Raw genomic sequence first — 111,671 nt, forward strand, 5'->3', positions numbered from 1 at the left:
GCCCCCCTCCCGACCCCCCGGGGGCGGCCCGTGGGCCCGCCCGCGCCGGACTCCCGCTGCCCGCCGACCGCCACGCCGCGGTCGCGGCCACCGCCCGTCACATCCACTCCGTCGTCACCGTCCTGCGGGAGCTGGACTTCGCCGACACCCCGCCCGCCACCGCCTACCGCGCGGAACAGGAGACGCCCGATGCAGCCGTATGAACTCACGCTCGGCGCGGCCGCCGAGGCCGTCCGGGACCGGCGCCTGTCCCCCGTCGAGCTGGTGGACTCCGTCCTGGAGCACCTCGGACGGGCGGAGCCGCGCCTGCAGGCCTACGTCACCGTCACCGCGGAGCACGCCCGCCGGGCCGCGCGCGCGGCCGAGGCCGAGATCGCAGCCGGCCGTCACCGCGGTCCGCTGCACGGCATCCCGATGGGCCTCAAGGACCTGATCGACGTCGCGGGCCTCGCGACATCGGCCAGTTCACGGGTCCGCGCCGGTCACCGCGCGGCGGCGGACAGCACCGTCGCCGCCCGGCTGGAGGCGGCCGGCGCGGTGCTGGTCGGCAAGACCCACACCCACGAGTTCGCCTACGGGCTGACCACCCCGCAGACCAGCAACGCGTGGCACACCGGCCGGGTGGCCGGGGGCTCCAGCGGTGGGTCCGCCGTGGCCGTCGCCGCGGGTACCGCCACCTTCGCCCTGGGCACCGACACCGGGGGTTCGATCCGGGTGCCCGCCGCACTGAACGGGGTGGTAGGGCTCAAGCCGACGTACGGCCTCGTCCCCAGGCACGGGGTCACGTCCCTGTCCTGGTCACTGGACCACGTCGGTCCGATCACCCGCACCGTCGAGGACGCCGCGCTGGTGCTGACCGCCCTGGCCGGGCACGATCCCCGCGACCCCGCCTCGCTGACCGCGCCCGCCACCGACTACCGGCCGGTCACGGGCGGCGACCTCAGGGGGCTGCGGGTCGGCGTGCCGCGCACCTACTACTTCGACCACGTCGACCCGGAGGTGGCGGCCGCCGTCCGGCGCGCGATCGACCAGCTCGCGGCACTCGGCGCACGTCTCGTCGAGGTCGAGATCCCCATGACCCGCTACATCCAGGCCACCCAGTGGGGCCTGATGGTGCCCGAGGCCACCGCGTACCACGAGCGCACGCTGCGCACGGTCCCCGACCTCTACCGGTCCGACGTCCGCGTCCTGCTGGAGGCGGGTGAACTGATGTCCGCCGGTGACTACCTGCGCGCCCAGCGCTCCCGGACCCTCATGCGGCGGGAGTGGGCGGCCGTGCTGCGCCAGGTGGACCTGATCGCCGCCCCCACCGTCCCGGCGACCGCCGTGGAGTCCGGCCAGGAGTCGATCACCTGGGCCGACGGCACCACCGAGGCCGTGTCCGACGCCTACGTACGCCTGTCGTCCCCCGCCAACATCACCGGCGTACCCTCCCTGTCCCTGCCGGTCGGCCACGACACGGCCGGGCTCCCCATCGGCATGCAGCTGCTCGGCCCGCCGCTCGGGGAGCGCCTGCTCCTGCGGGTCGGTCACGCCTACGAACAGACCCGGCCGGCCCGTGGGCTCGCGCGCGCCGCGTGAACGCCACCGACCCCTTAGACGCAATGATTTTGCTTTAAGCTGGGCGTCATGAGCAGGCAGATGGTGCGTCCCGGCGGGCGCAGTGCCCGGGTCCAGGCAGCGGTGCACGCCGCCGTGCGCGAGCTGGCGTCGGAGGTGGGGCGGGACGCCCTGACCGTACCGCTCGTCGCCCGGCGCGCGGGCGTGACACCGTCGACGATCTACCGGCGCTGGGGAGACCTCCAGGAACTGCTGTCGGACGTCGCGGTGGAGCGCCTGCGCCCCGAGGCCTCCCCCGGTGACCACGGTGACCTGTACGCCGACCTGACGGCCTGGGCCGAGCAGTTCCTGGACGAGATGGCCTCCCCCGCCGGCCGCTCCTACATCCGCGACGCCCTGCTCGGCGACCCGGACGGCAGCAATGCCGGCCAGTGCTCCGCCTACGCCGCCGAGCAGCTCGAAACCGTCCTCGCCCGTGCGGCCGGCCGCGGGGACGTCACGCCCGATGTCGAGACCGTCATGGACGGCGTCGTCGCCCCCTTGATGTACCGCATCCTCTTCCGCCCGGACGGGCTCGACGCTCCGTACGCGCACCGGCTCGTCGCACAGGCCCTGGGGCGGACCGGCCCCTGACCGGGGAAGCCCGCGCAAGTCGGCAGTCTCTCTCCCCCCGCCCCGGCTTCCCGCACAAGGCGGCCGGAGCCGACCCGGGATCAGCGTTTTCGGTGCCCCGCCGCCCTCCTGTGGGTACGGAACCGGGCAACAACGCCTCGACGAGAGACTGGACATGACTGGACACCAATCCGTTCACCACCCGCCGCAACGCGTCGGCGTCGTCGCCGAGTCCCTGCCCGGGGAGACCCGCGTCGCCGCGACACCCCCGACGGTTCGCCTGCTGCTCGGCCTCGGTTACGAGGTCGTCGTCGAGCCGGGGGCCGGCGCGGCCTCCGGGTTCGGTGACGAGGCCTACGCCGAGGCGGGGGCGAGCCTCGGCGAGGCCTGGGCCGCGGACGTCGTGCTCAAGGTCAACGCGCCGGCCGACGAGGAGATCGCGAAACTGCGCGCGGGTACGACGCTCGTGGCCCTCGTCGCTCCGGCGCAGCGGCCCGAGCTGCTGGAGGCGCTCGCCGCGCGTGAGGTCACGGTGCTCGCCCTGGACGCGGTGCCGCGGATTTCGCGGGCCCAGTCGATGGACGTGCTCAGCTCCATGGCGAACATCGCCGGTTACCGGGCGGTGATCGAGGCGGCCCATGTCTTCGGACGCTTCTTCACCGGGCAGGTCACCGCGGCGGGCAAGGTGCCGCCCGCGAAGGTCCTGGTCGCCGGGGCCGGGGTCGCGGGGCTCGCCGCCATCGGGGCCGCCTCCAGCCTGGGCGCGATCGTGCGGGCCACCGATCCCCGGCCCGAGGTCGCGGACCAGGTCAAGTCGCTCGGCGGCGAGTACCTGCCGGTGGCCGCCGCCCAGCAGGACAGCACCGACGGCTACGCCAAGGCCACCACCGCGGACTACGACCGGGCCGCCGCCGAGCTGTACCGCGCGCAGGCCGCGGAGGTGGACGTCGTGATCACCACCGCGCTGGTCCCGGGCCGCCCCGCACCGCGGCTGCTGACCGCCGAGGACGTGGCCGCGATGAGACCCGGCAGCGTCGTCGTCGACATGGCCGCCGCCCAGGGCGGCAACGTCGAGGGGACCGTCCCGGGCCGGAGCGTGGTGACCGGCAACGGCGTGACCCTCATCGGCTACACGGACCTGGCGTCCCGGCTGCCCGCCCAGGCGTCCCAGCTGTTCGGCACCAACCTGGTCAACCTGCTGCGGCTGCTCACCCCCGGCAAGGACGGCCGGATCGTCATCGACTTCGACGACGTGGTGCAGCGGGCCGTGACCGTGGTCCGCGCCGGCACGGTCACCTGGCCCCCGCCCCCGGTCTCCGTGTCGGCGGCTCCGCCCGCCACCGCCCCGGCGGCGGCCACCGCCGCCCCGGTGGGCGCGAAGCCGTCCCGCCTCACCCCGGCGGGGCGCTTCGGCCTGATCGGCCTCGGCATGCTGGCGGCCTTCCTGCTGGTCGCCTTCGCTCCGGCCCAACTCGCGGAGAACTTCACCGTGTTCGCGCTGGCGGTGGTCATCGGCTACTACGTGATCGGCAAGGTCCACCACTCCCTGCACACCCCGCTGATGTCGGTGACCAACGCCATCTCGGGGATCGTGGTGATCGGTGCCCTGGTGCAGATCGGGCACGAGAGCGCACTCGTCACGGTGCTGTCCTTCGTGGCGATCCTGCTGACGAGCGTCAACATCTTCGGAGGTTTCGCCGTCACCCGCCGCATGCTGTCCATGTTCTCGAGAGGCGAGCCCCGATGACGTCCATGACCGCCTCCCGCGCCGCCGACCTGGTGGCGGCGCTGTTGTTCGTGCTCAGCCTCGCCGGTCTGTCCCAGCACCGGACGTCACGCGCCGGCGTCGTCTACGGCGTCGTGGGGATGGCGCTCGCCCTGGTCGCCACCGTCGTGGTCTCGGCGCAGAGCGTGTCCGCCGGGCCGGTCGCGCTGATCCTGCTGGCCACGGTGATCGGCGCCGCGGCGGGCCTGTGGCGGGCGCGGCGCGTGGAGATGACGCAGATGCCCGAACTGATCGCGGTGCTGCACAGTTTCGTCGGTCTCGCGGCCGTCCTGGTCGGCTGGAACAGCTATCTGGAGGTCGAGGCCCACGGCTCGCATGGCCGCATCGCCGACGAGCTCATCGGCATCCATCACGCCGAGGTGTACATCGGCGTCTTCATCGGCGCGGTGACCTTCACCGGATCCGTGGTCGCGTACCTGAAGCTGTCCGCGCGGATCAAGTCCCGGCCGCTGATGCTGCCCGGCAAGAACGCCCTCAACCTGGGGGCGCTGGGCCTGTTCGTGGTACTGACGGTCTGGTTCACCGTCAGCCCGGGCCTTCCGCTGATGGTGGCGGTCACGCTCCTGGCGCTCGCGCTGGGCTGGCACCTGGTGGCCTCGATCGGCGGCGGCGACATGCCCGTGGTCGTCTCGATGCTCAACAGCTACTCCGGCTGGGCCGCGGCGGCGGCCGGTTTCCTGCTCGACAACAACCTCCTCATCGTCACCGGGGCGCTGGTCGGTTCCTCCGGCGCGTATCTGAGCTACATCATGTGCCAGGCGATGAACCGTTCGTTCCTCTCCGTCATCGCCGGCGGCTTCGGCATCGAGGCCCCTCCGGGCGGCGTGGACGAGCAGGGCGAGCACCACGAGATACAGCCGCACGAGGCCGCCGAACTGCTCGCGCGGGCGCGGTCGGTAGTGATCACCCCCGGTTACGGCATGGCCGTGGCGCAGGCCCAGCATCCGGTCGCGGAGCTGACGCGGCGGCTGCGCGAGCGGGGGGTCGACGTGCGCTTCGGCGTCCACCCCGTCGCCGGGCGGCTGCCCGGTCACATGAACGTGCTGCTGGCCGAGGCGAAGGTGCCGTACGACATCGTCCTGGAGATGGACGAGATCAACGACGACTTCGCCGACACCTCGGTCGTGCTGGTCATCGGTGCCAACGACACGGTCAACCCCTCGGCGACCGAGGACCCCGCCAGCCCGATCGCGGGCATGCCCGTGCTGCGGGTCTGGGAGGCGGAGCAGGTCGTCGTCTTCAAGCGGTCGATGGCCTCCGGCTACGCGGGCGTGCAGAACCCGCTGTTCTTCCGGGAGAACAGCAGCATGCTCTTCGGCGACGCCAAGCAGAGCGTCGAGGGGATCCTGCGTGCTCTCGGCCCGGAGACCGGACGGGAGCCCGCGTCCCGTGCACCGGGGGTGACGGCCGCACGGTGACCCGGCTGGTGGTGCGGAAGGGGGACGGCCGCGCCCTCACTCGCGGGGGGCCTCGAACGCCTGGGCGACGGCGAGGCTGTCCTCGTACACGTGGTGGCGGGTGACCAGACCGTTCTCCACGGTGAGGTGGAGTGCGAAGCGGGCGCGGTACGCGCGTCCGGTGGACCGGGCGGTCTGGCGGATCTCGCCGAGCACCACCGCGTCGTTCCCGTCGACGAGGATGCGCTCCACCTCGGTGGCCGCCTGTTCCGGCACGTGGTGCCCGGCCAGCTCGCGGTAGTGGGCCGCCGCGTCCGCCCGGGTGGACCGGTGACGGATCCAGGGCGTGGCGGGGCGACCGTGCTCGGCCTCGGGCCAGTCGAGTTTCCAGTCGCCCTGCTCGGCGTACAGCTCGGCGATGTGCTCGGGGTCGCCGGTGCCGATCCTGCGCAGCAGCTCCTGCACGACGGAGCGGGTGTGCGTCGACGTGGCCGTGGACATGGCGGAACCTCCTTCGGAGCCGCATCCCGTCGACGCGGCGCGGCCCCCATCCTGTCGATCCGCGCCGGGCGGGGCGATTACCTCCGGGGTAGGGCGGGCGCCGACTCCCTCAGGAATCGTTGAGCCACTGGGCGAGGGCGGCCGCCTCGCTGTGGTCCACGTCCTTGGTGGCCGTGAGCAGGGTCACCGTCGCCCCTGCCGAGAGGTCGCGCAGCCGCTGCAGCGCGGCCCGGTGGCCGGGGTCCTCCAGTTCGGCGAAGTAGCGGCGCCGGAATTCGTCGTAGCGCTCCGGATCGTGGTGGTACCAGCGGCGCAGTTCGGTCGACGGGGCGACGTCGCGCAGCCACTCGTCGAGAGCGGCCTTCTCCTTGCTCATGCCACGCGGCCACAGACGGTCGACGAGCACGCGCTTGCCGTCCTGTGGCGTGGGGCTGTCGTAGATTCTCCGGTATCCGACCCGTGCAGCCATGACCCACCTTCCGGCGACGCCCCCGCGACGCCTTCCCTTGTGCCGTTCCGTCCAGACGAACCGCCACCACGGGCCCGGACACGGGCTCCCGGCGGCGCTCACCTCAGGCTCGCACGCGCGGCCAGCCGGCCAGGCCCTCCCCGCCGGGAGGCTGTGCGACGGCCCGCTCCACGGAGTCGTGGAAGGAGTAGACCGCCCCCAGGCCGCCGAGGGCGAAGACGTGCAGGAGCCGCCGGTCGGAGCAGGCGATCCGCAGTGATCCGTGATGGTCGCGGATGCGCTTGGTCACGGCGACGATCATGCCGAGCCCCATGGAGTCGATGAACGGGGTGTCGCACAGGTCCAGCACGAAGTGCCGGTGGCCCTCGGCGAGCCGCCGGACGACCTCGGCCCGGACGAGCGGCGCGAACGCGATGTCGATCTCCTCGTCGGCCCGGACGACCGTCCAGCCGTTCGCCATCCGCCAGCCGACCTGCACGTCCGGCCCCGCGACGCCCTGCTCACGCACGCTCTGACTCCCCTGCGACTCTGTCCGATTTACCCGTCTCATCCAGGAAAAGCGCTACGGCCGCGGTGTCACAAGAGCCCGGTTTTCAGATGGTGAGCGAGAGCCCCTGGGACACCCGCTGGGCGGTGGTGAGCAGCGTCGTCACGGCCTCGTCGAGACAGGACGTGCGGTTGACGTCCAGGGAGATGCCGAGGGATCCGATGGTGTCGCCCCGGCGGACGGGGACCGCGACGCAGGCGGTGCCCAGACGGTACTCCTCCAAGTCGGTCACCGCCGGGCGGTGCCGGGAGGCGTCGAGGCGGCGCAGCAGCTCGGCACGGTAGGTGATGGTGCGCGGAGTGAGGTCGTTCATCGTGTGGCGGGAGAGGTAATCGGCGCGGGCCTCGGCGTCCAGCTCGCGCAGCACGCTCTTGCCGAGCGCCGTGGCGTGTCCCGCGTCCTCGAAGCCGACCCAGAGATCGACACGGGGCGCCTTCGGACCGTCCACGATCTCCGCCACCCGGATCTCGCCATCCTCGTAAAGGGTCAGGTAGGCCGCGGCCGACAGGTCGTCCCGCAGCTCGGCGAGCGTGGGACGGACCCTGCTGAGTGCCGTCTGGTCGCGGCTTCCCGCGTGCAGCGTGCCCAGCCGCTCGCCCAGGACGAACGTGCCGTCCTCAAGCTTGCGCACGTAGCCGTCGTGGACCATGGTGCGCAGCAGGTGGTAGGTGGTGCCCAGGGCCAGGCCGGTCTCGCGCGCCAGCTGCTTGGCCGGTACGCCGCTCTCGTGGGCGCCCACGGCCTCCATCAGCCGGAACGCTCGCTGCACCGAGGTGATGAGCGTGGGGCCCTCCTGACCGCTCACCCCTCCACCCTGCGCCCGGCCGCGGGGGTGCGGCAAGTGGGTCAGGGCTTGATGCCCACCCCGGTCCACAGGCTCACCTCGGCGTCGGTGGGCGCGTCGGTGCCGGTGGACGGCTCCGGCCGCCAGCGGTGACCGACGCTCACGCCGGGTTCGAGGAGGTCGAGCCCGTCGAAGAAGCGGGTGACGTCCTTCTGCGAGCGGAACTGCACCGGCGTGCCCGCCCCGGTGTAGATGTCCGTGACCTTCTCCCAGGTGGGCGGGTCGAAGTCGGGCGTGCAGTGACTCAGCGCGAGCGCGCTGCCCGACGGGAGCGCCGCCATCAGCCGGTCGACGATGCCGTACGGGTCGCCGGCGTCGGTGATGAAGTGCATCAGGGCGTTCAGCGAGAGGGCGACCGGCTGGGACAGGTCGAGCACCTCGGCCAGCTCCGGGGCGCTCAGCAGGGCGTCGGGGTCGTTGACGTCGGCCTCGATGTAGGTGGTGCGGCCCTCGGGGGTGCTGCGCATCAGGCGCTCGGCGTACTTGAGGACGAGCGGGTCGTTGTCGGCGTAGACCACCCGGGCCTCGGGGACCACGGACTGTGCCACCTGGTGCACGTTCGGCTCGGTGGGGATGCCCGTGCCGATGTCCAGCCACTGCCGGATGCCGTGCTCCCGCGCCAGTACGCGAGTGGCGCGGTGCATGAAGGCGCGGTTCTCCCGGGCGCAGGTGAAGATGCCCGGGTAGGCCTCGGCGACCGCTTCGGCGGCCTGTTTGTCGACCGGGAAGTGGTCCTTGCCGCCGAGGTAGTAGTCGTACATGCGGGCCGAGTGCGGCCTGCTGGTGTCGAGGCCTCGCGCGGCGTGGGTGTTGCTCATCGTGTTCCCTTCGGAAGGCCGGCCGTGAGGTGGTCCGCCATGCCCTGCTTGACTCCCCGGACGAACGCGCCGATCTCCTCCGGCGTGTAGATGAGCGCGGGGCCGGACGGGTCGGTGGACTGGCGCATCGCGACGCGTCCGTCGGCCAGGCGCTTGGTCTCCACGCACTGGCCGCCGTTGGGTCCGCTCCACGGGCGCTCCCAGCCGCTGTCGCCGAGGTCGCAGGCGGGCATCCCGTTGTAGACGGGGTCGTCGGTGCTGCTCATGAGTACTCCTTGCGCATGCGGTTCAGGAGGGCCGTGCTGTCCCTCGTCGAGGTGAGCAGCGACATCCTGTTGTGCGCCTCCAGGTGGGCGACGACGTCGGCGCGTTCGTCCAGGTACATCGACGCGGAGAGGATCTCGCTGTACACGACGTCGGGCAGCTCCGGCTCCTCGAACCGGAAGTAGGTGAAGGGGGCGCAGGCCCCGACGTGGGCACCGACGGCGAAGGGCAGGATGTCGATGCTGACGTGCTCCAGCTCGGACACCTCCAGGAGCCGGTCGATCTGCTCGCGCATCACGTCCGGACCGCCGACGACCCGGTGCAGGACCGCTTCCTCCATGACCACCCAGAGGGTGGGCGCGTCCTCCCGCTCCAGCAGGCTCTGCCGGCGCAGCCGCAGCCCGACGCGGCGCTCCAGCTCCTCCTCGGAGCCGTTCGGGAAGCCTCCGCCCAGGACGCCGCGGGCGTAGGCGGGGGTCTGGAGCAGTCCGGTCACGTAGTGGGGTTCGTAGGTGCGCAGCGTGCTGGCACCGGTCTCCAGGCTGACGTACGCGGTGAACCAGTTGGGCAGCACGTCGCGGTAGGCGTGCCACCAGCCCGGCTTGTTGGCCTGTTCGGCGAGCGCGACGAACTCGTCCGTCTCCTGCTGTGTGCTTCCGTACGTCTGCAGGAGCTTCTCGACATAGAGGGGTTTGAGGGCGACTTCGGCCTTCTCCAGCCGACGGATCGTCAGGGGCGTGACCCGAAGTGCCTTGGCGGCGTCGGCCAGTGAGGCGCCCGCGCTCTGCCGCATCTCCTGGAGCCGGCGCCCCAGGATCATGCGCAGCACCGTCGGGGCGCTGGTGCCCGCGCCGGACCGAGCTTCACTCACGCCCTACCTCCTGATGGGCTGTCACCGGCGCCATTGTGGCAGCGACTTGGTGATGACACCAGACTGAAGGAGGCTTCCTGAAATTATCAGGGATTCGGTTGCAGCCTGAACTGGACGGCGAGCATAGTTGCGTCTGTGAGCCTGCCCGTCCGACCGCCGTCCCGTCCGCGCCCGCCGAGGCCCGCTCCCCCCATCGCGACCGTCCTGACCGGAAGGCGATCACCGTGACCCCCCACACGAGCCCATCGCCCGGACTGTTACCACCGGTGCGTCCGGACCGGGAACACTGGTTCGACCTCCCCTCCCTCCGGGTCAGTGTGCGGACGGCGCGCGACACGGTGCGCCGTCAGCTTCGCGCCTGGCGGCTTCCCGGTGATGTGTGCACCGACGCGGTGCTGCTCGTCTCGGAGCTGGCGACCAACGCCGTGCTCCACTCGGGCAGCGACCGCATGCTGTGCGGACTGTCGCTCACCTCCCGCGAACAGCTGCGGATCGAGGTGCACGACGACGGGAACACGTCGGCCTGCCCGGCCGGAGCCCGCTCCGGTCCGCAGGACGAGAGCGGCCGGGGGCTGCTCATCGTGCAGCAGCTGGCGGACTCCTGGGGAACCGCGCGGTCCGGCCGCACCGGGGGCAACACCGTCTGGGCGGTTCTCCGGATCGGGACCTGACCCCGCGGGACGCTCCCGCGGCGGGCCGCGTCGACGCGGTTTCCTGAGTACGCGGCTGAGTATCCGCGCTCATGTCATGGTGCGTGACGAGGGCCACACTCCGGGGCATGACGAACCTTCCGCCCCCGGCCGAGGAACTGCGGGTCCTGGACGCCGAGCTGCGGCAGCTGGACATGCGCCGCGCCGTCCTGCTGCGACGCCGCACGTGGCTGGTCCACGCCCTGCAAGCGACCGCCGCCCGGCAGCCCGCCCAGGGTGCCGGGGCGGCGCCGGGCGGGTGGCCCACCGGGACGGGCCCGGGTGCCGCCGCTCGCCGGCCGGAGGCCACCGCGCCCGGCGTGCAGAACGTACTGCTGGTGCTCGGCGGCGTCCTGCTGGTCACCGCGGCGATCGCGTTCACCCTCGTCAGCTGGGGCCACCTGGGGATCGCGGGCCGCGCGCTGGTGCTCGCCGCGCTGACCGCCGGGGCACTGGCCGCGCCGGTGGCGTTGCTGCGGCGCGGCCTGCGGTCGACCGCCGAGGCCCTGTCCGCTCTGGGCACCGCCCTGACCGTCCTCGACGCGTACGCGCTCCACGAGGTGGCGTTCACCGGCACCGACGGTGTCGGGTACGCGGCGGCCGCGTCCGCCGTCCTGGCCGCGCTGTGGGCGGCCTACGGTGTGCGCCTCGGGCTCTGCCACCCCCTCCCGCTGGCCGTGGCGACCGCCCACCTGCCCCTGCCGCTGTGGGCGATCGCCGTCGGCGCCGGTCCGCACGCGCTCAGCGCCGGATTGCTGGCGACCGCCGCCGGCGGCACCGCCGTCGCGCTGCGCGCCGCGTCGGCGCCGGTGCGGGTGGTCGCCGTCGTGGGCACGCTGGGCACGGGCGCCACCGGTGTGCTGTCGGCTGGGTGGCTCTGCTGGAGCGCGCCCGGCGCCGGCACCTCCGTACGGGGGGCGGCGCTGCTGGTCGCGGCGGCGGCGATCGCCCTGGTGGCCGGCCGCTGTGTCCCGAAGCGGGAGGTCGCCGTGGCCGCCGCGACGGCGGCCGGTCTGTGCCTGGTCGCGGCGGCCGGAGGGATGCTGCGGGTCTCGGCGCCCGCCGAATGGACGGTGCCGGGCTGTCTGCTCTGCGCGCTCGCCCTGCTCGCGGCGGAGCGGACGCCGCTCGCCCGGCCCCTGCGTCGAGGCCTGGTGCACGCCTCGGCCGTGGTCCAGGGCTGCGCGGTGCTGTGGACTCTCCCGCTGGTCGCCGGGACCGTCCTCGGTCCCGCGGCCAGGGTCGCGACGCCCTGGTCCGGCGCCCCGCGGACCTTCCGGGACGCCGTGTTCACGGAGGTGCCGCACCCTCCGTATGCCGGCACCGTGCCGCTGGTGCTCGCGGTGGTGGCCGGGGTGCTGGTGGTGGCCGGGCGCCGCACGCATCGGCGTCCGGCCCTGACGGTGGCGGCACTCGTCCTCGGCTGGGCGGCCCTCTTCGTGCTCCCGGTGGCGCTCCAGGTGCCCTACCCGGCGGGTCTGGTGGCGCAGGCGGCCGTGGTCGCGGCTGCCCTGGGTCTCGCGGTGCGGGAGGACCGCGCCGGTGAGGTGCCCTCGCCGCTCGCCCTGACGGCGCTGCTGCTGGCCCTGCTCACCTCGGTCGATGTCGCCCTCCTCGCGCTGGCCTCCGAGTCCGCGACGATCGGTGTACTCCTCGCGCTCACCGTCCTGTTCGGTGCGGCCGCGCTCCGCCCGGGGCCCGCCCCGTTCACCGCGCCGGCCGCCCTCGTCCACGGCACGGCTCTTGCCTGCGCGTTGGGCGCCCGGGCCGAGGTGCCGCCGCAGCACACGGCGCTGCTGGTTCTCGTCGTACCCGCCGTCGCCGTCCTGGTCGCCTCGCGGTGGGGCGGGTCGCGCGCGACCGTGCCGGTCGAGGCGGCGGGTGGGGCCGCGGGACTGCTCGCCGTCGCGCTGGCGGTGCCGGATCCGCCGATGCTGGCGCTGGTGCTCTCCCTGTGCGGTGTCGTCGTGGCCGCCTCGGCCCTGCGCCCGGAGCGGCGGGCGGCCGGCTGGGCGGCGGCAGTGCTGTTCCTGGCCGCCGCCTGGGTGCGGCTGGCGGCGTGGAAGGTGGCTGTTCCGGAGGCCTACACCCTGCCGGTGGCCGGGCCCGCGCTGGTCGTCGGGTTCCTGCGCCGACGCCGCGACGCGGCCCTCTCCTCGTGGACGGCGTACGGTGCCGGGCTGGGCGCCGGTCTGGCCCCGAGTCTGCTCGCCGTCTGGAACGACCAGCACTGGCTGCGGCCCCTACTGCTCGGCGTCGCCGCGCTGGCGGTGACGCTGGTGGGCGCCCGGCGGCGGCTCCAGGCGCCACTCGTGCTCGGCGGGGCCGTGCTCGCGCTGGTGGCGCTGCACGAACTGGCCCCGTACCTCACCCAGGTCGTCGGCGCGCTCCCGCGCTGGGCTCCCCCGGCGCTCGCGGGTCTCGTACTGCTCGTCCTCGGCGCCACCTACGAACACCGGCTGCGGGACGCCCGGCGGCTGCGGGAGGCGCTCGGACGGCTCCGGTAGGCCGGCGCCGACACAAGTGAGGGGCCCCGTGCCGATCCCGTGCAGCTTTGCGGTCGGGCTCATGGAACCCGGACGAGGCCGCCCATCTTGCCGTGGGCCGCCGATCGGCTTCGTGGTAACACGAAGTGATCACATTCGAAAGGGCCGCCTCATGGGTATCTTCAGCCGCCGCCAGACCGCCACCGTCGAGCAGCCGGCGGCCGCCGGACCGGACCGGCCCGCCGCGCGGTCCGGGACCGCGGCGGCCACGCTCGACCCGGCCCTGCGCGCGCTGACCGGCCACTGGACCATCGACCGCCCGCACAGCCGGATCGGCTTCTCCGTGCGGCACGCCATGGTCACCACGGTCCGCGGGGCCTTCACCGACTACGACAGCAGGCTCTACTTCGACGGGGACGACCCCTCCCGCTCCCGGGCCGACCTCGTCATCCGCGTCGCCAGCGTCGACACCGGCGTGGAACAACGGGACGCCCACCTCGTCGGCAAGGACTTCTTCGACGCGCGGCGCCACCCCGAGATGACCTTCCGCAGCACCGCCGCCCTCCAGGAGTCCGCGGAGAGCTTCCGGATGACGGGGGACCTCACCATCCGCGACACGACGCGAGCCGTCGAGCTCCAACTGGACTACCTCGGCTCGGTCGTGGACCCGTTCGGCTACCAGCGGGCCGGTTTCGACGGGACCACCACCATCGACCGCAGGGACTGGGGCCTGGTCTACAACCAGCGGCTCGAGGCGGGCGGCAGCATGGTGAGCGAAAAGGTCCGCCTCCAGTTCGACATCTCGGCCATCCGCTCCACCTGACCCGCCGGCCTCACCGCCGCCCCGGAACACCCGGCGGCGTCCGCACCGGTCCCGGTGGCCCGGCCAGACCGCTGGGGTGCTGTCGGATTCAGGTCGTGGTCGTGAGGCGGTCCAGTGGCGGTGCCAGGACGGGGGCGAGTGCCTCGGCGTACGCCTCCGAGAGGTGGCTGTCGTCCCGGTGCACCGCGGTGTCGGCGACGACCACGGGGCAGACGCCGGTGCGCGGGGCGCAGACCCAGTCGGTGGGGTCGATGACCGTGGTGCCGGTGGTGGAGGCGGCGGCCCGGACGGCGCGGCCGCGCGTCGCGTCCCGGACCGCGTCCGGCAAGTGGTGTGCGCAGGCGCGCAGTTGCAGGGAGTTGCGGGCGGCGCAGTCGACCGGGTCGCCCTTGGGCCACGGGGTGTCGAGCAGGGCGGCGACCCGGGCGCCAGAGGAGTGCAGGGCACGGAAGGTGTGCTCGAAGCCGGTGGTCCACTGGTGCAGCGGGTCGGCGGCGGGGCGGGCCGGGTCGCCCGCGTCCGAGGAGGAGACGACCACCAGCGCGGGGCGCAGGGCGTTGATCCTCTCCAGGGCGTGGGAGCGCCAGGTGTCGCAGGCGGTGTACGGCTTGTGGAGGTTGACGATGGTCACGTCGGCGGCCTTGCAGGATGCCTTCGTGAGCGGCACCAGCCTCCAGCCGCGTGCGTCCGCGAGCCGTCGCAGGGCCGGGAACCACTGCGCGGCGTGGGAGTCGCCGAAGAGGACGACCGTACGGGAGGAGGTCCGGTCGCCGTAGACGCAGGAGCGCGGGCGGGTGGCGGCGCGGTCGACGTGGCAGCCGTCCCGGTAGAGCGCGGAGCGGGCGGACTTGACCCGCGGCAGCGGCGGCGCGAGGTTGCTCGGCAGAGCGGTGGGGGACGCCCCCAGGAGTTCGGCGAGGCGTGCCCCCGGGTCGCGGGCGCCCGCAAGGGTTCGTGCCAGGGCGGGCGCGGGGTCGCCCACCTCGATCGTCGGCGGCACCGCGGTCGCCGTCAGGGACAGCGCCGAGGCGCTCGCGGTCAGCGCGGCCCCGAGGGCCAGGGCGCGGCGCGGGCGTCCGCCGAAGGCCCGGTGGAAGCGGACGGGGTTCTCCACGAGGCGCAGGGTGAGCCAGGCCAGGGCCAGCGCCACGGCCGACAGCGCGAGCGCGAGCGGCACTCCGGCGGTGCCGTCGGCGCGGCCGAGTGCCGCCGGGGCTATGACCAGCAGGGGCCAGTGCCAGAGGTACCAGCCGTAGGAGAGGCCGCCGAGCCACACGAGCGGGCGCCGCTCCAGCAGCCGCCCCGCGCCGTACGCGGTGGGCACGCAGCCGCCGGCCAGGACGAGTACGGTGCCCGCGACCGGCAGCAGCGCATGGTGGCCGGGGAAGGGCGTCTCGTCGTCGTACCGGAGTGCCGCCAGGGTGACGCAGGCCAGGCCGAGCCAGCCCAGCGGGGCGGCGAGAGCGGCGGGCAGCCGGCGCAGCCGGGCGGCGGCCAGGGCCAGCAGCGCACCCGCGCCCAGTTCCCAGACCCGGGTGAGGGAGCCGAAGTACGCCCAGGGCGCCGACCTGTCCGTGACGAGGACGCCCGCCGCGAAGGAGACCGCGCACAGGGCGGCGAGCGGCACCGCCACCGGTCCGCGCCGGCCGCGGGCGATCCGCCAGGTGAGCAGCAGGAGCACCGGCCACACCAGGTAGAACTGCTCCTCCACGGCGAGCGACCACAGGTGCTGGAACGGCGACGGCGGGCTGTTCTGGGCGAGGTAGTCGGTACCGGACGCCGCCAGCCGGAAGTTGAGCGTGTACAGCGCCCCGGCGAGGGCGTCGCCCGCGTACTCGGCGAGCCGCGCCTTCGACAGGAACAGCCATGCCCCGGCCAGCGTGACGGCGATGACCAGGGACGACGCGGGCAGCAGTCGAAGGGCTCGGCGGGCGTAGAAGGTGCGCAGCGACACCCGGCCGGTGTCGGCGAGTTCACGCAGCAGCAGTGAGGTGATGAGGAAGCCGGAGATCACGAAGAAGACGTCGACGCCGATGTAGCCGCCCTCGACCCGGGCCACGCCGGCGTGGGAGAGGACCACCAGCCCGACGGCCACCGCGCGCAGCCCTTGGATGTCCAGCCTCGGGGGGTGCCGGTGCGGCGGCGGTGCGGACCCGCCTGCCGCCGGGACGGTACGGGCCGCGGTGGGCGTGGTGCTGGTCATGCGGGGTGGGCTCCTCGGGGCGACGACCTTGCTGCGCCTGACAAGATCAGTGCGCCGCGTCCCGAAGTTCCGCCGCCGTCGCCCGAGTTGGCCCGGGCCGAGAAGGTTCAACCGGCGGCAACCAGCGGTTCAGCCCCCGTCCGGCGCGCGGACCGGGAACCGCCCTCACCCCGCCGACGGCCGGGTACCGGGCACCGCGGCGGTGAAGCGCGCCGCGAGCGCGGCGGCCGCGGCACGCAGCTCCGCCCCGCCCTCGATACGGAAGGAGAGCGGCACCCTAGCGAGCCATTCCTGCGCGTACATGTCCGGGTTCCGGGTGCTGCCGACCAGGACGCAGCCGTCTCCCAGGGGTTCGAGACGGCCCATGGGCGGGTGGATCCAGGGGGCGACCTCGGCCGGCGGGGCGTCGAAGACCACGCGGGTGGTGTACTGCCAGCCGGTGCCCAGGTTCTCCTCCAGCAACGCCACCGGGTCGAAGCCGGCGGGCGGGTCGAAGCCCTGCGCGGTGCTCCGGACCGCGCCGATCCGGTCCACCCGGTAGGTGCGCAGGGCGTTCACGCGGTGGGAGTGGCACAGCAGGTACCAGCGCCCGTGCCGGACGACGAGCGACCAGGGGTCCGCCTCCTCCTCCCACGCGTTGCCGGCCTCGCTGCGGTACGTCAAGCGCACGCGGCACCGGTGGGCGACGGCTTCCACGAGGGAGCTGGTGACGGCGGGGTCCGGGTGGGCCGCGTACGGGTCGGGGGCGGCGGACGCGTACTCCCGCAGCAGGGCCGCCTGCCGACCGACGCTCTCCGGCAGCGCCTTGACGACCTTGCCCAGGGCCGCGCCGACGAGATCACCGGCGTCGGCCACGGCGGGTCGGCCGCTGAGCGCCGCCATGACGAGGCCGAGTGCCTCGGTCTGCGTGAAGTGCACAGGCGGCAGTCTCGTCCCGCGTCCCAGGCGGTAGCCGCCGTGCGGTCCCCGGGCCGACTCCACCGGGATGCCCGCCTCCCTGAGGATCTCGACGTACCGGCGCGCCGCCCGCTCCGTCACGCCCAGCCGTTCGGCGAGTTCGCCGGCCGTCGTGGTGGGGCGGGTGCGGAGGATCTCCAGGGCGCGCAGCGCTCGCGCGGTGGGGCTGGGGGCGTCGGGCACGGGAGCAGGTTAGCAACGAGGGCTGGAACGAACCGGCAGTGGAACGTCCGGATCTCCTCCTACGGTGAGGCGAGGCAACGAAAGGGAACCGATCATGGACATCGTGCTCATCGGCGGCCTGTGGCTGGACGGAACCGTCTGGGACCGCGTCGCGTCCGCGCTGGAGTCGCTCGGCCACCGCCCGGTGCCGCTCACCCTGCCGGGGCAGGGGGACGGCGCGGTGGGCGCCACGCTCGACGACCAGGTGGCGGCGGTACTGGACGCGGTGGACGCCGCGTCCGGAAAGCCCATGGTGGTGGGGCACTCCGCGGCCTGTGCGCTGGCCTGGCTGGCCGCCGACCGGCGGCCGGATCGGGTGGCCAAGGTGGCACTCATCGGCGGGGTCCCGACCCCGGACGGCCGGCCGTACGCCGACTTCTTCGAGATCCGCGACGGCGTGAGGCCCTTTCCCGGCTGGGAGCCCTTCCAGGGGGCCGATGCCGCCGATCTCGATGAGGCCGCCAGGCGTGAGCTGGCGGCGGCCGCGATCGCGGTGCCGGAGGCCGTGGCCAGGGGGGTGGTGCGGCTGACCGACGAGCGCCGGTTCGGCGTTCCGGTCGTGGTCGTGTGCCCCGAGTTCACGCCCGCGCAGGCCCGGAAGTGGATCGACGGGGGCGACGTTCCAGAACTCGCCCGGGCCGGGCGCGTCGACTTCGCGGACATCGACTCGGGTCACTGGCCCATGGTCTCCAGGCCCGCCGAGCTGGCCCGGGTCCTGGCCGCGGCGGCCGAGGCGGGCTGACGGGTGCCGCGCGGGAGCGGAGGCGCGGCCGGGGCCTGTCCGACGTGTTCCGCCGGACAGGCCCTGATCCCGGCCCGGACAGGTCCCGCCCCGGCCCGGGCCGGCCGCGGGGCGCGTGCGCTCAGCGCCTCAGGGCGGCTCAGCGCTTCAGGGCGGCTCAGCGCTTCAGAGTGAAGGTGAAGTCGCCGGAGAGCTTGTCGCTCAGCCGGACCGCCGCGACCAGGTTCCCGGCCTCCACCAGTCTCTCCACCTCGGCCCGCGCGATACCGCAGCCCTCGGCGACCAGCCGTACCGGACGGACCGGGATCCGCGCCGCGAAGCGGACCGAGACGTCGATCACGTCCCGGTCCGGACGGTCCGCTCCCCCGGTGTCGAGGCGCCAGGCGCCGTCCCAGTCGAGGGCTACGCGGTTGCGGCGCAGCACCACCGGGTCCTGGAGCAACTCCGCGGTGAGCGCGGGGTCGTTGTCGTGCAGCCGGTCCAGCAGCTCGGGGCGCACGGCGCGGACGTTCGTCCGTTCCAGGAGCGTGAGCTTCGCGGTGTCACCGCACTCGGCGCACAGCACGAGGAGCCAGGCGTCGATGCGCTTGTGGTTGGCGTTGACACGGAACTTGCCGCTCGCCCGGAAGCGTGCGGACGCGCACGCGTGGCAACGGCGCCGGACAAGGGGAAGGCGGGTGGGTGCGACCACCCAGGTGATGAGCACAGAAGTACACCGGTTCCAGTGAGAAGTCCGCAGCAGAAAGGAGCGCGGCGCGCAGGCGCGACGCGCGACGGTTCAGCGCTCGGGATGTCTCACAGGGTGTACAACGGCAGGTCCTTCGCCCGGACGACGTGGTTCGGCCGCACGCTAACGGCTTGCGGTGCCCTAGCTCCACCGGTTTTCAGGTCCCCGGAGGACCGGTGGGCTCAGTGCAGGCAGAGGCAGAACGGATGACCGGCCGGGTCCGCGTAGACCCGCCAGTTGGCGCCGGGGCGGAGCTGGTCGGTCCGCTCCAGCACGGTCGCGCCGAGCGCCAGCGCCCGCTTCTCCTCGCCTTCGAGGTCGTCGACGTCGAAGTCCAGGTGGAGTTGCTGCGGACGGTCCTGGCCGGGCCATTCGGGCGCCCGGTACCCCTCCGCCCGCTGGAAGGCCAACGGGGTCCCCTCGAAGCCGTGCACCTCGACCCAGTCGGCGTCGTCCGGATCCGCTACCACCCGCCCGCCGAGCAGTTCCACGTAGAACTCCGCGAGGCGTACCGGATCGGCACAGTCCAGCGCGACCGCCTGCAGCTTTCGAATCACGTCCGGCTCTCCTCGCTCCTCGGGCCCTCGCGTCACGCGTTCGCAGGGGGGGTCCTACCCGTGACCACGGCGGGCATGCACGGCGGCGGCACTGAGGTCGGCGCCCCGGCGGGACCGAACTCCGCCCGAGTCGGGGCAGCGGCCGGGGAGTTGTGGCAGTATCCGCTGCCATGTCGTCGCTCGGCACGTCGCCGTCCGGACCGTGGCCGCACCGGCCCGGTCGTCGTCTGTTCGTGGTGCTGCTCGCGCTGGTCCTGGCGTGCGGCGCCCTGGTGGCCGATGCCGTCGCGGCGGCCGGGTCCGGGACGGCGGCGACGCCCGACCGCGCCCGTTACGACGTGGACCTGCGTTCCGACGCCGACGGCAGCCACTGGACGGGGCGGCAGCGGGTGTCGTTCCGCAACGCGTCCGACCGGTCGCTGCACGAGGTGTACCTGCGCCTGTGGGGCAACGGCGAGGACGGGTGCGGCGCGTCGGGCGCGTCCTCCCCGGTGGTGGTGTCCGGGGTGCGCGGTGGCACGGCGGATCCGCCCGCCGTGGACTGCACGGTGCTGCGCATCGCCCTGCCGAAACCCCTCGCGCACGGGGAGCGGGCGTCCGTCGCCTTCGACGTCTCGGTCACGGTGCCCGACCGCAACGCCCGCTTCGGCCGCGAGGGCGCCTTCCGCTTCCTCGGCAACGCGCTGCCGGTGCTCGCCGTGCACGACGCGAAGGGGTGGCACCTCGACCCGTACGTGGCCGTCGGCGAGAGCTTCTACGCCCTCGCCGGTGACTTCCGGGTCCGGCTCGACCACCCGTCGGACCTGGCGGTACCGGCGACGGGCCGCACCAAGACCCGCCCGGGAGGGCCGGGCCGTACGGTGACCCTCAGCGTCGCGGAGCGCGTGCGGGACTTCGCGTGGGCCGCGGGGCCGTTCCGCACGGCGCACCGGACCACACCCGGGGGTGTGCGCGTCAACTCGTACTGGGCGCCCGGCACCCCCGCCGCGGGCGTCCGCCTCACCCGCACGGAAGCCGTCGCCGCGGTGGACCGGTTCGGCCGGGAGTTCGGCCGCTACCCCTACGGCGAGATCGACCTCGTGATGACCAGCGGGTTCGGCGGCGGCATGGAGTACCCGGGCCTCGTCCTGCTGGGCACCACGGAGGAGGGCAGCGCCATCGTGCACGAGCTGGCACACCAGTGGTGGTACGGCATCGTCGGCAACGACGAGTACGCCTCGCCGTGGCTGGACGAGAGCTTCGCCCAGTACGCCAACTTCCGCTTCTACGGCCTGGAGACCCGCGACTGCTGGCCGGACGTCCACTGGCCCGACGACGGCACCGTACTGACCGCGTCCATGGACTACTGGTCACGGCATCCCGGTGCGTACCACCTGGTCTACACGGCCGGGCCCTGCGCCCTGGCCGACCTGGAACGCGCCCTGGGCGCCGACACCATGGCGCGGCTGCTCAAGCGCTACGCCCGGGACCACTGGTACGGCGTCTCCACCACGGAGGACTTCAAACGGGCCGCCCAGTCCATGACCGCCGCCGACCTCGGCCCCTTCTGGAAGAGCCACCGCATCCAGTGACCGCGGGCCGGGACGGGTCAGGTCACGTCCAGGTCGGTGTAGAGCATGTCGTGGTCCGAGTGCGTGGTGTGCACCACCCGGTGCTCGACGGGGGCGATGCCGCGCAGGAAGACGTAGTCGAACTTGCTCTGCCAGTCGGTGGTCGGCTCGCAGGTGCCGGCGAGCGCGGGACGACACCGCGGGTCGGTGTCCGTGGCCAGGGCCCACATGGGGTCGAGTTCGGCCGCGTCCGGCACGGCGTTGAAGTCCCCGACGGCTATGGCCCGGTCGTGCCGGGCGACTTGCGAGGCCAGTACGCGGACCTGGTCCTCCCGGAACTCCTCCTGACGCCGCTGGGCGAGGTGCGTGTTGAAGACCCGGACGGACCGCCCGCCCACCTCGGTGGTGACCGCGAGATATCCGCGGTCCTCGGATCCGCCGTCGGGGTATTCGACGTTGACCCGGTCCGTGATGGGGGCCGCCGACAGGATGGCCTGGCCGAATCCCCCGGGATTCCACGGCGCGCCCCCGCAGCGGCCCCAGTTCTGCAGGACCGATCCGTGGGCGACGTGGTAGACCAGCCCGTGGAAGGCCTCCAGATAGTCCCGGATCCGGTCGACGTCACGCGCGCAGGCCTCCTGCATGCCGATGACCTGCGGCGCGTAGGCGGCTATCTCCGCGGCCCGGTCGAGGTTGCTCGCGTCGCACGGATTGCACAGGTTCCACGTCATGACCCGGTTCGGTACGACGTCCTTGACGGCTTCGACGGGCAGTGACCTGCCCGACAGGGCGCCGCCGGGGGCACTGGGACCCATCAGCGCCAAGCAGCCAAGCGCCACGGCGCCTACGAGCCATCGCGAGCCGCCCCTTTTGAGCACCGCCGCCTCCTCGGTGTGGACACATGGCAACCGGCCTTTCCACGCACGAGGTTATGGCACGTCGCGGCCGGAGCTCACCGGGACGTCCGGGAGCCGCCAGTCGCCCCCGCGGTCCTCCTTGGCATGGCGCGCGACGAGTTCGGGGACGTGCAGGCGGCAGGCGAGTGCCGCGACCGCGTGCAGGACGTCGACGGCCCGCCGGCTCCTGGGCATGGCCAGCCGCAGGAGGCGCGGTTTCACCTCGGCCTGGATCCGGTCCACGAACGGCCGCAGCACGGTGTCGTAGTTCGCCAGGGCGGTGGGCAGGTCATGGCCGTGCCGGTTGAGTTCACCGGCCAGGACGTAGGCGCCGACCAGGCCTCCGGAGGTTCCCATGCCGCTGTAGGGGGAGGCGCAGTGCGCCGCGTCGCCGACCAGCACCACGCGGCCCCGGGACCAGGTGTCCGTGCGCACCTGCACGACCTCCTGGGAGTAGAAGCTCTCGGTGTCCCGCATGCCGTCGAGGAACCGCGCGGTCTGCCATCCCGCGTCGCGGAACCTGTCGGTCCAGAACTGCTTCTGGCGTTCGACCGGTTCCCGGTGGACGGCCGAGGCTTCCGCGGACCGCTCCCGCAGCACGAAGTAGACCTGGGTCTCGTCCGGGTTGTGGCTCCTGCGCATGATCATGCGGCCGCCGGGCGCGTTGTAGGTGTCCCGGATGTTGCTGTCCGACGCGATGCGCGGGACGAACCAGTAGGCCATGTGGATCCCGACCCGCCAGTACGGGTCGGGGGCGCCGGGCGGCAGGACGGCCCGGCGGATGCGCGAGCCCTGCCCGTCCGCGCCGACGAGCAGGTCGAAGTCCTCGGACGAGCCGTCGGAGAAGTGGGCGACGACGCGTGTCGCGTCCTGCTCGAAGCGCTCCACGCTCGTGCCGAACACGTGGTCCACGTCCTGCCGGGTCGCGTCGTGCAGGAGGCGCACCAGGTCGCCGCGCATGATCTCGTACTCGGAGGTCAGGGTCTGACGGCCCCGGCCGGAGGTGTTGGCCATGATCGTCGCGCGTTTCCTGCCCCGGCCGTCCACGAGGGCGACCCCCGCCTCGTCGACCAGCCTGCTCCTGACGGCGTCCAGGAGCCCCATGCGCTCGACGGCGTCGATGCCCTGTCCCCGCAGGTCCACCTGTGCGCCGGTGGCGCGCAGTGCGGGGAAGCGTTCGGCGACGGTCACCCGGTGGCCGCCCCGGGCGAGCCAGTAGGCCAGCGCCTGGCCGGCGATGCCACCGCCGCAGATGAGGACCTTCAGGCGGCCGCTGCCCGGCGCCGCTGAGTGGTGGGTCATGCCGCACTCCCTTTTCTATCGGTGATAGGTACGTTCGCTTTGCAGCGTCACCTATCGGCGATAGATTGTCAATGTGGCCAAGATGAACCGCGAGACCGTCCTCACCGAGGCGCTCGACCTGCTGGACGAGGTAGGCCTGGACGCCGTCAGCACGAGACAGCTGGCCAGGCGTCTGGGCGTCGAGCAGCCGTCGCTCTACTACCACTTCCGGAACAAGAAGGAGCTGCTCAGCGCCATGAGCGAGGCCGCGATGGCACCGCATGCGACGGCTCCCCTGCCGACGTCCGCCGACGACTGGCGCGACTGGTTCCTGGAGAACACGCGCAGCTTCCGGCGCACCCTGCTGCTGCGCCGCGACGGGGCACGCCTCCATGCCGGGAGCCACCCCGGGGGGACGGACCTCGACCGGATCGCCCACAAGATGGCGTTCCTGATTGCGGCGGGCGTACCCGCCAAGCACGCGCGGACGGCGATGCTGGCCGCGGGGCGCTTCACGGTCGGCAGCGTCCTGGAGGAGCAGGCGGACGCCGGCCCCGGCGACGGCGGGGACCGTACGGCCGCCGCACCGCCGGACCTGCCGCCGGACGTACCGCCGGTGGACCACGAGTCGTCCTTCGAGGCCGGGCTGGCCCTCATCCTCGAAGGTCTGGAGCAGCGGGTGCGGCGCGCGGGGTGAGCCACAACCGTCGGTTGGGCGACGCCTTATGCTCGCTGCCATGGATACCGAGGCGGTGCGCTCGTTCGTCCGCGCGGCCGAGCTGGGGCAGCTGCGGCACGCGGCCGACGAGCTGGGGGTGACGCAGCAGGCCGTCTCGAAGCGGATCGCGGCCCTGGAGCGCATGCTCGGCGTCCGGTTGTTCACCCGTACTGCCCGGGGGGTCGAGCTGACCCTCGACGGGCAGGCCTTCCTGTCGCACGCGCGGAGTGTCGTCGCGCACGCCGACCGCGCCGTCGACGCGATCCGACCCGGCTCGCGGGCACTGCGGATCGACGTCCTCGGCCTGCGGAGCGCGCAGGCCGTGATCCTGCACGACTACTGGCGCTCACATCCCGAGACCCCGCTCGACGTGGTGACGCTCAAGGTGGACGATCCGCGGCTGGCGGTGGCCGCCGTGCGGGCGGGCGACGTCGACGCCTCCTTCCGCTCGGTGACCGACCCGGCCGACCTGCCGCACGAGCTGCGGATGATCCACGCGTTCCACTCCCCGCTGGAACTCGTCGTCGGCCCGCGGCATCCGCTCGCCTCCGCGCGCACCGTGACACCCGCCCGGCTGCGCGGACACCGTATCTGGGTGCCCGGGATCGCGCCCGGGAGCGAATGGGCGGATTTCTACGCCCAACTCACCTGCGCGTTCGACCTCCGGGTGGACGCCGCGGGCCCCAACTTCGGCAACGAGGTGCTCCTCGACATCCTCGCCGACTCCGACGACGTGGCCACCCTCGTGGGGTCGCGCGACCGGTACGTCTGGCCGGCCGGTCACGACCTGCGCCGGATCCCGGTCGCGGGGCCGACGCTCGCCTATCCGCTCTCGCTCATCCTGCCCCGGGAGAATCCGCACCCGGGACTGCGGGCCGTCGTCAACCACTTCGCGAACCTGCCCCCGCTGCCCGAGGACACCTGGCTGCCCTCCTGGGCCACCGTGCCCCACCGCGGCGGCGGCGCCGGGCACACACCGCGCTGACGGACCCCGGGCGCATCCGCCGCCCTACTGCGCCAAGACCGCCTCGACGACGCGCAGCAACCGCTCCCCCGCCCGGTCGATGCTGCCGTTCTGGGTACTGACCTGCGCGCCTTCGAGCAGGAAGGTGATCTGGGCCGCGACCTGTTCCGGGTCGGGCAGCCCGGCCTCGGTGCACATGCCGACCAGCCTGCGGGTCTGGTCGGCCTTGTGCTCCTCGATCACCCGGCGCGCGGGGTGGGAGCGGTCGGGCAGTTCGGCCAGGGAGTTGACGAAGGGGCAGCCCCGGTACGACAGCGCCGGCAGGCCGTCGGCGATGAAGCGGGCCAGGCCCATGATCTGCTCCCGGGGCCGGCCGGGGTGTTCGGCCTCGACACGGTCGAAGGCGGCCCGGTACTCGGCGGTCAGGATCCGCAGCCATTCGGCGACCAGCGCGTCCTTGGTCTCGAAGTGCCGGTAGATCGCCATCTTGGTGGTCTCGGCCTTCTCGGCGATGGCCTGGACGCCCACGCGCCGGATGCCCTCGCTCTGGAACAGCTCCTCGGCCGCGTCGAGGATGCGCTCACGGGGCGGCAGCTTCGCCACTCTGCCCGGCCTGGCGGCGGTCGATGTCATGCGTGCTCCGTGGTGTCCGGTCGATGAGCCCTGTACTCGCTGCTGCGCGCTCCCTGCTACGGTACCAGTCCGTCCCACTCGATACCGCTCGGTATCGTGCGGGACTCATAGGTATCGACGCTCCCGGGTATCGACAGCGATCCGTCCTCCGGGGAGAGCAGGGAGAGTGCAGTGAAAGTGTCCGAGTACGTGCGCCACGACGCCGTCGGGCTGGCGGAGCTGATGGCCAAGGGCGAGGTGACCGCCGCCGAGGTGGAGGCCGCCGCCCGCGAGGCCGTGCGCCGGGTCGATCCACGGATCAACGCCGTGGTGGAGACCTGGCCCGCCGACGACCACCCGGTCCCCGGCGGCACCCCGCTGGCCGGCGCGCCCTTCCTGATCAAGGACTTCGGCATCGCGATGGCGGGCCGGCGCACCGAGCTGGGCAGCCGTATCGCGGCCGGGCACGTCGCCCGCTCCGACTCCTTCCTGATGCGCCGCTTCCGCCGCGCGGGCCTGGTGACCCTCGGGCGGACCGCGACACCTGAGCTGGCCTACAGCATCACCACGGAGCCGGTGCTGTACGGCCCGACCCGCAACCCGTGGGACCCCCGGCGGAGCGCCGGCGGGTCCAGCGGCGGCTCGGGCGCGGCCGTGGCGGCCGGGGCGGTCCCGCTCGCCCACGCCACCGACGCCGCGGGCTCGCTGCGCATCCCCGCCGCGTACAACGGTCTCTTCGGGCTGAAGCCCACGCGCGGCCGGGTCTCCATGGGACCCGCACTGGACGAGGGCTTCAACGGCCTGGCCGTCCAGGGCAGCGTCAGCCGCACCGTACGGGACAGCGCGGCGCTGCTCGACCTGATACGCGGTCCGGAACCGGGCGACCCCTACTTCGCCGAGCAGCCGTCCCGTCCCTACGCGGAGGAAGTCACCCGCCCGCCGGGCTCGTTGCGCATCGGGGTCCTGGCCCGGGCGTGGGGTGGACGCCGCACCGCCGCACCGGTGGCCGACGCCCTGGAGCGGACCGTGCGGCTGCTCGAATCCCTCGGTCACCGCACGGAGGAGGTCACGGTCGGCCTCGGCGCCGACTGGGAGGAGTTCGTGCTGGCCAACGCCCGCCTGTCGACCGCGAACCTCGCGGCCTCGGTCGACGACCTGGCCGCCGCCCTCGGCCGGCCCGTCGACTCCTCGTCCCTCGAACCGGCGACGCTGGCCGCCCATCGCTACGGACAGCGGGTCAGCGGGCCGGAGTTCGTCGCCGCCCTCACGATCCGCAACCGCGTCGCCCGCAGCCTCGCCGGGTACTTCGCCGCCCATGACGTGCTGCTCACCCCCACCCTGCCTCAGCTGCCCCCGCTGCTGGGCACCTACGGCGAGGGCGAGGAGGCGCTCGACGGCCTCGGCTGGATCGACCGGCTCAACGACCGCTCGCCGTTCACCATGGCGTTCAACGTGGCGGGGACCCCCGCCATGTCCGTGCCGGTGACCGCCGACAGCGGCACGGGGCTCCCGGTCGGCATGCAGTTCGCCGCCGGTTACGGCCGCGAGGACCTCCTCTTCCGCCTCGCCGGACAGCTCGAACAGGCCCAGCCGTGGTCCGGCCGGACCCCGGCCGTGTGGGCGGGCCGTGCGTAGTCCCGCGGAGGGTGGGGACGCGGCGGAGGACCGCGTGCCTCCTAGGGTCTGTCCGGGTCCGGCTCTTCCTGGGGCGGCAGGAACACCAACCGGTCGGCCACGGCGTCGAGGTGCCGGGGCGGCAGGTCCATGGTGACCGACAGGTCGTCGACGGAGGCGAAGCCACCGGTCGCCGCCCGGGTGCGCACGACCTGTGCGGCCCGTTCGCCGGACAGGCTCAGACGGCGGGCCAGGACGTCGGCGGGCACGTTGTTGACGTCGACCAGACCCCCGTCGGGGAACGGGCGGTCGGCCAGGTCGACGCGGCCGATGCGCAGTTCGAGCGCCTGGCGCGGGTCGGTGTCGACGATGGCCCGCGCGGTCTCCCGCGCGGCCCGCTCGTCGCGGTGCGCGGCGAGCAGGGCCCGCTGCCGGTCCTGGAGCGGGCGCACCAGCGCGGCGTCGGGGCTCCGCCACACCCGGGACCGGATCGCGAACGCGTGCCCGGTCCCGACGAGGATGTTGAAGAACATCGCGGCACCGAAGACGGTCTCGTAGGCGGCGGACACGTCCGGGTCGAAGGTGACGAACAGCGCGGCGGACACACCGTAGGGCACGGTGGCCAGCGCCTGCGCCCGGCTCCTGGTGCGCACCGTCGCGTGGATCATCAGCGGCAGCGCCCCGAGCCCGAGGGTCAGGACGGGGATCAGCGCCCACAGCGAGGTGAGCAGCGTCCGGGCAAGGTGCTCGCGTGTGCTGAAGGGATGGAAGTCGGCCATGCTGCTCCCCCGTGTCCGTCTGCCCGCGTTGCTCCTACCAAGGTAGGGACTCCCGGACGGGATGCCGCGGTTGCGGGAATATCCACGTGCTTCCGGGCGCCCGGCGCGTTATCTTCGGGGGCATGAACGTCATCGGCACCAGCATCTTCGCGACCGCGCGAGCGACCAGCTCGCCGGTTGCCGCCGTCTGACCTTCCCCCTCTTCCACCGGCGACCGGAAACGGCTCGTCGGTGGTTCACGTGGCGCTCCGCCACCTTCGCCTCGGTGCGAGGACCGCAGCGTTGCCGTTCTCCGGTGTCTGCCCCGCCCCGAAGCGAAGGAGACACCCCATGGACACCGAACGGATCGTCCGCACGTTCGTCGAGTACTACGAGGAACGCGGCCATCGCCGGATCAACGGCTCGACCCTGCTGCCCGAGCCGGGCGACCCCGTGCTGTTCACCAGCGCCGGCATGCATCCGCTCACCCCGTACCTGGAGGGCCGCCCCCATCCGCTGGGCCGGCGGCTGGTGAACGTGCAGCGCTGTCTGCGCACCACGGACCTGGACGAGGTCGGTGACGGCACCCATCTGACGGTCTTCGAGATGCTCGGCACCTGGTCGCTGGGCGACTACGAGGGCTCGCGCAGCCTCGACTGGGCCCATCGGCTGCTCACCGAGGGCCTCGGGGTCGACCCGGGCCTGCTGCACGCCACCGTGTTCGGGGGTGACGAGCAGGTCGGGCCGGACACCGAGTCCCGGCGGCTGTGGCAGGAGCGCGGGGTGCCCGTGGAGCCGACGGTCGACGACAACTGGTGGTCCAACGGGCCGGTCGGCCCGTGCGGACCCGACTCGGAGATCTTCCTGTGGAGCGGCGGGACGCCGCCCCGGTCCACGCCCACCGGCGACGACCGCTGGGTGGAGGTGTGGAACCACGTGATGATGCGCCACCGGCGGCTGGACGACGGCCGCCTCGTACCGCTGCCGCAGCGCAACGTCGACACCGGTCTGGGCCTGGAGCGCCTCGCCACGCTCCTGCAGGGCAAGTCGTCGGTGTTCGAGTGCGACCTCTTCGAACCGTGGCGGCGGCTGCTGCCGGTGCTGTGGCCGCTGGACGAGCCGTCGTTCCGGGTGGTCTGCGACCACCTCCGGTCGGCCGTGGTGGTCGTCGGCGACGGGGTCCGCCCGTCCAACACCGGTCAGGGCTACGTGCTGCGCCGCCTGGTGCGGCGGCTGCTCACCGTGCTGTGGCGGGACGATCCCTCGCGGGGGCTCGGGGACCTGCCGGAGGAGTTGGTCACCCACACCCTGGACCACTTCCGGCAGGACGGCGACCCCGGCCTGTCCGGTCTGGTGCGGCGCCTGCTGGTGGACGAGGAGCGCCGGTTCCGGCGGCTTCTGGAGCGCGGCAGGAACGTGCTCGCCCGGCCCCGTTTCCGCGGCCCGCTGGGAGAGGAGGACTTCCACTACCTCCACGACACCCACGGTCTGCCGCGCGAGCTGGTGACGAGCCTGCGCAAGGGCGGGTTCCCGGACACGGGCGGCGTGCGGACCCTACGGTCGTGACCCGCCGTCACCCGGTGCGGCGCGCGGGGCGCCGACGGCGCTGGACGGCTCCGTAGGTCTCCTCCAGCGCGGTGGTCGCGGCGTCGTAGGAGCGCTGGGCGACGCCGACGAAGAGGCAGTCGATGACGGCCAGTTGGGCGATGCGGCTGACGGTCGCGCCGGAGCGGAACGGCGTCTCCCGCGCGCAGGTGGTCAGGACGAGGTCGGCGCTGGTGGCGAGCGTGGAGCCCGGGTCGTTGGTCAGGGCGATGGTGGTGGCTCCGCGTTCGGCCGCGGCCTGGAGGGGCTCGGTGGTGTCCTCGGTCTCGCCGGAGTGGGAGACGGCCAGGGCCACGTCGCCTGGCCCCAGCAGGGCCGTCGCGGTGAGCGCCGCGTGCCGGTCGCTCCAGATGAAGGCCATCTGGCCTATGCGGTGGAGCTTCTGGTGCAGGTCCTGGCCGACGAAGGCGCTGGCCCCCACCCCGAAGATGTCGACCCGGCGGGCCCGGGCCACCGCGTCGACCGCCCGGCCCAGCGCGTCCACGTCGAGTCCGGCGCCCGAGTCCTGAAGGGCCCGGACCTCGTTGTAGATGATCTTGCTGACTATCCGGTCCAACGAGTCCGTCGGGCTGATGTCGGTGCCGCCGTGTGCCGCCCGCTCGCCGCCCAGCGCGTGCTCCCGCGCCGCGGCGGCGGCCAGCGCCAGGCGCAGCTGGGGGTAGTTGCCCGTGCCGACGGTGCGGCAGAACCGCATCACGGTGGCCGCCGAGGTGCTGGCCCGCTCCGCCAGCGCGTGGATGGACAGCTCCGCGACCTGCCCCGGGTCGGCGAGGACCGCGTCGGCCACCCGGCGTTCCGAGGGGGCCAGGGAGGGCCGGGCGGCGCGGACGCGCGTGAGGATGTCGGCGAGCGGGGCGTCCTGCGCGGACGGCTCCGGCACGCGGGACGAGGACTGGCGGACCATGGCCCCTCCTGGATGTGGTGCACACAGGGTAAGCGGGTGACCCGAGGGGGTCAAAAAGTTACGCATCGAGCATCGTGACGTTACTTATTGACATCCGGAGTGCGGCCTTCCCATACTCGGACGGCGATCCGCGCCGGTCACCGACGACCCGGTGGCTCTCGACGTGCCGGGTCCCCTCGGGCAAAGGGCAGACCGTATGACTTCAGTAGTGGCGGTAGATCTCGGGAAGACCGGTTGCCGCGCCATCCTGTGGAACAGCGCCGACTCGTCACGGGCCGTCAGTTCGGTGGCCGGCGCTCCCGGTCTGGCGGCGCCCGACGGGGTGGCGGCGGCCCGCGCGGCCGTGCGCGCCGCCGTCGGGCCGCTGCTTCGGGAGCTGCCGGACGCCGCCCGGCCCGACGCGGTCCTCGTGGGGGCCGCCGGAGCGGCTTCCGCCCCTGCCGCGGCCCGCTCCCTGGTGGCTGCCCTCCTGGAGGACCTGCCCGTCGGAGAGGCCGCCGTCACCAGCGACGCCGTCACCGCCCACGCCGGTGCGCTCGGCGGCCGGGCGGGCGTGGTGCTGGCCATCGGCACCGGAGCGGTCGCGGTCGGCATCGGCGCCGACGGGACGTACGCGCGCGTCGACGGGTGGGGTCCCCTGCTCGGCGACGACGGCGGCGGCGCCCGGATCGGCACCGCCGGACTGCGCGCCGCCCTGCGGGCCCACGACGGACGGGGCCCGGCCACCGCCCTGCTGGACGCGGCCGCCGGCCTCTTCGGCGACCTCGAACGGCTCCCTGCGACCGTCGGACGGGACGGCAATCCCGCCCGTACGGCCGCCTCGTTCGCCCCCGAGGTGGCCCGCGCCGCCGACGCGGGGGACGCCGTGGCCGCGGCGATCGTCCGGGACGCGGCCGCGGACCTGGCCGAGACCGCGCTCGCGGCGGCCGGCCGGATCAGCGCGGGCGGCGACCCGCTGCCGTTGGCCGTCACCGGTGGCCTGACCGGTCTCGGCCCGGCCCTGATGGCGCCGCTGACCGCCGCCGTCACCGGCTCCGGCTCCGGGCCCGCCGTGCGGCTCATACCGCCGCTCGGCGACCCCCTCGACGGGGCCCGCCTGCTGACGCTGGACCGCACCACCCCTCATGCCTCTCTCGTCGTCCGCGTCCGCCGGACGACCGCCAGTCCCCCTCCCCCCGCGCCGGCGACCCCACCGGCCAGTGCCTAGGAGCAAGCGTGCGCCAGCTCGACCTCGTGGTGATCGTGGTCTATCTGATCGGGATCGCCTGGATCGGCCTGCGGAAGGCAGGCCGGCAGAAGTCGGCGAAGGACTACTTCGTCGGTGAAGGCCACATGCCGTGGTGGACGGTCTCCTTCTCCGTCGTCGCCACCGAGACCAGCGTGCTGACCGTGATCAGCGTGCCCGGCGGCGCCTACAGCGGCCAGGGATTCGGCAACGTCGAACTGGCCCTGGGCTACGTGGTCGGACGCGTCGTGGTGGCCACCGTGCTGATCCCCCTCTACAAGCGCGGCGGGTTCGTCAGCGCCTACCAGTACCTGGGCGACCGGTTCGGGCTGAAGCTGCAGGGCCTCGCCTCGGTGACCTTCGTGTTCACCCGGCTCCTGGCCGAGGGGGTGCGGCTGTTCGCCTCCGCCATCCCGATCAAGCTGCTGCTCGACGAGTTCGGTGTGCACGCGAGCTACCGCGTGATCATCATCGTCATCACGCTGATCACCGTCGTCTACACCTACCTGGGCGGCATCAAGGCGGTCATCTGGACCGACGCCATCCAGATGGTCCTCTACCTCGGCGGCGCGGTCCTCGCCGTGGCGGTGCTCTCCGCCCACGTCGGCGGTGACGGCTACGCGCGCGCCCTCGACGCCGGGAAGTTCACGCTCTTCGACACCGATTTCAACCTCGCCCACATCCTCACCAGCCCGTTCGCCCTGCCCACGGCCATCATCGGCGGTGCCATCTTCGCCATGGCCTCGCACGGCTCCGACCAGCTGATCGTCCAGCGCGTGCTGGCGACGAGGACGCTGCGCGAGGGCCAGAAGGCCATGATCGCCTCGGGTGTCTTCGTCACCATCCAGTTCGCCGCCTTCTCCCTCGTCGGCGCGCTGCTGTGGTCCTACAACGAGGGCAAGTCCTTCTCCGAGCTGGGGCTGTCCAGCTCGGACAACCTGTACCCCGAGTTCATCCTGCACGGGCTGCCCGTGGTCGTCTCGGGCCTGCTGGTGGCCGGCATCCTGGGCGCCGCGATGGGCTCGCTGTCCTCGGCGCTGAACTCCATGTCGAACTCGACGGTCGCCGACATCATCCACAGCTTCTTCCGCACCACCCCCTCCGAGGAGGCGCTGCTGAGGCTCGCCCGCTGGATGACGCTGGTGTGGGCGACGCTGATGGCCGTCTTCGCCTGCGCGTTCAGCGCGAGCACGGGCAACGTGTACCTGACCGGTCTGACCATCGCGGGCTACACCTACGGCGCGCTGCTCGGCGCGTTCCTGCTGGGGCGGCTGGTCAAACGGGCCAACGAGGCCGACTCGATCGTGGCCTTCCTGGTCACCATCGGGGTGATGACGTACATCGTGCGCGGGGTGAAGATCGACGTGACCACGGGCGGGACCACGGTGTCCCAGGCGATCGCGGCCCAGTGGCTGGTGCCCATCGGCGTACTGATCACCCTGCTCGTCGGCGGTGTGCTGAGCCTGTTCCACCGGGCGCCGGAGTCCGCCGCGGGCGCGGCGGCCGACGAGGAGCCGGGCGCCGGACCCGACCAGTTGACCACGACGGCCGGACGGAACTGATCCGGTCCCGGCCCGCTCAACCCTTCGCAGGAGTGCACCGTGCGTGTGATCGGCCTGATGTCAGGCACGTCCTACGACGCCGTCGAGGCGGCCGCCGCCGACCTCGAACTCCGGGGTGAGGCCCTGGTGATGCGCCCGCTGGGCCATCTCTCCGCCCCCTACCCGGACGAGCTGCGCGACCTGATCGCGGGCAGTCTGCCGCCCGCGGCGGCGACGCTCCGGGACGTCGCCCGGCTCGACACCGGCGTCGGGCAGGCCTTCGCCGAGGTGGCCGTGCGGGCCGTGCGCGAGCTGTGCGGGGGTGCCGCCGATCTGGTGGTCTCGCACGGGCAGACCATGTACCACTGGGTCGAGGACGGCACCGTGCGCGGCACCCTCCAGCTCGGCCGGCCCGCCTGGATCGCCGAGGCGACCGGTCTGCCCGTGGTCTCCGACCTGCGCAGCGGGGATGTCGCGGCCGGCGGTCAGGGGGCGCCGCTGGTGGCCATGACCGACGCGCTGGCCCTGGCCGCGCTGCCCGGCGTCCCCGCCGCCCTCAACCTGGGCGGGATCGCCAACGTCACCGTCGTCGCCCCCGGAGCGGAGCCGCTCGCCTTCGACACCGGGCCCGCCAACGCCCTGCTGGACGCCGCCGTACGGCACTTCACCGACGGCGCGGCCCAGTACGACGAGGGCGGACGCCGGGCCGGGGCGGGCCGGGTCGATCCGGCGCTGCTGCGGGTGCTGCTGGACGACCCCTATTACGCCAGGGGTGCGCCGAAGAGCACCGGCAAGGAGCGGTTCCACCTGCCGTACCTGCTCCAGGCGCTCGCGGCGGCGCCCGTCGCGGAACCCGACGACGTGCTGGCGACCCTGGCCAGGCTCACCGCCGTCACGGTGGCCGACGCCTGCCGCGCGCACGGCGTCACCCGGCTCGTGGTGTCCGGCGGCGGTGCGCACAATCCGGTGCTGATGGGCATGCTCGCCGAGGAGCTGCCCGGGGTGGACCTCGGCTCCAGCGACGCGCTCGGGCTGCCGTCCGACGCCAAGGAGGCGCTGGCCTTCGCCCTGCTGGGCTTCCTGACCGTCAACGGCCTGCCCGGCGCGATCCCTTCGGGCACCGGCGCGCGCCGGGCGGCACTGCTCGGCAGCATCACACCCGGGCGGGAGCCGCTGCGGCTGCCCGAACCCGCCGGGCAGCCGCCCCGGATGCTGCACATCACCGGCGGGTACTGAGCACCCCCCGGGTGGGGACACCTCAGCCGAGGTCACCGGTGCGGGCCTGCCGCCACAGGTCGACGTCGCCGTCGACGACGGCGTACTTGTCGATCTCGGCGAGTTCCCCGTCGTCGAAGGAGAGGTTGGCCAGGGCGGCCACGTTCTCGTCCAGCTGCTCGGGCCGGGAGGCACCGATCACCAGCGAGGTGACGCGCGGGTCGCGCAGCGCCCAGGCGAGCGCCATCTGCGCCAGGCTCTGGCCCCGGCGGGCGGCGATGTCGTTCAGGGCGCGCAGCCGCCGGACGGTGTCCTCGGTGAGCCAGTCGGTCGCGAAGGACTTGCCCTGGGTGGCGCGGGACCCCTCGGGCACGCCGTCGAGGTAGCGGCCGGTCAGCAGCCCCTGGGCGAGCGCGGTGAAGCCGATGACGCCGAAGCCCTCCTCGGCGGCCGCGTCCAGCAGGCCCTCGGTCTCGATCCACCGGTTGAGCATGTTGTACGACGGCTGGTGGATGAGCAGCGGAGTGCCGAGGTCGCGGAGGATCGCCGCGGCCTGCCGGGAGCGCTCGGCGTCGTAGGAGGAGATGCCGACGTAGAGGGCCTTGCCCTGCCGCACCGCCGTGTCGAGCGCGGTCATGGTCTCCTCCAGCGGGGTGGAGGCGTCCAGGCGGTGGGAGTAGAAGATGTCGACGTAGTCGAGTCCGGTCCGCTTCAGGGACTGGTCGAGGGAGGCCAGCAGGTACTTGCGGGAGCCGCCGCCCTGGCCGTAGGGGCCGGGCCACATGTCCCATCCGGCCTTGGTGGAGATCACCATCTCGTCGCGGTACGGCGCCAGGTCCTGCCGCATGATCCGGCCGAAGTTGGTCTCGGCGGACCCGTAGGGCGGGCCGTAGTTGTTGGCGAGGTCGTGGTGGGTGATGCCCAGGTCGAAGGCGCGCAGGGCGATCCGCCGCTGGGTCTCGAACGGCTTGTCGTCGCCGAAGTTGTGCCAGTAGCCGAGCGAGAGTGCGGGCAGGTCGAGCCCGGAGCGTCCGGTGCGGCGGTAGTGCATGGTGCCGTCGTAGCGGCTCGGGTCGGCGACGTGGTTCATGGGTGTTCTCCGGTGGGCAACGGGGGGACCGTCAGTTTCTCACCGCCGTCGGCGGCCTGCTCCACCCGGTCCGGCCGGCCGTTCACGGGCCCGGTGGACGGCTCCCGGGTCAGGGGCGGGCCAGGACCAGGGAGGAGCCGCCGGCCCGGATGCCCTCGGCCGCGGCGTCGGTGAGGTCGGTGTCCGTGACGATGGTGTCGAAGGCCGTCAGCGGTGCCACGCGGTAGCGGCCGAAGGTGCCGTACTTGGAGGAGCCGGCCACCAGGACGGAGTGCGCGGCCGAGGCCATGGCCGCCTGTTTCACGTCGACCTTGGGCTCCGAGGGGGTGGTGGTGCCGCGCAGCAGGTCCCAGGAGCTGGTGCTGATGAAGGCGATGTCCAGGGCGAGTTGCCGCAGGGTGTCCGCGGCGAGGCGGCCGACGCTGGAGCGGTTGGAGACGTCGACCCGGCCGCCGACGTGCACCAGTTCCAGGTTCTCGGCGTCCATCAGCCGGCCGATGGTGGTGAAGTCGTTGGTGACCACGGTGAGGTGCGGCAGCCGGGCGAGGGCGGGCGCCATGGCGAGCAGGGTGGTGCCCGCGTCGAGGTAGACGGTCATGCCGTCCTGGACCAGGCGGGCGGCCTCGGCGGCCATCGCCCGCTTCTGGGGCTGCTCGACCTCGGACTTGTCGAGGAAGCCCGGTTCGGTGCTGATGGTGCTGGCGATGCGCACCCCGCCCGGGACGGAGAAGACCAGGCCGCCCCGTTCCAGTTCGGCGATGTCGCGTCGCACCGTCATGTGGGAGACGCCGAGCAGCCGGGTGATCTGCTGCACGCTGAGCACCCCGTCGCGCCGGAGGTGCTTCAGCAGCTGTTCACGGCGCTGGTCGGGGATGAGCGGGGGCTGCTCGCCGTCCGAGGTCATGGTCTGGTCTCCCTTCGACCGGGTTGACGTTAGCCGATGATCATGCCGGTGACGGCCGGGGACCGTCACCGGCGGGACTTGTCAGCCGTGCACGACGGTGCTGAGCAGCAGTACGCCGCCGAGGCTGAGGAGCGACTGGAGGGACAGCATCAGGGTCCAGGTGCGGAAGGTCTGTGCCACCGACAGCTGGAAGTACTCCTTGAACAGCCAGAACCCGGAGTCGTTGACGTGCGAGAGCATCACCGCTCCCGAGGCGGTGGCCAGCACCATCAGTTCCGGCGAGGTGCCGGGCGAGGCGCTGAGCAGCGGGGCGACGATGGCGGTCGCCGCGGCGGTGGCGACGGTCGCCGAGCCGAGGCAGATCCGCAGCAGGGCGGCGACCAGCCAGCCCAGCAGCAGCGGGGGTATCGCCCAGTCGACGGCGTAGTCGGAGATGAGCTGGTCGATCCCGGTCTCCGTGAGCATCGCCTTGAAACCGCCGCCCGCGCCCAGGATCAGGATGATCGCGCCGACCGGGGCGAGTCCCTTGGACGCCATCTTCTGCAGCTGGCCGAGGCCGAAGCCGGACCGCACACCGAGCGCGAAGAAGGCGAAGACCACGGCCGCCAGCAGGGACAGCACGGAGGAGTTGCAGGCGTCGAAGAACTGGTACGGCAGCGTGCCCTCGGCCGTGTTGGCCGTGCCCAGGGTGCCGATGAGCATGAGGCCCGGCGGGAGCAGCACGGTGATGAGCGCGAGGGTGAAGGAGGCCGGCTTGCGGCGGTGTTCGGGCTCGGTGCTGACGGACTGGACCGGGCCGCGGTCGAGGTCGGGCGCGGGGCCGAACCAGCGGCTGACGATCCGGGTCAGCACGGGACCGGTGAGCACGGCCATCGGGATGCCGATGATCAGGCCCCACAGGATGGTGAGGCCGGTGTTGGCGCCGTACGCGGAGACGGCCAGGGTCGGTGAGGGGTGCGGCGGCAGCAGTCCGTGCGACACGTACAGTCCGGCGGCCATCGGCAGACCGACCCACAGCAGGTGGGTGTTGCTGCGCTTGGCGACGGTGTACACCAGCGGCACCAGCATGACGAAGCTGACGTCGAACAGGTGCGGCATGCCGATCAGCAGCGCGGCGGCGGTGATGGACGCCGGGATCCACTTGACGGGCCGGGAGCCGATGAACACGGTGGCGATGCGGTCGGCGCCGCCGGAGCCGAGCAGGATGCCGCCCAGCAGGGTGCCGAGGCCGATGGTGGGACCGCTGCCGCCGAGGGTGTCGCCGAACCCGTCCTGGAAGGCCTCGACCGCCCGCACCGGAGCGATGCCGGACGCGATGCCGAGCCCGAGCGCGGACAGGGCGAGGGCCAGGAACGGGTGCAGCTTGGTCTTGGTGATCAGCAGGACCAGGACCACGACGGCGGCGGCACCGAGGAGGAGGTGCTGGAGGTCGGTGCTCATGCGGCGGGCTTTCCTTCCGTGCCGTCGGGGCAGCCGCGCGCGGCACGTCCGGCCCGCCAGGCGCGCAGCAGGCCGGGGTCCGGGTCGGCCAGGTCGGCCACCCGGAGCAGTTCACCGGCGGCCACCGGCCGGGCCAGGGTGGCGTGGGCGGCGAGGTAGAGGGGTGCGACGTCGTCGGGTGCGTCCTCGCCGCGCAGCAGCACGGCCTGCACGCCGGTGACGTCGTGGTGGTGGCCGCCCATCGCAAGCGCGGTCCCGGCGGGCAGGTCCGTCCGGGCACGGCCCGCGAGCACGGCGTACGAGCGGGGGTCGGTGCCGCCGGAGGGGCGGTGGTGCAGTACCGCCGAGAGCAGGCTCACCGGGGTCTCGACGCCCATGAGGTGGTACGGCAGGTAGATCGCGGCGTACCGGCCGTCCTTGCTGAGGACGTGGCCCTTCTCGCGCAGCGTCTCCCAGGTCACCGGGTCGTCGGTGCGGACGACGACGAAGACGCCGCCCGCGAAGGACGCCTCGCCGGGCAGGCGCAGCGCGCTGAAGACGTCCACGGCTCCGTCGCGGCCCAGCACGCCGCCGTCCTCACGGGGGCGGTAGATGTCGGCGAGTTCGGCGATGCGGGCGACGGGGTAGTGCAGGCGTTCCGTGTCCGGGCGAAAGCCCGTGTTGTTGGCGACGACGGCCATCTCGCAGTAGTCCGCGGTGGCGCCGGTGGGCAGGTCGGCCACGGCCGCCGCGCGGGCGTCGAGGGTGGCGCGCACGTCGTCGCCGAGTTCGAGGAGCCCGGAGAGGGCCGGCGCGGGCACCGTGGTGTCCAGCTGCGTGACGGTGCCGGCCTCCGGGTCGTGGACGAGGTCGTACTCGGTGGACTTGCCGATCGCCACGATGTCGAGGCCGAGCAGCTCGGCCCAGGTGACCAGGCCGATGAGGTTGGCGGGCTGGTCGCCGTCGGCCGTGGTGTAGACGAGGCCCCGGGCGGCGGCGAGGTCGGCGAGGTGCAGCCCGGCGACGGAGTCGACCTCCTTGCTGACCATCGCGACATGGCGGTCGGCGGCGAGGGCCGCCTCGGCCATGGCGAGGCCGTCCGCGGGGCTGCCGGTCGCCTCCACCAGGATGTCCCAGGGGGCCGCGGTCAGCAGCGCCGCGTCGGCGACGAGGGCGATGCCGCCGCGCGCGACCGTGTCCGCCACGGCCGCCGCGTCGTGGCACTCGGCCGGCTGCCCGGGGTCGTGTCCGAGGTCGTCCAGCATCGTGCGCAGCCCGGTCAGGTCGCGGTCGCACAGCACGGCCGGGACGAGGCCGGGCATGCGGCGGCTCTGGGCCAGGAGGGTGCGCGCGAATCCGCCGCCGGCCCCGGTCAGTGCGTACCGCACCGTCCGGCCGCCGCTGTCGGCGAACAAGTGATGCAGGTTCATGAGGCCCTCCTGAATGAGCGCGCAAGGTGGTGTCAGGGGCTTCTCGCGCGGTCGACGGGGCGACGGTGTGCCGGGGGACGCGCGTTCCAGAAGCAGCGAATGAACAACGTGTATCACCAGATCCCATCTGCGTAAAGTCTGGTAACATAATTTCACAGATCATCACGGGTGGCCGTCGGCCGCACCAGGAACCCGGACAGCAACGCAGGAGCACTTGATGCCGACCCTCGGGGCCATCGCAGACGATTTCACCGGCGCGACCGATCTTGCGACGATGCTGGTCGCCCGCGGTTTCCGGACCGTGGTCGCGGTCGGCGCCGACGCGGTCACCTCCCCCACGGAGCCGGACGCGCAAGGCCGGTGGGCGGCCGCGGACGCCGTCGTGGTGGCGCTGAAGTCGAGAACGGCTCCCGTGCCGGAGGCGGTGGCGGAGTCACGCCGGGCGCTGCGCGCGCTGCGGGCGATCGGCTGCCGGCGCTTCTACTTCAAGTACTGCTCGACCTTCGACTCCACACCCCGGGGCAACATCGGGCCGGTCGCCGACGCACTGCTGGCGGAGACCGGCGAGCGGCGCACGGTGGTGGTCCCGTCCTTCCCGGCGACCGGCCGGACCGTGTACCGGGGGCGGCTCTTCGTCCACGACGACCTGCTCGACGAGAGCCCCATGCGCCACCACCCGCTCACCCCGATGCTCGACTCCCGCGTCGACCGGCTGCTGCGGCCGCAGACCCGGCACCCGGTCACCCGTGTCGGCCTGGACACGGTCCGGGCCGGCGCGGCCCGCCTCCGCGCGGCCCTGGACGACGAGGCCCACGCCGACGCGCTGACGGTCGTGGACGCCGTCGACGACGAGGACCTGCGCACCATCGCCGCCGCGACCGAGGACTTCGGCCTGGTGACCGGCGCGGCCGGACTCGCCGTGGGGCTGACCGGCCCGCATCCGGACCAGGCGCGCGCACGCCCCGCGTCCCGCCCGGGGGATCCCGGGGTCGTCCTGGCGGGCAGTGCCTCCGCCGCGACCCGGGCCCAGGTCGCCCACGCGCTGGGACGGCTGCCGCACCGGCGGGTCGACCTGAGCCGGCTCCGCGCCGACTTCGACGCCGCCGTGGCCGAGCTGACCGGCTTCGTGTGCGAGCGGTGGGCGCACGATCCGGCCCGGCCGCCCCTGATCTACGCCGTCGCGGCGCCCGAGGACGTCGAGACCGACACCCCGGCCGGCGCGGAGCCGGCGTCGAGTCTGGTGGAGAGAGCGCTCGCGGCCTGCGCCGGGGCACTGGTGGACGCCGGGGCACGGCGGCTGCTGGTGGCGGGCGGCGAGACGTCGGGGGCGGTCGTCACGGCACTGCGCGCCCGCACGCTCGCCATCGGCGCGCCCATCGCCCCGGGGGTGGCCTGGGCGAGCACCGAGGTGCGCCCGTCCGGCGCCACCCACACCGTCGATCTCGCCCTCAAGTCGGGGAACTTCGGCGGCACCGACATCTTCACGCAAGCATGGGAGCAGCTCGTATGACCGCCCTCGCACAGGAACTCGTCGCGGCGGCGGCCCACTTGGCCGGGCTCGGACTGAGCCCCGGCTCCTCGGGCAACGTCAGCGTGCGGGACGGCGACCGCATCCTGGTCAGCCCGACGGGCACGGATCTCGGCGCGCTGGACCCCGGGAACCTGTCGGTGCTCGACCTGGACGGCAACCGTCTCGACGGACCGGCACCGTCCAAGGAGTACCCGCTCCACCTGGCCTTCTACCGGCGCGAGCGGGCCACCCGCGCCGTCGTCCACCTGCACTCCAGGCACGCCGCCGCCGCCTCCTGCCGACAGCCCTGGTCCGAGCGCAGCGCGCTGCCGCCGCTCACCCCGTACTTCGTCATGCGGGTCGGGCAGATACCGCTGCTCCCCTACGCCCCGCCCGGCGACCCGGCGCAGGCCGCGGAGCTGGAAGGGCTCGCCTTCCCGTGCCGTGCCGCGCTGCTGCAGAACCACGGCCCGGTCGTGGCGGGCACGTCCCTGCGCGCGGCGGCGGAGGCGGCCGTCGAGGTCGAGGAGGCCTCCGCGCTGCACCTGCTCCTGGGCGACCGGCCGGTGCGCCACCTCACGCCGGCCGAGGCGACCGAGCTGGCCCGCAGGTACGGCACCTACTGGGAGCCGGCGCACTGAACCTCCGCCGCGCCGCCGGGGGCCGCCGCCGGTGCGGCCCCCGGGAGCGTGAGCGCTCAGGTGGAGATGGTGGTCACCGCGTCGACTCCGTAGGTGCGGGCGTAGCCGTTCTCGGTGCCGACGAGGAGGTCGACGACCTCGAAGTAGCGGTCCCAGAAGGGCGTTTCCCGCAGGGCGTCGACGAGCAGCTGGTAGGCGTGGTGGTCGACGGCCTCCCAGACCCAGACGTCGGTGACCCGGGCGGAGTAGAACTCCGTGTCGTAGAAGCGTGACCGGACGCCGGTGGTCCGGGCCTCGATGACGGGGACGACCTCCGTGGTCAGGGCGTGCACCCGCTCCTCGACGGTCAGGGCGAGCCACTCGGGCGTGGTCTTGACGAGCATGAAGGCGGTGACCGGGGCGGGCGTCTGGTCGGACATGGTTGCTCCCTGTTGTTCTGGTCGGGTGTTCAGGAAAGGACCGCGGGCTTGAGGGTCTGGGCGACCCAGTCCTCGAAGGTGGTCGGGGTGGCCGTCTCCGGGGTGCGCGGGACGCCCGCGTCGAGGCCGTCGTCCTTGGCCCGTTTCATGTCGACGATGCCGTCCACGAAGTCCTTGTCGAGGCCGTAGCCGACCAGGGTGGTGCGCAGGTCGTCGAAGGTCTGGCGTTCGTAGCGGACGGGGCGGCCGAGCTGCTCGGTCATGATGCGGGCCAGGTCGTTGGGCGACAGGTCCCGCGGGCCGAGCACCGGCACGCTCCCGGTGCCGGACCAGGACCGGTCGAGCAGCAGACCGGCGGCCACGGCGGCGATGTCGGCGACGGCCACCAGGGGCGCCTTGCGGTCGGCGTCGAGGACGTCGGTGAAGCAGCCGTGCTCCCGGATCGAGTCGGCCTCCTCCAGGAGGTTCTCGAAGAACGACGGGTTGGCCAGGGCCCGGTAGGCGACGCCGGTCTCCGCGATGAGGTCGTCCACGGCGAGGGACGCCGTGACGAGTCCGGCGCGGCCCGCGACCGGGGTGCCGCGGCCGAGGGCGGAGACACCGACGACATGGCCGACACCGTGCACGGCGAGCGCCTGCGCGGCGGGCAGGGAGAAACGCCGGTAGGCGTCGTCCGGAGTACGGGACGAGTCCGGCGGGACGAGCCAGAAGACGGCGTCGGCGCCGTCGAAGGCCCGGTCGACGACCGCGGGGTCGCCGTGCGAGCCGGTGACCACCTCGACGCGCTCGCGCACCGGAGCGGCCAGGCGTGCGGGGTCGCGCACGATCACGCGCAGTCGCTCGCCGTGGGCGGGGGCGGACTCCAGGAGCAGGGGCAGCAGGCGCCGCCCGATGTTCCCGGTGGGAGCAGTGATGACGATCATGAAAACCTCGTGGGTCGTGCCGGATCGGTACGCCCTCATCCTGGGAAGCCACCGGGTGTTGCCACAATGGGAACTTCAGCAAGGGATTGTTGTCTGGAACGGAATAACACTGGTGAACAGCACAGAACCGGTCCCGCCGGTCATCGACGCCAACCTCGCCGTGGCGCTCGACGCGCTGCTGGCCGAGCAGAGCGTCACCCGGGCCGCCGCCCGTCTGCACACCTCGCCGGCGGCCATGAGCCGGACCCTGGGCCGCCTCCGCCGCATCCTCCAGGACCCCCTGCTGGTGCGGGCCGGGCAGGCCATGGTGCCGACACCGAGGGCGCTGGCCCTGCGGGACGAGGCCGCCACGGTCGTACGCCGGCTCGGCGCGCTGCTGACCCCGGCCCCCGGTGTCGACCCGGCCACGCTGCGCAGCACCTTCACCCTCCAGACGGCCGACCTGGTCGGCGCCGCCCTGGCCGGCGGTCTGCTGACGCTGGCCGGGCAGGAGGCACCGGGGATCTCGCTGCGGTTCCGGGCCGAGGAGCTGGAGGCCGGTCCGGCCCTGCGCGACGGCCGGGTGGACCTGGAGGTCGGGGCGATCGACCACGTGGATCCCGAGACCCGGGTCGAGGAACTGGTCACCCTGCGGATGACGGCGGCCGTCCGTCCCGGTCACCCGCTCACCGAGGGGCCCCTGACCCCGGCGCGCTTCGCCGCCGCCGAGCACGTCGCGGTCAGCCGCCGCGGGCGGTTCGACGGTCCCGTCGACACCGCGCTCGCCGAGCACGGCCTCAGCCGTCGGGTCGCCGTCGTCCTCCCGGGGCATCTGGCCGCACTGTCCCTCGCGGCCCGCACGAACGTGGTCGCGCTGGTCCCCGCGACGTCAGCCGACACCGACAACGGCACCGGTGCCGACACCGACGCCGGCACCTCGCCGAGCCCCCTGACCGAGCAGGCGTCCGTCCTCGGACTGCGCCTCCTCGACATCCCGTTGCCGCTGCCGCCCGTGACCATCGGCATGGCCTGGCACCCCCGGCACACCTCCGACGGCGCGCACCACTGGCTGCGCGCCGCCGTGCGCCGGGTGCTGCGCGCCCAGCCGTCCGGTTAGCCGGGGCGGGCCGGGGCCGAGCACGCGAGTCCCCGGCCGCCAAGGCCGTCCCCCGCCCGCCGCCGCCTCGGGGCCTCGGGCCCCTCCCCCCGCGGCTCGTTCCGCTTGCGAGGGCCGGGCGGCGGCGGAGACTGATACGGACGACGGCGCTCCGGAGGGTCCTGGACGGATGGGCGAGCACGCGGTGCGTCCCCGCCCCGGGACGCGGCACGGAAGCCGGGACGCGGCACGGCGACCGGGAGGCGGCACGGTCCACGGGCCGACGGGTTCCGCCCGCGCTCCGTCCGGTCCGGCCGGTGGCCGCACGCGGACCGGATTGGCGCGGCCGCTCCCGGGCACGCGTGCTGCGGGGACCGTGTGGGCCGGGGCTCCGGGCAGGGTTCGGGCATCGGCGGGACCGCTTCGCCGGGCAGGTCGGAGCGGGCCTCGTACCCCACGTGCGTGCCGCGCGGCCCCTGGGCGTCAGCCACTCCCCGACGAAAGGCAGTCTCATGACGGACACCCCGCCTGCCACCACCACGGACTCCGGCGCACCGGCGGAGAGCGACGAACATTCGCTCACCGCGGGCCCGGCGGGTCCGGTCCTCCTCCAGGACGCCTATCTCATCGAACAGATGGCGCAGTTCAACCGGGAGCGCATCCCCGAGCGCCAGCCGCACGCCAAGGGCAGCGGTGCCTTCGGCCACTTCGAAGTGACGCACGACGTGAGCGCCTACACCAAGGCGGCCGTCTTCCAGCCGGGCACGCGCACCGAGCTGGTCGCCCGCTTCTCGACCGTCGCGGGCGAGCGCGGCAGCCCGGACACCTGGCGCGACCCGCGCGGTTTCGCGGTGAAGTTCTACACCAGCCAGGGCAACTACGACATGGTCGGCAACAACACGCCGGTGTTCTTCGTCAAGGACCCGATGAAGTTCCAGCATTTCATCCGGTCGCAGAAGCGCCGGGCGGACAGCAATCTGCGCGACCACGACATGCAGTGGGACTTCTGGACCCTCTCGCCGGAGTCCGCGCACCAGGTCACCTGGCTGATGGGGGACCGCGGCATCCCGCGCACCTGGCGCCACATGAACGGCTACACCTCCCACACCTACATGTGGATCAACGCCTCCGGTGAGCGCTTCTGGGTGAAGTACCACTTCAAGACGGACCAGGGCATCGAGTTCTTCACCCAGCACGAGGCCGACCAGATGGCCGCGGCCGACACCGACTACCACATGCGGGACCTCTTCGAGCACATCCGTGACGGCGACTTCCCGAGCTGGACGCTGCACGTGCAGGTCATGCCGTACGAGGAGGCCGCGGGCTACCGGTTCAACCCGTTCGACCTGACGAAGGTGTGGCCGCACGGCGACTACCCCCTCATCCCGGTCGGCCGCATGACGCTGGACCGGAACCCGACGGACAACCACGCCGAGATCGAGCAGGCGGCCTTCCAGCCCAACAACCTGGTCCCGGGCATCGGCCCGAGCCCGGACCGCATGCTGCTGGCCCGGCTCTTCTCCTACGCCGACGCCCACCGCTACCGGATCGGCGCGAACTACCAGCAGCTGCCCGTGAACGCCCCGGTCGTCGACGTCCGCACCTACTCCAAGGACGGTGCGATGGCCTACCGGAAGACGACCGACCCGGTCTACGCGCCGAACTCCAAGGGGGGTCCGGCCGCCGACACCGAGCACTACGGCACGCCGCCCAGCTGGGAGACGGACGGTGCCATCACCCGCACCGCCTACGTCAGTCACGCCGAGGACGACGACTGGGGCCAGCCGGGCACCCTGGTGCGCGAGGTGATGGACGACGCGGCCCGGGACCGGCTGGTCGACAACGTGGTGGACCACCTGCTCAACGAGGTGACCGAACCCGTGCTCCAGCGGGCCTTCGAGTACTGGTCGAACATCGACCGGACCATCGGCGAGCGCATCGCGAAGGGGGTGCGGGCGAAGGCGGGCGAGAAGGACTTCAAGGCGGCCGAGCAGCGCAACCCGGCCCGGCAGTCCATGCAGGACAAGGCCTGACTCCGGCTCGGCCGGGTCAGTCCTCCTCCCGCACCGGGAGCGCGTACAGGCCGGGCAGGTTGACCACGATCGCCTCCTGCGTGCTGCGGGCGATCACCACCACCGCCTCGTCGGCGGGGTCGGGGTTCTCCTCCCGGTGCGGGACGTACGGAGGGACGAAGACGTAGTCGCCGGGGGAGGTGCGCAGCCGTACCTCCTCCGGGCTCTCTCCCGAGTCGTCCAGGAACACGAACTCGGGGTGGCCGCTGACCACGTAGATGGCGGTCTCCGACTCCCCGTGGTGGTGGTCGGACGAGGAGGTCGAGGGGGCGACGTGGGTCTGGCCCATCCACAGTTTCTCGGAGCCCACCGCCCGCCCGCTGACGGCCGCGAACCGGCGCATCCCGCCGGTCTGCGCCGTGTCACCGTCCAGGGCGTCCGCACGGATGTGGTGCAGACGGCTGCGCAGGGGCGTGACCGAAGGTCCGGGGGTGTCGTGGAGGTGGGGGTGGAAGCCCTCGCCCGGGGCAGTCAGCGGCTCGCTCATGGCGGGGACGCTAGAAGCCCGCCGGAAAAGATGTCAAGAGGTGTCCATTGGCGTTCACCTGCGGCAATGTTCCCGCAACACGGCAGCAAGGCCGGTGCGGGCCCGTACTGCGCCGACCCCGTCGGGCATCATGGGCGCATGCATATCTCCGCGAAGGCGGACTACGCCGCGCGGGCCCTGCTGGAACTGGCCCGCGAACCCGCCCGCCCGTTGACCTGCGAGGCCATCGCCTCCGCGCAGCGGATCCCGTTCCGTTTCCTGAAGTCCGTCGTGGGCGAGTTGCGCAGGGCCGGGCTCGTCCGCAGTCAGCGCGGCTGCGAGGGCGGCTACTGGCTCGGCCGGCCCGCCGACGAGATCACGCTGCTGGACGTCTCCCGCGTCGTGGACGGCGAGTTGCTCACCCTTCGGGGGGAGGCCGTGGCGGCGCTGCGCTATCCCGGTGCCGCCTCGGGGCTGCCCGGCGTGTGGCGCCGCGTCGAGGCGGACGCGGCGGCGGTCCTGGGCGCGGTGACGCTGGCCTCCCTGCTGCCTTCGCAGGACGCGCCGTCCCTGGCGGGCGAGGCACCGGCCGGCCGGGGCGCCGCGTGACGACCGCGCCGGGCGGGTCGCCCGCGGCGGCCGCGGGGACGACGGAGGTGGTCGAGTACACCGATCCGCTGTGCCCCTGGGCCTGGGGCTCCGAGCCCGCCCTCCGCCGGCTGCGCGCCGCTCTGCCCGCCGGGGTCCGGTGGCGCCGGGTGTTCGGCATCCTCTTCGACGAGGACGACGACCCCGCCCCCGACCCCGCGGCGGAGACCGCGTGGTACGCCCGGTACGTCGAGGACGTCACCCGGCACACCGGCGCCCCCAGGGCGGCACGGCTGCGCCGGGTGGCGGCGAGTTCGTGGCCCGCCTCGCTCGTCGCCAAGGCCGCTCAGGCACAGGGGACGGACGTCGCCGAGCGGGTGCTGCGCAGGCTTCGGGAGACGGTCTTCGTCCTCGGCGAACCGGCCGACACCCATGAACTGGCGCTCGCCGCGGCAGCGGGGATCCCGGGCCTGGACCTGGCCCGGCTGTCCGCGGACGCGCTGTCCGACGCCGTACGGGAGCGGGTGCGGGCCGACCGGGACGAGGCGCGCCGGCCGGTGCCCGAGGCACGGGCGGCGCCGGGCGGCTCGCCGCACCCCGGGGCCGCCAAGCAGACCGGGGACGGCGGTTACCGGTACGCGTTGCCGACGGTGCTGGTCCGGGGCCCGGACGGCCATCGAGTGGTGCCGGGGCTGCGCCCCTGCGAGGCGTACGAGAGCGCCGTCGGCGAGATGGGAACGACGATGCCGGTACCGCCCGCGCTGTTGTCGCCGGCGGAGGCGTTGCGGCGGCTGCGGACCCTGACCCGGCCCGAGGTGGAGTTGCTGACGGACGGCCGGGATCTTCCCGGGTGGGCGGTCCGGGTCGAGACGGGCAACGGGCCGCTGTGGCTCCACCCGGAGGAGGCGGCGACCCATCCGGCGACCCGCCCCCGCTCCCCCGCCGCCCGGTGACACCGCTCTGATCTGCGAGGAAGCCCGTCCCGCCCAATGAGACACCAATAGGTGTCCATTGACAGGTGCTCATGGCTGCCCCCAGGATGTGCACCATGCTCACGACGCACCCCGCCGTGGTGTGCCGCTACGTGGACCTGCGGCGCACCTGTAGCGCTCTCTGTCGCTGACCGACCGCCGCGACCGGCCCGGCGGCGCCTGACCTTCCGGTCCGGCAAGGCCCGCCGCCGCTCGGCGCGGCCGGCCCCGCCGCCCGCTCCCCGGCCCTTCGCCGTCCGCTTCCCTCCCTCCTGCCTCCGCTGCCCGGGACTCCGCCCGCGGAACGTCCCGCCGCGCGCCACCCCCTTCCCGTCGCACCGGCATGCCTGAACCCAGGTCAGGGATGCCCGGGTGACCGCCCCTTGCCCCGTAGCCGCGCCCCGGCCTGTCCGGACCCGGCCGGGGACCGTCACAGAAAGTACGAGATGCCCGGACGACTCACGCCCCGCCGCCCCGGACCCCAGCGCCGCTCCGGCCGACTGCGTGCCACCGCACTCGGCGCCGCCCTCGCCACCGTGTTCGTCCCGGCCCTCAGCGCGTGCGCCGGTGACGCGGCCTCGGCGGGCGGTGCCGCCACCCTCAAGTGGACCTCCACCTACTTCCCCGCCCACTGGGACCCCGTGGTCGGCGGCAGTGGTGCCCAGTTCCGTGAACTCTCCCTGGTGTACGCCTCGTTGACCCGCACCGACGCCACCGGAAAGGCCGTCCCGGATCTCGCGAAGAGCTGGGAGTACAACGACAAGGGCGACCGGATCACCTTCCACCTGCGTCCCGGGCTGAAGTTCAGCGACGGGGAACCCGTGAACGGCGCCGCCGTCAAGGCCGCCGTCGAACGGGCCCAGAAGCAGAAGAACTCGGCCCTCTTCGGCGACCTGACGTCGATCGAGTCGGTGACGGCCGAGGGTCTGGACGCCATCGTCCACCTCAATCAAGTCGACTACCAGATACCCCAGTTGCTCGGCCAGCGCGTCCTGCAGATCGCGAGCCCGAAGGCGGCCGCCGCCCCGGAGAAGCTGGACCAGCACCCGGTCGGCGCCGGACCGTTCACCGTCACCCAGATCGTCCCCGGCACCAAGGCGGTGCTGAGGAAGAACCCGGACTACTGGGACGCGGAGAACATCCACATCGACAACGTAGAACTCACCTCCGCACCCGACGCCGCCACGGTCGTCTCCGGCCTGCAGACCGGCGTGTACAACTTCGCCGACATCGATCCCAGCCAGGCGGACGCCGCGAAGAAGGCCGGACTGGACGTCTTCGTCCAGCCCGGCTTCAACGCCTCCAACATCAGCCTGAACGTCAACAAGGCTCCCTTCGACGACGACAGGGTCGTCGACGCCGTCCGACACGCCGTCAACCGCCAGGAGTTCGTCGACAAACTGACCTTCGGCTACGGCGAGGCGACCAACCAGCCCTTCCCGAAGGGGTATGTGGCCTACGACCCCCAGTCCGAGGACGCCTACCCCTACGACCCCGCCAAGTCGAGGAAGCTGCTCGCCGAGGCCGGCTACCGGGCCGGTGACATCAAGCTCGACCTGGTCATTCCGCAGGAGGACCCGCAGGCCGAGATCGTGCAGTCGCAGCTGGCGAAGGTGGGCATCACCGTCGACATCAGGATCGACAAGAACTGGGCGACGCCGTTCTTCGCCAAGGACCTCACGTTCTCGCTCTACAGCACCACCGGACGGGACTCCGCGGTCCAGACGCTCACCGCCCACTTCGGACCCGACGGGCCGCTCAACCTCAGCTCCCCCTACGAGCCGGAGGGCTTCGAGGCGGCGGTCGCCAAGGTGCGGGAGACCCCGCTGGACGCACCCGCGTACCCCGAGGTGCTGCGGGCGGCGACACGGGCCGGGCTGCAGAGCAGGGCCCTGGTCTTCACGTACTCCTCGCCCAACCTCGTCGCCAAGAGCAAGTCGGTCTCCGACCTGCCGAAGAACCCCGCGCACATCGACTGGACCGGCGTGACCATCGGCGGCGAGGGGGCGACCCCGTGACGGTCTCCCGGACGCCGGGCCGGGTCCTGGGCATCCTCGCCCGCTCGGTCGTGATCTTCGTACCCGTGTTCCTGGTGGCGACGTTCGTGACGTTCGCGCTGCGCTCGCTGAGCGGGCTCAGCCCCGCCCGGATCCAGCTGGGCGAGGAGGCCACCCCCGAGGCGATCGCCCGGGTCGAGGCGCAGTGGGGCCTGGACCGCCCGTTCCTGGTCCAGTACGGGGACTGGATCGGCGGTGTTCTGCACGGGCAGCTCGGCGCCAGCTGGACCAACGGCGCCGACATCTCCACGCTCATCGGCCTCGGCCTGGGCGTCAGTCTCTCCGTCGCGACGTTCGCGCTGGTGATCGGCGTGGTGGTGGGCTTCGCGCTCGGCACCCTCGCGGCACTGCGCCGCACCACGTGGGTGGACCGGGCGGTCACCGGGTTCGTCACGGTGATCTCGGTGATGCCCGCTTTCGTGGTCGGCATCGTGCTGGTCGCCGTACTGGCCGTACAGCTGCACCTGTTCCCCTCCGCCGGGTACGTCCCGGCGGGGCAGGGCCTCGGGCCGTGGCTCGCGCACATCACGCTGCCCGCGCTGGCGCTGAGCCTCGACGTCGTCGCCGACGTCGCGCGCCAACTGCGTTCCAGTCTCGTCGCCGCTTACCGGGAGAACTACGTGACGGGCGCGGTCGTACGCGGGTTGAGCCCGCGGCGGATCTTCTTCGTGCACGTGCTGCGCAACGGCCTGGGCCCGGTGCTCGCCACCCTCGGTCTGAAGTTCCCGGCCCTGGTCGGCGCCTCGGTGGTCACCGAGTGGATCTTCGGGCTGCAGGGCTTCGGGCGGTTCGCCAACGACTCCGCGCAGGCCGGTGACGTACCGGGCGTGCAGGGGGTGCTGGTGGTGTCGATCGCGCTGGTGGTCGCCTTCAATCTCGTCGTCAACCTGGTGCTGGCGCGCGTCACGCCGGCCGCGCAGCGGGGGGTGTGACCATGGTGCGCCGCGTCCTCGCCCTCACCTCCGGCCGTGTCGCCGTCGCCGTACTCACGGTGGTCGCGCTGCTCGCGGTCCTCGGCCCGCTGCTCGCGCCGCAGGATCCGCTGGCCACCAGCGACCACCCGCTCGCCGGCGTGTCCGGCGCGCACTGGCTGGGCACCGACTACCTCGGCCGGGACGTGCTGAGCAGGCTCCTCGACGGCTCCCGGGTCAGTGTGCTCGGCGCCCTGGAGGTCGCGCTCACCGCACTGGTCGTGGGGGTGGTCCCCGGGATCCTGTCGGTGTACCTGGGCCGGGCCTTCGAGTGGATCACCCTGCGGCTGGCCGACACCCTCGTGGCGCTGCCCTTCCTGCTGTTCGCCGTCGCCGTGATCGCGCTGCTCGGCAACGGGCTGACGCAGGCGATGCTGGTGACCGGCGTGCTGGTGTCACCCCTCTTCTACCGGGTGTCCCGCGCCGCCACCCTGGCCGTGGCCCGCTCGCAGTACGTCGAGGCGGCGCTGATCTCCGGCGCGTCGGTCGGCTGGGTCGTGCGGCGCCACGTCTGGTCCAAGGTGCTGCCGCCGATCGCGGTGGCCTTCGCCCAGACCATCGGCACCGGCTTCGTCATCGTGTCGAGCCTGACCTTCCTGGGCATCGGCGTACAGCCGCCGGAGCCGACCTGGGGCGGCCTGCTCGCCTCGGACCTCGGCTACCTCGCCCACCGGCCCTGGGCGCCGCTGACCCCGGCGCTGCTGATCATGGTCACCGTCTGGGCGGGCAATCTGCTCGCGGACGCCATCCGCGACGTGTCCGGCGAGGCGGGGCGCGCCCTGCTCAAGGGCCGCGGAGCCCGCACCGGCCGGACCGAACCCACCGAACCCGCTCCCGCCGGAGGTGCGTGATGACCACCGTGTCCGAGAGGCTTCTCACCCGGGCCGAGGAGCCCGGGACCGGCTCACCCGGCCCCGCCGACCCGCCCGGCCCCGCCGTGCCCCTGCTCTCCCTGCGCGAGGTGCGGATCGCCGACGGCAGCGACGGGCGCGAGATCGTGCACGGGGTGAGCTTCGACCTGACTCCGGGCAAGGTGGTGGGCATCGTCGGCGAGTCCGGCAGCGGCAAGACGCTCACCTGCCGGGCCGCGCTGGGCATCCTGCCCGCCCACTTCGAGGTCACCGCGGGCTCGATCGAGATCGGGGGCACCGACATCGCGACGCTCACGCCGGCGCGGTGGACCGCGCTGCGCGGGGCCACGATCGGCGCGGTCTTCCAGGACCCGGCCTCCTACCTCAATCCCTCGCTGAGGATCGGCCGGCAGCTCGCGGAGGTCGTCCGGGTCAAGAAGGGACTCGGGCGCCGTGCGGCCCGCGAGCGGGTCCTCGCCCTGCTGCGGGCGGTGCACCTGCGGGATGCGGAACTGGTCCACGACCAGTACCCCTTCGAGCTGTCCGGCGGCATGCTCCAGCGCGTGCTCATCGCGGCCGCCGTCGCCGCGGACCCGCGGATCCTCATCGCCGACGAGGCCACCACCGCCCTGGACGTCACCGTGCAGGCGGAGATCCTCGACCTCCTCGCCGACCTGCGCGACCGGGCCGGGCTCGCGCTCGTCGTCGTCTCCCACGACCTGGCGGTGGTGGCGCGGTTGTGCGACGAGGTGCTGGTGATGCGGCAGGGCGAGGTGGTCGAGCAGGGACCGACCCGCAGGGTCCTGGACGACCCTCGGCACGCCTACACACGGCTGCTGATCAGCGAGCACGAGCAGTACGGGCTGGAGCGGTTCCTCGAACAGACCGCACCGGCCGCACCGCCCCCACCGGCCGCACCGGCCGAACTGATCGCACCGATCGCACCGAAGGAGGAGGCGTGAGCACCGGCACCCGCCTGGTCCTGGAGGTCACCGGGCTCGACGTCCACTACGGCGGGCGGCGCGGGCGCCGCCGGGCCCTGCACGGCGTCTCGCTGAGCGTGGCGCCGGGTGAGACGGTCGGTCTCATCGGCGAGACGGGCTCGGGCAAGTCCACGCTGGCCCGCACCGTCCTCGGCCTGGTGCGACCCGGCGCCGGGTCCGTGGTCGTCGACGGCGAGGACGTCACGGCCCACAGCGCACGGCAGTGGCGCGAACTGCGTCGCCGCGGGGTGGTCCAGTACGTCTTCCAGGACCCGCTGCGCAGCCTCGACCCGGACCTCACCGTCGAGGCGTCCCTGACCGAACCGCTGCTGGTGCGGGGCACGGGCCGGCCGGAGGCGGCGGCGCGGGTGCGGGCCTTCCTGCCGCGCGTGCGGCTGGCCGAGGACCTGCTCGACCGGCTTCCGGGCGAGCTGTCCGGCGGTCAGCGCCAGCGGATCGCGGTGGCCCGCGCGCTGGTCACCGAACCCCGGCTGGTCGTCCTCGACGAACCGGTCAGCGCCCTCGACTCCGCCAACCGGGTCCAGGTCCTGGAGATCCTCAAGGAGTTGCGGGCGAGCGGAGTGGCCCTCCTCTTCATCTCCCACGACCTCGGGTCCGTGGCGGGTGTCGCGGACCGCATCGCCGTGCTGTACCGGGGAGAGCTGGTCGAGGTCGGCGCCGCACGTGACGTGGTGGGCCGCCCGCAGCACCCTTACACCCGGCTGCTGGTCGGCTCGGCGCCGACGCTGCGCGGCGTCGGCGCCGACCGTGCCGAGCGCGCGGCCCTGCGTGCCCTGCTGCCGGCCTGACCCCGGCGCGCCCCACGTCACATGCCTCTTCACCACAGACAGGAGACGACCATGTCCCGAAGGATCCATCTCGCCCTGCACCCCTACGGAGTCGGCGGTCCCGGTCAGCACGGCCTGTGGAAGGACCCCCGGGTCGCCAAGAACGCCAGCATCGACATCAACTACTACATCAAGCAGGCCCAGGCGGCCGAACACGCGTTGTTCGACGCCCTGTTCATCGTCGACAGCCAGTTCATCAACGCCACTTACCCGGCGCACTACCTCAACCGGCTGGAGCCGCTGACCCTGTTGTCGGCGGTGGCCACCCACACCCGGCACATCGGCCTGGTGGGCACCGCCAGTTCGACGTACAACTCCCCCTTCAACCTCGCCCGCCGCTTCGCCTCGCTGGACCTCATCAGCGGCGGCCGGGCCGGCTGGAACGTCGTGACCAGCTTCGACACCGGGACCTCGCGCAACTACGGGCTGGACGAGCACCTCGACTACGCCACCCGGTACGGCCGAGCCCTGGAGTTCGTGGAGGTCGCCCGCGGCCTGTGGGACTCCTACGAGGACGACGCCTTCCCGGCGGACGTAGCGCGCAACGTCTTCCTCGACCCGTCCCGGCTGCACGAACTCAACCACGAGGGCGAGCACTTCAAGGTCGCCGGACCGCTGAACATCTCGCGTTCCGCCCAGGGCCAGCCGGTCGTCTTCCAGGCGGGCGTGTCCGAGGAGGGCCGGGACCTGGCCGCACGGGTCGCCGAGGGCGTCTACGCGCCGGGCGGGTCGCTGGAGCAGGCCCAGGAGTACTACGCCGACGTCAAGAAGCGGACCGCCTCCTTTGGCCGGGACCCAGAACACATCAAGATCTTCATCCACGGGGATCCGATCGTCGCCGCCACCGACGAGGCGGCCAGGCGCCGCGAGCGGGAGATCTTCGAGGAGGACAACGACTTCGACCGTCATCTGGCGCTGCTCGGCCGTTCCTTCGGTGCGTACGACTTCAGCGTGCACGACCTGGACGCCCCGTTCCCGGACGTCGCCCATCTCGCCGAGAAGGGCGGCCGGACGGGCGCGGCGAAGATCATCGAACGGGCACGCAAAGAGAACCTGACGTTGCGTCAGGTCGCCCAGTCCGTGGCCGAGTTCCGCCGCTCCCCCTTCGTCGGTGCGCCGAAGACGGTGGCCGACACGATCGAGCGGTGGTTCGACGCCGGCGCCTTCGACGGGATCAACCTCGCCTTCCGCACCCAGGACGAACTGGACCTCTTCGTCGACGGCGTGGTGCCGATCCTGCAGCAGCGGGACCTGTTCCGCACCGAGTACGAGGCCGACACGCTGCGCGGCAACCTCGGCCTGCCGGTCCCGGCCAACCGGCACAGCTCCGGCGGCCCGCGCTCCGCCCGCACCCCCAGGAGTCTGGCATGAGCGACCACACCGACCACCACGCCCCCGAGGGCCTGCGCACCCGCGGCACGGTCGTCGTGGTGCCCGGCCGCGGCGAGACCCGGACGACGTACGGACGGCTCGCGGCCCGACTCGCGGCCGACGCCTACCGCGTCCGCGTCGTCGACGCGCCGGACCTGGCGGCCACCGGCGCCGGGGCGTCCGACGGCACCGATGCCGCGCTCACCCGCTTCGGCGCCCTGCTGGCGGAGGCGGTCGACGGCACCGCGGGGTCCGAGGGCGTCACGGAACCCTTGGTGCTGCTGGGCGCGGACGCGGGCGCCGCCGCGCTCGCCGTGCACCTCGGGCGGACCGGGACCCTGCCCGGCGGACGGCGGCCCGACGCCGTCGTCCTCGCCGGGCTGCCCGGCCGTACGGCCCCCGGCTTCGGCGGCTGGGACGAGGAACTCGACGTGCGCACCTCCTGCCCCGTCCACCGCGGCACGCTGAGCGACGACACCGAGGTGGGGCGCGGATCGCTGGGCCGGGCGTTGCCGGACGCGCTGCTCGCGGCCGCGTACGACACCCAACTCGGCATGCCCGCGCTGTTCCTGGTCGGCGACGCGGACCCGCTCGCGGACCGGGACGCCCTCGTCCGCACGGCCGAGTCGCTGCACCGGGCCCGCCTCTCGGTGGTCCGGGGCGCCCGCCACGACGTCCTCAACGACGTGCAGCACCGTTCGGTGGCCGCCGAGATCGTGTCCTTCCTGGAGACCCTGCGCAACGAACTGGTGCCGCCGGTCGCCGTGGCGACGAGCGCCTGGTGAGTCCCGTGACCGCCGCCCCCTTCGAACCCCGACCACGAAAGGGTGACCGCATGGCCGCCGTCCTGTCCGTTTCCGGAAGCCCCTCCCCCACCTCGCGCACCGCCCGCCTGCTGCGCCACCTGGACGACCGGCTGCGCCTGCACGGTCACGACGTCACGCCGCTGGACGTGCGCACGCTGCCCGCGCAGGCCCTGCTGGGCGCCGACTTCCGCCACCCGGCGATCATCGAAGTTGCCGCCCTGTTCGAGCGGGCGGACGGGGTGGTGATCGGCACCCCGGTGTACAAGGCCGCCTACTCGGGGCTGCTCAAGACACTGCTCGACCTGCTTCCGCAGTACGCCCTGGCCGGCAAGACGGTGTTCCCGCTGGCCACCGGCGGCAGTACGGCCCATGTGCTGGCCATCGACTACGCGCTGCGCCCGGTACTCAGCTCGATGGGGGCGCTGCACATCGTTCCCGGCTGGTTCACGCTGGACAAGGACATCACCGTCGGCGACGACGGAGCGACGGTCGTCGCACCCGCCGCGGCCGACGCCCTGGCCCAGGTCACGGACCAGTTCTCGACAGCCCTCGGCGGACGAGGGGCGGCGCTGGCGCCTACGGGGTGAGCGCCCTCCCGTCGATTCGCGGAGCGGAAACCGGGCGACGGCCTCGGGCTGATGCGTCCCGCGACAGGCGGCGCGACCGCGGCGCAGGCTACGACAGTGACTGACATCGCGTGCTACTGTCGATGACAGCGGCTGTCATCGAAGGTCCGGCGCCGTGCGCCCGGCGCACGTGTCCGCGCCGGGCGGGCCGGCGGTCGCCACGCAGGACGCACCTGCGGACATATCTGGAGGATTCTCATGCGTGTCTTCGTCACCGGCGCCTCCGGCTGGATCGGCTCAGCCGTCGTTCCCGAGCTCATCGGAGCGGGTCACCAGGTCGTGGGGCTCGCCCGCTCGGACGCCTCGGCCGAGGCGCTCACCGCGGCCGGGGCCGAGGTGGTCCGGGGCACCCTGGACGACCTCGACGTCCTGCGGGCCGCCGCGGCCGACTCGGACGGGGTGGTGCACCTGGCCTTCAAGCACGACATCGCGTTCTCGGGGGACTTCAAGGGCGCCGGAGAGGCCGACCGGCGGGCCGTCGAGGTGATCGGCGAGGCGCTCGCGGGCTCCGACCGGCCGTTCACGATCGCGTCCGGAACCCCTGCCATGGACGGCCACGTGGCGACCGAGCGCGACGGCCACGACCCGGACCCGGCCGCGGCCGCCCGGGGCGAAGCCGCGCACGTGCGTGCCGCCACCGCCGAACTGACGCTCTCCCTCGCCGAGCGCGGCGTCCGCTCCTCCGTGGTGCGGCTGGCGCCGACCAACCACGGCGAGGGGGACAACGGATTCGTCCCGGCCCTCATCGGGATCGCCCGCGCCAAGGGCGTGTCCGGATACATCGCCGACGGTGCCAACCGCTGGTCGGCCGCGCACCGTCTGGACGCCGCACGGGCGTTCCGCCTCGCGCTGGAGAAGGCCCCCGCGGGCTCGACGCTGCACGCCGTCGCGGAGGAGGGCCTGCCCGTGCGGGACCTCGCCGAGGTGATCGGCCGGCAGCTGGACCTGCCGGTGGTGTCGGTCCCGGCGACGGAGGCCGGTGCCCACTTCGGCTGGCTGGCGGGCCCGCTCGCGGACAACCGTGCCGCCTCCAGTGCCCTGACCCGTGAGCTGCTGGGGTGGCAGCCGGTCCAGCCCGGGCTCGTCGAGGACCTGGAGCAGGGCCACTACTTCAAGTAGCCCCGGTCCGGTGTCACACCGGCTCGGGCTGCGGTTCCGCGGGGTGCGGCGGCTCCGGCTGCCGCACCGGCACGGCCTGTGCCTCCCACCGCCGGGTGGTCCGCACGTGGCCGAGGATCACGGAGGCCATCGCGAGGACGAGCAGCGGCCCGGCCGCCCACGGGTGCTCGGCCATCTCCACCGGCAGGTACCGGTACGACACCAGCAGCACGGAGAACACCGCCGCGCCGTGGACGACCAGCCGGACGGCCCCGCGGTCCCAGCCCCGCGCGAACGCGCGCATCGCGGTCTCGACCGTGAGCGCGAAGACCACGCCGGCGACGAGGTCGGCGCCGTAGTGGTAGCCGAAGCCGAGCGTCGCGGTGAGGGTGGCGACCAGCCAGAACGTGCCCGCGAACCGCATCGCCCGGGAGCCCTTGCGGGAATGGAGGAACAGCGTCGTGGCCCACGCCGTGTGCAGGCTGGGCATGCAGTTGCGGGGGGTGATGTCGTCGAAGGGGATCGCGTGCGGCGCGCCGCCCGGCGGCAGGGTGTGCGGCCAGAGGTCGGCCACCGCCCACTGGCCGCCGTCGGCCCCGTAGGCGAAGACCGGTCCGACGACCGGGAAGATCATGTAGACGGCGGGGCCCAGCAGGCCGATGACGAGGAAGGTGCGCACGAGGTGGTGGCTGGGGAACCGGCGCTCCACCGCCACGTGACGCAGCTGGTACAGCCCGACGAGGGCGGCGGCCAGGGGCAGCTGGCCGTAGACGAGGTGGAGCACGTGGTCGCCGACCGGTTCGGTGGCCTCGACGAACCGCCCGACCAGCCACGAAGGGTTGCCCAGCGCCTGGTCGGCGGTGGCCACGTACGGGTCGAGCACCGTCTTGCGGGTCTCCGAGGTGATGAGCAGCCAGGTGTCACCCGTCTTGTGCCCGGCCACCAGGAGCAGCCCCAGCCCCACACCCTTGAGCAGCAGGGCGCGCTCGCCGCCCCGCCGCCGCGTCACGGCGACGACCGCACAGCACAGGACCACCCACAGTGCGCCGTTGCCGAAGTTCATGTCGGCTCCGACCGCCCAGCGCACCAGCCAGAAGACGACGTCGATGCCGATCGCGGCGCCGGCCGCGACCAGGCGCTGCCGCCAGGTCAGCACCACCATCGTCAGGGCGAGGCCGGCGTACAGCAGCGGGCCCGAGTCGGGCGCGAAGACCACTTCCCGCGCCTGCTCGGTGATCGGGCCCCGCACACCGTAGTGGCGCGCGGCGAATTCCAGCGCGACGAGGAAACCGAGGGTCACCGCACCGGCCGCGGTCCACAGCAGGACCCGCGGCCGCCGCACCGCGGCGCGCAGGGCGCCGCGGTCTCTTCGCGAGGGTATTCGGGTGGGTAGGGGGTTCAATTGTTTTGCCCGTTTGCTAGGGGTCGGACGCAGAGGCCGCTCGTACGGATCGTCACGAGTTCGAACATGCTAACGGCACCGTTGCACCGCCCCCGGGGCCTGCGTCAGGCCGTGTGCTGGTAGGCCGGGTAGGTCAGGTAGCCGGCGTCACCGCCCTGGTAGTACGTGGCCTCGTCCACCGGCGCCACGGGCAGGCCGGCGCGCAGCCGCTCGACCAGGTCGGGGTTGGCGATGAAGCCGCGGCCGAAGCTGATGAGTTCCGCCCCGAGCCCGAGCCAGTGGTCGGCGTCCTCGCGTCCGGTCTGCTTGGGGCCCATCGGGAGCACCGGGTTCATGACGAGCGTGCCGGGCCAGACGCGCCGCAGACCGACCAGCAGGTCCTCGTCGGCGGTGGCCTCGATGTGCACGTAGGCGATCTCCAGGCGCGACAGCTCGGTCAGCAGCTCGGTGTAGAGCCGGGCGACGTCGGTCTCCTCGACGCCCCAGAACGTCCCCGCGGGCGAGAGGCGGATGCCGGTCCGGACGGCGCCGACGGCCTCGACGGTCGCGGACACGGCCTCGACGGCGAAGCGGATCCGGTTGGCCACCGAGCCTCCGTACCGGTCGGTGCGCAGGTTCGCGTTGGAGGAGAGGAACTGGGAGATGAGGTAGCCGTTGGCGCCGTGCAGCTCGACTCCGTCGAAGCCCGCGTCGACGGCGCGGCGGGCGGCGAGCGCGTAGGACCGCGCGTGCTCCGGCACTTCGGCGGTCTCCAGGGCGCGCGGCATCGGCACGGGCTGCGGGCCGGTCGGGGTGAACACCTCTCCGACGGCCGGGACGGCGGAGGGCCCCACCGGTGTCGTCCCCGTGGTGTCGGGGTGCGAGACGCGGCCGCCGTGCATGATCTGGGCGAAGATCCGTCCGCCGTTGGCGTGCACGGCGGCCGTGACGGGGCGCCACGAGGCGACCTGCTCGTCGGTGTGCAGCCCGGGCGTCCCGGGGTTGGACTGCCCGACCAGGCTCGGCTGCACCCCCTCGGAGACGATCAGCCCGGCCGTGGCCCGCTGGGCGTAGTAGGCGGCCATCGACGGCGTGGCCAGTCCGCCTTCGGCGGCACGCACGCGTGACATCGGGGCCATCACCATCCGGTTGGGCAGCGTCAGGTCGCCGAGCCGGTAACTGTCGAACAGGGACGTCATGTCAGGACTCCTTCATCGTCCTCGCCGTTGGCGGGCCCGGATCCCGGGCACTGCGGCTACGCTAGAACCTGACAGTGACGTCAGAGGCAAGGAATTGTGCCGCGGATCACAGCAGGGAGCAGGGCATGCGCATCGGAGAAGTGGCGTCGCGGGCCGGAGTCAGCGTCCGGTCGGTGCGCTACTACGAGGACCAGGGGCTGCTGGCCAGCACGCGCAGCGCCGGCGGCCAGCGCCAGTACACCGAGCACGAGGTCGAGCGGGTCCGGTTCCTCCAGCGGCTGTACGCCGCGGGCCTGTCCAGCCGCACCATCGCCGAACTGCTGCCGTGCGTCGACGCGCCCAGCGCGGGCAATTCCGACGCCGCGCTGGAGCGGATGGCGCAGGAGCGCGACAGGCTCTCCGAGCACATCGCCGACCTGGTTCGCACCAGGGACGCTCTGAACGACCTGATGACCGCGGCCCGTGAATACCGGGACGCAGAGTTTGCCTAATGGTGTTAGGCAAGCTCATAATCTTGCCCGGCTGCGGGGTGGACGAGGCCGCGGCCGCCGGGTGGACGAGGCGACGGCTGCCGGTGATCGATGCGGAGGACGGGTGTGGCTCGGGCAGGGCTGACGACCGAGGGTCTGATCAGGGCCGGGGCCGAGCTGGCCGACGAGATCGGCTTCGAGCGCACCACTCCGACGGAGCTGGCCCGGCGGTTCGGGGTCAAGACGGCGAGCCTGTACTCGCACGTGGAGAACGCCCACGCCCTCAAGACCGGGATCGCGCTGTTCGCCCTGGAGGAGCTGGCCGACCGGGCCTCCGAGGCGGTGGCCGGCCGGGCCGGCAAGGACGCGCTGACCGCGTTCGCGAACGTCTACCGCGACTACGCCCTGGAGCACCCGGGACGCTTCACCGCCGCCCGGTTCCCCCTCGACGCTCGGGCGGCGGCCTCCAGCGCCGGTGTGCGGCACTCCCAGATGTCGCGGGCGATCCTGCGCGGGTACCACCTGGCGGAACCGCACCAGACGCATGCCGTGCGGCTGCTGGGCAGCGTCTTCAGCGGCTACGTCACGCTGGAGGCGGCAGGGAGTTTCCGCCACAGCGCCCCCGACTCGCAGGAGAGCTGGACGGAGATCCTCGACGCCCTGGACGCCCTGCTGCGGACCTGGCCGACCACCTCCTGACCGGGTGGACGTTCATGCGGGATAGGCTCTGCTCCGCCAGCCCCGCCAGGACCGCCACAGGAGGAGTCGGCCATGGGCCCACAGGACCTGCCGGAGGCACCGGCCGCACCGGACACGGCCCAGCGGCTCCGGGCGATCGGCGACGAGCTGTCGGAGCGCTTCTTCGAGCGGGCCGACGTCGTGCGGACGCTGCTGGTGACGCTGCTGGCCGGTCAGCACTCGCTGGTGCTCGGCCCGCCGGGAACGGCCAAGTCGGAGCTGGCCCGGGAACTCACCGGCCGGATCGTGGGGGCGTCCTACTGGGAGATCCTGCTGTCCAAGTTCACCGCGCCGACGAGGATGTTCGGACCGATCGACGTGGCCGCGCTGGCGCGCGGGGAGTACCGCCAGGTCTACGAAGGACGCGCCACCACCGCGCACGTCGCGTTCATCGACGAGATCTTCAAGTGTTCCACGGCGGCGCTGAACGAGACGCTGGGCTACCTCAACGAGCGGATCTACCACCCCGAGAGCGGCGGCGAGCCAGTGCGCTGCCCCCTCATCGGCGCCATCACCGCGAGCAATGAGCTGCCCGACGGCGAGGACTCGGCCGCGATCTACGACCGGCTGCTGGTGCGGATCGAGGTCAAGTACCTGGAGGACCCCTCCAACTTCGCCGCCCTGGTCCGCTCCGCCGTCAGCCGCCCGGCGGCGCCGAGGCGGACCACCGTGGACCTGGCCGCGCTGCAGCACGCGGTGGCCGAGGACGTCCCCGCGGTGGCGGTGCCCGACGGGATCGTGGACGCGGTGTGCACGCTGCGGGCCGCCCTGCGCCGCAAGGAGCTGATCGCCTCCGACCGCCGCTGGCGGCAGGCGGTGGGGCTGCTCCAGGCATCGGCGTACCTCGACGGACGCGCTTCGGTCGCCGAGGGCGATCTGTCGGTGCTGACCCACGTGCTGTGGGACTCCCCCGCCGAACGCCCCACCGTCGAACGCGAGGTGCTGCACCTGGTCAACCCGGACGCCAAGGAGGCCCTCGACCTCGCCGACACCATCGAGGAGCTGGAGGCCCAGCTCGACGCGATGGCCGGGCAGTCCCGCGAGGCGCTCAGCGAGTGGGTCATCAAGAAGGCCCACAACCAGCTGGCCACGGCGGGCAAGCGGCTGGAGCGGCTGCGCGCGGAGGCGGTGGGCGCGGGCCGCTCCACCACCGCGATCGACCGGGTCACCGGCCGTCAGCGCGCCGTGCGCGCCCGGGTGCTCACCGAGGCCCTCGGCGTGGACGCGAGCACCGTGCAGGCCCAGCTCTGAGCGCGGCCCAGGACGGCACCGTGGACGAGGGCGCGAGCAGGGACGCGGGCGGCACCGTCGGCGAAGGCGCGGGCGGACCGGCGGACCGGCTCGGCGCTCTGGCGGATCTGGCCGGGACCTGGCTGGCCCGGCCGGCCGCCGCCCCCGTCCCGCACACCGGAGCCGTGGTCGCGGACCGCTTCGACCGCATCGCCTGGCGCGACACCTACGAGCAGTCGGCCGCGCTGCGCGAGTTGGCCACGGACCTGGGCGAGCGCCACGCGCACGCCGACGACCTCCTGACCGACGCCTTCCTGGCCGCGTACAAGGCCGCTCCGCGGCTGCGCGAGCCGACCGCGATGGCGCCCTCCCGACTGGTCAACCACCGCATCGTCACCGCGCTCCTGGAGTCACCGGACTTCGCCGAGCTGCACCGGGAGACGGTCGGCGACCCGTACGCCGCCGCCATGGCCGTGCTGGCCCAGGGCACCGCGCTGCGCCGGATGCTGGACGACTCCCGCGCCGCCCGGGACCGCGACGAGCGGGCGGACCGGGCCGGCCGGGCGGCCGAGGACGCGGCCGAGGCCGTGGCCGAGGCGCTCCGGCAGGCCGCCGACGAGGCCGACGAGGACGGCAGCGTCCCGGCACCGGCGGCCGACGCCGTACGACGGGCGGCCGAGGAAGCGGAGGCCGCCGCGAGGCGGGCCGCGGCGGACGCCGCCCGGTCGCTCGCGGCGGCGGTGCCCGGTGTCCGTGCCGCCGCACGCGGGGCGGTGGCGGCGTCGGCGGCGGCCGCGCGGCAGGAGGCCGCGCTGGTGCGGGCCTGGGGCGTCGGTTCCGGCGAACTGGAGCGGATGTCCTTCGACGAGCGCGCCCGGCTGGCCGAGCGGCTGCGCGCCGGACGGCTCGCCGAGTGGGCCGAACTGATCGGCCGTTTCCGGCAGATGGCCGACGGGGAACGGGCCCGCAAGGTGGAGAACGCGACCGGTGAGCTGATCGGGGTGACGCTCGGCGACGACCTCTCCCGGGTCGTCCCGTCCGAGCTGGCGCACCTTGGACTGCCGGAACTGCGCGCGGTGTTCGCCGCGCGCTACGCCGCCGGGGAGCTGATGCTCTACGACAGCCAGGGCGAACGGGCCACCGGCCGGGGCGCCGTCATCGCGTGCGTGGACACCTCGCACTCCATGTACGAGGCGGGTCCCGGCGGCATCACCCGGGAGGCGTGGGCGAAGGCCTGTGCGCTGGCCCTGCTGGACCAGGCCCGCCACGCGGGACGCGACTTCGTCGGCATCGTGTTCTCCGCCGCCGACAAGCTCCGGGTCTTCCGCTTCCCGGCCGGCGCGCCCGCCGGCCTCGGCCGCACCCTCGACTTCGCGGAGACCTTCCTCGGCGGCGGCACCAGCTACCAGCGGCCCCTGTCGGCGGCGCGCGAACTGCTGGAGGAGGAGTTCGCCGCCGCCGCCCGCACCCGGGGCGACATCGTGATGCTCACCGACGACGACTGCGGCGTCACCGAGGCGTGGATGCGGGACTGGAACGACGCCAAGCGCCGGCTGGGCTTCCGGGTCTTCGGCGTGGGCATCGGCGCCCCGCGCGTCGCGGCGGCCGGCTCGGTGCTCGCGGCACTGTGCGACAACCTCCGCTCCGTCGAGGACTTCACCGACGTCCACGCCGCCGCGGACCTGTTCCGCGTGATCTGACCCGGCCGCCCGACGCCGGACGCGCGGACCGTCACGGCTTGCGGGCCACCGCCCCGTACATCGCGATGTCCTGGTCCCGGATGCCCTGCTCGCCGGTGCCGTCCGGACGCCACTTGTGGACCTGGACGATGCCCGGCTCGACCAACTCCAGCCCCTCGAAGAACTCGTGGGCCTCGTCGATGGTCCGCAGCCGCATCGGCATGTCACGGGCCGCGTACTCGCGGGCGACCCGGCCCACCTCGTCGGGGGCGAACTCGGCGGTGCCGATGGTCATGGCCAGGTGGCTTCCCGCGGGCAGGGGCTCCAGGAGGCGGCGGACGATGCCGACCGCGTCGTCCTCGTCCAGGACGAAGTGGACGATGGCGATCACGGTGAGCGCCACGGGCCTGGTCAGGTCCAGCGTCTTGCGGAACTCCTCGGATTCGAGGACCGCCTCCGGGTGCTGGAAGTCCGCCTCGATGTAGGTCGTGCGGCCCTCGGGCGTGCTGGACAGCAGCCCCTGGGAGAGGGTGAGGACGATCGGGTCGTTGTCCACGTAGACGACCCGGGACTCGGGGGCCACCGACTGGGCTATCTCGTGCAGGTTGGGGGAGGTGGGGATGCCCGTGCCGATGTCGAGGAACTGGCGGATGCCCGCCTCCTCGGCCAGCCAGCGCACCGCGCGGTTCATCCAGTCCCGGTTGGCGCGCATGTGCACGGGGAGCGCGGGCCATTCCCGGGCCATCGCGTCACCCGCCTCCCGGTCGGCGGGGTAGTAGTCCTTCCCGCCCAGGATGTAGTCGTAGATCCGGGCCGAGTGCGCGTGTTCGGTGTCGATCCGGTCGGCCGGCCATCCGCTGTCGGACATCGTTCGCCTTTCTCCGTGGGGTTGTGCGGTACGGGTGGAAGTCCTCACAGCTCCTTGCGCAGCGCGCCGAGGAGTTCCTCGGTGCCCCGGGCGGGCACCGCCTGGGCGCCCAGGCGGTCCAGGGCCTCGCGGTAGACCACCACGTCGTCGCCCTTGTCCAGGTAGACGGCGCCCACCAGCCCGCCGAGGTAGACGATGTCGGGGAGTTCGGGGGCCCGGAACCGGAAGAGGTCGAAGGCGCCGGCCCGCAGGGCGGGGTGCGGGCCTCCCGCGAACGGCATGATCTGGAGGGTCACATGGGGCAGCCGGCCCACCTCGATCAGATGGTCCACCTGCTGCCGCATCACGTCGGTGCCGCCGACCGGCCAGCGCAGGACCGTTTCGTCCATCACGACCCACAGGCGGGGCGGACAGGGGCGGGTGAGGATCTCCTGGCGCCGCATGCGCAGGGCGACCCGCCGCTCGGTGTCCACGGCGGAGGCGTGCGGATTGCCCGCGCTCAGCAGGGCCCGCGCGTAGGCCGGGGTCTGCAGCAGTCCGTGCACGAATCCCGCCTCGTAGGCGCGGATGTGCAGGGCCGCCTGTTCCAGGCTCAGGTAGGCCGCGAACCAGTCCGGCATGACGTCGCGGTAGGTGTGCCACCAGCCCCGTTTGTTCGCCTCGCGCGCCGACTTGAGGAAGGTGTCGATCTCCTGCTGGTCGCGGACCCCGTAGACCTGGAGCAGCTTCTCCACGTCCGGGAGGCGCAGCCGGCCCACCTTCGCCGCCTCCAGCCGGCGGATCGTGGAGTGGCTCACCCCGATCGCCTCACCGGCCTGCTCGAACGTGAGACCGGCGCGGGTGCGCAGCTCCTCCAGCTGTCTGCCGAGGATCATCCGCAGCACGGAGGGGGCACCGCCCCAATCGGTCTCCGCGGTCACACCGTCTCCCCTTCGCCGTCCCGCGCCCGGGCCCGGACACGCCAGTCTGTCACGGGCGTCGTCCCCGCCGCAGGAGCATGCAACGTGGGGGCTGCAATTTTCAACTTGGCGGTTGCGCACCGTTGTTGACGGATGACACAGTGGCTTCACCGCCCCACGCCCTTCCCGACCCGCATTCCTCGACCGGCGACCGGGACCGTCCTGTCGGCGACCACGCCCGCTCCCGGGGACGGTCTCGACCGACAACGTTCTCCCGGCGCCCGTCGCGGCCAGAGGACCACCCCCCATGGACCTGCAGCACACCCGTGATCCACGTCCGTCCGCGGCCACGGTGCGTGACCGCTCGTGCTCGTCCGGCACCGCCCGCCCGCCCCGCCCGCGCCGCCCGGGCCCGGCCCGGCTGAGCCTGCCCGCCGGTCTCCGCGCAGGCCTGGGACACGACGCCGTGGGCACCTCCGCGTCCGACGGTGAACGCATCCTGGACCGGCTCCCCCGTGCGGGCTGTGTGTTCGCCGACGAGGGGCGCTGGTGGTGGATCGTCCCCTCCGGATCCGACATCGGGATCGCGTGGCCCGCCGGCGCCCACTACGCCGTCGGCGACCCGTCCTGGACGCGGGCCCGGCCGGCCGGGCAGGTGGCCGGTCCGCGCCTGGTCCACGGCCCCGACGGGGACTCGCCCTACACCGCGCCGATCCCGTTGTACTTCCTCGTGTGCCGGTTCGCCGGAGTGTCACCGCGCTGGTCTCTGGCACCCTGACCGGAGCCGTCCCACCGCCCGGCCGTGGGCGGTCCCGCCCCGCCGACGGACACGCGTTCAGCCGCGGGTCAGGTCCTGGAGGCCGACCACGCGCAGCAGTTCCAGCCGCTCGTGGGACTCGCTGCCCGGGCGAGCGGTGTAGACCACGAGCCGTTGGTCGTGCTCGGGGCTCAGCAGCACCTCGCAGTCCAGCTCCAGCAGGCCGACGACCGGGTGCAGGAAGCGTTTGACGTCGGCACGGCGCACGGCGACCTCGTGGTGGTCCCAGAGCGCCGAGAACTCCTCGCTCCGGGCGCGCAGCCGTCGTACGAGTGCCTTCAGCCGCGGGTCGTCCGGGCGGCGGGCCAGGGTGGCGCGCAGGTCCGCCACCGCCGCGCGGGCGGCCCGGTCGTGGTCCTCGGCCGGGAAGTGATCCCGCGCCGCCGGGTCCGTGAAGAAGCGCCAGACGACGTTGTGCTCAGCCTCGGGCCCGGCGGCGGCGTCTCCGTGCAGCGCCTTGCTCATCGCGTTCTGCGCGAGGACGTCACCGCGGTCGCTCACCACCCGGGCGGGGACGTCGGTCAGCCGGTCGAGGATGAGGAGCAGGCCCGGGCGGACGTGGTCCGTGGGGGTGCGGTGGTGCGAGGGCTCCTCGCCGCCCAGGTGGAAGAGGTGGTCCCGTTCGTCCTCGGTCAGCCGCAGCGCGCGGGCGACGGCGGCGAGCATCTGGCGGGACGGGCGCGATCCTCTGGCCTGCTCCAGCCGGGTGTAGTGGTCGGTGGACATGCCCGCCAGCTGCGCCACCTCCTCACGGCGCAGTCCGGGGGTGCGGCGCCGCGCACCCCTGGGGAGGCCCACGTCGGCGGGGGCGAGTCGAGTGCGGCAGCGGCGCAGGAAGTCGGCCAGCTCGGTTCTGTCCACCCGTCCACCATGCCTCGCGCCGTCCCCCGCAGCCAGGGACGGCCGGTCCCTGGACGAGGACGTCTCTCCCGCCGCGGCCGGGGGCGCCGCACGCTGGGGGCCGCCGGGTTCGCCGGCCCGGTGTCCGCCGGTGCCGCGCGCGCTGCCCGGGTCCCTCCACGAGGAAAGGCAGGACTGCCATGCAGTACCGCACGCTCGGCCGCACGGGCATCAGGGTCAGCCCGTACGCGCTCGGCGCCCTGATGTTCGCCACCTCGGTCGGCAATCCCGACCCCGACGACTCGGCCCGCATCATCCACAAGGCGCTGGACGCCGGGATCAACCTGATCGACACCGCCGACGTCTACGGCGACTCCGAGGAGGTCGTCGGCAAGGCGATCGAGGGGCGGCGCGACCGTGTCGTCCTCGCGACCAAGGTGGGCCGGCCCCTGGGGGACGATCCCAACGAGCGGGGCGCCTCGCGACGCTGGATCACGACCGCCGTGGAGAACTCGCTGCGCCGCCTGCGCACCGACCACATCGACCTCTACCAGATCCACCGCCGGGATCCCGGCACGGATGTCGAGGAGACGCTCTCCGTGCTCTCCGACCTGATCCGCAGCGGCAAGGTCCGGGCGATCGGCACCTCCACCACCCCGGCCTCCGACCTGGTCGAGGCGCAGTGGGTCGCCGAGCGGCGCGGCCTGGTCCGGTTCCACACCGAGCAGCCGCCGTACTCGCTGCTCGACCGCGGCATCGAACGCGAGGTGCTGCCGGTCGCCCGGCGCCACGGGCTGGGCACCCTGGTGTGGGGTCCGCTGGGGCAGGGACTGCTGACCGGGCGGGTGCGCAAGGGCGGGCGGAACGAGTTGCGCCGCGCCGGGCTCGTCCGGCACCTCGACGACGAGCGCCGTCTCGACGCCGTCGAACGGCTCGTCCCGCTCGCCGCCGAGGCGGGCCTGCCGCTGACCCACCTCGCCATGGCGTTCACCATCGCCCACCCCGGCGTGACCAGCGCGATCGTCGGACCGCGCACCATGGCGCACCTCGACGACCTGCTCGCGGGCCTCGACGTCGCGCTCGACGACGACCTCCTGGACCGGATCGACGAGATCGTGCCGCCCGGCACCGACGTCGGCACCCTGGACCAGGTCTTCGTGCCGCCGGCGCTGCAGCGGCCGGAGCTGCGCCGCAGGCCGGTGGGCGAGCGCCGCGCCGCCTGACCCGGCTCAGGGGGACGTCGTCCGGGCGACGTCCCCGGCCGGGGCGTCCTCGTCCGGGGTTGCCGGGGGCGGGAAGATCAGGTCTTCGAGCGCGTCCGCGGCGAACAGGAAGGCCATCATCACGACTGGCAGGAGCAGCGCGAGCAGAATCACAGGACCTCCCGGTGGGTCGGTCTGTGGGCTTCGTGGCCCGGCTTCCAGGATGGGCCCGAATGGCGGAACGCGCACGCGGGAGCCGAGGCGGCCGAGGGAGCCGGTACGAGGGGCGCCGACGGCCGATCGCGCAGGTCGGGGGGACAGCACCGGCTCAGCGCATATGCAGAACGAATGTGCGGAGCGACCTCTGCCCAGGGCATGCCGTTGAGTACGTATGGAACCTCCCGTCGAGATCAACCACAGCGGCGTCGGGGACTGGACCATCGTGGAGATCCGTGGAGAGGTGGACGTGTACACCGTGCCGACGATCAAGCAGTACATGATCGAGCGACTGGCGGACGGGCACCGTCGGTTCGTGGTCGATCTGCGCGCGGTGGCGTTCATCGACTCCATGGGGCTGGGCGTGCTGGTCGGCGCCCTCAAGCGGGTCCAGTCGGTGCACGGCGAACTGAAGCTGGTCATCACCGACGCCAACACCAAACAACTGTTCGCGCTGACCGGCCTGCGGCACGTCTTCCCCATCTACGACTCGGTCTACCAGGCACGGCGGACCTCCTAGCCGGGCACCCGCCACCGTCGGTGAGCTGCCTCAGGGGCGGGTCGCCCGGTCCAGCTCGATGAGGACCGAGTGGTACGCGCGGCCGGTCGCGCGGTCCATGCCGATCTCGCACATGCGGTTGGCGGACAGGTGGGCGTCGTACGGGCGCGAGGTCACCTCGGCGGCCTCCTTCGCCGTCGCCGAGGCCGTCAGCTCCGGGTGCAGCATGCCGCGGTCGCCGGCGAAGGCGCAGCATCCGGCGTCGTCCGGGACGACGACCTCGTCGGCGACGGCGTCGGCGACCGCGCGCAACTGGTCCACGTCGCCCAGGTGCTGCATCGAGCAGGTCGGGTGCAGCACCGCCGAACCGGTTCTACGGCGGATCGTCAGCCGCGGCAGCAGTTCCTCGGCGGCCCACACGACGGAGTCGATCACCTTCAGGCGCTCGTGCAGTTCCCGGTTGGCGTGCGTGAGGCGGGGGACGACCTCGTGCCGGAGGCCCAGCGTGCAGGAGGAGGCGTCGACGACGAGCGGGAGCCGTCCGCCGTCGGTCCAGGCCCAGGCGGCCTCGACGACCCGGTTGGCCATCACGGTGTTGGCGTCCGGGTAGCCCTTGGAGTGCCAGATCGTCGAGCAGCAGGTCCCGGCGACGTCGTCGGGGATCCACACCGGGCGGCCGGCCCGGGCACAGACGTCGACCACGGCCTGCTGGAGCGAGGGGGCGCCGTCGCCCCCGGGTCCGCCGAAGATCCGGTTGACGCAGGCCGGGTAGTAGACGGCGCTCGCTCCCGCGCGGGTGGTGGGCGGTGCGGTGCGGGCGGCGGCGCCCGGGATCTCCGGCAGCCACTCGGGCACCAGGTCGGGTCGCACCGCCCGGCGGGCGAGGCCGGTGGCGGCCGCCAGCAGCCGGTCGCTGATCATCCCGGCCGCGCCGACCGCGAGGCGGGCGGACGCCTCGACGGTCTTGAACCGCTTGGCGGTGAGGGCGGCGATCCGCTCCTCGCGCGGCGAGTGCCTGCGGTGGCGGAAGTCCTTCATCAGGGCGCCGGTGTCGATGCCGACCGGACAGGCGATCGCGCAGGTGGAGTCGCCCGCGCAGGTCTCGACGGCGTCGTAGCCGTAGGAGGCGAGGAGTTGTTCCGCCACCGGCGAGCCGTCCGGCTGGCGCAGCATCTCCCTGCGCAGCACGATGCGTTGGCGCGGGGTGGTCGTCAGGTCGTGGCTGGGGCAGGTGGGTTCGCAGAAGCCGCACTCGATGCAGGGGTCGGCGACCGGTTCGATCCCGGGGATCGTCTTGAGCCCGCGCAGATGGGCCTTCGGGTCACGGTCGAGGACGACCCGGGGCGCCAGTACGCCCCCGGGGTCGATGACCTGTTTGACGCGCCACATCAACTCGGTCGCCCCGGGCCCCCATTCCAGCTCCAGGAACGGGGCGATGTTGCGCCCGGTGGCGTGTTCCGCCTTCAGCGACCCGTCGAACCGTTCCACGGTCATCCGGCAGAAGTCGTCCATGAACGCCGCGTACCGGTCGACGTCGGAGGCCTTGGACGCGTCGAAGGCGAGCAGGAAGTGCAGGTTGCCGTGGGCGGCGTGACCGGCGACGGCGGCGTCGAAGCCGTGCTCCGCCTGGAGCGCGAGCAGTTCCCCGCAGGCGTCGGCCAGCCGGGACGGCGGGACGGCGAAGTCCTCCGTGATCAGGGTGGTGCCCGCCGGGCGGGAGCCGCCGACCGCGGTGACGAAGGCCTTGCGGGCCTTCCAGTAGCCGGAGATCACCTTGGCGTCGCGGGTGAACTCGTTGGTCACCGAGGCGACCGGCGCGACCAGGTCCAGCCGCTCGACGACCGCGGCCGCCGCCCGCTCGAAGGCCTCCTGCCCCGCCTCGTCGGGGGCCCGGAACTCGACCAGCAGGGCCGCCGTCTCCCGCGGCAGACCTGCCCAGTCGGCCGGGACGCCCCGCACGCTCACCGAGGCGCGCAGCGTGTTGCCGTCCATCAGCTCGACGGCGATCGCCCCGGCCTCGTTGAAGAGGGGGACGGCCGCCGCGGCGGCGGTCAGCGAGGGGAAGAAGAGCAGTCCGGTGGAGACCTCGCGGTCCAGCGGCAGGGTGTCGAACACGACCTCGGAGATGAACCCGAAGGTGCCCTCGGACCCGACCATGAGCCCGCGCAGGATCTCAACGGGCGTGGCGCCGTCCAGGAAGGCGTCCAGCCGGTAGCCGTTGGTGTTCTTGATCTCGTACTTGGCCCGGATCCGGGCGGTGAGGGCCCGGTCCTCATCGATCTCCGCCTTGAGCGCCAGCAGCCCCGCGCACAGCTCCGGTTCGGCCCGGGCCAGCGTCTCGTCCGCGTGCGGGCCGGCGGTGTCGACGACGGTGCCGCTCGGCAGCACGAAGGTCAGCGAGGCCAGCGTGCGGTACGAGTTGCGGGTGGTGCCCGCGGTCATGCCGGAGGCGTTGTTGGCGACGACGCCGCCGACCGTGCAGGCGATGGCGCTGGCCGGGTCGGGCCCCAGGATCCTGCCGTACCGGGCGAGGGTCGCGTTGGCCCGCACCACCGTGGTGCCGGGGCGGATGCGGGCCCGTGCGCCGTTGTCCAGGACCTCGATGCCGGTGAAGTGGCGGCGCACGTCGACGAGGATGTCCTCGCCCTGGGCCTGGCCGTTCAGGCTGGTGCCGGCGGCGCGGAAGACGACGTGGCGGCCGTGGTCGCGCGCGTACGCCAGCACCGCGGCGACGTCGTCGGCGTTCTCGGGGAGCACGACGACCTGTGGCACGAACCGGTAGGGGCTGGCGTCGGAGGCGTACTTCACCAGGTCGGAGATCTTCCAGAGGACCTTGTCCGGGCCCAGCAGCGCGGTCAGGCCGGCCCGCAGCGGCTCGGGGGTCCCCGTGGCCCCGGCGTCGGGCACCCGGTCCGCGGACGCGGCGCGGGCCGTGCCGGGACGCAGGCTCTCCGGCTTGGGCTCCAGCAGGGGCATGGCGTTCGACTCCCACGGTCTCGATCGGTGCTGATCAGCGTACGGCTGCCGGGCCCGCCGGCCCGGGCGGGGCGGACGGGCCCGGCACGGTTCATCCGGGCAGGTCCGGGCCGGGCAGGAGGGCCACCACGTCGATCTCGACGAGGATGTCCATCAGGTCCGACCCGACCGTGGTGCGCACCGGGCAGGGTTGTTCGAAGAAGGCCCGGTAGGCCGCGTCGTACGCGGCGAAGTCCCGCTCGAGGTGTCGCAGGTGCGCCGTGACCTTCACGACGTCCCGCAGGGTCAGGCCGCGCGCGGCGAGGACCGCCGCCACATTGCGCAGCACCTGTTCGGTCTGCGCCGCGACACCCTCCGGTACGGCGCCGGTGACGGGGTCCTGCGGGCCGAATCCGGCCGTGAACAGGAACCCGCCGGCCACCACCCCCTGGGAGTAGGCGCCCGCGGGCCGGGGTGCCCCGGGTGTGTGCACGGCCTGCTTTCCGGTCGGTCCGCTCATCCGGTCAGGTCACCGTCCCGCTCGTTGACGCCCGCGTAGTGGCGGAGCTTGTCCTCGTCCACGCTCACGCCCAGGCCCGGTCCCGACGGCACCCGCAGCCGGCCGTTCGCCAGGTGCAGCGGCTCGATGATGTCGTCCGCGTGCAGGTAGTACATGCTGTCGATGGCCCGGGAGAGGACGGGGGTGCTCGACACGACGGCCAGGTGCGCGGCCGTGGCGATGCCGAGTTCGCCGCCGCTGTGCAGGTTCATGCCCAGACCGAAGGTCTCGCAGTGCGCGGCGAGCGCCTTGGTCGCGGCGATGCCGCCCCACTTGTAGACGTCGCCGTGGATGACGTCGACCGCGTTCAGCCGCATGGCGGGGGCGAAGTCCTCGAAGCGGACGACGCACATGTTGGTGCACAGCGGGATGCGTACCTTCGCCTTCACCTGGGCCATGCCCTCGATGCCGACGCAGGGGTCCTCCAGGTACTCCAGGTCGAGGTCCTCCAGGGCGATGCCGGCCCGGACGGAGTCGGGGACGGACCAGGCCGCGTTGGGGTCGACGCGCAGGTCCACGCCGGGCAGCGCCTCGCGGACCGCGCGCAGGATGGCGACGTCGCCCGCGCAGTCCTTGGTGCCCTTGAGCTTGACGGCGTCGAAGCCGCCCTCCTCGACGACCCGCACCGCGTGCTCGGCCATGGCCTTCGGCAGGTCGGCCGGCGTCGCTCCCGGTGCGTCGGCGCGGGTGATCAGCGCGGTGATCGGGACCTCGTCGCGGACGGCGCCGCCCAGCAGGTCGGTGACGGACTGGCCGGTGGCCTTGCCCATCGCGTCCCAGCAGGCGACGTCGACGGCGGCGATGGCCGCGTAGCCGAGGTAGCCGTAGAAGAAGGGCACCATGTGCTGCTTGCGGTGGAAGCCCTCCAGGGCGAACGGGCTGGTTCCGATCAGGTCCGGCACCATCCGGCGGACGATCGCGGCGACCGGCGCGCCCCACATCGTCTCGCCCCAGCCTTCCACGCCGGCGTCGGTGCGCACCCGGACGACGGTGCGGGTCTCGCCGGTCTTGGTCTCGAAGGAACTGGTGAAGGGGTTGACGAGTGGGAGGTTGACGACCCACACGTCGACGTCGGTGATCTTCATTGCTGCTCCTCGCATCATGGGGGTCACCGGCTCGCCGCGTCGAAGGCCCGGATCGCCCGGGCCAGTCCTCGCGCCCGGCCGTCCAGGAGCCGGCCGCCCCGGTCGGCGTCGGCGCCGGAGGCGTCGTCGGTGGCGCCGTCGACCCGCTCCCACTCGCCGTGGCGTTCGACGGTCAGTCCGGGGTGGGGCGGATGGTCGAACAGCGGCGGCGGCTGGACGGGGGCGCGGGCGGGCACGGGGGTGTGCACCAGCTCGGGGTGCGCCGCCAGCATCAGGGAGGTCTCGAACCAGCCCGCGTGCCCGGGGGTGACGTCCGGCCGTCCGGCCTCGTCCCCGTCCTCGTCGGCGGTGAGGGTCCAGTACGAGCAGGCGGCGACCGTGACCCGGGCACGCAGCGCGAACCGCTTCACGGCGAGCCGCATGATCTCGTCGTTGCCGCCGTGGCCGTTGACGACCATGACCCGGCGGTACCCGCTGGTCACGAGCGAGTCGAGGACGTCGTCCAGTACGGCGCCCAGGGTGGCGGCGGAGAGCGAGACGGCCGCCGCGAACAGGTGGTGCGGGCTGTGCCCGAAGGGCAGCGCGGGCAGCCGCACGACCTCGGGTGGGGCGGGCTCCCGGTCGAGGAGGGCCAGCGCCCGGTCCACGACCTCCTCCACCAGGAGCGTGTCGGTCCCCATCGGCAGATGCCCGGCGTGCTGCTCCTGCGAGCCGACGGGCAGCAGGGCGATGCCCCGCTCGCCGGCCCGGCGGACCTCGCGCCAGGTGAGTTCGGTCAGTCTCGATTGGCTCACGGTGCTACCTCTCCGAAACGGGGCCGTGGCAGAGTCGGCGCATGGTCCACAAAAGTTCTCCGTTGCGACTGGTCCCGGATGCCGCGGAGCAACCGTTCGCTCCCGCGGCACCGCGGCGGCTGGGGGCCGTCGAGCTGGTGCCCGGCCGGGTCGGGGCGGCCGTGCTGTCCATGGCCGGGCAGGTCCTCGACCGCACCGAGTCCTCGTACGACGCGGCCACCGCGACGCCCGCGGACATCGACGGGGCACTGGCCCGGGTGGCCGGTGTGTTCGCCGGCCGGGAGGTCCAGGGGATCGGGGTGGCCGCCGCGGGCCTCGTGGACCCCCTGACCGGACTGATCCTCGAGGTCAACGACGTGCCGGCGCTGCACGGCTATCCGGTGACGGAACGGCTCGGCGCCCTCACCGGGGCCGGGGTGCACCTGGAGCACCGGGCGCGGCTCCAGGTGCTCGGCGACCGCTGGTTCGGCGCGGGCCGCGGACGGCGCACCTTCGCCTCGGTCTCGACCGGCGAGGTACTCGGGGTGGGCGTCCTCTACGACGGTGAGGTGATGGCTCCGCCCGGCGGGCGCAGCGGCGCGCACATGACCGTGTCGGCGAGCGGCGAGCGCTGCACGTGCGGGAGCCGGGGCTGCTGGAAGACCCTGGCCACGACCGGCTGGCTGCGGGCCAGGGCACGCGCCGCGGGGCTCGGGGAGGCGAGGTCGCTGGCCGAGCTGGTGCGCAGTGGGGACCCGCTCGCCGGGCGGGTGGTGGAGGAGTACGCGCACAATCTGGCCCTGGGGCTGGTGAACGTGCAGCAGCTCTTCGCGCCGGGCCTGTTCATCCTGCACGGCGAGGCGCGGGAGGGCGGTGAGCGCTTCCGCACCGTGGTGGAGGAGCGGCTGCGGGACGCGGTCGCCTTCGCGGGGGCCGAGCAGCCGCGGGTGCTGGTCGGCACCGCCGCGGTCGACGACGTGGCGCTGCTCGGCGGGGCGGGCCTGGTGCTGTCGCACCTCTAGCGCGGGGTGCTTCATCGGCTCGCCCCGTCCGCCGCTTCGTCCGCCGGTCCGGCCGTCGGGGCGGACGCGCGTGCCGCGGCCCGGCGGCCCCGGCGCGGGTCGAGGACCGGTACGGCGTCGAGCAGTTGCCGTGTGTAGGGGTGCCGCGGGGTGCGCAGGACCGCCGTCGCGTCACCGACCTCGACCAGGCTGCCGCGGCTCATCACGGCGACCCGGTCGGCCACCTGCGCCACCACGGCGAGGCTGTGCGAGACGAAGACGTAGGTGAGGCCCAGCCGCTGTTGCAGGTCGGCCAGGAGGTCCAGGACGGTCGCCTGCACGGAGACGTCCAGGGCGCTGGTCGGCTCGTCCAGCACCAGCAGCCGGGGGTGGAGGGCCAGGGCCCGGGCGATGGAGACGCGCTGGCGCTGGCCGCCGGAGAACTCGTGCGGGTAGCGGTCCTGGATGCCGGCGTCCAGGCCGACGGCTGCCAGGAGTTCCCCGACGCGTTCCCGGTTGCGGGCGCGTGCGCGCCGTCCGCGTGCCTCGGGGTCGTGGGTGACCAGGGGTTCGGCGACGATGTCGGTGATGCGCATGCGGGGGTTCATGCTGGAGTAGGGGTCCTGGAGGACGACCTGCATCCGGCGCCGTACGCCGCGCAGTTCGGAGGCGGTGAGGGCGGCGAGGTCCTGTCCGTCGAAGCGCACGCTGCCGGCGGTGGGTTCGAGGAGTCCGAGGAGCAGCCGGGTGAGGGTGGTCTTGCCGCAGCCGGACTCGCCGACCAGGGCCAGGGTCTCGCCCTCGTGGACGTCGAGCGACACGTCGTCGACGGCGACGGTCGGGCGCCTGCCGCCGAACTCCTTGCGCAGACCGTTCAGTTCGAGGAGGGGCCGGCCGGCCGCGGGGGCGCCTGCGGCGGCATCCGCCGTGTCGGTGGCGTCGGTGGTGTCGGTGCTCATGCCGCCTCCAGTCGGGGGGTGGCCGCCAGCAGCCTGCGGGTGTAGGGGTCGGCCGGGCGGTCGAACACGTCGAGGACGTCGCCGGTCTCGACGACCCGGCCCTGGTGCATGACCACGACCCGGTCGGCGGTCTCCGCGACGACCGCGAGGTCGTGGGTGATCAGTACGACGGCCATGCCGTGCTTGTGCTGCAGGGTGACCAGGAGGTCGAGGATCTGGCGCTGCACGGTGACGTCCAGCGCGGTGGTCGGTTCGTCGGCGATCAGGACGCGGGGCCGGGCCACCAGCGCGGTGGCGATCATCACGCGCTGGCGCAGGCCGCCGGAGAGTTCGTGCGGGTACTGGCGGTAGCGCAGGGCCGGGTCGGGGATGCCGACCTCGTCCAGGGCCGCCAGCGCGGCCTCCTTGGCCTCGGCACGGGAGATGCCGGTGTGGTGCCTGAGCACCTCGGCCACCTGGGCGCCGACGCGCTGGAGCGGGTCGAGGCAGGTCATCGGGTCCTGGAAGACCATGGCGATGTCGCGGCCCCGGACCCGGCCGAGTTCCTTCTCGGAGAGTTTCAGCAGGTCGCGTCCGCCGAAGCGGATCTCGCCGCCCGCGTAGACGCACGGCGGGCTCGGGTTGAGGCGCAGCACGGACAGCGCGGTGGCGCTCTTGCCGCTGCCGGACTCCCCCACCACGGCGAGGGTCTCGCCGGCCCGGACGTGCAGGGAGACGTCCTGGACGGCGTGGACGACGGAGCCTTCCAGGCGGAAGTCGACGCTGAGGCCGTCGATCTCCAGGAGCGGCGGCTGCGCCGCGGGACGCCGCGGCGTGTCGGCCGTCGGTCGGTCGGGTCCGGTGGTCGGTCGGTCGTTGCTCATCGGCGGTAGGCCTTCGGGTCCGCGACGTCCCGCAGGGCGTCGCCGGTGATGTTGATGGCGAGGGAGGTCAGCATCAGCGCGATGCCGGGGAAGACGGCGACCCACCAGGAGGTGCCCAGGTAGAGCTGGCCGTCGGAGAGCATGCCGCCCCAGGTGACCGTCCCCTTGGGGACGCCCAGGCCGAGGTAGCTGAGGGAGGCCTCGGCGACGATGGCGGCGGCCACGTGCAGGGTGCCGATGGTGGCCAGCGGCGCCATCACGTTGGGCAGCAGGTGGCGGCGCATGATGGTGACGTCCCTGACGCCGATCGCGCGGGCCTCGGTGACGAAGTCGCGGGTGCGCAGCGACATCACCTCGGAGCGCACGACGCGGGCGTAGGAGACCCAGCCGGTGAAGCCGAGCACCACGATCACCACCCACAGGCCGGAGCCGAGGAAGCCGACGACGGCGAGGGCCAGCAGCAGCGAGGGGAAGGCGAGTTGGACGTCGGCGAGCCGCATGAGGGTGCGGTCGGCCCAGCCGCCGAAGTACCCGGAGGCGAGGCCCACCACGGTGCCGATGACCCCGGCGAGCAGCGCCGCGCCCGCTCCGACGAGCAGGGAGACCCGGGTGCCGTAGACGACGCGCGAGAGCATGTCGCGGCCGAGCTGGTCGGTGCCGAGGAGGTGGGCGCCGCTGCCGCCGTCCTGCCAGGCGGGCGGCCGCAGTCGCAGCAGCAGGTTCTGGGTGTTGGGGTCGTAGGGGGCGAGCAGGGGCGCGAACACCGCGGCGACCAGCAGCAGTACGAGCACGGCCAGGGCCACCGCGGCGAGCTTGTTGCGCAGCAGGCCGCGCAGGACGACGGGTCCGGAGCCGCGGGACGGTTTGGGCTGCGGGCTCGCGTCGGTCGCGGCCGGGGACATGACGGTCATCGTGACGTCCTCACCCTCGGGTCGAGGAAGCTGTAGGAGAGGTCGACGAGCAGGTTCACCACGACGAAGGTGGCGGCGAAGAACAGGACGGTGGCCTGGACGAGCGGGAAGTCGCGGTTGGAGATCGCCTCGACGGTCAGCTGGCCCACCCCGGGCCAGGAGAAGACCCGTTCGGTGAGGATCGCCCCGCCGAGCAGGTTGCCGACCTCCAGGCCGACGACGGTCACCACCGGCAGCGAGGCGTTGCGCAGTCCGTGCCTGAGCACCACCTGCAGCGGCCCGAATCCCTTGGCGCGGGCGCTGCGGATGTGGTCGCAGGACAGGACGTCGATCAGCGAGGAGCGCAGCAGGCGGGCGACGACGGCGACGGAGTACACGGCGAGGGTGACGGCGGGCAGCACCAGGTTGGCGAGGGTGCCGTAGCCGGAGGCGGGCAGGGCGCGCAACCAGACGGCGAAGACCAGGATGAGCAGGATGCCGACCCAGAACGGCGGGGTGGACTGGCCGAGGAGCACGCCGGTCATCACGGTGTTGTCGGTGCCCCGGCCGCGGCGCATGGCGGCGAGGATGCCGGCCGGGACCGCGATGACGAGGGTCACCGCGAGGGCGGCGGCGGCCAGTTCGATCGTGGCCGGCAGCCGGTCGGCGAGGATCTCGCCCACGGGCTGGCCGTAGACGAGGGAGTCGCCGAAGTCGAGGTGGAGCAGTCCCCGGAGGTAGTCCAGGTACTGGGCGAACAGGGACTGGTCCAGGCCCAGGGAGTGGCGCAGCACCTGCTCCTGTTCGGCCGTGGCGTCCGGCGGCAGCAGGATCTTGACGGGGTCGCCGGACAGGCGGACGAGGAAGAAGGCGACGGTCGCCGTGCACAGCAGCACGAACAGGGCGGTGACCAGGCGCTTGGCCACCTCGCGCAGCAGCCCCGCCCGGTCCGGGCGGCGGGTCGTGGACTTTGCCGGGGCGGGCGGCTGGTCGAGGGTGAGGGCGCTCATCGGGACACCTCCGCGCTCTCCATGGCGAGGACCCCCGCGGCTCCGGGCGTCCAGCGGGGCCGGTCGTTGCGGGCGTAGATGTTGTCGATCTGGTAGAGGAAGACGAAGGGTGCTTCCCGGCGCATCAGCCGTTGCAGGTCGGAGAAGGCCGCTTCGCGCCGCGCGGGGTCCTCGGAGAGTTCCTCGGCGTCGATGAGGCGGTCGGCCTCGGCGGAGTGCCAGCGGCTCTGGCGGCGGTCGCTGCGCACGTTGGACTGGACGATGCTGGCGCCGTCCATCGTCCAGACGGTGCTGGCCGCGAGGTAGACCGGGCCGAGCGCGCCGCGGTTGTCGGAGGTGAGGCGGGCGGAGTAGGTGCCGGGGTCGAGGAGGTTGACGCGGGCGTCCACCCCGGCCCTGGCGAGGAGCCCGGACAGGGCCTCGGCGACGTTGGCGTCGATGTTGGACGCGGTGAGCGTGGTGGCGAAGCCGTGCGGGTGGCCGGCTTCGGCGAGCAGCCGCCGGGCGGTGTCGACGGAGCGGGTGAAGGGCTTGACGGTGGGGTCGAAGCCGAAGGAGCCGCGCGGGACGAGTGCGGGCGTCTCGGTGGCCTTGCCGCCGAGCACGGCCTTGATCAGCAGCGGCACGTCGATCGCGTGGTTGAGTGCCTGGCGTACCCGGCGGTCCTGGAGCGGGCCGCGTTCCAGGGTGTTCAGGGACAGGTAGGCGGTGCGGATGCCGGTGTGGCCGTCGATGGTGACGCCGCCGTAGCCCTCGAGTTGCTGGGCGGCGTCCGGGGTGAGTCCGGCGACGAGGTCGACGCCGCCGCTCTGCAGGGCGGCCAGCGAGGACGAGGCGTTGGGGGCGGGGCTGAAGACGAGTCCGTCGACGGCGGGGCGTCCGTTCCAGTGGTCCGCGTAGGCGCGCATCCGCAGTTCGTGGTCGCGCTGCCAGCTCTCGAAGGTGAAGGGGCCGGTGCCGACGGGGTGGTCGGCGAAGGCCGCGTCGCCCACGTCGGCGAGGTGGCGGGGTGGTACCACGACGCCGCCGAACAGGGAGAGTTTGGCGGGCAGGATGGGGTCGTGCACGGTGGTGTGGATGTCGACGGTGAGCCGGTCGACGACGGTGACGCCCTTGACGAAGCGCAGCTCGACGATCGGTGACTTGGTGGCGGGGTCGAGCAGGCGCTCGATGCTGAAGGCCACGGCCCGCGCGTCGCACACCTCGCCGTTGTGGAAGGTCACCCCGGGGCGGAGGGTGAAGCGCCAGGTGTGGGCGTCGGTGGCCTTCCAGGTCAGGGCGAGCCTCGGGTGCAGCCGGTTGTCCCGGCCGCGGGTGGTGAGGGTGTCGAACATGTTGATCAGGACGTTCATCGACACCATGTCGCCCTGCTTCTGCGGGTCCAGGGTCTTCGGGTCGCCCGGCTGGGAGACCCGCAGGACGTTCCCGGCCCGGTCCGCGGCGGCCGTCGTGCCGCACGCGCTCAGGAGCGCGGGAGCGCCGAGGGCTCCGAGCAGCAGACCGCCGGTCCGCAGGACGTGGCGACGGCTGGGACGGCTGCGGTCCACCGTGCGCCCCTGAAGAATTCGTTCCATTGAACAACACCTCCGTTCCGTCAGATGGAATGCGGTTGGGTTAAGCTAAGCGACATGGTGAAAGCGGTCAACACCCGGTCGGTCGACCAGGAACTCGTGAAGGGCCCCGTCGACAAGGCGATGGAGGTGCTCGATGCGCTCGTCCAGCCCGGTGGCCCCCACCGGCTGGGGGAGATCGCGCGCCGTACGGGGCTGACCAAGCCCACCGTCCACCGGCATCTGCGGACCATGGCGGAGTACGGCTTCGCCGAACCCGCCGAGGGCGGCAGCTATCGTCCCGGGCCCCGGCTGCTGGGCCTGGCGGCGGCGGCCCTGAGCGACAGCCGCGTTCTGGAACTGACCAGGCCCGCCCTCGCCGACCTGCGCCGGCGCACCGGCCACGTCGCGTTCTACGCGGTGCGCCACGCGTCCGACGCCGTGTACCTGGAGCAGTCGGAACCGGCCCGCGAGTACCGGATGGGTACCCGGCCCGGCCACCGGTCGCCGCTGCACACCTGCGGCGTGGGGCTCGCCATGCTCTCCGCGCTGCCCGCCGAGGAGGCCGCGGCGGTCCTGGACGCACCGGACCTCCAGGCGCGCACGCCGAACACGCCCACCGACCCGGCGGCGCTGCGCGCGGTGCTCGCGCGGGCGGCGCTGTGCGGCTACGCCGTGGACGACGAGTACGACGAGCCGGACGTCAGGTCGGTGGCGGCTGCCGTGCTGGACGCGGAGGGCCGGGCGGTGGGTGCGATCGGCATCGCCGGACTGACCTTCACCCTCGACCCCGGCAGTGTGGAGGTGTTCGGGCCGATGGTGCGGGCCGCCGCGCGTACGGTGTCCGCCGGGCTCGGCGCGCCCGCCCCCGTCCTCGGCGTGGTGGACGCCGACCGGGGAGCTGAGCAGGCGTGAGCGCGCTGGCCGAACTGCTCGCCGAGGGGCGGCAGAAGCGGGTCTGCTCCGGTGCCGCCTGGTCCGTCGGGGGCCCGGAGGGGCCCCTTGAGCGGGGCTGGACCGGCACCCGCAGCTGGGACGGCCCGGTGCTGGACGGCGACGACGTGTGGGACCTCGCCTCGGTGACCAAACCGATCGCCGGGCTCGCGGTCATGGCCCTCGTCGAGCGCGGCGCACTCGGCCTCGACGACACCGTGGGCGGGTACCTTCCCCACTACCGGGGCGGCGACAAGGCGGAGCTGACCGTACGTCAACTCCTCACGCACACCTCGGGGATACCCGGTCAGGTGCCGCTGTACCGGGACCACCCCACGCGTGCCGCGCTGCTGGAGGCGGTGCGGCTGCTGCCGCTGACCGCGCAGCCGGGCACCCGCGTCCAGTACTCCTCGCAGGGGTTCATCGTCCTCGGGCTGATCGCCGAGGCGGCGGCAGGGGAACCGCTGGACACACTGGTGGAGCGGCTGGTGTGCGCGCCGCTGGGCCTGCGGGACACCGTCTTTCGCCCGGACGCCGACCGCCGGGCGCGCGCGGTCGCCACCGAGGACTGCCCCTGGCGCGGCCGCACGGTCGTGGGCGAGGTCCACGACGAGAACGCGGTGGTGCTCGGCGGGGTCGGCGGCCACGCCGGGCTGTTCGCCACGCTCGCGGACATGGAACGGCTCGGCGCCGCCCTCGCCGCCGGCGGCCGGGGCCTGCTGCGCCCCGACACCCTGGCGCTGATGACGGCCGCCCACACGGACCACCTGGCGCTGCGGCGCGCCCTGGCCTGGCAGGGCCGCGATCCGGTCGGCTCCCCCGCGGGTGAGGAGTTCGGCCCGGACTCGTACGGTCACACGGGCTTCACCGGCACCAGCCTGTGGGTCGACCCGGCCACGCGGCGCTACGCCGTGCTGCTCACCAACCGGGTGCACCCGACGCGGACCGGTGACGGGATCGTCGCGCTGCGCCGCGCGTTCCACGACCTCGCCGCCCAGGTGCCCCCGGTGGCAGCCGGCGCCCGGCATCGTGTGGAATGAGCCGGTGACCTCCTCCGCACCGCGCGCCGAGCGCCCCGAACGCATCCGCCCCGCCGCCCAGAGCCTCACCGGCGTCGGCCTCGCCGTCCTCGATCCCGCCGGCCGGGTCCTGCTCGGACTCGGTCACGACGGACGCTGGGAGATGCCCGGCGGCAAGGTCGACGCGGGCGAGGACTTCGAGACGGCCGCCGTCCGGGAGTTGGCGGAGGAGACCGGGCTCGTGGCCGCCCCGGCGGACGTGCGGGTGCTGGCCGTGCTCGTCGACGGCGTGGCCGGCCTGACCCGGGTGACCGCCGCGGCGGTCACCGAGCGGGCGGCCGGTACGCCCCGGGTCACCGAGCCGGACAAGATCGAGCGCTGGGAGTGGTTCGCCCGCGAGGCGGTCCCGGCCGCGCTCTTCCCGCCGTCCGCCTCGGTCCTGGACTGCGTGTGGCCCGGTGCGGAGCGGCGGGGTGCGGACGGGGTCCGGCGCTACGCGGTGGCCGGGCCGGTCGTGAACGGCAGCACGAGCCGGGAGGGGTGCGCCGCGTCGCGGTAGATCTTGTGGGTGACGGGCCGGCCCACCGGCAGGTGGAAGGCGTCCGGCGGCAGCAGCGCGTTGTGCTCGTCGGCGAGCGGCTCGTCGTTGGAGAGTTCCGCGACCAGCCGGTGCCCCGGCAGGAAGGTCGCGGCGAACGGGTAGACGCGCAGCACGTACTCCTCGATCCGCCCGGGCTCGACGGGCACCGCCCGGGTGTGCGGGTGGTGCGGGTCGCCCTCGGTGGTGCGCTCCTCGTCCAGCTCGCGGTGCGAGGCCTTGAGGTAGGCGGTCGTGACGAGCTGTCGCTTCCCGCCCGGCGCCTCGTCCCACAGGCGCAGGATGAAGTTGGTGTCGCTCTGGTCGATCTCGGCGAAGAGGTGGGCCGCGCCCTGGCCGATCATCTCGGTGGGCTCGGTGAACGGGGCGGTGCTCCAGCTGAGGATCTCCACCTTGTCGGTCACCGTCAGCGGCGCCTGGTAGAAGCCGTCGGGGGCGGCGTGCTCCGCCCCCATCAGCTCCGGCTCGAAGGAGAGCGCCCGGCGCGGACGGAGGTAGAGGGAGCGGTGCTCGACCTCCTTCGGCGGCCACTGGGCGCCGGTGGCGTACTCGCGCGAGCCCTCGACGTGGACGGTGACGGCGGGCTCGTCCATGATCCCGTTGTCGACGCCCTTGAGCCAGTACTCGTACCAGCGGAACATCTTGTCGTGCTCCTCGACGAAGGGGCGCGACTGCATCGGCGGGTAGGGGCCGATGTCCAGCTTCTTCGGTCCCTTCAGCGCCTGGTACAGCTCGATGGTGCCGTCCATGGTCCAGCCGCGGCCCTGGTCGATCTGGAGCCAGACCGGGATGTCGATGTTCGGCGCGAGCGTGACCGGGTTGCGTTCCTCGTACCAGTCGCCGTCGACCTCGTTCATCACGATGTCGAACCAGGCCTCGTGGTTCTTCGGGTAGTTGAGCACATGGACCAGGTTGGGCCAGGCGGCCACGTCCGGGTCCCGGAGCCGTTCGGCGACCTTCTCCTTGATCTCCGCGGGCGAGAAGGTCTCCAGCATGCGGGACTTGACGCCGTCGGTGAAGGCCCAGCCGGAGTCGCCGCCGCGGCCCTCGCGGGCGGCGCGCGGCATGAACCACATGACGCCGCCGTGATAGGTGGTCTCGTAGAAGTCGTAGTGGCCGCCGCTGACGAAGATCGCCTTGAGGCTCGGCGGGCGTTCGGCCGCCGCCAGCACCTGCATCGAGCCGAAGTAGGAGATGCCGATCATGCCGACGTTGCCGTCGCACCACGGCTGCGCGGCGACCCACTCGATGAAGTCGTACGCGTCCTGGCCGAGCGGGACACCGCCGGCGTTGTAGTTGCCGATGTGCTCGCCCCCGGAGGCGCCGGAGCCGCGCAGGTCGCCGATGACGTGGACGTAGCCCTCCTGCACGACTCGGGCGATGTCGCCCGCCTCGATGCACCCGTCCCACATGGGGCTGGGCCGGCGCTGCGGCGGGGTGGTGAGGGCGAGTGCCTGCAGTTCCTTGCCGTACGGGCTGAGCGCCACCAGCGCGGGGCGCGGCTCGTCGGCGACCGCGCTGTAGGTGTCGGCGGCCAGGGTGACGCCGTCGCGCATCGGCACGCGCAGGTCCTTGCGGACGGCGATGGACTGCTGGCCCGCACGGATGGTCCGGGGGTCGGTCATGAGGGGTCGCTCCTGTGCTGCTGTGTCTGCCCGTGCTGGGCGAAGTGCGTGCGGTAGCCGGCCATGGAGGTGAAGAACGGCGACGGCTCCAGCGCGGGATCGCCGCTGTAGCCGAGTTCCTCGGCCACGCGGGCGAACGGGGAGTACGGCGAGTCGGTCTCGCGCGGTCCCGCCTCCAGGCATCCGCGGGCGGCCGAGGCGACGCGCGCCTCGATGTCCAGACTCTCGGTGATGGCCTCCTCGGCCTGCGCCTCGTCCAGTTCCACGCCGTACGGCGTGCCGTCGGCGCGGCGGTAGGGGTGCCCCAGGTAGAGGTGGCGCGGGCGGATCTCGTCGCGCAGGTACTCCAGGCTGGAGCGGTAGGCGACCGGGTCCGTGTAACCGGGGAAGTGGTTGGCGGCCCCGTGGACCTGGACGGAGTCGCCGACGAACACCGAGCGCTGCCCGTCCACGACGTAGGCGACCGATCCGGGTGTGTGGCCCGGGATGGAGTGCACCGAGACGGTGACCCCGCCGCCGAGGGACAGGGTCTCGCCGCCCCGGACGAGCAGGGTGGGTTCCATCTCGCCGGAGATGACGGCGTCCGCGGCGCCGGCCACCTTGGCCTCACCCTCGGGATCGCCCAGGTACCGGCCCCGGCCGTCGAGGTACTCCCGCACGTGGGCCCGGCGGGAGCGGAGCATCGGCGCGTCGGCCTCGTGGATCACCACCTGTGCGCGGCGGCCGGTCAGCTCCCACAGGGCGTGCGCCCCGCCGACGTGGTCGATGTGACCGTGGGTCAGCAGGATCCAGCGCACGTCCTCGACGCGGCGCCCGATCGCCTCCAGCGCGGGCACCATCCCCTCCCGCGGGGAGGTGGCGATGCCGGTGTCGACGATCGCCGGCTCGGGGGCGTCGATGAAGAAGCTGTAGAGACCGAACCGGCCCCAGGGCGAGAAGAGGGGGTGGACGTCGGCTTCGTGCGTCGTCATGACTGCTTCCCCCGGCCCGCCCGGTCGAGGAAGTCGCGCGTCTCGGCGAAGACCCGGTGGTACTCCGGGAGCCAGGAGAAGTGCTGGACGAATCCGTGGCCCGCGCCGTCGTAGCGGCTCACCGTCGCCGCGACTCCGGCCTCGCGCAGCCGCCGCCCGTACAGCTCGCCCTCGTCGCGCATCGGGTCGTACTGCGCGGTGACGACGAGCGCCGGCGGCAGTCCGGTGAGGTCTTGCCGCTTGATCGGGGAGACGAGCGGGTCGGCCGGGTCGGCACCGCTGTCCAGGTAGAAGGCGTTGAACGGCTTCAGCCCCGCCGTCTCCAGGCCGTAGCCCACCGCGTTCTCCCGCAGCGAGGCGTAGCGGTCGACGTCGAAGTCCAGGTCGAGCGAGGGGTAGTAGAGGATCTGGTGGGTGATCCGGTCGAAGCCGTCGTCGTGCGCCCGGGCGGCGACCGCGGCGGCGAAGGTGCCGCCGGAGCTGTCACCGGCGACGGCCAGGGTCGTGCCGTCCCAGCCCAGGCCCTCGCCCTTCTCGGCGACCCAGCGCGTGACGGCGTAGCAGTCGTCGAGACCGGCCGGGAAGGCGGCCTCGGGGGCCAGCCGGTAGCCGACGGAGACGACCTTGAGCCCGGTCTCCTTCGCCAGCGCACGCGCGACGTGGTCGTGCGTCTCCAGGCTGCCGAGGAAGAAGGCGCCGCCGTGGAAGTAGACGATCACGCCGTGGGTGCCGGCCTCGTCCGGGGTGTAGACGCGCACGGGCACGTCGCCGGAGGCGGTGTGCGCGGTCGTGTCCTCGACCGCGTTCAGCGGCAGGCGCTCGTCCACGGGGGCGACGTGCGCCTCGTCCGCGGCGCGCATCGCGACCGGGTCGAGCGGGCCCTCGGGCGGGGTCGGCAGGCCGGCGAGGAACGTGGCGATCTCCGGGTGCAGGGGCATGGTCGTCACTCCTGGGGTGCGGCGGCGGCGGGCTTCTGGCCGGGGAAGACCGACTCGATCTCCTCGGCGGACCAGCCCTGGCGGGAGATGGCCTGGAGCTTGTCGGTCACCGGCTTGCGGACGGCCTGGTAGCGGGCCAGCGCCTCGGGCACCGTGTCCGCGGCGCGCAGCGCGTCGGCGAGCGCTCCGGCGTCCTCGATCGCGGAGTTGGCGCCCTGCCCCTGGTGGTGCAGCATCGAGTGGGCCGCGTCGCCCACCAGGACGACCGAGTCCGAGTGCCAGGTGTCGATCGGATCGATGTCGTAGACCGCGCGGATGTTCACCAGGTCCATGTCCAGGTCGCGGGTGATGGCGACGATGCGCTCGTCGAATCCCTCCACCGTGGCCAGCATGTCGTCCTTGGTGTTCTGCGGGTTCCACGTGCTGTCCGCGCACAGTGCGGTGATGTCGAAGGACACCTGGCCCCGGTGGCGCAGCGGCAGCAGGTAGACCTTGGTGCCCTTGCCGACGTACATCCGCAGGTTGTCGTCGGTGACCATGCCGTGGGCGTCGTCGGCGGGGATGACCGCGCGGTAGGCGTGCTCGCCGGAGAACACCGGCTCCTTGTCGCTGAACAGCTCCCCCCGGACCACCGACTTGATGCCGTCGGCGCCGACGACGAGGTCGGCCTCGACGCGCTCACCGCCCGCGAAGGTGAGCACCGGGCGGTCGCCGTCGTCGTGGATGGTCTCCAGCCGGTGGCCGAGGCGCACCATGCCCTCGGGCAGCACGCCCAGCAGCGCCTCGATGAAGTCGCCCCGGTGGATCAGATGGGTGTGGGCCTGCTCCCCGTCGGCCGGCCAGGCCTCCTTCATGATCGGCTCACCGGTCGCGGTGAGGATCTCGAAGTACTCGCTCGGCGAGCTGACCTTCGCGACCGCGTCGAAGATCCCCCACTCACGGAACCTGTTCACGGTGGACGGGCGCAGCCCGATCCCGGCACCGACCTCGCGGATCCGGGCCGCCTGCTCGTAGACGGCGACGTCCGCGCCGAGCAGGCTCAGCGCCTTGGCCGCCGCCGCGCCGCCGTATCCCGCGCCCACTACGGCGATCTTCAGTTTCTTCAGGTCCGAGGACTGCATGGTGGTTCTCTCTCTACTTCTGAACGGTGAGGAACTCGGCGGGGTTGTCGACGAAGACCGTCTTGACGGCGGCGTCGTCGAAGCCCGCGGCGCGGAGGTCCGGGATGAGGTCCTCGAAGATGTAGTTGACGGTGTGGCCCTTGACGCCCGGCCAGCCGAGCGGGCTGCAGTTCGCGTCGGCGGAGGCGAGGACCTGCTTGATCCGGCGTCCGCCGTCGACGAACCGCAGGAAGTGGTCGAGGCGTTCCTGGCGGGGCCGGGCCCAGAACGGCGGGTCGGGCAGTTCGGTCTCGTAGCCGAAGGTGTCGAAGCCGATGCGGCCGCCCTGCTCCGCGATCCACACGTCGCGCGTCTTGTCGGCGTTGACGCCGTCGTCCACGTGCCCGAACAGCACGCGGTCCAGGGGCAGTCCCTCCTCCTCGAAGATCGCGATCGCGTTCTCGGCGTCGATCGCGAGGTGGGTGAGGATCGGGACGCCGGTGGCGAGCGCGGCGCGGGCCGCGGCCCGGTAGATGCGCTTGTCCAGGTCCGTCATCCGGCCGCCGCGGCTCACCCCGACCTTGATGACCCCGGCGAGGCCGCCGGTGGCGCCGATGCCGACGGTGATCTCGTGGACGAACTGCCGCATCAGGTAGTCCACGTCGGCGCCCGCGAAGTGCGGCAGGGCGGTGTCGCCGCCGACGAATCCGGTGCAGGCGACGATGTGGACGCCGGTCTTCGCGGACAGCGACTTGTAGTAGTCGACGTCGCGGCCGTTGCAGATGCCGGTCGCGTCGACGAACGTGCCGCCGCCGTACTCGTGGAAGCGGCGCAGCTTCGGGACGGTCTCCTCGTACCGCTGCTCCGGGGACTTCCACCACTTGGTGTCCAGCTCGGAGCCGGGCATGCCGTAACCGATGTGCTCGTGGACGGCCACGAGCCCCAGTTCCTCGGCGGGGACCGGCCCCAGGACCGTGTTCACTCTCGACACAACACTCACCTTTGGAGACTTCGGGGAAAAGAGACTTGAGGGTCGTCCGGGCCGGTGCGCTCAGCGCACCGACAGCAGGTCGCGCGGGTTGTCCACGAGGATCCGCCGGGTGTCCTCGTCGCCGAGGCCGTGGGCCTTCAGGAGCGGGACGAAGGCGGTCAGCAGGTGGCTGTACGGCAGGTCGTTGCCCGGGTGGCCCTTGGCGACCCCGGTCGCGCTGCCGGAGAGCAGGATCCGGTCGCCGTGGCCGGCCTGTACCAGGTCGGCGACCAGGGCGGCGCGCTCGGCGTCGGTGACGTGGCCGTCGTCCTCCACGCCGATGTGGTCGAGCACGGCGTAGGCGCCGCGCCGGGCGACCTCGCGGGCCGCGTCCGCGGCGACGGCGTCCTGGCGGTCGAGGCCGCCGACGGCGACGCGGTCGGCCGGGAGCTTCTCGTCCAGGACGGCGTCGAGGTCGTGGAGGGCGTCGGCGCCGTGACGGACGGAGACCGCGACGCCGGTGGCCAGGGCGGTGCGGGCCGCACCGCGGAACAGGCTCTCGTCGGTCGCGGTCATGCCGCTGCGGGTTGCGGCGGTGGCGACCAGGCCCGCCGGGCCCCGGCGCTCCACCCGCGGGACGACCATGCCCTCGGTGACCTCCTTGGTGAAGAGGTCGGCGAACCGGTCGGCGGGCCAGGGCGTCGGCGGGTTGGTCTGCGGGGTGAGGAAGTATCCGCCGAGCAGTTCCTCCGGGCCCTGCCCGGTCGAGGCGACGATGTGGACGCCGGTGGTGCGCGAGAGGGTCTCGTACATCCGGACGTCGCGGCCGTGGAACATGCCGGTGCTGTCGACCACGGTGCCGCCGCCGTGCGCGCGGAAGTCCGTCAGCTTCGCGGCGAGGGTCTCGAAGATCTCGGCCCGGTCGATGGTGATGTCGAAGGCGTACTCGGCGCCCGGCACCACCGACAGCAGCGCCTCGTGGACCGAGACGACCCCCAGCTCCTCGGCCGGCACCGGTCCCAGGACGGTGTTCACGGTGTTGCTCTTGACGCTCATGCCTGCCCTCACGTGTCCGGTGGGGTGCTGCACCGCACCCTGTGGCTTCGGTCACCGTAGCGATTCGGTTTACATGACGTCAATGAAACGAACACCACGAAAAAACAATGCACCGAGGGTTGCGCGAGCGCCGCTCCGGTGAGCACCGCGGCCCCGTGCGGACACGGGAGCCCGCGCGCTCACATGCACGCCATGCATGTGCGGGCATGCGAATCATTCACTTGCTCGATGTGAAGAGCGGCCCTTTCACTGAGGGCCATGACCACCACCCCGCCCACCTCCGGCGTCGACCTGTTCGCCGACGAGGTGGTCCTCGACCCCTATCCCGTCTACGCCGAGCTGCGAGAACGCGGCCCCGTAGTCCATCTCCCCGCCAACGGCGTCTACGCGCTCACGCGGTACGACGTCGTCCGTGACGCCCTCGCGGACTGGGAGTCGTACTCCTCGGACTCGATCGCATTCAATCCGTCGGCCAACGAGGCGCTCGCGGGTACCTCACTGGCGTCCGATCCGCCGGTGCACACCCGGCTGCGTGCCGCGCTCACCGAGAACCTCTCACCGCGCGCGTTGCGCGGCCTCAAACCCCGTATCGAGGCGAAGGCCGACGCCCTCGTCGCCGAACTGGTCGAGAGGGGTTCCTTCGACGCCGTCGACGCCCTCGCCCGCGCCTTCCCGCTGGAGGTCGTCGCGGACCTGATCGGCTTCACCGGCCACGCGCGCGACAACATGCTGCGCTGGGGACAGGCCGCCATGCAGGTCCTCGGTCCCATGAACCGGCGCACGGCCGAGAACTTCCCGGTCGCCGGGGAGCTCTACGCGTGGTGTTCCCAGGTCCGGGCCGAGGATCTGGCCGAAGGGTCCGTGGGCCGCGGCATCTTCGACGCCGAGGCACGGGGCGCCGTCGAACCGGGCGCGGCCGGCCACATCATCCACCAGTACCTCGGCGCCGGTGTCGACACCACCGTGGCGGCGATCGGCAACATCGTCGCCCTCTTCGCGGCCCACCCCGACCAGCTGGACCTGGTGCGCGCCGACCCGTCGCTGGTGCCGGCCGCGTTCAACGAGGTGCTGCGGTTCTGGCCGCCGGTCAACGCCTGGGGCCGGCGCGCCACCAGGGACACCGTGATCGAAGGGACGGTCGTCCCCGCCGGCGCGCAGATCGCCGTCCTGTTCGGCGCCGGGAACCGCGACCCGCGGCACTACGAGAACCCGGACGCCTTCCTCGTGGCACGCAACCCGGTCGACCACCTCTCGTTCGGTTACGGGCCGCACGGCTGCGCGGGCCAGGGGCTCGCCCGACTGGAGGCGCACGCCGTGATCGCGGCTCTGTCCCGGCGCGTCGGGCGCATCGTCGTCGGCCCCGAGACCCGCGTCCCCGGCAACACCACCCGGAGCATCGAGGTGCTCCCCGTCCTGGAGGTGACCTCCGTATGAGGATCGTTCTCGACCGCCCCCGCTGCGAGGGCCACGGCCTGTGCGAGGAGGCCGCCCCGCAGCTCATGCACCTCGACGACGAGGGTGAACTCGTCCTGGACCGCGAGGAGGTCGACGGGGCCGACGCTGCCCTGGCGAACGCCGCCGCCCGGGTGTGCCCGGTCGCCGCGCTGAGGGTCGCGTGAGTGCCGGCAGGCCCCGCCGGATCGTCGTCGTGGGCAACGGCATCGCGGGGCTCACCGCGGCCGACACACTGCGCGAGGCCGGCTTCGACGGCGAACTGACCGTCGTCGGCGACGAACGCCACCCCGCCTACAGCCGCCCGGCCCTGTCGAAGGCACTGCTGCTCGACGGCGAGGACACGGCGTCGCACGAACTCCCGCCGGCCGGTCACGGGGCGAGCGAACTGCTCGGGGTGCGCGCCACCGGACTCGATCCCGAGCGCCGGCTCGTCAGCCTCGACGACGGCACGGTCCTGCCCTACGACCGGCTCGTGCTGGCCACGGGTTCCCGGGCGCGACGGCTGTCCGACCTGCCCGAGGAGCTGACCCTGCGCGGGCTCGACGACGCGCTGGTCCTGCGCGAGCGGCTGGCGGCGAACCCGTCGGTCGTCGTCGTGGGCGGCGGTCCGCTCGGCATGGAGATCGCGTCCGGGTGCCTGGCCGTCGGCTGCCGGGTCACCCTCGTCTCGCAGGGCGCGCCGATGGCCCTCCAGCTCGGTGCGCATCTCGCCGGGGTCTTCCGCGCGGCCGCGCTCGACCGGGGTCTCACCCTCGTCAAGACCACGGCGGCGCGCCTCGAACGGGGGGACGGTGGTGTCCGGGTCGCCCTCGGCGAGGGGCCCGTCCTGGAGGCGGAGCTGACCGTCACCGCCGTCGGCGACGTGCCCAACACGCAGTGGCTCTCGGGCACGGGGCTCGTGACCAGGGGCGCCGTGCCCGTCGACGCGCGTGGGCTCGCGCGGCCCGACGTGGCGGCGGCGGGCGACCTGGCGGCGCTGCCCACCGCGCGCGGACCCCGCCGGGTCCCGTTGTGGAGCAGCGCGATCGAGCAGGCGAAGGTCGCCGCCCGGGCGCTCGTACGCGGCGCCGAGGTGCCGCCGCTGCGGCTCCAGCCGTACTTCTGGACGGAGCAGTTCGGGGTGACCCTCAAGGCGGTGGGTCACTTCCCGGTGGCCGGCGAGCCGGAGTACCTCGACGGCGGGCCGGGCGGCGGACCGGCGCTGATGCGCTGGCCGTGCCCGGACGGCAGCGGTGACGTGGCGGCGCTCGACTACCGGATCCCGGTCCCCCGGCTGCGCCGGACGGCGCGGCCGGCGACGTAGGGTTCGCCGCATGGGCACGGAGGCGGACGGCAGCACGGGTACGGACCTGGACCGGCTGGCGTCGGTCAATCTCAACCTGCTGGTGCCCCTCCTCGCGCTCCTGGAGGAGCGTTCGGTGACCCGGGCCGCGCAGCGGGTCGGCCTGTCGCAGCCCGCGATGAGCCACGCACTGACGCGGATGCGGCGGCTGCTGGGGGACGACCTCCTCGTCCCCCACCGGGCGGGGTCCACGCTCACCCCGCGCGCGCTGGAGCTGCTGGGACCGCTGCGCAGCGCGCTGCGGCAGACGGCACGGGTGGTGAACTTCCCGTCCTTCGACCCCGCCACGGACCAGCGGCTCGTCACGGTCGCCATGACCACCAGCACCGCGTTCGTCGTGGGCCCCCGGCTGACGCGGCTCGTCGCCCGGCGCGCTCCGCACGCCACGCTGCGGCTGCGTACGTTCACGGTGCCGACCGAGGCCACCTTCACCGAGCAGGGCGTCGACGTCGCGCTGATCTCGGAGGGGCACTTCTCGCCGTATCCCCGCGAGCGGCTCTACAACGACCGCTGTGTGGTGGCGGCCGCGCCGGACACACCGCCGGAAGCGAGCGCGCTCGACCTGCTGACCACGCAGCCGCACGTCGTCGTCGACACGGAGCGCCGTGTCTTCCCGTACGCGCTGCTGGAGGAGAAGGGCATCCCCTACCGCGTCGGCCAGTTGAGCTCCGACTTCCTGCTCGTGCCCTTCCTGGTCGCACGCGCGGGCGGTGTCGCCCTGCTCCGGCACCGGGTCGCCCTCGCCATGCAGGCGCTCACCGAGCTGCGGATCGAGGAGTTCCCGTTCCCGCTTCCGGGGCTCGGGATCGACATGGTCTGGAATCCCCGGCTGGGCGACCGGCACTTCGTCGAGTGGCTGCGCGCCCTCCTGTTCGAGGCGGCCGCGCCCGCCTGACGTCCCGCGCCCGCCTGACGTCCCGCGCCCGCCTGACGTCCCGCGCCCGCCGCGGGGTCAGTGCAGCAGCCGCACCCAGCTGGCGGCGAGTTCGCCGATCATCTGGTCACGGCTGAGCTTCCAGTCGGCGCGGTCCCAGTGCTGGGCGACGTAGTCCAGCTCGGCCATGGCGAGGACGCCCCGGAAGTGCCGCTGGTGCGGTTCGAGGCGTCCGGCTGCCTCCAGCCCGTCCTCGATGTCGCTGATGGCCTCCTCCAGCCATCGCTCGACCAGGTCGGGAAGTTCCGGATCGACCACCGAGGCGTCGCGGCCGATGCGGATGATGGGCCGGATGGCCGGCCAGATCTCGGCGGTCCGTCGCAGCCATGCCGTGATCGCCTCCGGTGTCCCCTCGGCGACGGTGGCCACAAGGTCCTGTGCCGTGGAGCCGTGTTCGGGGGAGCGGACCCGTTGCAGCGCTTCGTTGAGCTGCTCGTCGATGAGGGCTTTCATCAGGTCGCTGCGGGAGGGGAAGTACGCGTAGAAGGTCACCCGCGTGGTGCCCGCCGCGGTCGCGATGTCGTCGACCGTGGTGGCGGCGTAGCCCTTCGTCTTGAAGGTCTCCAGTCCTGACTCCAGCAGCAGACGGCGTGTCATGCGCTTCTGTGCCTCACGAAGGTTCGCCATGCCCGGATCCTAACGTGCCGCGCACATCGAGCATACAGACCGACTCCGGACAGAACTGCCTGTACATACCCTTGACGCGACGTAAAGCGAATGCCATTCTCCACGGCATCACGCCCGACTCGCGTCGTGCCCCTCTCCCCCACCGCGCACGCAGAGCCGAGCCCTTCCACGCTTCGGGTCCTCCCGCTTCCAGGGACACCCGTCTTTCCCCAGCCAGGGAGATCAGCAATGACGCTCAACAACGGGACGACGACGTCCCAGGGCCCAACCGCGGGGGCCGCCCGGACACCGGGCTACGCGGGAACACTGGCTGCCGCCTGCGCCGCGGTCTTCGTGGCCCAGGTCGCGAACGCACTGCCCGCCTCGCTGAACGGACTGCTCCAGGAGGACCTCCACACCCACGGTTCCCAGCTCACCTGGATCACCGCCGCGTTCATGATCGCCGTGGTCTGCTTCGAGTTCACCTTCGGCGTCCTCGGCGACCTCTTCGGGCGGCGCAGGCTCGTCGTGGCCGGTACGGTCCTGGTCGCCGTGGGCAGTACCGTGGCCGCGCTCGCGCCCACCGTCCAGGTGCTGTGGGTCGGCGCCGCGCTCAACGGGCTGGGCGCCGGCGCCATGTTCCCCGGCTCGCTCACCGCGATCACCTCCGTCACCCGCACGATGCGCGAACGGGCGCACGCGGTCGCGGTCTGGAGCGGCTTCCTGTCCGCCGGCGCCGCCGTATCGCCCCTGCTCGGCGGCATGTTCGCCAAGGTCGGTTCGTGGCGCGGCTCGTTCTGGGTGCTGGTCGGGCTCGCCCTGGTCAGCGCGGTGCTCACCCTCGCGCTGGCCACCGAGTCCAAGGCTCCCGAGGGCCGCAGCTTCGACGTGCCCGGGCAGATCACGTTCGCCGTGGGTCTCGTCCTGGTGCTGTACGGCGCGGTCGAGGGGCCAGAGTCCGGCTGGACCACCCTGCCCGTCATGCTCGCCTTCGCCCTGGGCGCGTGCTTCCTCGCCGCGTTCGTGCTGGTGGAACTGGGTGCCGCGGCCCCGATCTTCGACCTGAAGCTGTTCCGCAACCGGGCCTTCACCGTCTCGTCCGTCGTCGCGGTCATCGGCATGCTCGCCTTCCTCGGCGCCTGCTTCGCGACGAGCATGTGGCTGGGGCCGGTGCAGCACCAGGACCCGCTCCGGGTCGCGATCCCCTTCCTGCTCCTCCAGGGGCCGGCCTTCCTGCTCATCCCCGTCGTCTCCCGGCTGCTGCACCGGGTCGCCGCGTCCTGGCTGCTCACCTCGGGCTTCGTCCTGATGGCGATCGGCTGCCTGCTGTGCACCCGGCTGGAGGTCACCGACCCGCACCTCGGCCCCTTCGTGGCACCCGCCCTGCTGATCGGCGTCGGCTTCGCCCTGACGGTCAGCTCGGTGACGGCCGTGGCGCTGAACAGCGTGCCCCGGCACCTGGCGGGCATGGCCAGCGCCACCACCAACATGCTGCGCGACCTGGGCTTCGCCCTCGGGCCGGTCGTGGTCGGCGCGGTCGCCCTGAGCAACGCGGGGTCGGACTTCACGGCGAGCCTGTCCGGCGCGGATCTGCCGGCCGGCCAGGCGGCCGCCGCCCACGCGGTCGCCGAGGCCGGAGGGCCCATCGCCGTCAACAGCCTGCCGCCCGGGGCCCCGGGCTCCGCGGCACACGGGCTGGCCCTGGACGCGCTGGGCAACGGCTTCGGCACCGCGTTCCTCGTCTGCGGGGTGGCGGCGGCCGTCGCCGCGGCACTGACCGCCTTCGGCATGATCGGCGTCCGCTCGCACCGCTCCGCGGAGAGCGAGGGTGCCGCGCCGGTGCCGCCGAACCGCGACGGCAGCCCGGAGTCGGCGCTCGCCGGGTAGCCGGTGCGGGCACCGGTCGCCACGACCGGTGCCCGTCCGCGGTCCCCGGGACGGAACGGGCGAGCCGGGTTGCTCCCCATGCATTGACATGGACGCGCCCCGGCGCAACGCTGAGAGCGCTCTCAGAATCGGTACGGACCAATTCCCCCACACCCGCACGGAGGTGGAGAGTGCTCTCCCGACTCAGACTCCGTCTGCTCGCCCTGGCCGCGGCCGCGGGCCTGACCGGTGCCCTGCTCTCGTTCGGCACCGCACCGCCCGCGGACGCCGCGGTGCCCGCGACCATCCCCCTGAAGATCACCAACAACTCCGCCCGCGGCGACGCCGTCCACATCTACAACCTGGGCACCTCGCTGACGACCGGTCAGCAGGGCTGGGCGGACGAGAACGGCACCTTCCACGCCTGGCCCGCCGGCGGCAATCCCCCCACCCCCGCACCGGACGCGTCCATCGCCGGACCGGCCGCCGGGCAGACCAAGACCATCCGGATCCCGAAGCTGTCGGGCCGCATCTACTTCTCCTACGGCCAGAAGCTGGACTTCCGGCTGACCACCGGCGGCCTGGTCCAGCCCGCCGTCCAGAACCCGAGCGACCCCAACCGCAACATCCTCTTCAACTGGTCCGAGTACACGCTCAACGACGGCGGTCTGTGGCTGAACAGCACCCAGGTCGACATGTTCTCCGCGCCCTACACGGTCGGCGTGCAGCGCGCCGACGGCAGCGTGAGCAGCGCCGGCCAGCTCAAGGCCGGTGGCTACCGCGGGGTGTTCGACGCACTGCGGGCCCAGCCGGGCTGGGGCGGACTGATCCAGACCCGCCCCGACGGCACCGTGCTGCGGGCGCTGGCGCCGCTGTACGGGGTGGAGACCGGGGCGCTGCCCGCGTCCGTCATGGACGACTACATCAACCGGGTCTGGCAGAAGTACGCGACGACCACGCTCACCGTCACGCCCTTCGGCGACCGGCCGGACACCAAGTTCTCCGGGCGCGTCTCGGGCAACGTCATGAACTTCACCGACACCTCCGGCGCGGTCGTCACCAGCTTCCAGAAGCCCGACGCCTCCAGCGTCTTCGGCTGCCACCGGCTCCTGGACGCGCCGAACGACCAGGTGCGCGGGCCGATCTCGCGCACCCTGTGCGCCGGCTTCAACCGCTCGACGCTGCTGAGCAACCCCAACCAGCCCGATCCCTCGGCGGCGGACTTCTACCGGGACTCCGTGACCAACCACTACGCCCGGATCATCCACGAGCGCATGGCGGACGGGAAGGCGTACGCGTTCGCCTTCGACGACGTCGGCAACCACGAGTCGCTGGTACACGACGGCAACCCGGCCGAGGCGCGGCTCACGCTCGCCCCGCTCGACTGAACCGGCGGCACCGGACCGCCCCCGTCCCCCGTCGGCGCGGCGGGGGACGGGGGCGGTCCGTGCTCAGGCGCCGGGGAGTACGCCGGTGCGGGCGACCTCGGAGTACCAGCGGGCGCTCGCCTTGGGGATGCGGGTGCCGGTCGGGTAGTCGACGTAGACGGCGCCGAAGCGCTTGCTGTAGCCGTGCGCCCACTCGAAGTTGTCCAGCAGGGACCACAGGAAGTAGCCCCGCACGTCCGCGCCGTCCAGGATGGCCTGGTGGACGGCGGCCAGGTGGTCGCGCACGTAGGCGATCCGGGCCGGGTCCTCGACCCGCCCGGCGGGGTCGGCGTAGTCGTCGAAGGCGGCGCCGTTCTCGGTGATGACCAGCGGCAGCCCCGGGAAGTCGGCGGCCAGCCGGCGCAGCAGGTCGTACAGGCCGCTCGGGTCGACCGCCCAGCCCATGGCGGTGGTGTCGCCGGGCGGCTGGTGGAAGGCGACCCGGTCGGCTCCCGGCCAGGGGCTGTGGGAGCTGTTGCCGTGTCCGTCGGAGGTGTGGGTGCCGCTGCCGTCGGTCTCGGAGACCACGGTGGGCGTGTAGTAGTTCACGCCGAGGAAGTCCAGCGGCTGGTGGGCCCGGCGCAGGTCGCCGTCCTGGACGAAGGACCAGTCGGTCAGCGCGGCGGTGTCCTTCAGCAGGTCCTCCGGGTAGGCGCCGTTCAGCATCGGGCCGGTGAAGACCCGGTTGGCCAGGGCGTCGATCCGGCGCACCGCGTCGGCGTCGCCGTCGCTCGCGGTGAGCGGGCGGACGTGGTGGACGTTGAGGGTGACGGACACCTGGGCGTCCGCACGGATCCGCTCGCGCAGCGCCTGGACGGCCAGGCCGTGCCCCAGGTTGAGGTGGTGGGCGGCGCGCAGGGCGGCGACCGGGTCGGTACGGCCCGGGGCGTGCACACCGGAGCCGTAGCCGAGGAAGGCGCTGCACCAGGGCTCGTTCAGGGTGGTCCAGGTCTTCACCCGGTCGCCGAGCGCGTCGGCGGCCAGGGCCGCGTACTCGGCGAAGCGCTCGGCGGTGGCGCGCTCGGGCCAGCCGCCGGCGTCCTCCAGCTCCTGGGGCAGGTCCCAGTGGTAGAGGGTGGCGACGGGCTGGATGCCCTTGTCCAGCAGCTCGTCCACCAGGCGCCGGTAGAAGTCCAGGCCCTTCTGCACGGCCGGGCCGCGGCCGGTGGGCTGGATCCGGGGCCAGGCGAGGGAGAAGCGGTAGGCGCCCAGGCCGAGTTCGGCCATGAGGGCGACGTCCTCGCTCCGGCGGTGGTAGTGGTCGGTGGCGACGTCACCGGTGTCGCCGTTGCGGACCCGGCCGGGGGTGCGGGCGTAGGTGTCCCAGATGGACGGCGTGCGGCCGTCCTCCGCCGCGGCCCCCTCGATCTGGTAGGAGGCGGTCGCCGAGCCCCAGAGGAAGCCCTTGGGGAAGGTGCGGGCGGCGTCCGGGGCGGGGGCGGTCTGGTGTGCTCGGGTGACCACGTAAGTCCTTTCGGGTGGGGGTGCTCGGGGCGGCTGGGCGACGGTGCGGCGGGACGACGGGGCGGCGGGTCAGCCCTTGACGGCGCCCGCCATGATGCCGCTGACGATCTGCCGGCCGAAGACGACGAACATCGCCAGCAGCGGCAGCGTGCCGAGCAGCGCGCCGGCCATGATGAGCGACTGGTCGCGGACGTAGCCCGCGCTGAGCTGGGTGAGCGCGACGGGAACCGTCGGGTTGGTCATGTCGAGGACCACGAACGGCCAGAAGAAGTCGTTCCAGGCGTGCACGAACGTGATCATGAACAGGACGGCCATGGCCGGCCGCGCGATGGGCAGCACGATGCTCCAGAAGATCCTGAGCGAGTGCGCGCCGTCCACCCGTCCGGCCTCGACGAGTTCGTCCGGCAGTGCCTCCGTCAGGTACTGCCGCATGAAGAACACGCCGACCGCGCTCACCAGCGTCGGGAAGATGACGGCGGGCAGCTGCTGCGACCAGCCGAGGTCCGCCATCATCATGAACAGCGGTACGACGGCGAGCTGGGGCGGCACCATCATGGTGCCGATCACCAGCATGAGCAGGGCGTTGCGGCCCTTGAACCGCAGCTTGGCGAAGGCGAACCCGGCGAGGGTGGCGAACAGCACCGTGGACAGGGCGATCACCCCGGCCACGATCAGGCTGTTGATCATGGCCTTGCCCATCGCCGCCTCGTCCCAGGCCCGGGCGAGGTTGCTGAACAGGTTCGGGCCGGGCAGGAACGGCGGCGGCGTCTGGCTGACCCGGGTGTTGTCGGTGGACGCGGCCACCATCGTCCAGTACAGCGGGAAGATGGACAGGATCGCCATGATGGCGAGCAGTACGTAGGCGAGCGGGCCGGCGTGGTGCTGGCGGCCGGCGCGCTGGCGCAGCAGCCGGCGGCCGCCGCGGCCGCCGGCCTTCACGGCGGGGGTCCGGGCCGGGGCGTCGGTCCGGGCCGGGAGACTTTGGGTGGTCATGACGACTCCAGGTCAGGACGTGCGGGAGCGCAGGCGTTTGACGACGCGCTGCACGACGAAGACGAGGACCAGCAGCATGAACATCGCCCAGGCGACGGTCGCGGAGCGGCCCATCTGGTAGTTCTTCCAGCCCTCCTCGTACAGCAGCAGGCCCAGCGTCTGGTACTGGTTGTCCGCGCCACCGGTGACCCCGTTGGGTCCCTGGCCGAAGATCAGCGGCTCGCCGAAGAGCTGGGTGGCGCCGATCGTGGAGAGCACGATGGTGAAGACGATGGTGGAGCGGATGCCGGGGACGGTGACGTGGATGAACTGCTGCCAGCGGGAGGCGCCGTCGAGGGAGGCCGCCTCGTACCGGTCGGCGGGGATGGCCTGCATCGCGGCCAGGTAGAGCAGCGCGTTGTAGCCGGTCCAGCGCCAGATGACGATGGTGGAGATCGCGACCTGGGCGGGCCACTTGTCGGCCTCCCAGTCCACCGGGTCGATCCCGACCGAGCCGAGCGCCCAGTTGATCATGCCGAAGTCGCGCTCGAAGATCATGGTGAAGACGAGGGCGGCCGCGGCGACCGAGGTGGCGTAGGGGACCAGGGAGGCGACCCGGAAGAACAGCGAGGCGCGCATCCGGTAGTTGAGCAGGTGGGCCATGCCGAGCGCCATCATCAGCTGCGGCACCGTGGAGATGACGCCGATGGTGATGGTGTTCTGCAGCGCGTTCCAGAACCGGGAGTCGCCCCACAGCTCGACGTAGTTGTCGAACGCCACCCACTCCATGACATCGAGGGTGGCCAGCTCCACGTCGTGCAGGGAGATCCACGAGGTGTAGATCAGGGGGTAGAAGCTGAACGCGGCGAAGACGATGAAGAACGGCGCGACGAACGCGTACGGGGCGCCCTTGATGTCGAGCCGGTGCCAGAGCGCGCCGCGCCGCCGGGCGGTGCTCTCGCCGCCCGTCCGGGGGGTTGGACGCGGAGGCTCGTCCCCGGTCAGGGCCTTGGTGGTGGAGGTGGCCACCGGACTTCCTTCCTGAGAGCGGATGTGTGGGCCTGGCGCCGGGCCCGCCGGCCAGGACCTGTTCCTGGACGCGGGCGGGCCCGGTCGGCCTCGGGGGCGGAGAGTCAGCCGACCGCCTTCTCGATGCGCTCCCCGGTGGTGCTCCACGCCTCGTCACGCGTGGCGTCGCCCTGCTCGATCAGGGCCAGGCCCTGGGAGAAGGTGTCCTTGATCGTGCCGTCCTTGCGGCCGAGAACCTGCTTGTCCGGGATCTCCTGGGCGGCGGCGCCGAAGATCTGGCCGATCGGGGCGCCGCTGAAGTACTCGCTCTTGGCGTTCTTCACGTCGGGGCTGTCCAGCGCCGTGCGGGAGGAGGGGATGTTGCCGATCTCCTTGAAGATGTGGGCCTGCTGCTCGGGCGCGGTCAGCCACGCGACCAGCTTCTTGGCCTCCTCCTTCACCGGGCTCTGCTCGACCACGCCGAGGAAGGAGCCGCCCCAGTTGGCGCCCTTGGGGGCCTTGGCCACGTCCCACTTGCCCTTGTTGGCGTCACCGGCCTTCTCGCTGATGTGGCTGAGCATCCACGCCGGGCAGACCGCGGTGGCGAAGGTGCCGTTGGCCAGACCCGGGTCCCAGCCGGGCTGGAACTGGCGGAGCTTGGCGGTCAGCCCGTCCTCGGCCGCGTCGGCGGAGAGGTTCCACGCCTCCTTGACGGCGGGGTTGGTGTCGTAGATCAGCTCGCCGCTCTCGTCGTAGTACTGCTGGGGGTAGCCGTAGACCATGGCGTTGAACAGGCCGCTGGCCGCGTCCATGTAGGCCACGTCGCCGCCCTTGAAGCCCTTCTTGAAGTCCCGGCCGACCTCGACGTACTTCTTCCAGTCGCCCGCCCACAGCTTGGCGACCTCTTCGCGGTCGGTGGGCAGGCCGGCCTTCTCGAAGTAGTCCTTGCGGTAGCAGACGGCCATCGGGCCGATGTCGGTGCCCAGGCCCAGCACCTTGCCGTCCTTGGTACTGATCTGGGACTCCTTCCAGGGCAGGAAGTGGTCGGTGCCCGGCACGTCGGAGAAGTCCGCGAACTTGTCCGCCTGGGTCTCGGTGATCTCCTTGGCCCGGCCGATCTCGATGCCCTGGATGTCCTTCAGGCCCTTGCCCGCGGCGAGCCTGGTCTGCAGGGCCGTGTAGTACGTCTGCTCGTCACCGGCGATCTCGGCCTTGATGTCGACATTGGGGTTCTCCTTCTCGTACTGCTCGAGAAGGCCGGTCTCCTTGATGCCCATCACCCCGTACATGCCCATGGTGATGGTGACCTTGCCGTCCTTCTTGCCACCGCCGGTGGCCGAGTCGTCGCTGCCGCCGCAGCCGACGACCAGCGCCAGCGCGCCGACGGCGGCGGCCGTCGCCATCGCCCTTCTGCGCAATGAACCGAGAGTGCCCATGGATCTCCTCCTAGCGACGGCGCTGACACATCGGAGTGACGAGTTCTGCGATGACTACTGCGATGGCTACAGCGGCTACAGCGATGAAAGACAGCGGCTCGAACATGAGTTGGGAACGTTCCCAATTCGGTGGGCACGTTCCCACCGGCGCATCGAAGACTCGTGGGAACGGGACCGGTCTGTCAATAACTTGAAAGCAACTTGTCGCGGCCGTCCGTGCCCCGCGTTCGCCCCGCGCAGCCCCGGGGGTGCTCCGCCGGCTCCGGTGTCTGCAAGAATTGCCGCAGGTCACCTCCGCGGTAGGCACCGCCGCCGCGGCCGCCGAGGGGGGAGTACATGACCGGCAACCGCCGTCCAACGATCAAAACGGTCGCCGCCCGCGCCGGCGTGGGCCGCACCACGGTCTCCCGGGTCGTCAACGGCTCGGAGCTGGTCAGCGCCGATGCCCGGGAGAGGGTGCTTGCGGCGATCAAAGAACTGAACTACGTTCCCAACTCGGTCGCCCGCGGACTGGTCACCAACCGTACCAACGCCGTGGCCCTGGTGATCCCGGAGTCGGAGAGCCGGCTCGGCTCGGAGCCGTTCTTCGCCGCGCTGATCCGCGGGGTCAGCGGCGCCCTGGCCGAAAGCCGTACCCAGTTGCAGCTGATGCTCGTCCGCGACCAGGCCGAGCGGGACCAGTTGACCGAGTCGGTCGCGACCCGGCGGGTGGACGGCGTGCTGCTGGTCTCCGTGCACTCCGAGGACCGGCTGCCGGGCATGCTGGAGGAGATGGGCCTGCCCACGGTGCTGGCCGGCCGCCGCGACGCGGGCGAGCGGCTGAGCTACGTCAACTCCGACAACGCGGGCGGGGCCGCGGCCGCGGTGCGGCACCTGCTGGGCGGCGGACGGCGCCGGGTCGCCACCATCACCGGGCCGCTGGACATGGACGTCGGCCGCAGCAGGCTCGCCGGATGGCACGCCGCGCACCGGGAGGCCGGAGTGCCCGCGAGCGAACTGCTCGTCGAGGCGGGCGACTTCACCGAGGAGGGCGGCGCGAACGCCATGCGTTTGCTTCTTGAACGCGCCCCCGATCTGGACGCCGTCTTCGCCGCCTCCGACCTCATGGCGGTCGGTGCCCTGGCCGAACTGCGCCGGCAGAAGCGGCAGGTGCCCAAGGACGTCGCCGTCGTCGGTTTCGAGGACTCGGTCCTCGCCCGCCACACCGACCCGCCGCTGACGACGGTGCGTCAGCCGGTGGAGGAGCTGGGCCGGACCATGGCCCGCATCCTCACCGGCATCACCCAGCACGGAGCGCCCCGGCAGCAGCTCACGCTGCCGACGGAGCTGGTGGTGCGCCAGTCGTCGTAGGCCGCGGGCCCCTCACCACCGGGCGCGCGCTGGGGCGTCCGGCCGCCGCAGCGCCGGTCCGTCGGTCACGGGGCGGCCCGCTGCTGCTCCAGCCGCTCCAGGACACGCCGGCGCAGCAGTTCGTACTCCGCACGCAGTCGGCGTATCTCGGGCGGCCGGGGGACGACGGTGCCGCCGACGACCGTCTCGTGCGGACCGAACTGCTCCCGGGTGAGGTCGATCTCCAGGCCCATGCCCAGCCGGTTCCACCAGTGGTAGTCGACCCGCTCGCCGTCGACGTGCACCTCTGCGCGGATCAGTTCGCCCCCCAGCAGGTCGTTGAGCACCATGGCGGTCACGCCGCACTGGTCCCGGGCGGGATTGTCCTCGGTCCACTGCGCCCGGAACTCGGGTGTTGCGGTCTCGGCACTCCAACTGCTGCGGACGGCGTGCTCGACGTCGGCGAGAATCAAGGGTTTCATGCCGTCCATTGTGTCGGCGGGCACTGACAGGGGGTGGCGTGCGGCATGGAGATCGGCCGGGAATGGGACGAGACGCTGTTCTCCGGTACCGCGGCCTTCTACCGGCGGGGCCGGCTCCCGTACGCGCCTGGCCTGGCGGACCTGCTCGCCGGGGTGCTGGACCTGGACGGGCGGGGCCGGCTGCTCGACCTGGGGTGCGGGCCGGGGACGGTCGCCCTGCCGCTGGCCGGCCTCTTCGACGAGGTGGTCGGGGTGGATCCGGACGCGGGGATGCTCGCGGAGGCCGCCCGGGGCGCCGCCGAGCTGGACGTGCCGGGCAGGGTGCGGTGGGTGCGGGCCCGGGCGGAGGAACTCCCGGCGGGGCTCGGTGACTTCACGGTCGCAACGCTCGCCCAGTCGTTCCACTGGATGGACCGCGAGCTGGTGGCCGCGACCGTGCGGGGCATGCTGCGGCCGGGCGGCGCGCTGGTGCACATCTCGGACCTCAAGGGAGAGAAGCGGAGCGTCGACGGGCTGCCGCACCCGCCGGTGCCCCGGGCGGCGATCGACGGGCTCGTCCGGCGGTATCCGGGACCGGTCCGCCGGGCGGGCCGGGGGCTGCTGCCGCGCGGGACGCCCTCGGGTGAGCACGCGGTACTGGCCCGGGCCGGGTTCGCCGGCCCGTACCGCCACGTCGTGCCCGGCGGGCAGGCGATGGTACGCACGTGGGACGACGTCGTCGCCGGGGTGTTCTCCATGTCGTTCTCGGCCCCGCACCTGTTCGGCGACCGGCTCGCCGGCTTCGAGGCGGATCTCCGCAGGCTGCTGCGGGATGCCTCGCCGCCGGGCGTCTTCTCCGGGCGCCGGCCGGGCACCGAGGTGTTCGTCTGGCCCCGCGGAGCGGACTGAGCCAGTGGCCGGGCGCCGCTCGGGACGGCTGTGGCCGCCGGATGCCGCACGGGCCGGGGCCTACGGGGTCAGCACGATGCGTCCGAAGACCTCGCCCGCGTCCATCTTCCGGTGCGCCGAGGCCGCCTGGTCCAAGGTCAGCACCTCGTGGACGACGGTTTCGAACTCTCCCCGGCCCGCGGCGGCGAACTGCTCGGCCCGCACGGCTCGCAGGTCGGCTTCCGGGACGGTGGCGGCGCTGAAGGTGGCGAACGACATCGACTTCTGGAAGGACGCCATCAGCCGCGTGCCGAAGTCCGCGGGCGGCTGCCCCGCCACGGCGCCGACGACCACCATCCTGCCGTTCGGCGCGAGCCTGCTGAAGAAGGAGGGCAGCTCGGCTCCCGCGACGATGTCCACGATGACGTCGAAGTCCCCGGGGGCGTCCGGGCCGCCCTCGCCGGAGCGGTCCAGGACGTGGGTCGCGCCGAGCGCGCGCAGCCGCTCGCCACGCGCTGGCGAAGAGGTCGTGACCGCCACCGCCCCGGCACCGCCACGCGCCGCGAGCTGGACCGCCATGATGCCGATGCTGCCGGCCGCGCCCCGCACCAGCACGTTCTCCCCGGCGGCGAAGTGCGCGTGGGCGAGTGCGAAGTGCGCCACCACTCCGGCGCTGCCGAGCGTCACCGCGTTCACCGCGGACAACCCGGCGGGGAGCGGGAGGATGTCGTGGACCGGGGCGGTCGCCTGCTCGGCGCAGCCTCCGCCCACCCCGGTCTGCGCCCATACGCGCCGGCCGGTCCAGGAGGCGTCGACGCCCTCGCCGACCGCGGTCACGGTGCCCGCCACCTCGCCGCCGGGGACATGGCCCTCCTGGAATCCGTAGGAGGCGAGCGCACCGCTGCGAATGGCGACGTCGGCGCCGCTGACCCCGATCGCCTCCGTCGCGACCAGCACCTGTCCCGCGGCGGGCACGGGGACCGGCAGGTCGACGACCTCCAGCCCCTCGGGCCCGCCGAACGTCCGGATCACCACTGCCTTCATCTGCCGCTCCTCGCTCGCCCAAGCCGTGCCGCCGTGTTCGCCCCGGCGATCCGGGGCCGACCTCCTGGGACGCTAACGGACGCCCCCGTCCGCTTCGCCTAAAGTGAGAGTGGTGACCGGTCATCTGTCTCACACCCTGCGCGCCGACGCCCAGGACAACCGCGAGCGCATCCTCGACGCGGCCCGCGCGCTGTTCGCCGCCGAGGGGCTGCGGGTCCCGATGCGGGAGGTCGCCCGGAGGGCCGGCGTCGGGCCCGCCACGCTCTACCGGCGTTTCCCGACCAAACAGGAGCTGGTCACCGAGGCCTTCAGGGACCAGTTGCGCGCCTGCCGGACGATCGTGGACGAGGGACTGGCCCACCCCGATCCCTGGGCCGGCTTCTGCCTCGTCGTCGAGAAGACCTGTGAGCTGCACGCGCGGCACCTGGGTTTCACCGAGGCGTTCATGGCGGCCTATCCGGACGCGATGGACTTCGCCGCCGCCCGCGCGTACTCGCTGAAGGCCGTGGGTGAGCTGGCCCGCCGGGCCAAGGGAGCCGACGGTCTGCGCCCCGACTTCGTCCTGGACGACCTGATTCTCATGATCATGGCCAACCGGGGCATCCACGCCCTGTCGACGGCCGCCCGTGTGGCGGCCTCCCGGCGCTTCGCGGCGCTGGTGATCCAGGCGTTCCGGGCCTCCCCCGAGCATGCTCCGCTGCCGCCGGTACCACGGTTGGCGTCCTTGTGAACCCGACTGGCCCAGTCCGGCCGCGGCGGGCGTTTCCGCCCCGGCCTCCGTTCGTTGGGACGGACATGATCAAGAAGCTCGCCTGTGTCTCCGTCATGGCCACCGCTCTGCTGGTCTCCGCTCCCGTCGCCGATGCGGCCCCCGAGCCCGGTCCGTCCGCCGGTGTTCCGGGCGGTCCGCTGCTGAACGGTCTCCTCGGATCGCTGGAGGTGGGGCATCCGGCCACCTCTCCGCAGTCGCTGCTCCCCCAGGGCCTCCTCGGCAGGTGAAACACCCGGGGCGCAAGGGGGCGGTTGCGCGCAATCGCCCCCTTGCGCCTGCGATGACCGGTTCGGCGTCCCGCTCCACCGGCGCCTCCCGGTCCCGCCAGACCGCGGCAGGCTTCCCGTAACCGCGGTCCGGAAGCCTCCAGGAAGTCATTCGAAACGCGGGAGGCTCCAGTGAAGTTTGCGAGCAAGAGGCGTGCCGGTGTGGTCGTGGCCGTGCTCAGCGGTCTGGCCCTGGCCGCGACCTCGACCACCGCCCACGCCGCGACCGGCCCCGACGTCATCGCCCACCGCGGCTCCTCGGGCATGGCACCCGAGAACACCGCCGCCGCCATCGACCTCGCCGTCCGCCAACGCGCCGACCACGTCGAGATCGACGTCCAACGCACCAAGGACGGCAAGCTCGTCAACTTCCACGACTGCACCATGGAACGCACCACCGACATCGAAGACCTCTACCCCGACCGTCCCGGCTACCGCGTCTCCGACTTCACCTGGAACGAACTGCGCCGCCTCGACGCCGGAAGCTGGTTCCACGACGACTACGCCGGCGAGCGGATCATCTCCGTCGACGACGTCATCCGCCGCATCCAGCACACCCGCACCGGGCTCCTCGCCGAGATCAGCCCGTGCAGCCAGTACGGCACCACCGTGGCCACCGACCTCGCGGACACCCTGCGCGGCAAGCCCGGTTATGTCCGCACGGCCCTCGCCCGGAAGCAACTGGCCGTGCAGTCGTTCCAGACCGACGACGCCCGTACCTTCCACACCGCCCAGCCCGACATCCCCATCGGCATCCTCGACGCCGACCGCCCCACCGACGCCGAACTCGTCGGACTCAGCCGGTGGGCCGACCAGATCAACCCCCAGCACACCGTCACCGACCAGCCCCTCGTCGACCGCGTCCACCAGCTCGGCATGGACATCAACGTCTGGACCGTCGACGAACCCGGCGCCATCCGCACCATGGCCGGCCTCGGCGTCGACGGCATCATCACCGACTACCCCCAGACCCTCACCCAGCGCTGAACCCGGCGCTGAACCCGGTGGTGTCCCCGTCGTTGGCGCAGCGGAAGCCGAGGTTGCCCGACGAGGAGTCCGGGGTGTTGGAGGAGCGGGCGGCGACCCGGTAGCGGTTGCAGTAGGAGTCGTGGCACAGGTAGGAGCCGCCGCGCAGGACCCGCGCCGTCCCGGTCTCGGGGCCGTGCGGGTCGACGGCCGGTGAGACGGCGTAGTAGGAGGCCGAGAACCAGTCGGAGCACCATTCCCACACGTTGCCCGCGGTGTTCCACAGACCGTGGCCGTTGGGCCGGTAGGACTTGACCGGTGCGGTGGTGAGGTGGCCGTCCTCGGCCGTGTTGACGTGGGGGAAGCGGCCCTGCCAGATGTTGCAGCGCCACCGGCCGTGCGGGGTCAGCTCGTCGCCCCAGGGGTAGCGGCGGCCCGCCAGTCCCCCGCGGGCGGCGTACTCCCACTCGGCCTCGGTGGGCAGCCGCTTGCCGGCCCACCGCGCGTAGGCGGTGGCGTCGTTCCAGGAGACGTGGACGACGGGGTGGTTCTGCCGTCCGGTGATGTCGGAGCGGGCGCCCTCGGGGCGGCGCCAGTGGGCGCCCCGTACGTTGATCCACCAGGGAGCGCCGGCCGCGTTGCCGAGGACGTCGGCGTCCGGGGCGGCGACCACCAGGTGGAAGACCGCCGAGGAACCGAAGCGTTCGGCGTCGGTCACGTGGCCGGTCGCCTTGACGAAGGCGGCGAACTGGGCGTTCGTGACCGCGGTCGCGTCGATGTGGAAGGGGCTCAGACGCACCGTGTGCACGGGTGTCTCGCCGTCGGCCGGATACCCCTCCCCGAAGGCGTCCCCCATGGCGAACCCACCGCCCGGCAGGCGCACCTGACCGCGCGTCGAGCGCGGGCGGGCGGCGGCCCCCCGCTCCGCGGGGGACGGGGCGGCCACGGTGACGGGGGCGGTCGCGGGGGCGCAGCACGGGCGGTGGGTGCTGGTCATCGTTCCTCGAATCGTTCGCGCGGCGGGGCCCGCTACGCCTTGTACGTGGACTCGTCGAGTCCGCTCAGGGTCGGGTCGTGTCCCACCTCGCCGACGTCGTACATCGACGTCATCCAGTGGTAGAAGTTGTCCCCGCGCTCGCGCAGGACGTCGTAGAGCCGGCGCATCATGCGGCCGCGGACCTCCGCCCGCTCCGGATGCGCGTAGACGTTCTGCAGTTCGTCCGGGTCGGTGTGCAGGTCGTACAGCTCGTTGACGGAGTCGGGGTTGACGACGAGTTTGTAGCGGTCCTCGCGCAGCATGCGCTGCGGGTAGGGGAAGTGGTGGCCGTGGAACTCGCAGACGATGTCCTCGTCCCACTGGACCGACTCGCCCCGCACGAGGGGCAGCAGGCTGCGCGAGTCGACGGCGGGTTTGGGGTCCAGGCCCGCCAGTTCGAGGATGGTGGCGGTGCAGTCGAGGAGGCTGACGAACTCGTCGCGCACCTGGCCGCCGGGCGCTCCCGGGACCCGGAGCAGACCGGGGGTGCGGTAGATGTCCTCGTACATCGCGGGGCCCTTGTCGTGCAGCCGGTGCGAGCCGGTGAACTCCCCGTGGTCGCAGGTGAAGAACACCGCCGTGTCGTCCGCGAGGCCGAGCCGCTCCATGGCCGCCGTCACCCGGCCGATCTGCGCGTCGATGAGGGCGACGTAGCCCCAGTAGACGGCGATGAGCTTGCGGGTGGTCTCGATGGGCATGGTGTCGAAGGTCCAGTGCGCGCTGTAGTTGCGCTGGACCGGCGGTTTGCCCTCGAAGGTCTCGGACACCGACCGCGGCAGCTCCACGTCCGCGGGGTCGACCAGGTCGAAGTACTCGTCCGGGAGGATGTACGGCAGGTGCGGTCCGAAGAAGTGCAGGGCCAGGAAGAAGGGCCGGCCGTGCTCGTGGGCGTCGGCGGCGTACCGCTCCAGCTGCTCGATGGCGCGGGTGGCCAGGTAGTACTCGAAGGTGGCCTCGACCGGCTGGTGCAGCCGGGCGGCCAGCAGGTTGCCGGGGCCGCCGTTGGGCAGGGTGCCGCGCACGCGGTCGCTGATCTCGTACGGGGGGAGTCCGCGTTCGGCGAGGTAGGCGAGGTAGTCGGGGTGGTCGACGGGGTTGTGCCAGCCGGGCAGCTGGGGTCCGTCGAAGCCGTAGTCGGCCGCGGTGCGCCGGTTGCCGGCGTGCCACTTGCCGAACAGCCCGCAGTTGTAGCCGTGTTCGCGCAGGGCCCGGGAGAACGCGAACTGGTCCTCGGCCAGGTCTTCGAGGTAGCCGACGTTGCGTTCGTGGTTGGCGAGGAGCTTGTGCCGGAAGGGTGCCTGGCCGGTCAGGAGGCTGGCGCGGGCCGGGGTGCAGATGGCGGTGGGGGTGTACCAGCGGTCGAAGCGGGTTCCCGTGGCGGCCAGTTCGTCGAGTGCCGGGGTGTGTGCCAGCGGATTGCCGTAGGCGCCGAGGGTGTCCGTGCGGTGCTGGTCGGTCATGAGGAAGAGGATGTTCTTCCGGGACGCGCCGGACCGGGTGCCGGGGCCGGTGCCGGTGCCGGTGCCGGTGCCGGTGCCGGGCTGGCTCGCTTGCGTCACTTGCCCGCTCCCGTGAAGAGGTCGCCGGTGTAGTAGGTCTTGGGGTCGACGGGCTTGTCGAGTTTGCCCGCGTCGACGAAGTAGTCGTTCATCCCCTTGAGCCATTTGACGACGGTGCCGTCCTCGGTCAGCTTGTCGAGTTCCCCGACGCCGAGCACCTTGTTGTTGGCGGCGTCCGCCTTCACCTGGTCGACGGGGATCTTCAGCTTGTCGGCGGTCAGCTCGATCGCCTCGCCGGGGTGCTCGGAGCGGAACGCCATGGCCTCGCGCAGCACGGCGAGGACCTTCTTGGTCTTCTCCGGCTGGTCGGCCACCACCTTGTTGCCCGCGACGAACGCGGTGGGGAAGGAGACGTCCTGCTCGAAGTCGGTGTTCTTGGCGAGTTCGACCAGGCCGGGAACCTGTTTCTTGATCGTCGCCGCGGCCGGGTACCAGAAGCCGGCGCCGTCGACCTGCCGGGAGGAGAAGGCGGAGACGATGGTGGACGGGTCCATGGGGACCACCTTGAGGTCGTCCTTGGTCATCCCGGCCTTCTCCAGGGCGAGGGTGAGGATCATGTCGCCGGAGGTGCCCTCGGGCACGGCGACGGTCTTGCCCTTGAGCTGCTGCATCGAGGTGATGCCCGGCTGGGCGAGGACCCGGTCGGAGTTGCCGAGGGTGTTGATGGCGACGACCTTGGCCTGGCCGGAGGCGGGAAGCCACATCGCGCCGGGGCCTATGTAGCCGAAGTCGAGGTTGTCCGTGCCCAGCGCCTGGATCTGGAGCGGCCCGTTGGTGAAGACCTTGGCGTCGGCCGACAGCCCGTGCTTCTTCCACAGGCCCTTGGCCTCGGCGATGGCGATCAGGCTGGCGCCGTTGAAGTCGTTGATG

The 111,671-nt window shown here is 72.8% G+C and carries 108 protein-coding genes (1 of these 108 running past the window's edge); 54 read left to right on the forward strand and 54 right to left on the reverse strand.

What is annotated here, in order from left to right:
• From K7854_RS15980 to pntB, 5 genes are all read left to right on the forward strand, one after another.
• A partial coding sequence (locus tag K7854_RS15980) for a hypothetical protein (RefSeq protein ID WP_226027168.1) occupies positions 1 to 203 on the forward strand: 203 nt, incomplete at its 5' end.
• A complete protein-coding gene (locus K7854_RS15985) occupies positions 190 to 1,581 on the forward strand; it encodes an amidase (RefSeq protein ID WP_226027169.1) in 1,392 nt (463 codons plus the stop codon). The genes K7854_RS15980 and K7854_RS15985, both read left to right, overlap by 14 nt.
• A gap of 48 nt (positions 1,582 to 1,629) precedes the next feature.
• Positions 1,630 to 2,193: a TetR/AcrR family transcriptional regulator gene (locus K7854_RS15990; RefSeq protein ID WP_226027170.1), complete on the forward strand. Its 564-nt coding sequence runs from the start codon at positions 1,630 to 1,632 to the stop codon at positions 2,191 to 2,193.
• Positions 2,194 to 2,347: 154 nt separating this feature from the next.
• Complete coding sequence (locus K7854_RS15995) at positions 2,348 to 3,919, forward strand: Re/Si-specific NAD(P)(+) transhydrogenase subunit alpha (protein ID WP_226027171.1); 1,572 nt, start codon at positions 2,348 to 2,350, stop codon at positions 3,917 to 3,919.
• A complete protein-coding gene (gene pntB, locus K7854_RS16000; RefSeq protein WP_226027172.1) occupies positions 3,916 to 5,376 on the forward strand; it encodes a Re/Si-specific NAD(P)(+) transhydrogenase subunit beta in 1,461 nt (486 codons plus the stop codon). The genes K7854_RS15995 and pntB overlap by 4 nt, the downstream gene beginning before the upstream one ends.
• Positions 5,377 to 5,412: 36 nt before the next feature.
• Here the strand turns inward: pntB and K7854_RS16005 are convergent, their stop codons facing one another.
• The 7 genes from K7854_RS16005 to K7854_RS16035 form a co-directional block, all read right to left on the reverse strand.
• On the reverse strand, positions 5,413 to 5,856 hold the full coding sequence (locus tag K7854_RS16005) for a nuclear transport factor 2 family protein (RefSeq protein ID WP_226027173.1): 444 nt from the start codon (positions 5,854 to 5,856) through the stop codon (positions 5,413 to 5,415).
• 109 nt (positions 5,857 to 5,965) lie between these two features.
• Positions 5,966 to 6,325, reverse strand: a complete 360-nt coding sequence (locus K7854_RS16010; RefSeq protein WP_226027174.1) for a DUF488 domain-containing protein — start codon at positions 6,323 to 6,325, stop codon at positions 5,966 to 5,968.
• A 103-nt stretch (positions 6,326 to 6,428) separates the two neighbouring features.
• A complete protein-coding gene (locus K7854_RS16015) occupies positions 6,429 to 6,833 on the reverse strand; it encodes an STAS domain-containing protein (RefSeq protein ID WP_226027175.1) in 405 nt (134 codons plus the stop codon).
• 85 nt (positions 6,834 to 6,918) lie between these two features.
• The gene (locus K7854_RS16020; protein WP_226027176.1) at positions 6,919 to 7,677 is read right to left on the reverse strand and encodes an IclR family transcriptional regulator; all 759 of its coding nucleotides are present in this window, start codon (positions 7,675 to 7,677) and stop codon (positions 6,919 to 6,921) included.
• A gap of 41 nt (positions 7,678 to 7,718) precedes the next feature.
• Positions 7,719 to 8,534 carry an SAM-dependent methyltransferase gene (locus K7854_RS16025; protein ID WP_226027177.1) on the reverse strand — a complete coding sequence of 272 codons (816 nt, stop codon included), beginning with the start codon at positions 8,532 to 8,534 and terminating at the stop codon, positions 7,719 to 7,721.
• A complete protein-coding gene (locus K7854_RS16030) occupies positions 8,531 to 8,800 on the reverse strand; it encodes a DUF397 domain-containing protein (protein ID WP_226027178.1) in 270 nt (89 codons plus the stop codon). The genes K7854_RS16025 and K7854_RS16030 overlap by 4 nt, the downstream gene beginning before the upstream one ends.
• The gene (locus tag K7854_RS16035; protein WP_226027179.1) at positions 8,797 to 9,669 is read right to left on the reverse strand and encodes a Sco1979 family transcriptional regulator; all 873 of its coding nucleotides are present in this window, start codon (positions 9,667 to 9,669) and stop codon (positions 8,797 to 8,799) included. Before K7854_RS16035 ends, K7854_RS16030 begins: the two co-directional genes overlap by 4 nt.
• 266 nt (positions 9,670 to 9,935) lie before the next feature.
• Here K7854_RS16035 and K7854_RS16040 point away from each other — a divergent pair, with 266 nt between their 5' ends.
• The 3 genes from K7854_RS16040 to K7854_RS16050 all read left to right on the forward strand — a co-directional run bounded on the left by K7854_RS16040 (position 9,936) and on the right by K7854_RS16050 (position 13,667).
• On the forward strand, positions 9,936 to 10,340 hold the full coding sequence (locus K7854_RS16040; RefSeq protein ID WP_308112539.1) for an ATP-binding protein: 405 nt from the start codon (positions 9,936 to 9,938) through the stop codon (positions 10,338 to 10,340).
• Positions 10,341 to 10,447: 107 nt separating this feature from the next.
• On the forward strand, positions 10,448 to 12,865 hold the full coding sequence (locus K7854_RS16045) for an SCO7613 C-terminal domain-containing membrane protein (RefSeq protein WP_226027181.1): 2,418 nt from the start codon (positions 10,448 to 10,450) through the stop codon (positions 12,863 to 12,865).
• Between the two features lie 151 nt (positions 12,866 to 13,016).
• Positions 13,017 to 13,667: a YceI family protein gene (locus K7854_RS16050; protein WP_226027182.1), complete on the forward strand. Its 651-nt coding sequence runs from the start codon at positions 13,017 to 13,019 to the stop codon at positions 13,665 to 13,667.
• Positions 13,668 to 13,755: 88 nt separating this feature from the next.
• Here the strand turns inward: K7854_RS16050 and K7854_RS16055 are convergent, their stop codons facing one another.
• Both K7854_RS16055 and K7854_RS16060 read right to left on the reverse strand, forming a co-directional pair.
• Positions 13,756 to 15,870 (reverse strand): acyltransferase family protein, encoded by a 2,115-nt coding sequence (locus K7854_RS16055; RefSeq protein WP_226027183.1) that lies wholly within the window; start codon positions 15,868 to 15,870, stop codon positions 13,756 to 13,758.
• A gap of 165 nt (positions 15,871 to 16,035) precedes the next feature.
• Positions 16,036 to 17,010 (reverse strand): helix-turn-helix transcriptional regulator, encoded by a 975-nt coding sequence (locus K7854_RS16060; RefSeq protein ID WP_226027184.1) that lies wholly within the window; start codon positions 17,008 to 17,010, stop codon positions 16,036 to 16,038.
• A gap of 94 nt (positions 17,011 to 17,104) precedes the next feature.
• Here K7854_RS16060 and K7854_RS16065 point away from each other — a divergent pair, with 94 nt between their 5' ends.
• Positions 17,105 to 17,791: an alpha/beta fold hydrolase gene (locus tag K7854_RS16065; protein WP_226027185.1), complete on the forward strand. Its 687-nt coding sequence runs from the start codon at positions 17,105 to 17,107 to the stop codon at positions 17,789 to 17,791.
• Between the two features lie 157 nt (positions 17,792 to 17,948).
• On the opposite strand, the gene K7854_RS16070 is transcribed toward K7854_RS16065, so the two are convergent.
• Together K7854_RS16070 and K7854_RS16075 are read right to left on the reverse strand one after the other, a co-directional pair.
• Positions 17,949 to 18,497, reverse strand: a complete 549-nt coding sequence (locus K7854_RS16070; protein WP_226027186.1) for a DUF1062 domain-containing protein — start codon at positions 18,495 to 18,497, stop codon at positions 17,949 to 17,951.
• Between the two features lie 203 nt (positions 18,498 to 18,700).
• Positions 18,701 to 19,075: a VOC family protein gene (locus tag K7854_RS16075; RefSeq protein ID WP_226027187.1), complete on the reverse strand. Its 375-nt coding sequence runs from the start codon at positions 19,073 to 19,075 to the stop codon at positions 18,701 to 18,703.
• 170 nt (positions 19,076 to 19,245) lie between these two features.
• Between K7854_RS16075 and K7854_RS16080 the strand changes: the two genes are divergently transcribed.
• Positions 19,246 to 20,646, forward strand: a complete 1,401-nt coding sequence (locus tag K7854_RS16080; RefSeq protein ID WP_226027188.1) for a M1 family metallopeptidase — start codon at positions 19,246 to 19,248, stop codon at positions 20,644 to 20,646.
• Between the two features lie 17 nt (positions 20,647 to 20,663).
• Here the strand turns inward: K7854_RS16080 and K7854_RS16085 are convergent, their stop codons facing one another.
• Entirely contained in the window at positions 20,664 to 21,440 is a 777-nt protein-coding gene (locus K7854_RS16085) for an endonuclease/exonuclease/phosphatase family protein (protein ID WP_226027189.1), read from the reverse strand.
• A gap of 114 nt (positions 21,441 to 21,554) precedes the next feature.
• Positions 21,555 to 22,823 (reverse strand): FAD-dependent oxidoreductase, encoded by a 1,269-nt coding sequence (locus tag K7854_RS16090; RefSeq protein ID WP_226027190.1) that lies wholly within the window; start codon positions 22,821 to 22,823, stop codon positions 21,555 to 21,557.
• A gap of 82 nt (positions 22,824 to 22,905) precedes the next feature.
• Here K7854_RS16090 and K7854_RS16095 point away from each other — a divergent pair, with 82 nt between their 5' ends.
• Positions 22,906 to 23,499: a TetR/AcrR family transcriptional regulator C-terminal domain-containing protein gene (locus tag K7854_RS16095; RefSeq protein WP_226027295.1), complete on the forward strand. Its 594-nt coding sequence runs from the start codon at positions 22,906 to 22,908 to the stop codon at positions 23,497 to 23,499.
• A 40-nt stretch (positions 23,500 to 23,539) separates the two neighbouring features.
• Positions 23,540 to 24,505, forward strand: coding sequence for a LysR family transcriptional regulator (locus tag K7854_RS16100; RefSeq protein WP_226027191.1), 966 nt, complete (start codon positions 23,540 to 23,542; stop codon positions 24,503 to 24,505).
• A 24-nt stretch (positions 24,506 to 24,529) separates the two neighbouring features.
• Here K7854_RS16100 and K7854_RS16105 read toward each other — a convergent pair whose 3' ends face one another.
• On the reverse strand, positions 24,530 to 25,117 hold the full coding sequence (locus K7854_RS16105) for a TetR/AcrR family transcriptional regulator (RefSeq protein WP_226027192.1): 588 nt from the start codon (positions 25,115 to 25,117) through the stop codon (positions 24,530 to 24,532).
• Positions 25,118 to 25,288: 171 nt separating this feature from the next.
• Between K7854_RS16105 and K7854_RS16110 the strand changes: the two genes are divergently transcribed.
• Positions 25,289 to 26,731 carry an amidase gene (locus K7854_RS16110; protein WP_226027193.1) on the forward strand — a complete coding sequence of 481 codons (1,443 nt, stop codon included), beginning with the start codon at positions 25,289 to 25,291 and terminating at the stop codon, positions 26,729 to 26,731.
• 41 nt (positions 26,732 to 26,772) lie between these two features.
• Here the strand turns inward: K7854_RS16110 and K7854_RS16115 are convergent, their stop codons facing one another.
• Positions 26,773 to 27,489, reverse strand: coding sequence for a ComEA family DNA-binding protein (locus K7854_RS16115; RefSeq protein ID WP_226027194.1), 717 nt, complete (start codon positions 27,487 to 27,489; stop codon positions 26,773 to 26,775).
• 330 nt (positions 27,490 to 27,819) lie between these two features.
• Between K7854_RS16115 and K7854_RS16120 the strand changes: the two genes are divergently transcribed.
• A complete protein-coding gene (locus K7854_RS16120) occupies positions 27,820 to 29,034 on the forward strand; it encodes an alanine--tRNA ligase-related protein (protein WP_226027195.1) in 1,215 nt (404 codons plus the stop codon).
• Positions 29,035 to 29,041: 7 nt separating this feature from the next.
• On the opposite strand, the gene K7854_RS16125 is transcribed toward K7854_RS16120, so the two are convergent.
• The gene (locus K7854_RS16125; RefSeq protein ID WP_226027196.1) at positions 29,042 to 29,977 is read right to left on the reverse strand and encodes a MurR/RpiR family transcriptional regulator; all 936 of its coding nucleotides are present in this window, start codon (positions 29,975 to 29,977) and stop codon (positions 29,042 to 29,044) included.
• Positions 29,978 to 30,185: 208 nt separating this feature from the next.
• Between K7854_RS16125 and K7854_RS16130 the strand changes: the two genes are divergently transcribed.
• Genes K7854_RS16130 through K7854_RS16140 form a run of 3 tightly spaced genes read left to right on the forward strand, consistent with a single transcriptional unit; the run spans position 30,186 to position 33,979 of the window.
• Positions 30,186 to 31,184, forward strand: coding sequence for a BadF/BadG/BcrA/BcrD ATPase family protein (locus K7854_RS16130; RefSeq protein ID WP_226027197.1), 999 nt, complete (start codon positions 30,186 to 30,188; stop codon positions 31,182 to 31,184).
• 8 nt (positions 31,185 to 31,192) lie between these two features.
• A complete protein-coding gene (locus K7854_RS16135; protein WP_226027198.1) occupies positions 31,193 to 32,764 on the forward strand; it encodes a sodium:solute symporter in 1,572 nt (523 codons plus the stop codon).
• 39 nt (positions 32,765 to 32,803) lie between these two features.
• On the forward strand, positions 32,804 to 33,979 hold the full coding sequence (locus tag K7854_RS16140; protein ID WP_226027199.1) for an anhydro-N-acetylmuramic acid kinase: 1,176 nt from the start codon (positions 32,804 to 32,806) through the stop codon (positions 33,977 to 33,979).
• A 22-nt stretch (positions 33,980 to 34,001) separates the two neighbouring features.
• On the opposite strand, the gene mgrA is transcribed toward K7854_RS16140, so the two are convergent.
• The 4 genes from mgrA to K7854_RS16160 all read right to left on the reverse strand — a co-directional run bounded on the left by mgrA (position 34,002) and on the right by K7854_RS16160 (position 38,801).
• Complete coding sequence (gene mgrA / locus K7854_RS16145; protein WP_226027200.1) at positions 34,002 to 35,048, reverse strand: L-glyceraldehyde 3-phosphate reductase; 1,047 nt, start codon at positions 35,046 to 35,048, stop codon at positions 34,002 to 34,004.
• A 109-nt stretch (positions 35,049 to 35,157) separates the two neighbouring features.
• Positions 35,158 to 35,952 (reverse strand): DeoR/GlpR family DNA-binding transcription regulator, encoded by a 795-nt coding sequence (locus K7854_RS16150; RefSeq protein WP_030400431.1) that lies wholly within the window; start codon positions 35,950 to 35,952, stop codon positions 35,158 to 35,160.
• An 81-nt stretch (positions 35,953 to 36,033) separates the two neighbouring features.
• Positions 36,034 to 37,392: a GntT/GntP/DsdX family permease gene (locus K7854_RS16155; protein ID WP_226027201.1), complete on the reverse strand. Its 1,359-nt coding sequence runs from the start codon at positions 37,390 to 37,392 to the stop codon at positions 36,034 to 36,036.
• Positions 37,389 to 38,801: a homoserine dehydrogenase gene (locus tag K7854_RS16160; protein WP_226027202.1), complete on the reverse strand. Its 1,413-nt coding sequence runs from the start codon at positions 38,799 to 38,801 to the stop codon at positions 37,389 to 37,391. The genes K7854_RS16155 and K7854_RS16160 overlap by 4 nt, the downstream gene beginning before the upstream one ends.
• A gap of 217 nt (positions 38,802 to 39,018) precedes the next feature.
• Here K7854_RS16160 and otnK point away from each other — a divergent pair, with 217 nt between their 5' ends.
• Positions 39,019 to 40,311 (forward strand): 3-oxo-tetronate kinase, encoded by a 1,293-nt coding sequence (gene otnK / locus K7854_RS16165; RefSeq protein ID WP_226027203.1) that lies wholly within the window; start codon positions 39,019 to 39,021, stop codon positions 40,309 to 40,311.
• Positions 40,308 to 40,952, forward strand: a complete 645-nt coding sequence (locus tag K7854_RS16170; RefSeq protein ID WP_226027204.1) for a class II aldolase/adducin family protein — start codon at positions 40,308 to 40,310, stop codon at positions 40,950 to 40,952. Before otnK ends, K7854_RS16170 begins: the two co-directional genes overlap by 4 nt.
• Before the next feature lie 56 nt (positions 40,953 to 41,008).
• Here the strand turns inward: K7854_RS16170 and K7854_RS16175 are convergent, their stop codons facing one another.
• Both K7854_RS16175 and K7854_RS16180 read right to left on the reverse strand, forming a co-directional pair.
• A complete protein-coding gene (locus K7854_RS16175) occupies positions 41,009 to 41,371 on the reverse strand; it encodes a darcynin family protein (RefSeq protein ID WP_226027205.1) in 363 nt (120 codons plus the stop codon).
• Positions 41,372 to 41,400: 29 nt separating this feature from the next.
• A complete protein-coding gene (locus K7854_RS16180) occupies positions 41,401 to 42,294 on the reverse strand; it encodes an NAD(P)H-binding protein (protein ID WP_226027206.1) in 894 nt (297 codons plus the stop codon).
• A gap of 103 nt (positions 42,295 to 42,397) precedes the next feature.
• Between K7854_RS16180 and K7854_RS16185 the strand changes: the two genes are divergently transcribed.
• Positions 42,398 to 43,390, forward strand: a complete 993-nt coding sequence (locus tag K7854_RS16185; RefSeq protein ID WP_372481039.1) for a LysR family transcriptional regulator — start codon at positions 42,398 to 42,400, stop codon at positions 43,388 to 43,390.
• Between the two features lie 491 nt (positions 43,391 to 43,881).
• Positions 43,882 to 45,402, forward strand: a complete 1,521-nt coding sequence (locus K7854_RS16190) for a catalase (RefSeq protein ID WP_226027208.1) — start codon at positions 43,882 to 43,884, stop codon at positions 45,400 to 45,402.
• 16 nt (positions 45,403 to 45,418) lie between these two features.
• Here the strand turns inward: K7854_RS16190 and K7854_RS16195 are convergent, their stop codons facing one another.
• The gene (locus K7854_RS16195) at positions 45,419 to 45,928 is read right to left on the reverse strand and encodes a cupin domain-containing protein (RefSeq protein ID WP_226027209.1); all 510 of its coding nucleotides are present in this window, start codon (positions 45,926 to 45,928) and stop codon (positions 45,419 to 45,421) included.
• Between the two features lie 138 nt (positions 45,929 to 46,066).
• Here K7854_RS16195 and K7854_RS16200 point away from each other — a divergent pair, with 138 nt between their 5' ends.
• From K7854_RS16200 to K7854_RS16250, 11 genes are all read left to right on the forward strand, one after another.
• On the forward strand, positions 46,067 to 46,516 hold the full coding sequence (locus tag K7854_RS16200; protein ID WP_226027210.1) for an RrF2 family transcriptional regulator: 450 nt from the start codon (positions 46,067 to 46,069) through the stop codon (positions 46,514 to 46,516).
• Positions 46,513 to 47,448, forward strand: coding sequence for a DsbA family oxidoreductase (locus tag K7854_RS16205; RefSeq protein WP_226027211.1), 936 nt, complete (start codon positions 46,513 to 46,515; stop codon positions 47,446 to 47,448). The genes K7854_RS16200 and K7854_RS16205 overlap by 4 nt, the downstream gene beginning before the upstream one ends.
• 464 nt (positions 47,449 to 47,912) lie before the next feature.
• Positions 47,913 to 49,484 carry an ABC transporter substrate-binding protein gene (locus K7854_RS16210; RefSeq protein ID WP_226027212.1) on the forward strand — a complete coding sequence of 524 codons (1,572 nt, stop codon included), beginning with the start codon at positions 47,913 to 47,915 and terminating at the stop codon, positions 49,482 to 49,484.
• Positions 49,481 to 50,455: an ABC transporter permease gene (locus K7854_RS16215; RefSeq protein WP_226027213.1), complete on the forward strand. Its 975-nt coding sequence runs from the start codon at positions 49,481 to 49,483 to the stop codon at positions 50,453 to 50,455. The genes K7854_RS16210 and K7854_RS16215 overlap by 4 nt, the downstream gene beginning before the upstream one ends.
• Positions 50,456 to 50,457: 2 nt before the next feature.
• Positions 50,458 to 51,345 carry an ABC transporter permease gene (locus K7854_RS16220; RefSeq protein ID WP_226027214.1) on the forward strand — a complete coding sequence of 296 codons (888 nt, stop codon included), beginning with the start codon at positions 50,458 to 50,460 and terminating at the stop codon, positions 51,343 to 51,345.
• Positions 51,345 to 52,307: an ABC transporter ATP-binding protein gene (locus K7854_RS16225; protein WP_226027215.1), complete on the forward strand. Its 963-nt coding sequence runs from the start codon at positions 51,345 to 51,347 to the stop codon at positions 52,305 to 52,307. The genes K7854_RS16220 and K7854_RS16225 overlap by 1 nt, the downstream gene beginning before the upstream one ends.
• On the forward strand, positions 52,304 to 53,137 hold the full coding sequence (locus K7854_RS16230) for an ABC transporter ATP-binding protein (RefSeq protein WP_226027216.1): 834 nt from the start codon (positions 52,304 to 52,306) through the stop codon (positions 53,135 to 53,137). The genes K7854_RS16225 and K7854_RS16230 overlap by 4 nt, the downstream gene beginning before the upstream one ends.
• Positions 53,138 to 53,188: 51 nt before the next feature.
• Positions 53,189 to 54,547 carry an NtaA/DmoA family FMN-dependent monooxygenase gene (locus K7854_RS16235; protein WP_226027217.1) on the forward strand — a complete coding sequence of 453 codons (1,359 nt, stop codon included), beginning with the start codon at positions 53,189 to 53,191 and terminating at the stop codon, positions 54,545 to 54,547.
• Positions 54,544 to 55,332, forward strand: a complete 789-nt coding sequence (locus K7854_RS16240; protein WP_226027218.1) for a serine aminopeptidase domain-containing protein — start codon at positions 54,544 to 54,546, stop codon at positions 55,330 to 55,332. The genes K7854_RS16235 and K7854_RS16240 overlap by 4 nt, the downstream gene beginning before the upstream one ends.
• Before the next feature lie 50 nt (positions 55,333 to 55,382).
• Positions 55,383 to 55,940 (forward strand): NADPH-dependent FMN reductase, encoded by a 558-nt coding sequence (gene ssuE, locus K7854_RS16245; RefSeq protein ID WP_226027219.1) that lies wholly within the window; start codon positions 55,383 to 55,385, stop codon positions 55,938 to 55,940.
• 237 nt (positions 55,941 to 56,177) lie between these two features.
• Positions 56,178 to 57,098 (forward strand): SDR family oxidoreductase, encoded by a 921-nt coding sequence (locus K7854_RS16250; protein ID WP_226027220.1) that lies wholly within the window; start codon positions 56,178 to 56,180, stop codon positions 57,096 to 57,098.
• Positions 57,099 to 57,111: 13 nt separating this feature from the next.
• Here the strand turns inward: K7854_RS16250 and K7854_RS16255 are convergent, their stop codons facing one another.
• Both K7854_RS16255 and K7854_RS16260 read right to left on the reverse strand, forming a co-directional pair.
• Positions 57,112 to 58,419: a phosphatase PAP2 family protein gene (locus K7854_RS16255; protein ID WP_226027221.1), complete on the reverse strand. Its 1,308-nt coding sequence runs from the start codon at positions 58,417 to 58,419 to the stop codon at positions 57,112 to 57,114.
• Positions 58,420 to 58,583: 164 nt separating this feature from the next.
• Positions 58,584 to 59,657 (reverse strand): alkene reductase, encoded by a 1,074-nt coding sequence (locus K7854_RS16260; protein WP_226027222.1) that lies wholly within the window; start codon positions 59,655 to 59,657, stop codon positions 58,584 to 58,586.
• A 125-nt stretch (positions 59,658 to 59,782) separates the two neighbouring features.
• Between K7854_RS16260 and K7854_RS16265 the strand changes: the two genes are divergently transcribed.
• From K7854_RS16265 to K7854_RS16280, 4 genes are all read left to right on the forward strand, one after another.
• Positions 59,783 to 60,148 (forward strand): MerR family transcriptional regulator, encoded by a 366-nt coding sequence (locus tag K7854_RS16265; RefSeq protein ID WP_226027223.1) that lies wholly within the window; start codon positions 59,783 to 59,785, stop codon positions 60,146 to 60,148.
• A gap of 105 nt (positions 60,149 to 60,253) precedes the next feature.
• On the forward strand, positions 60,254 to 60,826 hold the full coding sequence (locus tag K7854_RS16270) for a TetR/AcrR family transcriptional regulator (RefSeq protein WP_226027224.1): 573 nt from the start codon (positions 60,254 to 60,256) through the stop codon (positions 60,824 to 60,826).
• 72 nt (positions 60,827 to 60,898) lie between these two features.
• A complete protein-coding gene (locus K7854_RS16275) occupies positions 60,899 to 62,116 on the forward strand; it encodes an AAA family ATPase (protein WP_226027225.1) in 1,218 nt (405 codons plus the stop codon).
• A 98-nt stretch (positions 62,117 to 62,214) separates the two neighbouring features.
• The gene (locus K7854_RS16280) at positions 62,215 to 63,795 is read left to right on the forward strand and encodes a VWA domain-containing protein (protein ID WP_226027296.1); all 1,581 of its coding nucleotides are present in this window, start codon (positions 62,215 to 62,217) and stop codon (positions 63,793 to 63,795) included.
• 31 nt (positions 63,796 to 63,826) lie between these two features.
• Here the strand turns inward: K7854_RS16280 and K7854_RS16285 are convergent, their stop codons facing one another.
• Positions 63,827 to 64,642, reverse strand: coding sequence for an SAM-dependent methyltransferase (locus K7854_RS16285; RefSeq protein ID WP_226027226.1), 816 nt, complete (start codon positions 64,640 to 64,642; stop codon positions 63,827 to 63,829).
• Positions 64,643 to 64,686: 44 nt separating this feature from the next.
• Entirely contained in the window at positions 64,687 to 65,562 is an 876-nt protein-coding gene (locus K7854_RS16290) for a Sco1979 family transcriptional regulator (protein WP_226027227.1), read from the reverse strand.
• A gap of 286 nt (positions 65,563 to 65,848) precedes the next feature.
• Between K7854_RS16290 and K7854_RS16295 the strand changes: the two genes are divergently transcribed.
• The gene (locus K7854_RS16295) at positions 65,849 to 66,319 is read left to right on the forward strand and encodes a hypothetical protein (RefSeq protein WP_226027228.1); all 471 of its coding nucleotides are present in this window, start codon (positions 65,849 to 65,851) and stop codon (positions 66,317 to 66,319) included.
• A 57-nt stretch (positions 66,320 to 66,376) separates the two neighbouring features.
• On the opposite strand, the gene K7854_RS16300 is transcribed toward K7854_RS16295, so the two are convergent.
• The gene (locus tag K7854_RS16300) at positions 66,377 to 67,219 is read right to left on the reverse strand and encodes a helix-turn-helix transcriptional regulator (RefSeq protein ID WP_226027229.1); all 843 of its coding nucleotides are present in this window, start codon (positions 67,217 to 67,219) and stop codon (positions 66,377 to 66,379) included.
• 179 nt (positions 67,220 to 67,398) lie between these two features.
• On the opposite strand from K7854_RS16300, the gene K7854_RS16305 reads away from it, so the two are divergent.
• Positions 67,399 to 68,421, forward strand: a complete 1,023-nt coding sequence (locus tag K7854_RS16305; RefSeq protein ID WP_226027230.1) for an aldo/keto reductase — start codon at positions 67,399 to 67,401, stop codon at positions 68,419 to 68,421.
• A 6-nt stretch (positions 68,422 to 68,427) separates the two neighbouring features.
• On the opposite strand, the gene K7854_RS16310 is transcribed toward K7854_RS16305, so the two are convergent.
• Positions 68,428 to 68,574, reverse strand: a complete 147-nt coding sequence (locus K7854_RS16310; protein WP_226027231.1) for a hypothetical protein — start codon at positions 68,572 to 68,574, stop codon at positions 68,428 to 68,430.
• A 217-nt stretch (positions 68,575 to 68,791) separates the two neighbouring features.
• Between K7854_RS16310 and K7854_RS16315 the strand changes: the two genes are divergently transcribed.
• The gene (locus K7854_RS16315) at positions 68,792 to 69,136 is read left to right on the forward strand and encodes an STAS domain-containing protein (RefSeq protein WP_226027232.1); all 345 of its coding nucleotides are present in this window, start codon (positions 68,792 to 68,794) and stop codon (positions 69,134 to 69,136) included.
• Between the two features lie 30 nt (positions 69,137 to 69,166).
• On the opposite strand, the gene K7854_RS16320 is transcribed toward K7854_RS16315, so the two are convergent.
• The 4 genes from K7854_RS16320 to K7854_RS16335 all read right to left on the reverse strand — a co-directional run bounded on the left by K7854_RS16320 (position 69,167) and on the right by K7854_RS16335 (position 74,508).
• Positions 69,167 to 72,091 carry an FAD-binding and (Fe-S)-binding domain-containing protein gene (locus K7854_RS16320; RefSeq protein ID WP_226027233.1) on the reverse strand — a complete coding sequence of 975 codons (2,925 nt, stop codon included), beginning with the start codon at positions 72,089 to 72,091 and terminating at the stop codon, positions 69,167 to 69,169.
• 91 nt (positions 72,092 to 72,182) lie between these two features.
• Positions 72,183 to 72,590 carry a RidA family protein gene (locus K7854_RS16325; RefSeq protein ID WP_226027234.1) on the reverse strand — a complete coding sequence of 136 codons (408 nt, stop codon included), beginning with the start codon at positions 72,588 to 72,590 and terminating at the stop codon, positions 72,183 to 72,185.
• Positions 72,587 to 73,714, reverse strand: a complete 1,128-nt coding sequence (locus K7854_RS16330; RefSeq protein ID WP_226027235.1) for a mandelate racemase/muconate lactonizing enzyme family protein — start codon at positions 73,712 to 73,714, stop codon at positions 72,587 to 72,589. Before K7854_RS16330 ends, K7854_RS16325 begins: the two co-directional genes overlap by 4 nt.
• Positions 73,715 to 73,737: 23 nt before the next feature.
• Positions 73,738 to 74,508: a creatininase family protein gene (locus K7854_RS16335; RefSeq protein ID WP_226027236.1), complete on the reverse strand. Its 771-nt coding sequence runs from the start codon at positions 74,506 to 74,508 to the stop codon at positions 73,738 to 73,740.
• A gap of 62 nt (positions 74,509 to 74,570) precedes the next feature.
• On the opposite strand from K7854_RS16335, the gene K7854_RS16340 reads away from it, so the two are divergent.
• The gene (locus K7854_RS16340) at positions 74,571 to 75,509 is read left to right on the forward strand and encodes an ROK family protein (RefSeq protein ID WP_226027297.1); all 939 of its coding nucleotides are present in this window, start codon (positions 74,571 to 74,573) and stop codon (positions 75,507 to 75,509) included.
• Between the two features lie 11 nt (positions 75,510 to 75,520).
• Here K7854_RS16340 and K7854_RS16345 read toward each other — a convergent pair whose 3' ends face one another.
• Genes K7854_RS16345 through K7854_RS16365 form a run of 5 tightly spaced genes read right to left on the reverse strand, consistent with a single transcriptional unit; the run spans position 75,521 to position 80,784 of the window.
• The gene (locus tag K7854_RS16345) at positions 75,521 to 76,447 is read right to left on the reverse strand and encodes an ATP-binding cassette domain-containing protein (protein WP_226027237.1); all 927 of its coding nucleotides are present in this window, start codon (positions 76,445 to 76,447) and stop codon (positions 75,521 to 75,523) included.
• Positions 76,444 to 77,310 (reverse strand): ATP-binding cassette domain-containing protein, encoded by an 867-nt coding sequence (locus tag K7854_RS16350; RefSeq protein ID WP_226027238.1) that lies wholly within the window; start codon positions 77,308 to 77,310, stop codon positions 76,444 to 76,446. The genes K7854_RS16345 and K7854_RS16350 overlap by 4 nt, the downstream gene beginning before the upstream one ends.
• Positions 77,307 to 78,221, reverse strand: a complete 915-nt coding sequence (locus K7854_RS16355; protein WP_226027239.1) for an ABC transporter permease — start codon at positions 78,219 to 78,221, stop codon at positions 77,307 to 77,309. Before K7854_RS16355 ends, K7854_RS16350 begins: the two co-directional genes overlap by 4 nt.
• Positions 78,218 to 79,210, reverse strand: a complete 993-nt coding sequence (locus K7854_RS16360; RefSeq protein WP_226027240.1) for an ABC transporter permease — start codon at positions 79,208 to 79,210, stop codon at positions 78,218 to 78,220. Before K7854_RS16360 ends, K7854_RS16355 begins: the two co-directional genes overlap by 4 nt.
• Positions 79,207 to 80,784, reverse strand: coding sequence for an ABC transporter substrate-binding protein (locus tag K7854_RS16365; protein ID WP_226027241.1), 1,578 nt, complete (start codon positions 80,782 to 80,784; stop codon positions 79,207 to 79,209). Before K7854_RS16365 ends, K7854_RS16360 begins: the two co-directional genes overlap by 4 nt.
• A 54-nt stretch (positions 80,785 to 80,838) precedes the next feature.
• On the opposite strand from K7854_RS16365, the gene K7854_RS16370 reads away from it, so the two are divergent.
• Genes K7854_RS16370 through K7854_RS16380 form a run of 3 tightly spaced genes read left to right on the forward strand, consistent with a single transcriptional unit; the run spans position 80,839 to position 83,271 of the window.
• Complete coding sequence (locus tag K7854_RS16370) at positions 80,839 to 81,675, forward strand: IclR family transcriptional regulator (protein ID WP_226027242.1); 837 nt, start codon at positions 80,839 to 80,841, stop codon at positions 81,673 to 81,675.
• The gene (locus tag K7854_RS16375; protein ID WP_226027243.1) at positions 81,672 to 82,733 is read left to right on the forward strand and encodes a serine hydrolase domain-containing protein; all 1,062 of its coding nucleotides are present in this window, start codon (positions 81,672 to 81,674) and stop codon (positions 82,731 to 82,733) included. Before K7854_RS16370 ends, K7854_RS16375 begins: the two co-directional genes overlap by 4 nt.
• 4 nt (positions 82,734 to 82,737) lie before the next feature.
• Entirely contained in the window at positions 82,738 to 83,271 is a 534-nt protein-coding gene (locus tag K7854_RS16380) for a nucleotide triphosphate diphosphatase NUDT15 (protein WP_226027244.1), read from the forward strand.
• Here K7854_RS16380 and K7854_RS16385 read toward each other — a convergent pair.
• From K7854_RS16385 to K7854_RS16410, 6 genes are read right to left on the reverse strand one after another with little or no spacing between them, the layout of a single operon-like run.
• Complete coding sequence (locus K7854_RS16385) at positions 83,205 to 84,935, reverse strand: CocE/NonD family hydrolase (RefSeq protein WP_226027245.1); 1,731 nt, start codon at positions 84,933 to 84,935, stop codon at positions 83,205 to 83,207. The two genes, K7854_RS16380 and K7854_RS16385, sit on opposite strands and share 67 nt — an antisense overlap.
• Positions 84,932 to 85,906 carry an MBL fold metallo-hydrolase gene (locus K7854_RS16390; protein ID WP_226027246.1) on the reverse strand — a complete coding sequence of 325 codons (975 nt, stop codon included), beginning with the start codon at positions 85,904 to 85,906 and terminating at the stop codon, positions 84,932 to 84,934. The genes K7854_RS16385 and K7854_RS16390 overlap by 4 nt, the downstream gene beginning before the upstream one ends.
• A complete protein-coding gene (locus K7854_RS16395) occupies positions 85,903 to 86,844 on the reverse strand; it encodes an alpha/beta hydrolase (protein ID WP_226027247.1) in 942 nt (313 codons plus the stop codon). Before K7854_RS16395 ends, K7854_RS16390 begins: the two co-directional genes overlap by 4 nt.
• A gap of 5 nt (positions 86,845 to 86,849) precedes the next feature.
• Positions 86,850 to 87,965: an FAD-dependent oxidoreductase gene (locus K7854_RS16400; protein ID WP_226027248.1), complete on the reverse strand. Its 1,116-nt coding sequence runs from the start codon at positions 87,963 to 87,965 to the stop codon at positions 86,850 to 86,852.
• A 13-nt stretch (positions 87,966 to 87,978) separates the two neighbouring features.
• Entirely contained in the window at positions 87,979 to 88,935 is a 957-nt protein-coding gene (locus K7854_RS16405) for a phosphotriesterase family protein (RefSeq protein WP_226027249.1), read from the reverse strand.
• A gap of 60 nt (positions 88,936 to 88,995) precedes the next feature.
• Positions 88,996 to 89,970, reverse strand: coding sequence for a phosphotriesterase family protein (locus K7854_RS16410; RefSeq protein WP_226027250.1), 975 nt, complete (start codon positions 89,968 to 89,970; stop codon positions 88,996 to 88,998).
• Positions 89,971 to 90,228: 258 nt separating this feature from the next.
• Here K7854_RS16410 and K7854_RS16415 point away from each other — a divergent pair, with 258 nt between their 5' ends.
• Genes K7854_RS16415 through K7854_RS16430 form a run of 4 tightly spaced genes read left to right on the forward strand, consistent with a single transcriptional unit; the run spans position 90,229 to position 93,662 of the window.
• Complete coding sequence (locus tag K7854_RS16415; protein ID WP_226027251.1) at positions 90,229 to 91,404, forward strand: cytochrome P450; 1,176 nt, start codon at positions 90,229 to 90,231, stop codon at positions 91,402 to 91,404.
• The gene (locus K7854_RS16420) at positions 91,401 to 91,589 is read left to right on the forward strand and encodes a ferredoxin (protein WP_040908015.1); all 189 of its coding nucleotides are present in this window, start codon (positions 91,401 to 91,403) and stop codon (positions 91,587 to 91,589) included. The genes K7854_RS16415 and K7854_RS16420 overlap by 4 nt, the downstream gene beginning before the upstream one ends.
• Complete coding sequence (locus K7854_RS16425) at positions 91,586 to 92,728, forward strand: NAD(P)/FAD-dependent oxidoreductase (protein WP_226027252.1); 1,143 nt, start codon at positions 91,586 to 91,588, stop codon at positions 92,726 to 92,728. The genes K7854_RS16420 and K7854_RS16425 overlap by 4 nt, the downstream gene beginning before the upstream one ends.
• Before the next feature lie 10 nt (positions 92,729 to 92,738).
• Positions 92,739 to 93,662 (forward strand): LysR family transcriptional regulator, encoded by a 924-nt coding sequence (locus K7854_RS16430; RefSeq protein WP_226027253.1) that lies wholly within the window; start codon positions 92,739 to 92,741, stop codon positions 93,660 to 93,662.
• 57 nt (positions 93,663 to 93,719) lie between these two features.
• Here K7854_RS16430 and K7854_RS16435 read toward each other — a convergent pair whose 3' ends face one another.
• Entirely contained in the window at positions 93,720 to 94,328 is a 609-nt protein-coding gene (locus K7854_RS16435) for a TetR/AcrR family transcriptional regulator (protein WP_226027254.1), read from the reverse strand.
• A gap of 228 nt (positions 94,329 to 94,556) precedes the next feature.
• Between K7854_RS16435 and K7854_RS16440 the strand changes: the two genes are divergently transcribed.
• Entirely contained in the window at positions 94,557 to 96,194 is a 1,638-nt protein-coding gene (locus K7854_RS16440; RefSeq protein WP_226027255.1) for an MFS transporter, read from the forward strand.
• A gap of 170 nt (positions 96,195 to 96,364) precedes the next feature.
• Positions 96,365 to 97,561, forward strand: a complete 1,197-nt coding sequence (locus K7854_RS16445) for a glycoside hydrolase family 64 protein (RefSeq protein ID WP_226027256.1) — start codon at positions 96,365 to 96,367, stop codon at positions 97,559 to 97,561.
• A gap of 63 nt (positions 97,562 to 97,624) precedes the next feature.
• On the opposite strand, the gene K7854_RS16450 is transcribed toward K7854_RS16445, so the two are convergent.
• The 4 genes from K7854_RS16450 to K7854_RS16465 all read right to left on the reverse strand — a co-directional run bounded on the left by K7854_RS16450 (position 97,625) and on the right by K7854_RS16465 (position 102,480).
• On the reverse strand, positions 97,625 to 99,064 hold the full coding sequence (locus K7854_RS16450; RefSeq protein ID WP_226027257.1) for a GH1 family beta-glucosidase: 1,440 nt from the start codon (positions 99,062 to 99,064) through the stop codon (positions 97,625 to 97,627).
• A 69-nt stretch (positions 99,065 to 99,133) separates the two neighbouring features.
• A complete protein-coding gene (locus K7854_RS16455) occupies positions 99,134 to 100,057 on the reverse strand; it encodes a carbohydrate ABC transporter permease (protein ID WP_226027258.1) in 924 nt (307 codons plus the stop codon).
• 12 nt (positions 100,058 to 100,069) lie between these two features.
• On the reverse strand, positions 100,070 to 101,065 hold the full coding sequence (locus K7854_RS16460; protein WP_226027259.1) for a carbohydrate ABC transporter permease: 996 nt from the start codon (positions 101,063 to 101,065) through the stop codon (positions 100,070 to 100,072).
• Between the two features lie 104 nt (positions 101,066 to 101,169).
• Positions 101,170 to 102,480 (reverse strand): ABC transporter substrate-binding protein, encoded by a 1,311-nt coding sequence (locus K7854_RS16465; protein WP_226027260.1) that lies wholly within the window; start codon positions 102,478 to 102,480, stop codon positions 101,170 to 101,172.
• A gap of 336 nt (positions 102,481 to 102,816) precedes the next feature.
• Between K7854_RS16465 and K7854_RS16470 the strand changes: the two genes are divergently transcribed.
• Positions 102,817 to 103,830: a LacI family DNA-binding transcriptional regulator gene (locus K7854_RS16470; RefSeq protein ID WP_226027261.1), complete on the forward strand. Its 1,014-nt coding sequence runs from the start codon at positions 102,817 to 102,819 to the stop codon at positions 103,828 to 103,830.
• A 65-nt stretch (positions 103,831 to 103,895) separates the two neighbouring features.
• On the opposite strand, the gene K7854_RS16475 is transcribed toward K7854_RS16470, so the two are convergent.
• Complete coding sequence (locus K7854_RS16475) at positions 103,896 to 104,291, reverse strand: YunG family protein (RefSeq protein ID WP_226027262.1); 396 nt, start codon at positions 104,289 to 104,291, stop codon at positions 103,896 to 103,898.
• Between the two features lie 45 nt (positions 104,292 to 104,336).
• Here K7854_RS16475 and K7854_RS16480 point away from each other — a divergent pair, with 45 nt between their 5' ends.
• Positions 104,337 to 105,179, forward strand: coding sequence for a class I SAM-dependent methyltransferase (locus K7854_RS16480; protein ID WP_226027263.1), 843 nt, complete (start codon positions 104,337 to 104,339; stop codon positions 105,177 to 105,179).
• 60 nt (positions 105,180 to 105,239) lie between these two features.
• Here K7854_RS16480 and K7854_RS16485 read toward each other — a convergent pair whose 3' ends face one another.
• Complete coding sequence (locus K7854_RS16485) at positions 105,240 to 106,202, reverse strand: zinc-binding dehydrogenase (protein ID WP_226027264.1); 963 nt, start codon at positions 106,200 to 106,202, stop codon at positions 105,240 to 105,242.
• A 112-nt stretch (positions 106,203 to 106,314) separates the two neighbouring features.
• Between K7854_RS16485 and K7854_RS16490 the strand changes: the two genes are divergently transcribed.
• From K7854_RS16490 to K7854_RS16500, 3 genes are all read left to right on the forward strand, one after another.
• Entirely contained in the window at positions 106,315 to 106,932 is a 618-nt protein-coding gene (locus K7854_RS16490) for a TetR/AcrR family transcriptional regulator (RefSeq protein ID WP_372481038.1), read from the forward strand.
• 65 nt (positions 106,933 to 106,997) lie between these two features.
• The gene (locus K7854_RS16495; RefSeq protein WP_226027266.1) at positions 106,998 to 107,201 is read left to right on the forward strand and encodes a hypothetical protein; all 204 of its coding nucleotides are present in this window, start codon (positions 106,998 to 107,000) and stop codon (positions 107,199 to 107,201) included.
• Between the two features lie 171 nt (positions 107,202 to 107,372).
• Positions 107,373 to 108,227 (forward strand): glycerophosphodiester phosphodiesterase, encoded by an 855-nt coding sequence (locus tag K7854_RS16500; RefSeq protein ID WP_226027267.1) that lies wholly within the window; start codon positions 107,373 to 107,375, stop codon positions 108,225 to 108,227.
• Here the strand turns inward: K7854_RS16500 and K7854_RS16505 are convergent.
• The 3 genes from K7854_RS16505 to K7854_RS16515 all read right to left on the reverse strand — a co-directional run.
• Positions 108,214 to 109,203, reverse strand: a complete 990-nt coding sequence (locus tag K7854_RS16505) for a formylglycine-generating enzyme family protein (RefSeq protein ID WP_226027268.1) — start codon at positions 109,201 to 109,203, stop codon at positions 108,214 to 108,216. The two genes, K7854_RS16500 and K7854_RS16505, sit on opposite strands and share 14 nt — an antisense overlap.
• A gap of 32 nt (positions 109,204 to 109,235) precedes the next feature.
• Complete coding sequence (locus K7854_RS16510; protein ID WP_308112540.1) at positions 109,236 to 110,714, reverse strand: sulfatase family protein; 1,479 nt, start codon at positions 110,712 to 110,714, stop codon at positions 109,236 to 109,238.
• Positions 110,715 to 110,797: 83 nt separating this feature from the next.
• Positions 110,798 to 111,671: the 3' portion of an aliphatic sulfonate ABC transporter substrate-binding protein gene (locus tag K7854_RS16515; protein ID WP_226027270.1), read on the reverse strand. Its footprint extends 128 nt past the window's final position; only the last 874 of its 1,002 coding nucleotides appear in the window; its start codon lies beyond the right edge, outside the window; it ends in the stop codon at positions 110,798 to 110,800.

This window comes from Streptomyces hyderabadensis, assembly GCF_020404845.1.
GTDB lineage: Bacteria > Actinomycetota > Actinomycetes > Streptomycetales > Streptomycetaceae > Streptomyces > Streptomyces hyderabadensis.

Bases quoted from the DNA above. Each gene is read 5' to 3' on its own strand.
- K7854_RS16395 (WP_226027247.1), bottom strand. From the start codon at position 86,844: ATGCCCCTGCACCCGGAGATCGCCACGTTCCTCGCCGGCCTGCCGACC.
- K7854_RS16470 (WP_226027261.1), top strand. From the start codon at position 102,817: ATGACCGGCAACCGCCGTCCAACGATCAAAACGGTCGCCGCCCGCGCC.
- K7854_RS16355 (WP_226027239.1), bottom strand. From the start codon at position 78,221: ATGACCGTCATGTCCCCGGCCGCGACCGACGCGAGCCCGCAGCCCAAA.
- K7854_RS15995 (WP_226027171.1), top strand. From the start codon at position 2,348: ATGACTGGACACCAATCCGTTCACCACCCGCCGCAACGCGTCGGCGTC.
- K7854_RS16465 (WP_226027260.1), bottom strand. From the start codon at position 102,480: ATGGGCACTCTCGGTTCATTGCGCAGAAGGGCGATGGCGACGGCCGCC.
- K7854_RS16195 (WP_226027209.1), bottom strand. From the start codon at position 45,928: ATGAGCGAGCCGCTGACTGCCCCGGGCGAGGGCTTCCACCCCCACCTC.
- K7854_RS16505 (WP_226027268.1), bottom strand. From the start codon at position 109,203: ATGACCAGCACCCACCGCCCGTGCTGCGCCCCCGCGACCGCCCCCGTC.
- K7854_RS16085 (WP_226027189.1), bottom strand. From the start codon at position 21,440: ATGGGTCCCAGTGCCCCCGGCGGCGCCCTGTCGGGCAGGTCACTGCCC.
- K7854_RS16330 (WP_226027235.1), bottom strand. From the start codon at position 73,714: ATGAAGATCACCGACGTCGACGTGTGGGTCGTCAACCTCCCACTCGTC.
- K7854_RS16275 (WP_226027225.1), top strand. From the start codon at position 60,899: ATGGGCCCACAGGACCTGCCGGAGGCACCGGCCGCACCGGACACGGCC.
- K7854_RS16430 (WP_226027253.1), top strand. From the start codon at position 92,739: ATGGGCACGGAGGCGGACGGCAGCACGGGTACGGACCTGGACCGGCTG.
- K7854_RS16260 (WP_226027222.1), bottom strand. From the start codon at position 59,657: ATGACGTCCCTGTTCGACAGTTACCGGCTCGGCGACCTGACGCTGCCC.
- K7854_RS16025 (WP_226027177.1), bottom strand. From the start codon at position 8,534: ATGAGCAACACCCACGCCGCGCGAGGCCTCGACACCAGCAGGCCGCAC.
- K7854_RS16160 (WP_226027202.1), bottom strand. From the start codon at position 38,801: ATGAACCTGCATCACTTGTTCGCCGACAGCGGCGGCCGGACGGTGCGG.
- K7854_RS16390 (WP_226027246.1), bottom strand. From the start codon at position 85,906: ATGACGACGCACGAAGCCGACGTCCACCCCCTCTTCTCGCCCTGGGGC.
- K7854_RS16220 (WP_226027214.1), top strand. From the start codon at position 50,458: ATGGTGCGCCGCGTCCTCGCCCTCACCTCCGGCCGTGTCGCCGTCGCC.
- K7854_RS16120 (WP_226027195.1), top strand. From the start codon at position 27,820: ATGGACACCGAACGGATCGTCCGCACGTTCGTCGAGTACTACGAGGAA.
- K7854_RS16065 (WP_226027185.1), top strand. From the start codon at position 17,105: ATGGACATCGTGCTCATCGGCGGCCTGTGGCTGGACGGAACCGTCTGG.
- K7854_RS16420 (WP_040908015.1), top strand. From the start codon at position 91,401: ATGAGGATCGTTCTCGACCGCCCCCGCTGCGAGGGCCACGGCCTGTGC.
- K7854_RS16295 (WP_226027228.1), top strand. From the start codon at position 65,849: ATGGACCTGCAGCACACCCGTGATCCACGTCCGTCCGCGGCCACGGTG.
- otnK (WP_226027203.1), top strand. From the start codon at position 39,019: ATGCCGACCCTCGGGGCCATCGCAGACGATTTCACCGGCGCGACCGAT.
- K7854_RS15990 (WP_226027170.1), top strand. From the start codon at position 1,630: ATGAGCAGGCAGATGGTGCGTCCCGGCGGGCGCAGTGCCCGGGTCCAG.
- K7854_RS16125 (WP_226027196.1), bottom strand. From the start codon at position 29,977: ATGGTCCGCCAGTCCTCGTCCCGCGTGCCGGAGCCGTCCGCGCAGGAC.
- K7854_RS16225 (WP_226027215.1), top strand. From the start codon at position 51,345: ATGACCACCGTGTCCGAGAGGCTTCTCACCCGGGCCGAGGAGCCCGGG.
- K7854_RS16305 (WP_226027230.1), top strand. From the start codon at position 67,399: ATGCAGTACCGCACGCTCGGCCGCACGGGCATCAGGGTCAGCCCGTAC.
- K7854_RS16115 (WP_226027194.1), bottom strand. From the start codon at position 27,489: ATGGCCGACTTCCATCCCTTCAGCACACGCGAGCACCTTGCCCGGACG.
- K7854_RS16090 (WP_226027190.1), bottom strand. From the start codon at position 22,823: ATGACCCACCACTCAGCGGCGCCGGGCAGCGGCCGCCTGAAGGTCCTC.
- K7854_RS16475 (WP_226027262.1), bottom strand. From the start codon at position 104,291: ATGAAACCCTTGATTCTCGCCGACGTCGAGCACGCCGTCCGCAGCAGT.
- K7854_RS16235 (WP_226027217.1), top strand. From the start codon at position 53,189: ATGTCCCGAAGGATCCATCTCGCCCTGCACCCCTACGGAGTCGGCGGT.
- K7854_RS16250 (WP_226027220.1), top strand. From the start codon at position 56,178: ATGCGTGTCTTCGTCACCGGCGCCTCCGGCTGGATCGGCTCAGCCGTC.
- K7854_RS16385 (WP_226027245.1), bottom strand. From the start codon at position 84,935: ATGACCGACCCCCGGACCATCCGTGCGGGCCAGCAGTCCATCGCCGTC.
- K7854_RS16045 (WP_226027181.1), top strand. From the start codon at position 10,448: ATGACGAACCTTCCGCCCCCGGCCGAGGAACTGCGGGTCCTGGACGCC.
- mgrA (WP_226027200.1), bottom strand. From the start codon at position 35,048: ATGAACCACGTCGCCGACCCGAGCCGCTACGACGGCACCATGCACTAC.
- K7854_RS16345 (WP_226027237.1), bottom strand. From the start codon at position 76,447: ATGAGCACCGACACCACCGACGCCACCGACACGGCGGATGCCGCCGCA.
- K7854_RS16105 (WP_226027192.1), bottom strand. From the start codon at position 25,117: ATGACATCGACCGCCGCCAGGCCGGGCAGAGTGGCGAAGCTGCCGCCC.
- K7854_RS16210 (WP_226027212.1), top strand. From the start codon at position 47,913: ATGCCCGGACGACTCACGCCCCGCCGCCCCGGACCCCAGCGCCGCTCC.
- K7854_RS16400 (WP_226027248.1), bottom strand. From the start codon at position 87,965: ATGCAGTCCTCGGACCTGAAGAAACTGAAGATCGCCGTAGTGGGCGCG.
- K7854_RS16150 (WP_030400431.1), bottom strand. From the start codon at position 35,952: ATGACCTCGGACGGCGAGCAGCCCCCGCTCATCCCCGACCAGCGCCGT.
- K7854_RS16365 (WP_226027241.1), bottom strand. From the start codon at position 80,784: ATGGAACGAATTCTTCAGGGGCGCACGGTGGACCGCAGCCGTCCCAGC.
- K7854_RS16010 (WP_226027174.1), bottom strand. From the start codon at position 6,325: ATGGCTGCACGGGTCGGATACCGGAGAATCTACGACAGCCCCACGCCA.
- K7854_RS16440 (WP_226027255.1), top strand. From the start codon at position 94,557: ATGACGCTCAACAACGGGACGACGACGTCCCAGGGCCCAACCGCGGGG.
- K7854_RS16180 (WP_226027206.1), bottom strand. From the start codon at position 42,294: ATGATCGTCATCACTGCTCCCACCGGGAACATCGGGCGGCGCCTGCTG.
- K7854_RS16360 (WP_226027240.1), bottom strand. From the start codon at position 79,210: ATGAGCGCCCTCACCCTCGACCAGCCGCCCGCCCCGGCAAAGTCCACG.
- K7854_RS16350 (WP_226027238.1), bottom strand. From the start codon at position 77,310: ATGAGCAACGACCGACCGACCACCGGACCCGACCGACCGACGGCCGAC.
- K7854_RS16315 (WP_226027232.1), top strand. From the start codon at position 68,792: ATGGAACCTCCCGTCGAGATCAACCACAGCGGCGTCGGGGACTGGACC.
- K7854_RS15985 (WP_226027169.1), top strand. From the start codon at position 190: ATGCAGCCGTATGAACTCACGCTCGGCGCGGCCGCCGAGGCCGTCCGG.
- K7854_RS16005 (WP_226027173.1), bottom strand. From the start codon at position 5,856: ATGTCCACGGCCACGTCGACGCACACCCGCTCCGTCGTGCAGGAGCTG.
- ssuE (WP_226027219.1), top strand. From the start codon at position 55,383: ATGGCCGCCGTCCTGTCCGTTTCCGGAAGCCCCTCCCCCACCTCGCGC.
- K7854_RS16410 (WP_226027250.1), bottom strand. From the start codon at position 89,970: ATGAGCGTCAAGAGCAACACCGTGAACACCGTCCTGGGACCGGTGCCG.
- K7854_RS16240 (WP_226027218.1), top strand. From the start codon at position 54,544: ATGAGCGACCACACCGACCACCACGCCCCCGAGGGCCTGCGCACCCGC.
- K7854_RS16455 (WP_226027258.1), bottom strand. From the start codon at position 100,057: ATGACCACCCAAAGTCTCCCGGCCCGGACCGACGCCCCGGCCCGGACC.
- K7854_RS16370 (WP_226027242.1), top strand. From the start codon at position 80,839: ATGGTGAAAGCGGTCAACACCCGGTCGGTCGACCAGGAACTCGTGAAG.
- K7854_RS16200 (WP_226027210.1), top strand. From the start codon at position 46,067: ATGCATATCTCCGCGAAGGCGGACTACGCCGCGCGGGCCCTGCTGGAA.
- K7854_RS16030 (WP_226027178.1), bottom strand. From the start codon at position 8,800: ATGAGCAGCACCGACGACCCCGTCTACAACGGGATGCCCGCCTGCGAC.
- K7854_RS16415 (WP_226027251.1), top strand. From the start codon at position 90,229: ATGACCACCACCCCGCCCACCTCCGGCGTCGACCTGTTCGCCGACGAG.
- K7854_RS16190 (WP_226027208.1), top strand. From the start codon at position 43,882: ATGACGGACACCCCGCCTGCCACCACCACGGACTCCGGCGCACCGGCG.
- K7854_RS16325 (WP_226027234.1), bottom strand. From the start codon at position 72,590: ATGAGCGGACCGACCGGAAAGCAGGCCGTGCACACACCCGGGGCACCC.
- K7854_RS16080 (WP_226027188.1), top strand. From the start codon at position 19,246: ATGTCGTCGCTCGGCACGTCGCCGTCCGGACCGTGGCCGCACCGGCCC.
- K7854_RS16480 (WP_226027263.1), top strand. From the start codon at position 104,337: ATGGAGATCGGCCGGGAATGGGACGAGACGCTGTTCTCCGGTACCGCG.
- K7854_RS16095 (WP_226027295.1), top strand. From the start codon at position 22,906: ATGAACCGCGAGACCGTCCTCACCGAGGCGCTCGACCTGCTGGACGAG.
- pntB (WP_226027172.1), top strand. From the start codon at position 3,916: ATGACGTCCATGACCGCCTCCCGCGCCGCCGACCTGGTGGCGGCGCTG.
- K7854_RS16320 (WP_226027233.1), bottom strand. From the start codon at position 72,091: ATGCCCCTGCTGGAGCCCAAGCCGGAGAGCCTGCGTCCCGGCACGGCC.
- K7854_RS16435 (WP_226027254.1), bottom strand. From the start codon at position 94,328: ATGGCGAACCTTCGTGAGGCACAGAAGCGCATGACACGCCGTCTGCTG.
- K7854_RS16175 (WP_226027205.1), bottom strand. From the start codon at position 41,371: ATGTCCGACCAGACGCCCGCCCCGGTCACCGCCTTCATGCTCGTCAAG.
- K7854_RS16100 (WP_226027191.1), top strand. From the start codon at position 23,540: ATGGATACCGAGGCGGTGCGCTCGTTCGTCCGCGCGGCCGAGCTGGGG.
- K7854_RS16170 (WP_226027204.1), top strand. From the start codon at position 40,308: ATGACCGCCCTCGCACAGGAACTCGTCGCGGCGGCGGCCCACTTGGCC.
- K7854_RS16055 (WP_226027183.1), bottom strand. From the start codon at position 15,870: ATGACCAGCACCACGCCCACCGCGGCCCGTACCGTCCCGGCGGCAGGC.
- K7854_RS16485 (WP_226027264.1), bottom strand. From the start codon at position 106,202: ATGAAGGCAGTGGTGATCCGGACGTTCGGCGGGCCCGAGGGGCTGGAG.
- K7854_RS16285 (WP_226027226.1), bottom strand. From the start codon at position 64,642: ATGTCCGACAGCGGATGGCCGGCCGACCGGATCGACACCGAACACGCG.
- K7854_RS16050 (WP_226027182.1), top strand. From the start codon at position 13,017: ATGGGTATCTTCAGCCGCCGCCAGACCGCCACCGTCGAGCAGCCGGCG.
- K7854_RS16265 (WP_226027223.1), top strand. From the start codon at position 59,783: ATGCGCATCGGAGAAGTGGCGTCGCGGGCCGGAGTCAGCGTCCGGTCG.
- K7854_RS16495 (WP_226027266.1), top strand. From the start codon at position 106,998: ATGATCAAGAAGCTCGCCTGTGTCTCCGTCATGGCCACCGCTCTGCTG.
- K7854_RS16155 (WP_226027201.1), bottom strand. From the start codon at position 37,392: ATGAGCACCGACCTCCAGCACCTCCTCCTCGGTGCCGCCGCCGTCGTG.